The sequence below is a fragment of the Chitinimonas koreensis genome (assembly GCF_014353015.1).
Classification (GTDB): Bacteria; Pseudomonadota; Gammaproteobacteria; order Burkholderiales; family Chitinimonadaceae; genus Chitinimonas; species Chitinimonas koreensis.
Map to the genome: position 1 here is coordinate 5014886 of NZ_CP060704.1, position 112826 is coordinate 5127711.

Genomic DNA, 112826 nt, shown 5'->3' on the forward strand with positions numbered 1-112826 from the left:
CGCGGAACGGCTCGACTGGGCGTGGATCAGCCGCGCGGCACGCTCCTTGCCGCTGCCCGATTCGCCGGTGATGTAGACCGGCGCCTGGCTGCGCGCCAGCCGGTCGATCAGCTGCAGGGCGTGGCGGATCGCCGGCGAATCGCCGATGAAGGGCTTGTCGCCGACCGCGCCGGGCTTGCCGGCCGGCTTGTCGACCTCGAGCGCCGAACGCACCAGCGTGCGCAGCTGGTCGAGCGAGACCGGCTTGGCCAGGTAGTCGAAGGCGCCGGCCTTGAGCGCCTCGACCGCGTTGTCGAGGCTGCCGTAGGCGGTGATCACCGCCACCGGCACGTCCATGCCGCGGCTCTCGATGTGGCGCAGCAGGTCGAGTCCCGAGCCGTCCTGCATGCGCATGTCGGTCAGGCACAGGTCGATGCCGCCGGCGTCGAGCCGCGCGCGGGCGCCGGCCACGCCGTCGGCGGTCTCCACGTCGAGCCCCATCTTCAACAGCGTCAGCTCGACCAGCTCGCGCAGGTCGGGCTCGTCGTCGACGACCAGGACGCGGGGGGACTTGGAGGGTTTCTTGCTCATGCGGGGCGGGCCGGGAAAGTGATGCGGAAACAGGCGCCGCCCGGTTTGGCGTGCGGCGGCGCAGCGACATATTCCAGCACACTGTCATTTCCAGCACAAATTTCGCGGGCGATGTAGAGGCCCAGGCCGGTGCCCTTGGCGTCGGTGGTGAAGAACGGCTCGAACAGCTTGGCGACGTCCTCGGCGGCGATGCCGGGCCCGTCGTCGCGCACCTCCAGCGCCCACTGGTCGCCGATCCGCGCCACCACCAGCCGCAGCGCGCCGTCGTGGCGCGAGCAGTAGCGCCAGCCGTTGCGGCACAAGTTCCACAGCACCTGGTGCAGCTGGCCCTCGTCGAAGCGCGCCACCGCGCCGTGCGGACAGTCGATGCCGAGCAGCGCGGCGATGCCCTCGACCTCGCGGAATTCGGCGATGAAGGCCAGCAGCCAGTCGTGCAGCCGCAGGTCGACCGGCTCGGCGCGGTCGCGCCGGTTCAGGTCGAGGATGGCGCGCACCATGCGGTCGAGCCGGCGGGTGTTGTCGACCATGATGCGGGTGAGCCTGAGCGCGGCCGGGTCGTCGGCCTCCTCGGCCAGCAGCTGGGCGGCGTGGCCGATGGCCGACAGCGGATTGCGGATCTCGTGGGCGATGTTGGCGGTCAGCCGGCCGAGCGCGGCGAGCTTCATCTGCTGCGCCTCGCGCCGCAGCCGCTCGGTGTCCTCGAGGAAGATCACCGCGCCGGTGGCCGAGGCGCCGACCTGCACCGGCATGAAGCGCGGCCGCACGGTCTGGCGCGTCACGTCCAGGTCGAGCGGCAGCATGCTGTGCCCTTCGCGCCACTCGGTCAGCGCACGCGCCAGCGGCGGGCAGAATTCGGCCAGCACCGTCTTGCCGGCGGTCATGCCCGGCCCGAGCATGCGCTCGGCGCGCTGGTTGTACTGCCGCACCACGCCGGAGCCGTCCAGCACCAGCACGCCGTCCGACACGTCCTGGATCACCAGCCGGTTGATCTGCGCCATGTTGGCCAGGTCGATGCCGCGCTTCTCGGCCAGCCGCTCCGATTCGGTGGCGTAGCGCGACAGCCGGTGCGCGAGCCAGGCGGTGGCGAAGCAGCCGATCGACAGCAGGCCGGCCTGGAACAGGTCGGCGCTGCCGCCGTCGACCAGCGACTGGTAGCCCTGCTGCAGCAGCAGCGCGATGGTCGCCATGGCGGCGTGGAACAGCGTGGTGCGGCCGCGGCTGATCAGCCCGGCCGAGGCGAGGAAGGGCAGCAGCAGCAGCGCGATGCCGGTGCGCAGGCCGCCGGCCAGGTGCATGGCGCCGACGATGCAGACGATGTCGGTGCAGACCTGGATCGACAGCAGCACGCGGAAATGCGGCCAGCGCAGCCGCAGGCACAGGCCGTAGCCGGCGGTGATCGCCAGGTAGACGGCGGCCAGCCACAACAGCGCGGTGCGATCGTCGGAGCCGGGGAAGAAGCGGTGGCCGAAGAACCAGGCGGTGGCCGCCAGCGCGAGCGCGATCAGCGCGCGGAACAGGTTGAAGACCTTGGCGGAACGCCAGAAGTCGTCGGGAACGTCGGGACGGGCGCGCGGCATGGCAAGGAAGCGGGAGACGGTAGGCAACAGCGGTTTATATACCGGCCGCGCGGAAAACACACCGGGCCGCGGTGATAAGCTGCGCGGCCTATGCAGCTTCCCGCCCGCTTCGTCGTTCCGCTCTGCCTCGCCGCCACCTGGCTGATCTGGGGCTCCACCTACCTCGGCATCCGCTTCGCGCTCGAAAGCTTCCCGCCCTTCATCCTGTCCGGCACCCGCTACCTGCTGGCCGGCGCGGTGCTGCTGGCCATCGTCAAGCTGGCCGGCGCGCCGTGGCCGAGCCGGCGCCAGCTCGGCAATACCGCGCTGCTCGGTTTCATGATGCTGACCATCGGCAACGGCCTGGTCTGCGTCGCCGAGCAGACCGTGCCCTCGGGCGCCGCCGCGCTGATCGTGGCGGCCACGCCGCTGCTGACCGTGCTGGCCAACCAGGCGCTCGGCAGCCGCGCCCGCGGCATCGAGTGGGCCGGCCTGGGCCTGGGCGTCGCCGGCATCGTGCTGATCAATCTCGACGCCAGCCTGGCCGGCGATCCGCGCGGCTTCGCGCTGGTGATCGCCGCCTGCCTGTCGTGGGCGATCGCTTCGGCGCTGATGCCGCGGCTCGACCTGCCGGAAGGGCCGATGTCGGCCGCGCTGCAGATGCTGGCCGGCGGCCTGGTCGCGCTGCCGGCGGCGCTGCTGTCGGGCGAGCGCTTCCCCGCCGCGCCGACGCCGGCCGCCATCGGCGCCCTGCTCTACCTCGCTGCGTTCGGCTCGATCGTGGCCTATTCGGCCTTCGTCTGGCTGCTGCGCAACGTGCGGCCGGCGCTGGCCACCAGCTCCTGCTACGTCAACCCGGTGGTGGCGCTGTTCCTCGGCTGGAGCCTGGGCAACGAGGCGGTCGGCTGGCCGCTGCTGGCCGGCATCGCGGTGATCCTGGCCGGCGTGGCGCTGATCGGCTGGGCGGCGGCGCGGCGAGGGGTGTGAGGTGTGAGGTGTGAGGTGTGAGGTGTGAGGTGTGAGGTGTGAGGTGTGAGGTGTGAGGTGTGAGGTGTGAGGTGTGAGGTGTGAGGTGTGAGGTGTGAGGTGTGAGGTGTGAGGTAACTCGGCAGGCGCAAGCGGTTCTGAATCGCGTGAAATCAAACCCCTGTGTACCCGGCCTGCGCACAGCCCCTCTCCCTCCGGGAGCGGACCGGGGTGAGGGAGCGCCTGTAGCGCGCCCACCGACCTGCAGCACATCTGAACCGTCGCCCCTCACCCTGCCCTCTCCCGGAGGGAGAGGGTGGTGCAGTGATCGCCGAAGAATGCGGCGCAGCGATCAACGAAGTGCGGCGATCGCCCGTGCAGTGCGCTACGGCTTATCCGCTACGCTACACGGCTCCCTCCCCTTCAAGGGGAGGGCTGGGGTGGGGATGGGGTTACACCTCACGCCTCACGCCTCACACCTCACCCATCTATGACGTTCGCGGCAACTCGTCGCCCCTGCCGAATCCTGCTAGGTTCCAGGCTTCCCTTTCGCTTCCCTGCCTGCCCCACATGCCCGCCATGGCCGCCACCGACTACCTCGAACGCATCCTCACCGCCCGCGTCTACGACGCCGCCGTCGAAACCCCGCTCGAGGAGATGCCGATCCTGTCGGCCCGCATCGGCAACCGCATCCTGCTCAAGCGCGAGGACATGCAGCCGGTGTTCACCTACAAGCTGCGCGGCGCCTACAACAGCCTCTCGAGGCTGCCCAAGGAGAAGCTCGAGCGCGGCGTGATCACCGCCTCGGCCGGCAACCATGCCCAGGGCGTGGCCTACTCGGCGCAGAAGCTCGGCTGCCGCGCCGTCATCGTGATGCCGGCCACCACGCCCTCGATCAAGGTCGACGGCGTGCGCCGCCGCGGCGCCGAGGTGGTGCTGCACGGCGACTCCTACAGCGACGCCTACGCCCATGCGATGGAACTGGTGCAGCAGACCGGCGCCACCTACGTGCCGCCGTTCGACGATCCCGACGTGATCGCCGGCCAAGGCACGGTCGGCATGGAGATCCTGCGCCAGCACCCCGACCCGATCCACGCGATCTTCGTGCCGATCGGCGGCGGCGGGCTGGCGGCCGGCCTGGGCTACTACGTCAAGCGGCTGCGGCCCGACATCCGCGTGATCGGCGTCGAGCCGGTCGACAGCGACGCGATGCGCCGCTCGATCGAAGCGGGCGAACGCGTCACGCTCGACCAGGTCGGCCTGTTCGCCGACGGCGTGGCGGTCAAACAGGTCGGCGAGGAGACCTTCCGGCTGTGCCGCCAGGTGCTCGACGAGATCATCCTGGTCGATACCGACGCGATGTGCGGCGCGATCAAGGACGTGTTCGAGGACAGCCGCTCGATCCTCGAGCCGTCGGGCGCGCTGGCGCTGGCCGGGCTCAAGGCCTGGGCCGCGCGCGAGGGCGCAGAAGGCGAGACGCTGCTGGCCATCGCCAGCGGCGCCAACATGAACTTCGACCGGCTGCGCCACGTCAGCGAGCGCGCCGAGATCGGCGAGGCGCGCGAGGCCATCCTGGCGGTCACCATCCCCGAGCAGCCGGGCAGCTTCCGCGCCTTCTGCGAGCGGCTGGGCAACCGCGCCATCACCGAGTTCAACTACCGCGCGGCCGATCCGAACGAGGCGCACATCTTCGTCGGCGTGAAGATCGAGGCGCGGCGGCAGGCGGCCGAGCTGGTGGAGCAGCTGAACGCCGCCGGCTTCAAGGCGCTCGACCTGACCGACAACGAGATGGCCAAGCTGCACATCCGCCACCTGGTCGGCGGCCGCGCGCCGCAGATCGAGCACGAGCTGGTCTACCGCTTCGAATTTCCCGAGCGGCCGGGCGCGCTGCTCAACTTCCTCACCCATATGGGCCGCGGCTGGAACATCAGCCTGTTCCATTACCGCAACCACGGCGCCGACTTCGGCCGCGTGCTGGTCGGCATGCAGGTGCCGCCGGCCGAGGAAGCCGCGCTGCAGCGCTTCCTCGACGAGCTCGGCTACCAGTACCGCGACGAGCGCGACAACCCGGCCTACGCGCTGTTCCTCGGCTGAACGCCGCGGCACGCCGCTCCGGTTGAACGCCGGTGCGGCGGCGCAGTCCCACCGATGGAGGGCCCGGCGATCGCCGCCGGGCCGATTGGCAAAGCGGGACGCGCACCCTATAGTCCCGCCCATCATGACGTCGGGATTTGCGATGCGCGTCTTCCTGTTCCGCTGCCTTCGCCTCGCCGCGCTCTGCGCCGGTTGCGGCGTGCTGGCCGGTCCCGCCGAGCGCATCCGCCCGCCCGCCGGCCAGCCGGCCACCCCGCCCAAGGCGCTCGACCTGAGCATGGACGACCTCGACGGCGAAGACGAACGCGTGCCGGCGCGCGTGCTGTCGCCGATCTTCCGCAGCTACAGCGAGCCGCTGTCGCGCGCCAAGCCGCTGCAGGACCTGCACCGCAAGACCCCCGAGGAAATCGCCAACGAGCAACTGGTCCGCTCGTTCGAGGAGCAGGCGCGCGCGGCGTCCGACAACAGCGCGGTCTGCCTCAACCGCGACGGCGGCAACTCGACCGGCGGCGGCGTGCGCTGGTCGCTCAACGACGGTTTCGGCTTCTACGTGCAGGGTCGCGCCTTCAAGCACTTGCAGCGGCTGATGAAGCGCAACGCCGGCAACATCTGTCCACCGGGCGATCCGAGCCCGATGTGCAAGACCATGCCCAAGCAGGTGTGCGACTGAGGGTTCGCCGGCAGGCATTCGGCCGACGCTGCCGGTCGACGCCCGCATTCGAGCGGCAGCGCCAGCCACCTCCGCCCCACCTGCAAGCCGGCCGCGACACCCCGTCCGCCAGCCCGCGTCCCGCCCGCCGAAAACGTAGTCGAAAGCCTTCGCCTACAAACTTCCGAAGCCGCGAACCAGCATCTACCCTGACCTGCGCCGTCGCCCGACGCGCGCGCACGCCGCCCCCAGAGCGGCGACGAACCCAGGAAGATGAGCATGCAGACCCCTCCCCCAGGCCGCGCCGACGGCCTCGATCGACGACGTTTCCTCGGCCTGGCCGGCGCCATGGCCGCCTCGGCACTGTACGGCTGCGGCGGAGGCGGCGACGCCGCCCCGGCGCCGACACCGAATCCGACCCCGGTGCCGACGCCGCAGCCCGGCCTCGACTGGTCCGGCCTGTCCCGCCGCCTGAGCGGCCGGCTGATCCTGCCGGCCGACGCCGACTACGGCCTGGCCGCGCCGGTGGTCAACATGCGCTTCGACGCGGTCCGGCCGCAGGCGATCGCCCGCTGCGCCAGCGCGGCCGACGTCGCCGAGGTGCTGGCCTTCGTCCGCGCCAACGGGCTGGCCGTCACGCCGCGCTGCGGCGGCCACGGCTTCGGCGGTTACTCGACCGGTACCGGCGTGGTGATCGACGTCGGCCCGATGAACGCCATCCGGGTCGATGCCGGCACCGCCACCATCGGCGCCGGCGCCAAGCTGGCCGACGTCTACGACCAGTTGATCGGCCAGGGCGTGGCCATTCCGTCGGGCACCTGCCCCAGCGTCGGCATCGCCGGCATCACGCTGGGCGGCGGCATCGGCCTGGTCGACCGCGCCTACGGCCTGACCTGCGACAACCTGCTGGCCGCCCAGGTGGTCACCGCCGACGGCCGCCTGCTCGACTGCGACGCGACGCGCGAGCCCGAGCTGTTCTGGGCGCTGCGCGGCGGCGGCGGCGGCAATTTCGGCGTGGTCACCGCGTTCACCTTCAAGACCCATCCGACGCGCGACCTGACCCAGTTCGAGGCCACCTTCCGCTTCGACGACGCCGCCCGCGTGCTGGCCGCCTGGCAGGCCTGGCCGGACGGCCTGCCCGACGCCATCTGGTCCTACCTGATCTTCTCCTTCTTCAACCCGGCCAGCGCGCCGGTGCTGCAGTTGTCGGGCGTCTGCATCGGCACGCCGGACGAGCTGGCGCCGCACTGGGCCCGCCTGCTGGCCACGATCGGGGCCGCGCCGCTGGGCTCGAACGTGGTGCAGCGCAGCTATCGCGACACCATGCTGGCGATGTGCGGCGGCCGCACCGTGTCGCAATGCCATATGCCCGGCCAGACGCCGGACGGCCAGCTGCAGCGCTACCCGTTCGCCTCGAGCTCCGACTTCTTCGACCGGCCGCTGCCGGCGGCCGGCATCGAAGCGCTGCTGCAGGCGATCCGCAGCGCCCAGGCCGGCGGCATCGGCGGCCAGATCCTGCTCGACGCGATGGGCGGCGCACTGGGCCGGGTGGCGCCCGATGCGACCGCCTTCCCGCACCGCGCCGCGCTGTTCAGCGCCGAGTACTACATGAACGCCGCGCTGGCCGGCCCGGCGCCGACCTGGTCGAACGGGATGCGCGCGACGATGAGGCCGTGGAGCTCGGGCGGCGCCTACGTCAACTACATCGACCCGCTGATCGCCGACTGGCCGGCCGCCTACTACGGCGCCAACTACGCGCGGCTGGTGCAGGTGAAGGCGCAGTACGACCCGAGCGAGGTATTCCGAGGCCCACAACACATCCCGCGCGCTGAAATCGCATTGCAAGGACGCTGCCCCGTGATGTAGGTCGGAATTCATTTCCGACGGCGCTGCGAATAAAGGGCGCAGTCGGAAATGAATTCCGACCTACGACACGTTCCCGGCCAAGCGGCCGGTCGGAAAGGTGCATCTCGCACCAAGCAAGCGCTCAACTTTTCGCACGCCAGACTGACGCGAACGTCAACCAATCCACAGCAAAACATTGTTTTAAATAGGGTTTTACGAACCCAGCAATACAAGGAAAAGTCGCCATTCCGTTCGATGCAGCGCAACAATTGGGCTAGAATCGACGACCCGATCCAACGTCGACAGGGTGCCCCCTCGATGGCTGCCGAAGTCCCCGCCTGCGCGAAATTCCCTACAACTACACCTCGTTCTCCGACCGCGAGATCGTCATGCGCATCCTGGGCGAGGAAAGCTGGCACGTGCTCGACGCGCTGCGGCTCGAGCGCCGCACCGGCCGCTCGGCCCGCATGCTGTTCGAAGTGCTCGGCGACATCTGGGTGGTGCAGCGCAACCCCTACCTGCAGGACGACCTGCTCGACAACGCCAAGCGGCTGGCCGCGCTGACCGAGGCCATGCGCCACCGCCTGCGCGAGATCGACTCGCGCCGCGGCGACAATCCCTTCGTCGACGACCTGCTGGCGCGCGCGCGCCAGGCGGTGGACCGCTTCGAAGCGTTCTTCCCCGAGACCGCCGCGCTGCGCAAGAAGGTGATGAAGCGCATGGCCGGCCTGACCCGCCGCGACAACATCTGCTTCGACGGCCTGGCGCGCGTTTCGCACGTGACCGACGCCACCGACTGGCGCGTCGAATACCCGTTCGTGGTGCTCAACCCCGACCACGAGGACGAGATGGCCGGCCTGGTGAAGGCCTGCATCGAACTCGGCCTCACCATCATCCCGCGCGGCGGCGGCACCGGCTACACCGGCGGCGCCGTGCCGCTGACGCCCTACTCGGCGGTGATCAACACCGAGAAGCTCGACCGCCACCACGGCGTCGAATACATCGAGCTGCCCGGCGTCGAGGGCAAGGTCGCCACCATCAACTGCGGCGCCGGCGTGGTGACCAAGCGGGTGATGGAAGCGGCCGAGGCCGAGGGCCTGGTGTTCGCGGTCGACCCGACCTCGGCCGAGGCGAGCTGCATCGGCGGCAACGTGGCGATGAACGCCGGCGGCAAGAAGGCCGTGCTGTGGGGCACCGCGCTCGACAACCTGGCCTCGTGGAAGATGGTCGACCCCGACGGCAACTGGCTGCTGGTCGAACGCCTCGACCACAACCGCGGCAAGATCCACGACGCCGAGCTGGCCACCTTCCGGCTGCGGCGCTACCAGCCCGACGGCAAGACGCTGATCCGCGAGGAGACGCTCGAGATCCCCGGCCGGCAGTTCCGCAAGGTCGGCCTGGGCAAGGACGTCACCGACAAGTTCCTGGCCGGCCTGCCCGGCGTGCAGAAGGAAGGCACCGACGGCATCATCACCTCGGCGCGCTTCATCCTGCACCGCATGCCGGCGCACATCCGCACCGTCTGCCTCGAGTTCTTCGGCACCGTGGCACAGGCCACGCCGGCCATCGTCGAGATCAAGGACTACCTCGACAGACATCCCAAGGCCATCCTGGCCGGCCTCGAGCACCTCGACTGGCGCTATGTGCGCGCGGTCGGCTATGCCACCAAGGCCAAGTCCCGCGGCCGGCCCAAGATGGTGCTGCTGGCCGACATCGTGTCGGACGACGAGCAGGCGGTCGGCGAGGCCGCCAGCCAGGTGGTGCGCTTCGCCAACGCGCGGCACGGCGAGGGCTTCATCGCGGTGACCGCCGAGGCGCGCAAGAAATTCTGGCTCGACCGCAGCAAGACCGCCGCCATCGCGCGCCACACCAACGCCTTCAAGATCAACGAGGACGTGGTGATCCCGCTGCCGCGGCTGGGCGACTACTCGGACGGCATCGAGCGCATCAACATCGAGCTGAGCATCCAGAACAAGCTGCAGCTGCTCGACCGGCTCGACGCCTTCTTCAGCGAAGGCCGCCTGGTGGTCGACGCCGGCGACGCCGCGATCAGCCACGACGAGCTGATCGGCGACCGCCGCGAGGCCGCGCTGGCCCTCCTGCACGGGTGCAGGAACGCTGGCAGTGGGTGCTCGACCACCTCGACGACGCCTTCGAGCAGTACACCGCGCTCTACCCCAAGGCGCCGCTCGAGCCGGCCAGCGACATCGACCCGCCGCAGAGCGTGTTCCACGCGCTGCGCGACTTCGCGCTGCGCATCTCGTGGAAGCGCGAGCTGCTGGTCGAACTGAACGCGCTGTTCTCGGGCGAGGCCGACGCGCCGATCCGCGACGCGGTGCGCGCGATCCACAAGAAGACCCTGCACGGCCGCGTCTTCGTCGCGTTGCACATGCACGCCGGCGACGGCAACGTGCACACCAACCTGCCGGTCAATTCCGACGACTACGCCATGCTGCAGACCGCGCACAAGGCGGTCGCCCGCATCATGGTGCTGGCGCGCAGCCTCGACGGCGTGATCTCGGGCGAGCACGGCATCGGCATCACCAAGCTCGAATTCCTCAGCGAGGACGAGATCGGCCCGTTCCGCGCCTACAAGCAGCGCATCGACCCGCAGGGCCGCTTCAACAAGGGCAAGCTGCTGGCCGGCGCCGACCTGCGCAATGCCTACACGCCCTCGTTCGGCCTCCTGGGCGCCGAATCGCTGATCCTCGAGCAGAGCGACCTCGGCCAGATCTCGGACATGGTCAAGGACTGCCTGCGCTGCGGCAAATGCAAGCCGGTCTGCGCCACCCACGTGCCGCGCGCCAACCTGCTCTACTCGCCGCGCAACAAGATCCTCGGCGTGGGCCTCCTGACCGAGGCCTTCCTGTACGAGGAACAGACCCGCCGCGGCGTCAGCTTCAAGCACTTCGAGGAACTGGGCGACGTGGCCGACCACTGCACGGTCTGCCACAAGTGCGTGAACCCCTGCCCGGTGAAGATCGACTTCGGCGATGTGACGGTGGCGATGCGCAACTTCCTGCGCAAGACCGGCCACAAGAAGTTCAACCCCGGCACCGCGGCCGCCATGGCCTTCCTCACCGCCAAGGATCCGGCCACCATCAAGACGCTGCGCGCCGGCATGATGGGCGTGGGCTACAAGCTGCAGCGGCTGGGCAACCGGGTGCTCAAGGCGGCGGCGCGCGCGCAGACCGCGGCCCCGCCAGCCACCGTCGGCAAGCCCGAGGTGAAGACCCAGGTCATCCACTTCATCAACAAGAAGATGCCGGGCAACCTGCCCAAGAAGACCGCCCGCGCGCTGCTCGACGTCGAGGACGCCGCCATCGTGCCGGTGATCCGCAACCCCAAGGTGGCGGCCGAGGACAGCGAGGCGGTGTTCTACTTCCCCGGCTGCGGCTCGGAGCGGCTGTTCTCCCAGGTCGGCCTGGCCACCCAGGCCATGCTGTGGCACGTCGGCGCCACCACCGTGCTGCCGCCGGGCTACCTGTGCTGCGGCTATCCGCAGACCTCGGCCGGCTTCGCCGACAAGGGCGAGGCGATCACCACCGAGAACCGGGTGCTGTTCCACCGCGTCGCCAACACGCTGAACTACCTCGACATCAAGACCGTGATCGTCAGCTGCGGCACCTGCATGGATCAGCTCACGCGCTACCAGTTCGAGCAGATCTTCCCCGGCTGCCGCCTGCTCGACATCCACGAGTACCTGCTGGAGAAGGGCGTCAAGCTGGCCGGCGTGCAGGGCACGCGCTACATGTACCACGACCCCTGCCACACGCCGATCAAGACCATGAGCCCGATCAAGCTGGCCAACGACCTGATGGGCGGCGGCGTCGAGCTCAACGCGCGCTGCTGCGGCGAGTCGGGCACCTTCGCCGCCAGCCGGCCCGACGTGGCGACCCAGGTCCGCTTCCGCAAGGAAGAGGAGATGCGCCAGGGCGCCGAGGCGATCCGCGCCGGCACCGAGGACAAGGTCAAGGTGCTGACCTCCTGCCCCAGCTGCCTGCAGGGCCTGAGCCGCTACGACGAGGACGCCGGCACCGAGGCCGATTACATCGTGGTCGAGATCGCCCGCCACGTGCTCGGCGCGGACTGGATGCCGCAGTACGTCGAGACCGCGCGCAACGGCGGGATCGAACGGGTGCTGCTGTAGGGCCTGCGTCGAATTCGCAGCCGTGTGTGGATGAGTGCAGTGCAGGCGCCCGGGGACCCGGGCGCTTGTCTTTTGTGCGGGCTGAAGCGGTGGGCCCTACCCTGTTTCAACCCTGCCCTCCCGCCCCGCCGTCGCGGGGAGGCCTCGCTGGCGCTCGTCAGTGAGTCGAAATGGCACTGGAACACGATCAAACGTCGCCATCACCGACCCGTAGGTCGGAATTCATTCCGACAGCACGCCGCGAAAGTGCGGAAAGCCGCCAGGAATCCGTGGCAAACCGACCGCACTCGGCTATATTGCTGCCAACCGATTCAGACCCCGGCGGTCTCCCTCCCCTGCCGCCGGGGTGGTTGCGCCGGATCATCCCCGGGCCGCACCCGAAACGCCCCGGCACAACCGGGGCGTCTCCATTTCAGATGGATACGGCATTGGAAATGGCCACTGGTCGCGCCCAGCACCACGTCCATCGCCAGGCGGCCGCGAAGCCGCGCCGAGGCTTGAGTTCGCCGCCGCCTGCCCGCACAATGCCAACGTACTAAAGCGAGTGATCCATGGCTTCTTCCCCCTGCCCGCTGTGCGAACAACCTGGCGGCGAGCTGATCTGGCAATCCGCGCTCTACCGGGTGATCCTGGTCGACGAAGCGGGCTACCCCGGCTTCTGCCGCGTGGTGTTCAACCGCCACGTCGCCGAGATGACCGCGCTGCCGCCCGAGGAGCGCACTGCGCTGATGAACGCGGTGTATGCGGTGGAAGAAACCCTGCGCAGCGAGCTCGCGCCCGACAAGATCAATCTCGCCAGCCTGGGCAACGTGGTGCCGCACCTGCACTGGCACGTGATCCCGCGCTGGCGCGACGACCCGCATTTCCCCGCACCGATCTGGGCCGCCGCGGCACGCGAAGCGCCGACCCGGCCGGTCGACCTGACCCGGCTCAAGGCGGCGCTGGCCTCCCGGCTCTTGATGCTCGAATCGTTCGCAAAGGAGTGAGCCGATGAGCACCCCGCTCGACCTGCCCACCATCGACGGCTCGCAGCCGCTCGAATTCGCCGACGCGCGCGGCTTCAAGGACTGGCTCAAGCTGGTGCCGATGATCAACGTGCGCCAGGCGCACGGCGAGGTGCTCGACGCGCTGACCCGGCTCAACGTCAGCGCGGTGCTGCCGATCGAGCGGCTCAAGATGATGGAGCTCTTGCGCGAGCCGGTCGCGCTGCTGCAGGAAGAGAACGCCAAGCGCTACTTCGGCAAGCCCTTCCCGCTGTCGATGACCGAGGAGACGGTCTGGATCGGCAACGTGCAGCTGTGGCAGGCGATGAGCACCGGCTATCGCCATTGCTGGCATGCCGCACTGAAGAACGACGTCACCGTGTCCGAGCACAAGGCGCTGATCGGCCAGCGCGCGCTGCGCTACACCGCGCTGGCGATCCGCGAACACCACCTGGCCTTCCGCCTGGTGCCGACCGCGCGCTGGGAAGAGCTGTACTCGCTCTACCGCGTGGCGCAGGAGAGCGAGACCGCCACCAAGATCGTCAAGGACAGCCTCAACCGCCAGACCGAGCTGTCTTCGTGCACCGCGGCCTTCGTCCAGGCGCTGCTGCTGTCGGCCGCCAACCCCAGCGGCATGCCGGTGCGGCACATCCTGTGGGCCGACAAGCTGCTCGACCGCTGGTCCAACCAGGCGGTGCTGAGCGCCGAGCCGCCGGCCTCGGCCGAACGCGGCGTGCTGGCGATCGAGCTCAGCCATCCCGGCGAGCTCAAGCGCTACGACCCGGTGCCGGTCGGTCCCGAATGGCGCTATCTCGACATCGACACGGTCGCCAAGAGCATCAAGAAGCGGATCAAGTACCTGCGCGCCGGCGAATCGCCGGCCCAGCTCGGCCTCGGCGAGGAATACGCCGCCAGCGTGGCCGAGCACAACCTGGTCGGTCTCTACCAGGAATGGTGCGACCTGCCGCTCGAACGCGGCATGCCGCGCCACAAGCCGCGCCAGGACGCGCCGCCGGCCAGCGTCGGCCTGGGCCTCTTGGGCGCGCATTACGCCATCGGCGGCGAGCCGTTCTCGCAGCCGTCCGAGCCGACCGAGGTGCGCGGCCGCGCGATCGCCGACTACCAGCTGTTCGGCGGCCAGGCCCACCACCTGGCGGCGGCCAACAAGCAGCAGAAGGACGGCGACGCGGCGCCCGAGCTCGAATCCTGGCGCATCGACAACGAGAGCGCGCTGGGCTTCCGCCTGCACCGCGACGAACCCGGCGGCCGGTTGAGCCACGCGATGATGGTGGCGGTGCGGCCGCATCCCGACCAGTCGTGCATGGTCGGCGCGGTGCGCTGGCTGCTGGAGAATGGCCAGGGCGGCCTCACCATCGGCATCCGCATCCTGCCCGGCGTGCCGCGCGCGGTGTCGGTCCGGGCGACCGGCCTCAACAACTACTCGAACCGCTTCACCCAGGCGCTGCTGCTGCCGGCCATGCCGGCCCTGCAGGCGTTGCCGAGCCTGCTGCTGCCGACCACCTGGTTCAAGCCGGGGCGAATCATCGAGGTCCATCTCGACGGCCATATCAAGCGGATCAAGCTCGAGCAGGTGATCGAGCGCGGATTGGATTTCGAGCGGGTGTCGTTCCAGGGCGAACTGGGCTGATCCGCCGCGATCGGTGCCGCAGACGAACCAATGGCCGTCCCCCGGACGGCCATTCGCTTGGCGCAGTGCCCGGATCATCGCGAGGGCGGACAGGCGGCGCCGGGTTTCGTAGGTCGGAATTCATTTCCGACAGCGAGATCGGCCAAGGGCGCCGTCGGAAATGCATTCCGACCTACGGACGCGTCCGCCCGGCCCATCCGGTTTCGGATCGCGTCCATCACGGCCCCGCCGCTCACTCGCCCGGCCCGCTCCGCAGGGTCTCCCGCACCAGCGGCAGCGTCAGCGGCCGGCCGGCCGCCAGCGCCGCGCGGTCGAGCCGGTCGAGCAGCCGGGTCAGGTCGCCCAGGTCGCGGCTCTGGTGCGTCACCAGCCAGCGGCAGACCGCCTCGTCGACCTCGCAGCCGCGCGCCCGCGCGCGATGGCGCAGCAGCGTCGCCTTGTCCTCGTCGGCCGGCTCGCCGATCTCGAACACCAGGCCCCAGCCGAGCCGCGTCGTCAGGTCCTCGCGCAGCGCCAGCTGCGCCGGCGGGCGGCTGCCGGCGGTCACGATCACCCGGCCGGCTTCGCGCTGGGCGTTGATCAGGCCGAACAGCGCCACCTGGCCGGCATCGTCGAGCCCGTCGACATGGTCGACCGCCAAGAGCTCGTAACCGTGCGCCAGCTCGTCGAGCGGCGTCTCGGCCGCGTCCCAGTAGCGCGCATACAGGCCGCCGGCCAGCGCGCGCAGCACGGTGGCGCGCAGCAGGTGGCTCTTGCCGGTGCCGTGCGCGCCCCACAGGTAGACGCAGCCCTCGCCCGGCACGCCGTCGGCCAGCGCCTTGAGCGCCAGGAAGGCCTCGAGATTGGGGCCGATCAGGAAATCGTCGAAACCGAACGGCTCGGGCAGTTGCAGGTCGAGCGGGAGCTGCTTCATCGACTTACCGCCGGTACAGGTGGCTGTCGAGATAATGCCGCCGCAGCCGGCGCAGGCCGACCAGCAGCATCGCCGCCAGCGGCAGCGCCAGCAGCACGCCGACGAAGCCGAACAGCTGGCCGAAGGCCATCAGGGCGAAGATCACCGCCACCGGGTGCAGGCCGATGCGCTCGCCGACCAGCTTGGGCGTGACCACGAAACCCTCGATCAGCTGGCCCAGCAGGAACACCGCCCAGACCGGCAGCAGGCCGGCCAGCGACTGGAACTGCAGCAGCGCGGCCAGCGTGGCCAGCGCGACGCCGACGATCACGCCGAGATAGGGCACGAACACCAGGAGGCCCGCCACCACGCCGATCGCCAGCGAGGACTTGAGCCCGCACAGCCACAGGGCGACGCTGTAAAACAGCGACATGATCAGGATCACCGACAACTGGCCGCGCAGGAACTGGCCCAGCACGTCGTCGACCTCGTCGATCACGTCGTGCAGCAGCGCATGCCAGCGCCGCGGCGGCAATTCGTCCAGGCTGGCCAGCAAGGCATCCCAGTCGCGCAGGAAATAGAACAGCACCACCGGCACCAGCACCAGGTTGGCGACGAAGCCGAGCAGCGCCAGGCCGCCGGTCTTCAGCGAGGGCAGCATCGCGCCGAGCGCCTGGCCGGCCTCGCTGCCGTGGTCGGTCAGCCAGGTCTTGACCTGCTCGACGTCGAAATCGGGGTCGAAACCGGTGTGCATCATCAGCCAGGGCCGCGCCGTGTCGCGCAGCCAGGTCAGCAGTTCGGGACCGTAGTCGAGCACCGCGGCGAGCTGGCGGATGAACAGCGGCACCACCACCAGCACCAGCGCGATCAGCATCAGCGCCACGCCGGCCAGCACCGCGCTGACCGCCAGCGCGCGCGGCCAGCGTAGCGCGACCAGGCGGACCACCAGCGGCTCGAGGATGTAGGCCAGCACCGCGGCGGTGACGAAGGGCGCCAGCACCGGAGCGAGCAGGTAGAGCACGACCAGGGCGGACAAGCCCAGCGCGATCGGCCAGTAGCGGGACCAGACGGGTTTGAGCGGGCGGCGACGTTTCATTTCGGGTAAAATGCGCGCGATTTCCGGTGCTTAGACGAGATCGCCTGCGATCCTGCGGATCGTCGACGGAGCGCCGCATTGTAACCGTACCGCCGGCGCTCCCGCGCCGGTTTTCGTTCGCGAGCCCCCCATGAGCCAAGCCCAGAGCCTTTCCTACCGTGACGCCGGCGTCGACATCGACGCGGGCGACCAGTTGGTCGAGAACATCAAGCCTTTCGCCAAGCGCACCATGCGTCCCGAAGTGCTGAGCGGCATCGGCGGCTTCGGCGGCCTGGTCGAGATCAGCAAGAAGTTCAAGGAACCGGTGCTGGTCTCGGGCACCGACGGCGTCGGCACCAAGCTCAAGCTCGCCTTCGAGCTGAACCGCCACGACACGGTCGGCATCGACCTGGTGGCCATGAGCGTCAACGACATCCTGGTGCAGGGCGCCGAGCCGCTGTTCTTCCTCGACTACTTCGCCTGCGGCAAGCTCGACGTGACCGCCGCCACCGAGGTCATCAAGGGCATCGCCTCCGGCTGCGAGCAATCGGGCTGCGCGCTGATCGGCGGCGAGACCGCCGAGATGCCGGGCATGTACCCGGTCGGCGAATACGACCTGGCCGGCTTCGCGGTCGGCGTGGTCGAGAAGTCCAAGATCATCACCGGCGACAGCATCGTGGCCGGCGACGTGGTGCTCGGCCTGGCCTCCAACGGCGCCCACTCCAACGGCTACTCGCTGATCCGCAAGATCCTCCACCTGACCGAAGCCGACTACAACGCGCCGTTCGACCACGGCCGCTCGCTGGCCGACGTGGTGATGGCGCCGACCCGGCTCTACGTGAAGCCGATGCTCAAACTGATGGAAACCGTGACGGTGAAGGGCATGGCCCACATCACCGGCGGCGGCATCACCGAGAACGTGCCGCGCGTGCTGCCGGACGACGTGGTGGCCCAGATCGACGCCAAGTCCTGGCAACTGCCCAAGCTGTTCCAGTGGCTGCAGTCGCAGGGCAACGTCGAGACGCAGGAGATGTACCGCACCTTCAACTGCGGCATCGGCATGGTGGTGATCGTCGCCGCCGAGCATGCCGACGAAGCGACCCGCGTGCTGACCGAGACCGGCGAGACCGTCTACCGCATCGGCACGGTGCGTGCGCGCAGCGGCGACGAGCACCAGACCCAGGTCGCCTGATCGCGCGCCGGTATGCGGTGTGGCGACGATCGCTTGGCGCCACGCTGCAGCGCACGCCCATGGCAAAGCCGGGGGTTTGTGGTCCGAGAGCATCCAAACCCCGGCGTTCCCTGATTGATTCCGCCCCCCCCGCCCTCGCCGTCGCGAGGGAGCCTCGCTTCGCTCGAATGCATCGATTTGAGGTAGGCGCGGTTCAATCGACAGCGGGAGTCCTACCGTCGTTGAATCAACCGAATCCCCGGCACCGGTGCCGGCGAATCAATCTGAACCCTCAAGGACACAAGGGACTCGAATCCGGAAGTCCCTTGTGTCCTTTTGGGTTCCTAGGTCCCAGGAGCATCCGTTGAAGCAAGTCGTCATCCTGATTTCCGGCCGCGGCTCGAACATGCAGGCCATCGTCGAGGCCCAGATCCCCGGCGCCCGCATCGCCGCCGTGATCGCCAACCGGCCCGACGCGGCCGGCCTGGCCTGGGCCGCCGAGCGCGGCATCGCCACCGTCGGGCTCGACCACCGCGCCTACCCGAGCCGCGAGGCATTCGACGCCGCGCTGGCCGAGTCCATCGACGCCTTCTCGCCCGACCTCGTCGTGCTGGCCGGCTTCATGCGCATCCTCGGCGCCGACTTCACCGCGCGCTACGCCGGCCGCATGTTCAACATCCATCCCTCGCTGCTGCCGGCCTTCCCCGGCCTGCACACCCACCGCCGCGCGATCGAGTCGGGCTGCAAGCTGGCCGGCTGCACCGTGCACTTCGTCACCGCCGAGCTCGACCACGGCCCGATCGTGGCCCAGGCCGCGGTGCCGGTGCTCGACGAGGACGACGAGCACAGCCTGGCCGCGCGCGTGCTGAAGGAAGAGCACCGCCTCTACCCGGCCGCCGTGCGCGCCTTCGTCGAGGGCCGGCTGGCCGTCGACGGCCTGCGCGTGCGACAGATCGGTTGAGCGGCATGGCGCGGCCACGGCGAATCCCCCTGTTCCCCGTCGCGTTGGCCGCGTCGCTGCTGCTGCACCTGTTCACCGCCTTCGGCGAGCCGCTATGGCTCTGGCTGCAGAGCGATTCGCTCGACCCCGCCCCGCTGATCAAAGCCACCCAGCGCAAGCTCAAGGCGCAGTCGGTCGAAACCACCGAGCCGGCCGGGCTCGAAGGCGTGGCGCCGGCCGACCGGCTGCTGGTCCGGCTCGGCCGCCGGCCGGCCCGGCCGCCGCACGGCCAGCCGCCGCCGAGCGCCATGAGCCACCATCCGGCCGAGCCGCCGATCGAGCCCGAAAAGCCCACGCCCAGGCCGACGCCCGAGCCCGAAGCGACCACGCCGGCCGAGGTCGTCGCGGCGACGCCGACACCCGCGCCGACGCCGGCCGCCGAAGCCGCCGCGCAAGCCGTCCAGGCCACGCCCACCCCCTCGCCCGCAGCGGTCGCGCCGACGCCGACCGCGGTGGCCGCGAACGCCGAAGCGACGCCCAATCCGACCGATACCGCCAAGCCGGCCGGCAGCGACAGGCCGATCCTCGACGCCGCCTTCCCGCGCAAGGTCGACATCGCCTATACCGTCAAGGGCATCATCGAGGCGCAGCACCGCTGGCGCGTGCAGGGCAAGCGCTACGAGATCGACACCCGCGCCAGCTTCGGCGGCCTGGCCTTCGAGTGGAAGAGCGAGGGCGACATCGGCCGCCAGGGCCTGCGGCCGCGCCGCCTGCTCGAGTACCGCAACAACCAGCCGCAACCCAAGTACCAGGCCGATTTCGACTGGGACGCCAAGCTGGTGCGCCAGGGCGAGCCCGGCAAGCAGAAGGAAGTGCCGCTCGGCGACAACGCCTTCGACGCCTTCTCGGCCGCCTACCAGTTCGCCCTGCAGGGCGACCGCATGCCGAGCTTCGAGGTGCAGATCCTCAGCGGCCGCAACAGCTACCAGGTGCCGTTCGAGATCAAGGGCGAAACCGAGCTGACGCTGTCGGGCCGGAAGGTGCCGGTGCTGGTGATGACCGGCGCCTACAAGCAGCGCCGCTTCGAGTTCTACCTGGCGCCCGAGTGGCACAACCTGCCGGTGCGCATCCGCGCCGAGGACGGCGACAAGACCTACGACATGATCGCCACCGACATCGGCATCGACGGCAAGTCCGTGCTGCGCCGCATCCAGCGCGAGGCGCGCGACCGGTGAGCACGACTGCGATTCAGCCGCGCGTCAGCCGCCTGCGCCTAGGCTGCGGCTATCATCAGCAGGAGGTACACCCCATGATCCGTCCGACGCTCGCCCTGTTCGCCCTCGCCGCCGCCAGCCTCGCCCGCTGGCCGAGCCGCTGCCCGCGCGCGCCACCATCACCTACGAAGCCCGGCTCGGCGGCATGCCGGTCGGCGAGGCGGTGCAGCGCTGGACCTTGGCGCAAGGCCAGTACAAGCTCGACACCGAGATCAAGCCCATCCTCGGCCCGCGCATCCGCTACCAGAGCAGCGGCGCGGTCGGCAACGGCGGGCTCAAGCCGGCCGACTACGCCGAATACCGCGGCGGCGACACGCCGCGCAACCAGGTGCGCTTCGACTGGACCGCGCGCCAGGTCAGCTACGGCGCGCCCGACGCGCTCAAGAACGCCAAGCTGGACGACGGCGCGCAGGATCTCAACGCCCTGCCGTTCCAGCTGGCCTGGCTCGGCGACAAGAGCCCGGCCCGGGTCCAGGTGGTCACCGGCCGCAAGGTCCGCGACGATCGCTTCGCGCTGGCCGCGCCGGCCAGCGTCAGCCTCAAGGGCAAGACCGTCGCCGCCCGCGTCTGGCGCGTGCCCGAGGGGGCGATGCAACCGAATTCTGGCTGGCGCCGGAGCTGGGCAACCTGCCGGTGAAGATCGTCCGCCGCGACGACCACGGCGAGCTGCAGCTGGTCGCCAAGCAACTCGATTACCAAACTGATTGAACCTGACGGAAAACCATGTCCATCCCTTCGGCCCCCTTCCATGCCGCCCTCGATGCCCTGCGTGCCGCGCTGGGCTTCGCCGCCCCGGCCGACGCCGTGCTGTCGCGCTTCTTCCGCGAGAACCCCAAGCTCGGCAGCCATGACCGCGCCTTCGTGGCCGAAGCGGTGTTCGGCGTGCTGCGCCAGAAATTCACGCTCGACCGCATCTGCGCGCCCGATCCGACCCCGCGCAAGCTGCTGCTGGCCTTCCTGGCGCGCAGCGGCCACAACCTGCGCGAGTTCGAGCAGATCGTGAAGCGCGAGGACGAGCGCACCTTCCTGGCCGGCGTGAAGGCATTCAAGAACGACAGCCTGAGCGCGGCCGAGCGCGCCGAGCTGCCCGACTGGGCTGCCGCCGAGCTGCTGGCCGGCGGCATGGACGAAACGGCGCTGGTGGAGCTGGGCCGCGCGCTGGCGCAGCCGGCCCCGCTCGACCTCCGGGTGAACACGCTGAAGATGAAGCGCGAGGCGGTGCTGCAGGAACTGGCCGCGCTCGGCCTCGAGGCCGCCGCCACGCCGCTGTCGCCGTTCGGCATCCGCATCCATGGCCGGCCCTCGATCAGCCGCCATACGCTGTTCACCGAGGGCGCCATCGAGGTGCAGGACGAGGGCAGCCAGCTGCTCGGCCTGCTGGTCGCGCCGCGGCGCGGCGAGATGGTGGCCGACTTCTGCGCCGGCGCCGGCGGCAAGACGCTGCTCCTGGGCATGCTGATGGCGTCGACCGGCCGGCTGTACGCCTTCGACGTCAGCGAGAAGCGGCTGGCCAACCTCAAGCCGCGGCTGGCGCGCTCGGGCCTGTCCAACGTGCAGCCGCAGCGCATCGAGAGCGAGAACGACGCGCGGGTGAAGCGGCTGGCCGGCAAGATCGACCGGGTGCTGGTCGATGCGCCCTGCTCCGGCCTCGGCACGCTGCGGCGCAATCCCGACCTCAAGTTCCGCCAGAGCGCGGCCGCGGTCGACGAGCTCAACGCCAAGCAGGCCGCCATCCTGGCCTCGGCCGCCCGGCTGGTGAAGGTCGGCGGCCGGCTGGTCTACGCGACCTGCTCGATCCTGCCGCGCGAGAACCAGGACATCGTCGAGGCCTTCCTGGCCGCGCATCCCGGCTTCGAGCTGGTACCGGCCAATACGGTGCTGGCCGAGCAGAAGGTGGAGCTCGATACCGGCGACTACCTGCGGCTCGATCCGCAGCGGCATGGCTGCGACGGCTTCTTCGCCGCGGTGCTGACCCGCAAGGCCTGATTCCCGGCCGGACGAACGAAAAGGGCGCGTTTCGCAACGCGCCCTTTTTGCATCCTGCTGCCAATCCATCGCGGCTCGAGCCGCCGCCATCGTCGATCGTTGGGTAGGAGCGGCTTCAGCCGCGAGTGATCATGACAGAACGAACGGCTTCGCGGCTAAAGCCGCTCCTACACATTCCCGAACGGCACGGTCAATGCGCCGATACCTTGGAGAACAGGTTGAGCACCACCACGCCGGCCACGATCAGGCCCATGCCGATCATCGCCGCCAGGTCCAGCGCCTGGCCGAAGCGCAGCCAGGCGATCAGCGCGATCAGCACCACGCCGACGCCGGACCAGACCGCGTAAGCGATGCCGACCGGCATGCTGCGCAGCGTCAGCGACAGGAAGTAGAAGGCCACCGCGTAGCCGAGCGCCACCACCAGCGACGGCAAGGTCCGGCTGAAGCCGTCCGAAGCCTTCAGCGCCGAGGTCGCGATCACCTCGGCGACGATGGCGATGGCCAGGTAGAGCCAGTGCACGGCCTTACTTCACCACGCGCAGGTGGCCGCGGCCGGCCGGCGGCGGGGTGGGTTTGTCGTCGTCGTCCTCGGCGCGGGCCACGGCCGGCTCGGCCTCGGCGACTTCGGCATCCACCGGCGCGGCCTCGGCCGGGGCCGCCTCGGGCTCGCTGGAGACCGCGCGCAGCGGCGCCACGCGTTCCGGCATGACTTCGCTGCCGTCGAATTCCGGCTCCCAGGCCATGCCCTCGCCGGTCTCGCGCGCGAACAGCGAGACCACCGCGCCGACCGGCACGAAGATGTCGCGGCTGACGCCGTTGAAGCGCGCCGAGAAGCGCACGTAGTCGTCGCCGAGCTGCAGGTTGCGGGTGGCGTTGTAGCTCACGTTGAGCGTGATCTCGCCGCCCTTCACGTATTCCATCGGCACCTGCATGGTGCCCTTCACCGCCACCACCATATAGGGCGTGTGGCCGTGGTCGGAACACCACTCATGGATGGCGCGCAGCAGGTAGGGCTTGATCGGGACGGATTTCATGGCGGACCGCGGGATTGGAGCGTGGAGGCGGGACTGCGGGGCGAGGAACGCGGCACGGCTGCGCCGCGTTCCGGCCCGGACGGGTATTACTTGCGCATGGCCTTTTCGTTCGGCGTCATCGAATCGATGAAGGCCTGGCGGCCGAACAGGCGCTCGGCGTACTTGAGGATCGGCGCCATCGGCTTGGACACTTCCACGCCGTAGTGCTCCAGGCGCCACAGCAGCGGAGCGATAGCCACGTCGAGCATCGAGAACTCCTCGCCCAGCATGAACTTCTGCTTGGCGAAGATCGGCGCGATCTGGCCGAGGTTGTCGCGGATCACGCCGCGGGCCTTCTCCAGATCCTTCTTCGAGGTGCCGCTGGTCTCGAGCACCTTCACGTGCACGAACAGCTCGCGCTCGAAGTTGTGCAGCATCAGGCGGGCGCGGCCGCGCATGATCGGATCGGCCGGCATCAGCTGCGGGTGCGGGAAGCGCTCGTCGATGTACTCGTTGATGATGTTCGACTCGTACAGCACCAGGTCGCGCTCGACCAGCACCGGCACTTCGTTGTACGGGTTCATCACCGCCAGGTCTTCCGGCTTGTTGTGCATGTCCACGTCGACGATCTGGAAGTCCATGCCCTTCTCGAACAGGACGATGCGGCAACGGTGGCTGAAGGGGCAGGAGGTGCCGGAATACAGGGTCATCATATCGGTAGGAACTCCATCGACGGCAAGGATAGGTAAGAACGGGATTTTATCATTTCGTCTATGACGAAATCCACAAAATCAAGATAAGTCAATGATTAAAAAGAAAAAAGCGGAAGTTTTACCTTCCGCTTTTCCATGCTGGCGAGCATCGATCAATGGATGTCGCGCCAGTATTCCTTCTTCAGCAGGTAGGCCATCGGCACCAGGATGAACATCAGGAACAGCAGCACGCCGTAGCCGATGTGCTGGCGCGTCACCTGCGCCGGCTCGCCCATCCAGACCAGGTAGTTGGTCAGGTCGGCCATCTTGTTGTCGTAGTCGAAGGTGTTGGCCTTGCCGTCGGCCAGGCGGGTCAGCGAACCGGGCTTGACCAGCACCAGCTCGTGGGTCTCGACCTTGTGGCCTTCGTGGGTCTGCCACGAGCGCACCACGTTGCCCTTCGCCTCTTCGCCGTGGCCTTCGCCTTCGACCTTGCGCAGCTCGAGGTCGCCCTGCAGCTGCCACAGCACGTGCGGCATGCCGACCTTGTCGAACACCGCGTTGTTCCAGCCGGTCGGCCGGCTTTCGTCGCGGTAGAAGCTGCGCAGGTAGGTATAGAGCCAGTCGGCGCCGCGCGAGCGGGCGACCAGCGACAGGTCCGGCGGCGTGGCGCCGAACCAGGCCTTGCCGTCCTTGGCCTGCATGGCCACGCGCATCGGCTCGCCGATCTTCTCGGTGGTGAACATCAGGTTGTCCTTCACCTGCTGTTCGGTCAGGCCGAGATCTAGCAGCCGGTTGTAGCGCATGGCGGCGGCGCCGTGGCAGGACAGGCAGTAGTTGACGAACAGCTGGGCACCGCGCTGCACCGACTCGGCGTCGCGCACGTTGAGCGGGGCGGCGTCCAGCGCGACCTCGGTCGACGCCGTGGCGGCCACCGGCAGCAGCAGCGCGCAGGCGGCGAGGATCTGAGCGATCTTGTTTTTCATCTTTGTCCGTCTCCCTTGTCAGACCAGCTTGGCGAACACGAAGGCGCCGATCACGGCGATGCCGACGTACATCAGGAAAGCCAGCTGGCGATGGGTATTGGTATCGGTGACGCGATCGGGAACCGGCACGCTGCCCGGGTCGTTCTTGGTGAAGAACGGCATGCCGAGGAAGAAGCCGAAGTAGATCACGCTGAAGATCTGCGACAGGATGGTGCGCAGGTCGGTCGGCGCCTTGGCGCCCAGGATGCCGAGGCCGATGAAGGAGATCAGGAACAGCACCAGCGCGATCTTGAACTTGCGGCCGCGGTAGCGGATCGACTTGATCGGGCTGCGGTCGAGCCAGGGCAGGAAGGCGATGATGACCACCGCGGCACCCATGCCGATCACGCCCCAGACCTGGGTCCCCAGGAAGGACGGGATCGCGCGCAGGATCGCGTAGAACGGCGTGAAGTACCAGACCGGTGCGATATGCGGCGGGGTCTTCAGCGGATCGGCCGGGTCGAAGTTCGGATGCTCGAGGAAGAAGCCGCCCATTTCAGGCGCGAAGAACACCACGTAGCTGAAGATGACCAGGAAGACCGCGACGCCGAAGATGTCCTTCACCGTGTAGTACGGGTGGAAGCCGATGCCGTCGAGCGGGATGCCGGTCTTGGGATCCTTGTGCTTCTTGATCTCGACGCCGTCGGGGTTGTTCGAGCCGACTTCGTGCAGCGCCACCAGGTGGGCGACCACCAGGGCCAGCAGCACCAGCGGCACGGCGATCACGTGCAGCGCGAAGAAGCGGTTCAGCGTCGCGTCGGACACCACGAAGTCGCCGCGGATCCACACCGACAGGTCCGGGCCAATGACCGGGATCGAGCTGAACAGGTTCACGATCACCTGGGCGCCCCAGAACGACATCTGGCCCCACGGCAGCAGGTAGCCGAGGAAGGCTTCGGCCATCAGGCACAGGAAGATCAGCATGCCGAAGATCCAGATCAGCTCGCGCGGCTGCTTGTAGGAGCCGTAGACGAGGCCGCGGAACATGTGCAGGTAGACCACCACGAAGAACATCGAGGCGCCGGTCGAGTGCATGTAGCGGATGATCCAGCCGCCGGCCACGTCGCGCATGATGTACTCGACCGAGGTGAAGGCGACCGAGACGTTGGTGCCGGGCAGCAGCGAGCCGTCCGGCTTGTAGTTCATCGTCAGGAAGATGCCGGTGACGATCTGGATCACCAGCACCAGGAGCGCCAGCGAACCGAAGTAGTACCAGAAGTTGAAGTTCTTCGGCGCGTAGTACTCGGACATGTGCTCCTTGTACATCTTCGTCGCCGGGAAACGGTCGTCGACCCAGGTCATGACCGTGTTGCTCAGGGCTTGCAGCTTGCTCATGTCGGTCCTTCCCTCTTATTTGTCTTCGCCGACCAGCACCGTGGTGGCGCTGAGGTACTTGTAGGGCGGGATGACCAGGTTCTTCGGCGCGGGAACGCCGGAATAGACGCGGCCGGCCAGGTCGAACTTGGAGCCGTGGCAGGGGCAGTAGAAGCCGCCCACCCAGTCGGCGCCCAGATCGGCCGGAGCGATGTCGGGACGGAAGGTCGGCGAGCAGCCGAGGTGGGTGCACACGCCCAGCGCGATCCAGATGTTGGCGTGATCCTCGCGCGAGCGCAGCTTGTTCTTGGCATAGTCGGGCTGCTCGCTGCTGTCGGACGTGACGTCGACCAGCTTGGACTCGACCTTGGCCAGGTTGTCGACCATTTCCTTGGTGCGGTTGACCACCCACACCGGCTTGCCGCGCCACTCGACGTCGATCTTCTGACCGGGTTCGAGCTTGCTGATGTCGACTTCTACCGGTGCGCCGGCTGCCTTGGCACGCTCGGACGGGAAGAAGCTGGCGATGAACGGCGTGGCGACACCGACCACCGCGACGCCGCCGACGGCGCCGGTCGCGAGCGTCAGGAAGCGCCGCTTGCTGTTATCCACTTGATTCGTCATACCCAGTCCCTGACTTTGTGACTTTTAAGAATGAGGAGGCTTAACTCGGGAATTTTAACCGATTCGCCCGGCCAGGATAAGCCTTTGCAGCGCTGTGGTTATTGGCGGGGCCACCGGCCGGCCGCGCGGTGGGTCAATCGCTTTGATCGAACGTGCGATCCGAAGCGCCTGGACCGGTCAGATCGGGTTGTCGAGCTCGACGTAACGCCACTCTAGGCCGAACTGCCCGGCCAGGTGGGCCGCCAGCGCCTGCACGCCGTAGCGCTCGCTGGCGTGGTGGCCGGCGGCGATGAAGCCGACGCCGTGTTCGAGCGCGGCGTGGTAGTTGTGCTCGGACGCCTCGCCGGTCAGGTAGGCGTCGCAACCGGCCGCGATCGCCTCGCCGAAATAGCCCTGCGCGCCGCCGCTGCACCAGCCGACCCGGTGCAAGGGCCAGGCCGGATCGCCGATCACCACCGGCCGGCGGCCGAGCGCGGCCTCGACGCGCGCGGCGAATTCGCCCAGCGTGGTCGCGGCCTCCGGCGCGCCGTACCAGCCGAGCGACTGCTCGCCGAAGCGGCCTTCGCCGACCAGGCCGAGCCGCAGCCCGAGCTGGGCGTTGTTGCCGAGCTCCGGGTGGGCGTCGAGCGGCAGGTGATAGGCCAGCAGGCCGATGTCGTGCGCCAGCAGCTTAGCCAGCCGCCGCCGCTTGGTGCCGACCACGCGCGCATCCTCGTTGCGCCAGAAATAACCGTGGTGGACCAGGATCGCGTCGGCCTGCCAGGCGATGGCAGCATCGATCAGCGCCTCGCTGGCGGTGACGCCGCAGACCAGCCGGCCGACTTCGGCGCGTCCCTCGACTTGCAATCCGTTCGGGGCATAATCCTTGAAGCGATCGAGCTGGAGCAGTTGTCCGGTATAATTTTCCAGTTCGCGCAATAACATAGCTGCAACTCTCGAGGCCGCGTCGAAGCGCCTGTTCAATGAAAAAACTCTGGCTGATTTTCGCACAAACCACCACCGTCGGCCTGGCGCTCTGGTTCCTGCTCACCCTGCTCAAGCCGGCCTGGCTGCCCAAGCCGATGGCCGAGGTGGTCACGCTGACCCAGGCCCTGCCGACCGCACCCGCCCCGTTGCTGGGGCAGACCAGCTACAGCGGCGCCGTGCGCCACGCCATGCCCAGCGTGGTGAACATCTATACCAGCAAGGAAATCAAGCAGAAGCGCCATCCGCTGCTCGACGATCCGCTGTTCCGCCGCTTCTTCGGCGACCGCTTCGAGGGCAACGACAACCAGCGCACCTCGAGCCTCGGCTCGGGCGTGATCGTGTCGACCCAGGGCTATATCGTCACCAACAACCACGTGGTGGCCTCGGCCGACGAGATCGAGGTCGCGCTGTCGGACGGCCGCAGCGTATCGGCCGTGGTGGTCGGCACCGATCCGGACACCGACCTCGCCGTGATCAAGATCGAGCTCGACAAGCTGCCGGCCATCACCTTCGGCCAGGTCGACAAGCTCAACGTCGGCGACGTGGTGCTGGCGATCGGCAACCCGTTCGGCGTCGGCCAGACCGTCACCATGGGCATCGTCTCGGCACTCGGCCGCACCGGCTTCGGCATCAATACCTTCGAGAACTTCATCCAGACCGACGCCGCGATCAACCCGGGCAACTCGGGCGGCGCGCTGGTCGATGCGCAGGGCAACCTGGTCGGCATCAACAGCGCGATCTATTCGCGGACCGGCGGCAGCATGGGCATCGGCTTCGCCATCCCCTCGTCGACGGTGAAGACGGTGATGGAGGAGATCATCAAGGACGGCGCGGTCACGCGCGGCTGGATCGGGGTGGAGACGCAGGACCTGACGCCCGAACTGGCGGCCAGCTTCGGCCTGTCCAAACCGGCCGGCGTGCTGATCAACGGCGTGGTGCGCGGCGGCCCGGCCGACCGTGCCGGCCTCAAGCCCGGCGACGTGCTGATCGCGGTCGCCCGCACGCCGGTGGCGGACTTCTCCAGCATGCTCAACGCGGTGGCCGGCCAGCCCCCGGCACCGAGACCCAGGTCGACGTGATCCGCGGCGGCAAGCCGCTCGAGTTCAGGGTCAAGGTCGGCAAGCGGCCGCGCATCGAGACCGCGGCGCAGCCGGACGAGTGAGCGGGCCGGGATTTCGATCCCGATCCGCAATTCGCGCTCGGCAAAATGCAAACGCCACCTCTCGGAGGTGGCGTTTTCACATCTTCGTCCGGCCCGCTGGAATCCAGCTCGCCGCAATCCGCTCAGCTGCTTTCCTCGGCCTTCGGCACCGGGATCAGCCAGGCCGACAGGATCAGGCCCAGCTCGAACAGCAGCCACAGCGGCACGGCCAGCATCACCTGCGACATCACGTCGGGCGGCGTCACCACCGCGGCCACCACGAAGGCGCCGACGATCACGTAGGGCCGCGCCTCGCGCAGCTTGGCGATGCTGACGATGCCATGCGCACCAGCACGATCACCACCACCGGCGTCTCGAAGGTGGCGCCGAAGGACAGGAACATGCCGAGCACGAAGCTCAGGTACTTGTCGATGTCGGTCATCATCGCCACGCCCTCGGGCGTCGCGGCCGTCATGAAGCCGAACACCACCGGGAAGACGAAGAAGTAGGCGAAGGCCATGCCGATCGCGAACAGGAACACGCTCGACACCAGCAGCGGCAGCACCAGCTTCTTCTCGTGCTGGTAGAGCCCCGGCGCGACGAAGGCCCATGCCTGGTACATCGAGTGCGGCAAGGTGATCAGGAAGGCCACCATGGCGGTGACCTTGAGCGGTACGAAGAAGGTCGCGGTGACGTCGGTCGCGATCATCTGGCTGCCGGCCTTCATCGCCTTGAGCATCGGCAGCGCCAGCAGGTGGTAGAGGTCGCCCGACCAGTGGAACAGGATCAGGAACACCACGACCAGCAGGCCGGCGGCGCGGACCAGCCGGGTGCGCAGCTCGATCAGGTGCTCGACCAGCGGTTGCAGTTCTTCTTGCATGGATCAGCGCCGATCGCGTTCGGGAGGATGGATGACGGGCAGCGTCACCGGCTCGGTCTCGAGCGGCGGCCGGGTGAACAGGTCGAACTGCTTGTCGTCGACGGGTGCTGCGACGGCCGCGGCGGAATCGGCCGGTGCGGCAGCCGCTTCACCGGCGACCGATTCGCTGTGCGCGGGCGGCTCGCTCAGCGCTTCGCGCGCCGCCTCGCCGGTCTCCTGCACCGCTTGCCGCATCGGATCGAAGCCGGAGGTGATCTCGGCGCCGATCTTGCGGCCGGCCTCGTTCATCTCGGCCTCGAGCTTGCGCAGGCTGTCGATCTCGATCTCGCGCTGGATGTCGGCCTTCACGCCGGCGACGTAGCGCTGCAGGCGGCCGACCAGGGCACCGACCGTGCGCGCCACCTTGGGCAGCCGCTCGGGGCCGATCACCACCAGCGCGACGGCGCCGATGATCAGCAGTTCGCCAAAACTGATGTCGAACACAGGACGCGCTTAACGCTTGTCTTTGCTGGCGTCGTTGTCGAACACGCGGCTGCCGCCGACTTCCTTCTCGGCGATCTTGGGCGTGTCTTCCTCGTTCTTCATGCCTTCCTTGAAACCCTTCACCGCCGAACCGAGATCCTTGCCGACGTTGCCGAGCTTCTTGGTGCCGAACACCAGCACGACGATGACCAGCACAATCAGCCAATGCCAGATGCTGAACGAACCCATTGCGATTACTCCAGAGTGGCGTGGCGCAGGGCGCCACAATGATAAGTCGACCGGGCTGCGCGCCCCGCGAACCGTTCGGAACGCAGCGCGCGACACCGTGGAATGTTTCAAAAGCAGCATGCCGCCCCGCAAAGGCGCATGCCGCGATGCGCTATTGCATGACCTGTGCCATCGCCGCCTCGGCCTTGCCGCCGCCGCCGAACACGTGCAGATGCAGGTGGAAGACCGACTGGCCGCCCTTGGCGCCGGTATTGATCATGGTGCGGAAGCCTTCGCCCAGGCCCTGCTCGCGCGCCAGCCGCGGCGCCAGCGCCAATGCGCGGCCCAGCAGCGCTTCGTCGCCGGGCGCGACCTCCAGCAGCGACTCGATATGCCGCTTGGGCACGATCAGGAAGTGAACGTTCGCGACCGGGTTGATGTCGTGGAAGGCGATGAATTCATCGTCCTCGTAGACCTTTTTGGCCGGGATCTCGCCTTGGGCGATCCGGCAGAAGATGCAGCCGCTCACGTCTTCACTCCTTGCGGGAATTCTTTTCGTCGATGCCGGAGATGCCTTCGCGCCGCGCCAGCTCGGCCAGCACGTCGTCCGGTCCCAGGCCCTGCTGCGACAGCAGCACCATGCTGTGAAACCACAGGTCGGCCACCTCGCGCACCAGGTGCAGCCGGTCGCCGTCCTTGGCGGCCAGCACGGTCTCCACCGCTTCCTCGCCGATCTTCTTGCAGATCGCGTCGACGCCCTGGTGCATCAGGCGGGCGGTGTAGGAGCTGGCGGGATCGGCGCCCTTGCGCGCGTCGAGCGTGGCGGCAAGGCGTTGGAGGATGTCTGGGCTGACCATGGCTGGGAGGCTCTGCGGGACGGGCGATTATAGGCAGGGATTGCGACACTTGGGTTACAAGTCGCAGCCGCGGCCGGGCAAGGCCGCGACGGTCGCGGCGGGGAAATCAGTGGCCGTGCGGATCGGCGTAGATGGCGTGCGGGTCTTTCAGCACCGGGTCGACGACGCGCCATTCGCCGTCGACCAGCCGGCGGAACAGGCAGCTCTCGCGGCCGGTATGGCAGGCGATGCCGCCGGCCTGCTCGATCTGCATGACGATCACGTCGCCGTCGCAATCGAGCCGCAGCTCGCGCACCGTCTGCAGGTGGCCCGACTCCTCGCCCTTCTTCCACAGCCTGGCGCGCGAACGCGACCAGTAGTGGGCGATGCCGGTCTCGGCGGTGAGCGCGAGCGATTCGCGGTTCATCCAGGCCACCATCAGCACGCGGCCGCTGACGGCGTCCTGGGCGATCGCGGTGACCAGGCCGCGATCGTCCCAGCGCACCTCGTCGAGCCAGCTCATAGCCGCACCTCGATGCCCTGTTCGCGCATCAGCCGCTTGGCCTCGCCGACCGTGTGGTCGCCGAAGTGGAAGATGCTGGCGGCCAGCACCGCGTCGGCATGGCCGAGCACGATGCCGTCGGCCAGGTCCTGCAGCTTGCCGACGCCGCCGGAGGCGATCACCGGGATGTCGACCGCATCGCTGACTGCACGCGTCAGCGCCAGGTCGAAACCCGAGCGCGTGCCGTCGCGGTCCATGCTGGTCAGCAGGATCTCGCCGGCGCCGCGGCGCTGCATCTCGCGCGCCCACTGCACCGCGTCGAGGCCGGTGGCGTTGCGGCCGCCGTGGGTGAACACCTCCCAGCGCGCCGGCTCGCCCGCGGCCGTGGCGACGCGCTTGGCGTCGATCGCCACCACGATGGCCTGCGAGCCGAAGTAGCCGGCGGCCTCCTCGACCACCTCGGGATGGGTGACCGCGGTGGTATTGATGCCGACCTTGTCGGCGCCGGCGTTGAGCAGCCGCCGCACGTCCTCGGCGCGGCGCACGCCGCCGCCGACGGTGAGCGGGATGAAGACCTGCTCGGCCACCGCCTCGATGATGTCGAGGATCAGGTCGCGGTTGTCCGAGCTCGCCGTGATGTCGAGGAAGGTCAGCTCGTCGGCGCCCTGCTGGTCGTAGCGGCGGGCGATCTCGACCGGGTCGCCGGCGTCGCGCAGGCCGACGAAGTTGACGCCCTTGACCACGCGGCCGGCGGTGACGTCGAGACAGGGGATGATGCGTTTGGCGAGCATGGGCGCGATCGTGGAATGGAAATGGGGGCCCGGCTCAGGCGCTGCGGGCGTCGGCCCGCTGCTGGGCCGCGGCGAAGTCGAGCGTGCCCTGGTAGATCGAGCGGCCGGCGATCACGCCGCCGACGCCCTCGCCGGCCACGTCGCACAGCGCGTCGACGTCGTCCAGGTTGGTCAGCCCGCCCGAGGCGATCACCGGCACCGACAGTTCGCGCGCCAGCTTGACCGTGGCCTCGATGTTGATGCCGCTGAGCATGCCGTCGCGGCCGATGTCGGTGTAGATCACCGATTCGACGCCGTAATCCTCGAAGCGGCGCGCCAGGTCGACCACGTCGTGGCCGGTGATCTTGCTCCAACCGTCGGTGGCGACCTTGCCGTCGCGCGCGTCGAGGCCGACGATCACCGCGCCCGGAAACGCGTCGCAGGCTTCGTGCAGGAAGCCGGGGTTCTTCACCGCGGCGGTGCCGATGATCACGTAGCGCAGGCCGGCGTCGAGGTAGCGCTCGATGGTGTTGAGGTCGCGGATGCCGCCGCCGAGCTGGACCGGGATCTCGCTGCCGACCACCTCGAGGATGGCGCGCACCGCGTCGAGGTTCTTCGGCTTGCCGGCGAAGGCGCCGTTGAGGTCGACCAGATGCAGCCGCCGGGCGCCGGCCTCCAGCCAGCGCTCGGCCATCTCGGCCGGGTCGCCGAACACGTCGGCGGAGTCCATTTCGCCTTGCTTGAGGCGCACGCACTGGCCGTCTTTGAGGTCGATGGCGGGAATGATGAGCATGATGGGTCTTATCGGGCGGGTTGGACCGTACCATCCCAGGCCGCGAAGTTCGCGAGCAGCCTGAGGCCGGCCTGGTGGCTTTTTTCGGGGTGGAACTGGGTGGCGAAGATATTAGCGCGGGCCACCGCCACGGTGAAGGCGAAGGGTATTCGCTTTCCCCCGCGACCAGCGCCGGATCGGGCGTCTGCATGTAGTAGCTGTGGACGAAGTAGAAGCGCGCGCCGTCGGCGATACCCTCCCACAGCGGATGGGCCTGCACCTGGCGCACTTCGTTCCAGCCCATGTGCGGCACCTTGAGCCGCTCGCCCGCGTCCGAGCGCATGCGCTCGGCCGGGAAGCGCAGCACCTGGCCGGGAAACACGCCGAGCGCGGCGGTCCGTTCGCCGGCCCCGGCGCCCTCCTCGCTGCTGTCGAACAGCAGCTGGGCGCCGACGCAGATGCCGAGGAAGGGCTTGCCGCGCGCCGCCTCGAGCACCGCGCCGCGCAGTTCGCGCCGGTCGAGCTCGCGCACGCAGTCGCGCATGGCGCCCTGGCCGGGGAACACCACCTTGTCGGCGCCGGCAATCTCGGCGGCGTCGCTGGTCAACACGATCCGCGCCTCCGGCGCGACATGCTCGAGCGCGTGGGTGACCGAGCGGAGATTGCCCATGCCGTAGTCGACGACGGCGATTTTCATGATCGAAGGATTCCTGGCTAGGATCGGACGAATCGCTTACGCGGTCAGGGTGCCTTTGGTCGACGGCATTGCCCCGGCGGCGCGCTCGTCGACCTCCACCGCCATGCGCAGCGCGCGGCCGAAGGCCTTGAAGATGGTCTCGGCCTGGTGGTGGGCGTTGCTGCCCTTCAGGTTGTCGATGTGCAGGGTGACCATGCCGTGGTTGACGAAACCGTGGAAGAACTCGCTGAACAGGTCGACATCGAACTGGCCGATGCTGGCGCGCGTGTATTCGACGCCGTAGCTCAGGCCCGGCCGGCCCGACAGGTCGATCACCACCCGGCTCAGCGCCTCGTCGAGCGGCACGTAGCTGTGGCCGTAGCGGCGGATGCCCTTCTTGTCGCCGACCGCGCGGGCCAGTGCCTGGCCCAGCGTGATGCCGATGTCCTCGACCGTATGGTGGGCATCGATGTGCAGGTCGCCGCGGGCATGGATGTCGAGGTCGATCAGGCCGTGGCGCGCCACCTGGTCGAGCATGTGTTCGAGGAAGGGCACGCCGGTATCGAAGCGGCCTTTGCCGCTGCCGTCGAGATTGATCTCGACGGTGATCTGGGTTTCCAGCGTGTTGCGGGTGACGGTGGCTAGTCGCATGGCTTGGGGCTTTCGAGTCCCGGCGGTCGGCGCGCACCCGCGCTCGAGCCGGCGGGGCGGTTTACAGGCAGTCGGGCAGGGCCGCGATCACGCGGTCGTTCTCGGCGGGCGTGCCGACGGTGAAGCGCAGGCAATGATTCAACAGCGGATGGCCGCCGTGCAAGCTCTTGATCAGCACGCCGGCGGCCTTGAGCGCAGCGAAGGCGCGCGGCGCGTCGGGCAGGCGGGCGAGCACGAAATTGGCCTCGGAGGCGAAGGCGGTCACGCCGGGCAGCGCTGCCAGCGCGGCGTGCAGGCGGGCGCGCTCCTGCCGCAGCACGGCGGCCTGGGCCTCGAACACCGCCAGGTGATCGAGCGCGAACAGCGCGGCGGCCTGGGTCAGCACGTTGACATTGTATGGCGGCCGCACCTTGTCGAGCTCGGCGATCCAGTCGGCCGGCCCGGCCGCGTAGCCGAGCCGGATGCCGGCCAGGCCGAGCTTGGACAGCGTGCGCATCACCAAGAGGCGCGGATGGGTGCCGGCCAGGTCCATGAAGCTGTCCTCGGCGAAGGCGGTATAGGCCTCGTCGACCACCACCAGACCGGGCGCGGCGTCGAGCACCGCCTTGACCTCGTCGCGCGCGAAGCGCGGGCCGGTCGGGTTGTTCGGATAGGCCAGGAACACCACCGCCGGCCGGTGCGCGTCGATCGCCGCCAGCATCGCCGGCGTGTCGAGCGAGAAATCGGGCCGCAGCGGCACGCCGACGTAGTTCAGCCGGCTGAACACCGCGTTCATGCGGTACATCACGAACGACGGCTCGGCCGCCAGCAGCGTGGCGCCCGGCCGCGCCAGCGCCTGGCAGACCAGGGTGATGATCTCGTCCGAGCCGTTGCCCAACAGCAGCGCGGCGGCGTCGGGGATCGCGAAGGCGGCCCGCAGCCGCTGCGGCAATTCGCCGCCGTGCGGATCGGGATAGCGGTTCAGCGCGGCGGCGGCCAGCCGCTGGCCGAGCTCGGCGCGCAGCGCCTCGGGCAGCGGGAACGGGTTTTCCATCGCGTCGAGCTTCACCAGGCCACGCGCGTCGGCGACGTGGTAGGCGGCCAGGGCGGCGATCTCGGGCGGACGTGGTCTTGGGCGGTGCTCATAAGCCGATCGATGCGGTTGCCGGCCTTGCCGGCCGGTCGGGGTAGATGGGTAGCGCCGGCGTGCCGGCTCAGTCGTTCAGCCGGTACTCGGCCGAGCGCGCATGCGCCGGCAGCCCTTCGCCGTGCGCCAGCGTGCTGGCGATGCGGCCGAGCGTCTGCGCGCCGGCCTCGGACACGTAGATCAGGCTCGAACGCTTCTGGAAATCGTAGACCCCGAGCGGGCTGGCGAAGCGCGCGGTGCGCGAGGTCGGCAGCACGTGGTTGGGGCCGGCGCAGTAGTCGCCGAGCGCCTCGGAGGCGAAGCGGCCCATGAAGATCGCGCCGGCGTGGCGGATCTTCGGCTGCAGCGCCCACGGCTCGGCCACCGACAATTCGAGGTGCTCGGGCGCGATCCGGTTGGCGATCGCGGCGGCTTCGTCGAGGTCGCGCACTTCGATCAGCGCCCCGCGGTTGGCCAGGCTGGCCGCGATGATGTCGCGCCGCGGCATGGCCGGCAGCAGCCGCTCGATGCTGGCCGCCACCCGGCCGAGGTAGCCGGCGTCGGGGCACAGCAGGATCGACTGGGCGATCTCGTCGTGCTCGGCCTGGCTGAACAGGTCCATCGCGATCCAGTCCGGATCGGTGCCGCCGTCGCAGATCACCAGGATCTCGGACGGGCCGGCCACCATGTCGATGCCGACCACGCCGAACACCGCGCGCTTGGCAGCGGCGACGTACTGGTTGCCCGGGCCGGTGATCTTGTCGACCTGGGCGATGGTGGCGGTGCCGTAGGCCAGCGCGGCCACCGCCTGGGCGCCGCCGATGGTGTAGACGCGGTCGACGCCGGCGACGTGGGCGGCCGCCAGCACCAGGTCGTTGCGCTCGCCGCGCGGGGTCGGCACCACCATCGCGATCTCGCCGACGCCGGCCACCTTGGCCGGGATCGCATTCATCAGCACCGAGCTCGGATAACTGGCCTTGCCGCCGGGCACGTAGAGGCCGACCCGGTCGAGCGGCGTGACCGCCTGGCCGAGCACCGTGCCGTCGTCCTCGCAGTATTGCCAGCTGGGTTGCAGCTGCTTTTCGTGGTAGCGACGCACGCGCTCGGCGGCCGCTTCGAGCGCTTCGCACCGCTCGGCCGGCAGGCGCCGGTAGGCCGCTTCGAGCGCCTCGCCGTCGAGCGTCAGATCCGCCATCGACGCCGCGGCGACGCCGTCGAAACACGCGGTGTAGTCGACCAGCGCCTCGTCGCCGCGCTGTTTCACGTCGGCCAGGATGCGCGCGACGGCGGCGTCGACCTCGGGGTTCTGCGCGGTCTCGAATGCCAGCAGCGCATCGAGCTGGGCCTGGAAATCGGCTTGGGTGGTGGTGAGGCGTCTCATACGGGTCGGACTCTTCTCAGTCTCTGGTCGCCGGGCTCGGCCCGGCGTGCGTGGAACACGGGCGGGCCGGCGTGCGGACCCGCGTCAGGAATGGACGGCGTGGTGGTGGCCGGCCGGCGCTTCGCCGACGGAGGCGAACGCGTCGATGATCGGCTGCAGGCCGGCACGCTTGAGCTTGAGCGCGGCCTGGTTGACCACCAGCCGCGAGCTGACGTCGAGCACGTGCTCGACCGCCACCAGCTGGTTGGCCTTGAGCGTGCCGCCGGTGCTGACCAGGTCGACGATGGCATCGGCCAGGCCGACCAGCGGCGCCAGTTCCATCGAACCATAGAGCTTGATCAGGTCGACGTGCACGCCCTTGCGGGCGAAGTGCTCGCGCGCCGACTCGACGTACTTGGTGGCGACGCGCAGCCGCGCGCCCGACTTGACCGCCGCCGGGTAGTCGAAGCCCTCGCGCACCGCCACCATCAGCCGGCAACGGGCGATGGCGAGGTCGAGCGGCTGGTAGAGCCCGGCGCCGCCGTGCTCGAGCAGCACGTCGTAGCCGGCGATGCCGAGATCGGCCGCACCGTATTGGACATAGGTCGGCACGTCGGTCGCGCGCACGATCACCAGCCGCACGTCGGCGCGGTTGGTATCGAGGATCAGCTTGCGCGAGCGTTCCGGATCCTCGGCCGGCTCGATGCCGGCCGCCGCGAGCAGCGGGACGGTCTCTTCGAAGATGCGGCCTTTGGACAGAGCGATGGTGAGCATGGTGGGGCGACGAACGGCGGGAGGAAGGATTATGCCGGCCCGGCGCAGCGCTGGCGAGCGCAACTTGTCTACCGAGCATATGACGCGAAATTATTTATCCATCAAATGCTTAGACATCACAAGCCGACAACTTGTCTATTCAATTCCACCATTCCACCCAACCTGGCAGGTCGGCCAGCCTGCCCAATCCGGCCATCTGCCGCCTTGCGCCGGGAATAAGGAAAGCGCCAACGGATCATGGACTTGGCCAATCCTGGCGCCCTGTTGCATCTATGCCGACAGCAAAGAATATTTTTTAACATTCAATTGCGCAGCATGGAGCCGGCCATTTACTTTGAGGGTCGCAGGCCCAACCCAAGGCAGCGGGATCGGCATGTCAATGTAGGTTTTCCCAGGCACGGCGACCGGCCTCTACCTGTCCGAACTTCCCGGAATTACCCGTTCCGAGCGACACAGGATCTTGATCCGTGCCGTTCTACATCCGTTCGTTTTTGCGAGGTTTATTGGCACATGAACAAGATCTACAGCACGGTCTGGAGCAAGGCGGCGGGAGCGCTGGTCGTGGCTTCCGAACTGGCCAAGAGTAGCGGCAAGGGTCGCAGCCGCGGCGCCCGGATGCTCGTCACCGCCTCCGTCATCGGCGTCACCCTGCCTGCGCTGGCCGCCGAATCCGCCTGCGTGACCGCGCCGGGGCAGGCTGCCGCAACCGTCGGGACGAGCGTACAAGGTCGCTGCGTTAACGTGAACACAAGCAATCGCCGAATCGGTCCGCAGTCGGACGACACGGCCGCTGCCGCGCCGGCGACCACCCGAGCCGGCCTGATCCGCCCGATGGCCGCCCCGCCGACCCGGTCTACGTCGCCGTCGACGGCGCCGGCGACGGCAGCGACAACGCCCAGGCCGGCGGCCTCGGCGCCGCCGCGGTCGGCGCCAATGCCAACGCCGCCGGCGAAGTCGCCGTAGCGATCGGCAAGAACAGCGCGGCTTCGGCCAACAACACCGTGGCGGTCGGCGGCGACAGCGTGGCGGCCGGCCTCGGCGCCACCGCGGTCGGCAACTACAGCATGGGCTACGGCGACGCCAGCGTGGCGGTCGGCCAGGGCGCGATGAGCTTCGGTCTCGGCGACACGGCGCTCGGCGCCTCGGCCTATGCCGAGAGCGCGAACGGCGCGGCCAGCGCGATCGGCGCCCTCAGCGAAGCGACCGCCGACGGCGCCACCGCGCTCGGCGCCGGCGCGGTGGCCCGCGGCGCCGGCAGCCTGTCGGCCGGCCGCGGCGCGGCCTCGGTCGGCGAGGCCAGCGTGGCGCTCGGCGCCTACAGCGTGGCGGTGCCGCTGGACAGCGTGGCGATCGGTCACAACGCGATCGCCAACGCCGAGAACAGCGTGGCGCTCGGCGCCTACTCCTACACCGATCGGCCCAACGCGGTCTCGGTCGGCGACGTCGAATACGGCCTGACCCGCCAGATCACCAGCGTGGAGGCCGGCACCGAAGACACCGACGCGGTCAACGTCGGCCAGCTCAATACCACCATCGCCGAAGCCGGCAAGCACTTCCAGGCATCGGGCAGCGCCGACAGCGACGCCGGCGCCTACGTCGAGGGCGACAACGCCACCGCCGCCGGCGAAGCCACCAATGCCATCGGCTACGGTGCCACCGCCTTCGGCAGCGGCGCCAACGCCTACGGCGACAACACCACCGCGGTCGGCTTCAACGCCGTCGCCTCGGGCCTGAACAGCTCGGCCTTCGGCAACAATGCCCAGGCCACCGGCGCAAGCAGCGCCGCCTTCGGCAACAACGCCCTGGCCGCTGGCCCGGGCAGCGTGGCGGTCGGCGGCACCGCGCTGGACGAGAACGGCGACCCGCTGATCAACGTCGACGGTGCCCCGGTCGAGGCCGGCGCGACCACCGCCAGCGTCGGCGGCACGGCGCTGGGCGCCAGCGCCCAGGCCAACGGTTTCGCCGCCACCGCGGTCGGCGTCGGCGCCTATGCCGGCGGCGCGCAGTCGCTGGCGGCCGGCGCGGTCGCCAACGCGATCGGCGACTACTCGATCGCGCTGGGCACCACCAGCACCGCGCTCGGCGCCGGCAGCATCGCGCTGGGCGTCGACAGCTATGCGGCGGACACCGCCATCGCCGGTGTCGCCATCGGTGCGAAATCCGCCGCCTTCGGCCCGAACGGCGTCGCGCTGGGCTACTACAGCACGGCCGGCGGCGCCGGTTCGGTCGCGATCGGCGGCAGCATGGCCTGCCCGCCCGACCTGATCTGCATCGAGCAGAACACGGCCGCCTGGGGCCTGAACAGCGTCGCGGTCGGCCCGGGCGCGCAGGCCCAGGCCGATACCAGCACCGCGCTGGGTTCCGGCACCCAGGCCGGCGGCGTCGACTCCACCGCCATCGGCTCGCAGGCACGCGCCTGGTCGGACAACTCGCTGGCGCTGGGCGCCAATACCGTGGCGACCGCCGACAATTCGGTCGCGTTGGGCAACCGCTCGACGGCCGAACGCGCCGACACGGTGTCGGTCGGCAGCGCCGGCGCCGAGCGCCAGATCACCAACGTCGCCGACGGCACCGAGGCGACCGACGCGGTCAACCTCAGCCAGCTCGAAGCGACCGTGACCGCGGCCAACAAGCTGTTCCAGGGCACCGGCAGCGCCGACAGCGACGCCGGCGCCTATGCCGAAGGCGACAACGCCACCGCCGCCGGCGAGGCCAGCAACGCAATCGGCAACGGCGCCAGCGCCTTCGGCAGCGGCACCTTCGCCTACGGCGAGAACGCCAGCGCCACCGGCTTCAACGCGCTGGCCCAGGCTGCCGGCGCCACCGCCAGCGGCAGCTACGCCCAGGCGACCGGCATCAACAGCGTCGCCAGCGGCACCGAGAGCGCAGCGTCGGGCGAATCGGCCACCGCGGTCGGTGGCGCCTTCCTCGAGTACGGCGAAGACGGCATCACCGTGATCGCCAGCCACGCCACCCAGGCGACCGGTTTCGCCGCCAGCGCCTTCGGCGCCGGCGCCATCGCCGCCGGCAACGTCAGCACCGCGCTCGGCACGGGCAGCCAGGCCAACGGCAGCGGCACCGTCGCCCTCGGCGCCTTCAGCCAGGCCAACGGCGCCTACAGCGTCGCCATCGGGCCGCAATCGATCTCCAACGCGCCGTTCAGCATGGCGGCCGGCGCCTTCAGCCAAGCCGACGGCTGGGAAAGCACCGCGGTCGGTACCGGCGCCTACGCCAAGGACTGGTGGGCCACCGCCTACGGCGCCGGCACCGTGGCCGGCTACTCCAGCACGGCGATCGGTACCTATGCCAAGGCCGAGGGCGACATCTCGGTCGCGGTCGGCCAGAACGCCAAGGTGATGGACTGGCTCAACCAGAACGAAGGCTGGGTCGCCCAGGGCACCGCCGTCGGCACCGAGGCCGGCGCCGGCATGGCCGCCACCGCGCTCGGCTACAACGCCTATGCGCAGAACAACAGCAGCGTCGCTGTCGGCGTCACCGCCTGGGCGCTGGCCGACAACGGCACCGCGCTGGGCAGCACCAGCCGCGTGGCCGAAGGCGCCGACAACAGCGTCGCGCTCGGCCACGGCTCGCTGGCCGACCGCGCCAATACCGTCTCGGTCGGCGCCGCCGTCGCCTGGGAAGATCCGCTGGGCGGCGCCCACGAGGCGATCGACCGCCAGATCACCAACGTCGCCGCCGGCACCGAAGACACCGACGCGGTCAACGTGGCCCAGCTGAACCAGGTCGCCGCCGTCGGCAACACCACCAGCCGCTACGTGCAGGCCAGCGGCGACGGCATGGCGGCCGCCACCGGCCTGAACAGCCTGGCGCTCGGCTCGGCCGCCTCGGCCCAGGCCGACAACAGCGTGGCGCTCGGCGCCGGCTCGGTGGCCGACCAGGCCAATACCGTGTCGGTCGGCGCGGTCGGCAGCGAACGGCGCATCGTCAACGTGGCCGACGGCGAACTGGCCGAGGGCAGCACCGACGCGGTCAACGGCGGCCAGCTGTTCGCCACCAACCAGCGCGTCGGCACCGTGGAGGACAAGGTCAGCGATCTCGACACCCGCATCGGCGGCGTGGCCAGCAACGCGGTGGCCTACGACGACGCCGAGAAGAGCAAGATCAGCCTCGGCGGCGGCGACGCCGGCACCATCCTGACCCGGCTGCGCGCCGGCAGCATCGCCGCCGACAGCAGCGACGCGATCAACGGCAGCCAGCTGCACGGCGCGCTGACCCGCCTGGCCGGCACGCTGGGCGGCGGCGCCGCGGTCAGCGCCAGCGGCGAGTGGACCGGCCCGAGCTATACGGTCCAGGGCGGCCACTACCTGAACCTGGGCGACGCGCTCGGCGCCTTCGATCTGAAGGTGACCCAGCTCGACTCCCGGCTGAACACGGTCGAGACCAACCCGACGCTGGCCGCCAAGGACAAGCTGGCGGTCGGCGGCGCGACCGGCGGCGGCGACACGGCCACCATCGGCGAGGGCACCAACGCGGTGGCGATCGGCTCCAGCGCCCAGGCCAACAGCAACAACGGCACGGCGATCGGCGGCGACTCCTACGCCCACGGCCCCAACGACACCGCGATCGGCGGCGGCGCGCGCGTCAACGCCGACGGCTCCACCGCGGTCGGCGCCAACGCCACCATCTCGGCGGCCGCGACCAACGCGGTGGCGGTCGGCGAGAGCAGCCGCGTCACCGCGGCCTCGGGCACCGCGCTGGGCCAGGGCGCCTCGGCCACCGCGCAGGGAGCGGTGGCGCTGGGCCAGGGCTCGGTCGCCAACCGCGCCGACACGGTCTCGGTCGGCAGCGCCGGCCACGAGCGCCAGGTGACCAACGTGGCGGCCGGCACCCAGGCCACCGACGCGGTCAACAAGGGCCAGCTCGACGCCAGCGCGGCTACCGCGCGCAGCTACACCGACAGCAGCGCGCAGCGCACGCTGACCTCGGCCAAGAGCTACACCGACAACCGCTTCAACGTGCTGAGCAACAGCTTCGACAAGTTCCGCAACGAAACCGACGAGCGCTTCCGCGTGCAGGACCGCCGGCTCGACCAGATGGGCGCGATCAGCGCCGCGATGGTCAACATGGCGGTCAGCGCGGCCGGCGTGCGCAGCGAGAACCGCATGGGCATCGGCTTCGGCTTCCAGGGCGGCGAACGCGCGGTCTCGCTGGGCTACCAGCGCGCGCTCGGCGACAACGGCGCGCTGACCTTCGGCGGCGCATTGAGCGGCAACCAGAAGTCGGTCGGCGTCGGCGCCGGCTTCGGCTGGTGAGGCCGGCCATGCGGCGCCCTTCCCCACTCCCGCGCGGGCCGCAGCCGGCCCGCTCCACCCAACGGCCGGCCGAGACGATCCCCGGTCCGGCATGCAGCACCCGTACCACGCACCGCCAACCCGACGGTCTGTTTTCACGCGTACTTTTTGAGGGCTTCAACGTGATCAAGAAAAATGGAAACGGCGCACACGCGCTTGCCGGTATCGTCCTGTCCGCCTTCCTGTGCGCACCGTCGGCCGTGGCCGCCGGCAAGCCGCTGCCGATCAAGAGCGTGACGCAGGGCAATATCAACGCCATGGCCGGCGCCCGCCTGGTGGTGCGCTACCGTGACGACGCCGCCCCAGCGCCACCAAGCTCGGCACGGTGAACAACGCGGCCGCGCGCGCCAAGCTGGTGCAGAGCGCCGCCACCCGCAGCGCCGCCGCCCAGCCGCTGGTCGCCAGCTATGTGCGCAAGCTCGGCGTGAAGGCCGACCTGGTGCGGCTGTCGCGCACGCTGACGCCGGCCGAAATGAGCAAGCTGGTCGCCGAAGTGGCCGCCGACAAATCGGTGCTGTACGTGACGGTCGACCGCAAGATGTACCCGATCGGCGGCCCGGCGCTGCCGCTCGCGGCCGTCAAGCCGAAGGCCAAGACGTTCAGCGTGCCGAGCGATCCCTACTACGCCGAATACCAGTGGCACCTGTTCAACGAAGTCGGCGGCATCAACGCGCCGGCCGCCTGGGACATCGCGACCGGCGCCGGCGTGGTGGTGGCGGTGCTCGACACCGGCGTGCTGACCAATCACCCGGACCTGTCGGACAACCTCTTGCCGGGCTACGACTTCATCACCGACTCCTTCGTCTCGCGCCGGCCGACCAACGACCGCGTGCCGGGCGCGCTCGACCAGGGCGACTGGACCGTCGAGGCCAACGAGTGCTACGAGGGCTCGACCGTGCACGACAGCTCCTGGCACGGCAGCCACGTCGCCGGCACGGTGGCCGAGATGACCAACAACAGCGTGGGCATGGCCGGCGTGGCGTTCAACGCCAAGGTGCTGCCGGTGCGCGTGCTGGGCCGCTGCGGCGGCTACACCTCGGACATCGCCGACGCCATCACCTGGGCGTCCGGCGGCACGGTCGCCGGCGTACCGGCCAATGCCACGCCGGCCAAGGTGATCAACATGAGCCTCGGCGGCGGCGGCGCCTGCGACACGCTGACCCAGGACGCGATCAACGGCGCGGTGTCGCGCGGCGTCACGGTGGTGGTGGCGGCCGGCAACAGCGCCGCCAACTCGGCCAACTTCAGCCCGGCCAGCTGCGCCAACGTGATCACAGTGGGCGCCAACGGCATCAAGGGCGGCCGCGCGGTCTACTCGAACTACGGCGCGGTGGTCGACATCTCGGCGCCGGGCGGCGGCGTGATCGACAGCACGGTGCCGGCCGAGCAGTACGTCTGGCAGGCCGGCTACGACGGCCTCACCACACCGACCTCGGGCAGCTACACCTACGCCGGCATGGCCGGCACCTCGATGGCCAGCCCGCACGTGGCCGGCGTCGTCGCGCTGGTCCAGAGCGCGGCGCCGACGGCGCTGTCGCCGGCCCAGGTCGAGACGCTGCTCAAGCGCACCGCACGCGCCTTCCCGGTCGCCATCCCGAGCAGCACGCCGATCGGCGTCGGCATCGTCAACGCCAAGAAGGCGCTCGACAAGGCCCTCGAACCGCCGGGCAGCGGTCCGGTCGCCACCCCGCTGATCAACAAGATCGACGTGACCGGTCTCACCGGCGCCGGCAGCAGCGAAGAGCTGTACAGCTTCGAGGCCGCGACCGGCAGCGTGCTGAGCTTCATGACCCTCGGCGGCAACGGCGACGTCTCGATCTACGTCAGCTTCGAGTCCGAGCCGACCACCACCGCCTACGACTTCAAGTCGACCCGGCCGGGCAACAGCGAAACGGTGCGCATCACGGCGCCGAAGGCCGGCAACTACTACGTCAAGCTGGTCGGCGTCTCGTCCTACAGCGGCGTGACCCTGGTCGCACGGCAGTAAGCTGAACGCATCCGCCGCCGCAACGGCGGCGGATGCCGAGAAGCGCAAAGACCCCGGCCTCGGCCGGGGTCTTTGCGCTTCTGCGCCGGGCGATCCCGCCATGCGGCCCGGCGCGGCCGGTCCGGCTTCAGGCGTATTCGGGATGCTTTTCGATGAAGCGCTGCAGCCGCTGCCCCGCCATCTTCCGCACCTTGTTGCGCACGATCGGCGACCAGCCCAGCAGCACGCCGGGCAGGCCCAGCGCCATACGGGTCCAGGCCCACAGGTCGAAGCGGTCGCGATGCTCGACGATCAGGCCATCGCGGAACACGAACTCGGCCGAGATGCGGTTGTGCACGCGGCGGCCGGTCTGCGAGAACGGGTAGACCGCATCCCAGCGCGCCGAACCGCGGCCGCCGGATGCCTGGACGTCGGTGAAGGTCACCTGCAGGTCGCTCGCGCCTTCGAGCAGCATGCGCCACATCGCGCCGGGCTGCTTGCCGCGCAGGTCGGGGAACACCGGGTCGGAAAAGCGCGCCTCGGGTGGTAGCAGGCCGCCATGGTCGCCCAGTCGCGCTGCTGGAAGGCGGTGTAGAAACGTTCGATCAGGCGGGCTTCGTCGTTCATGCGGGCTGTCTCCGGAGTGGCTCGGCGCGGCAGCTCGGGCCGCGGCCTGTTGTGGATAGGCACTTAAAACATGAAGCGACCTGCCAGGCAAAAGAAAAGCCCGGTCAAGGACTTGCTGACCGGGCTTGTGGCTATTTGTGCGCAGCGGCGTGGCGGGCGCGCCACGCGGCGAAGCCTTTACTGGATGCGTTCGATCTTGGCGCCGACGCCGCCGAGCTTGGCCTCGATATGCTCGTAGCCGCGGTCGAGGTGGTAGATACGGTCGACGATGGTCTCGCCCTGGGCCGCGAGGCCGGCGATCACCAGCGAAGCCGAGGCACGCAGATCGGTCGCCATCACCGTGGCGCCCGACAGCTTCTCGACGCCGCGCACCACCGCGGTATGGCCGTCGACATGGATGTCGGCCCCCATGCGGGCCAGCTCCGAAACGTGCATGTAGCGGTTCTCGAAGATGGTCTCGGCGATCACGCCGGTGCCCTCGGCGATCGCGTTCATCGCCATGAACTGCGCCTGCATGTCGGTCGGGAAGGCCGGATAGGGCAAGGTGCGCAGGCTGACCGCCTTGGGACGGCTGCGCATCTCGATGGCGATCCAGCCGTCGCCGGCCTCGATGTAGCCGCCGGCCTCGCGCAGCTTGTCCAACACGCTCTCGAGGATGCCGGCGCGGGTATTGCGCAGCAGCACCTTGCCGCCGGCGATCATGGTCGCGCACAGGAAGGTGCCGGTCTCGATGCGGTCCGGCATCACCGCGTGCTCGGCGCCGTGCAGCCGCTCGACGCCCTCGACCACGATGGTGTCGGTGCCGTGGCCGCTGATGCGCGCGCCCATCTTGATCAGGCATTCGGCCAGGTCGACCACCTCGGGCTCGCGCGCGGCGTTCTCGAGGATGGAGGTGCCTTCGGCCAGCACGGCGGCCATCAAGAGGTTCTCGGTGCCGGTCACGGTCACCATGTCGGTCGACACCCGGGCGCCCTTGAGCCGGCTGGCGCGCGCCTTGATGTAGCCGTGCTCGATCGCGATCTCGGCGCCCATCGCCTGCAGGCCCTTGATGTGCTGGTCGACCGGCCGGCTGCCGATGGCGCAGCCGCCGGGCAGCGACACCTGCGCCTCGCCGAAGCGCGCCAGCATCGGGCCGAGCACCAGGATCGAGGCGCGCATGGTCTTGACCAGCTCGTAGGGCGCCACCAGCGTGTCGACGCTGGCGCCGGTCAGCTCGATCTCGTGCACGTTGTCGGTCATCACGCGCATGCCCATGCCGCGCAGCAGCTTCTGCGTGGTCATCACGTCGCGCAGCTGCGGCACGTTGGTCAGCCGCAGCGTGTCGGCGGTCAGCAGCGACGCGCACAGGATGGGCAGCGCCGCGTTCTTGGCGCCGGAAATGGCGATCTCGCCTTCGAGCGGGCCGTTGCCGGTGATTCTGAGTTTGTCCATGTCTCGCTTTCGGGGCGGTCAGCGCGTCGCCAGCCAGAGGACGACCAGCGCCACGATCACCCAGGGCAGGTTCACCAGGAACAGGCCCCAGCGCCGCTCGCCCGACGGGGCGGGCTTGGGCGGCGGGGCCTCGTCCCGCTTCAGGCGCGGTTCTTCCATTCGTGCGGGCTGTAGGTCTTCATCGACAGCGCGTGGATCTCCTCGCGCATGCGCTCGCCCAGCGCCTGGTAGACCAGCTGGTGCTGGCGCACGCGCGGCAGGCCGTCGAAGGCGCGCGCGACGATGACGGCCTCGAAGTGGTGGCCGTCGCCGTTCACCTCGAGCACCTCGCAGGCGAGGCCGGCGGCGATGTATTGCTTCACTTGTTCTGGAGTAACCATGACGTTTCGCAGTAGGGGAAGGCGCCGCGCGGGCGGCGCCGGGATGATCAGTGCCGCAGCTTGTAGCCGGTGCGCAGGAGGCGCAGCGTGAGCGCGGACAGAAGGACGAAGGTGGCCGCCACCACGCCGAAGCTCAGCCACGGCGAGACGTCGCCGACGCCGAAGAAGCCGTAGCGGAAGCCGTCGATCATGTAGAAGATCGGGTTCAGGTGGGACACGCCGAGCCAGAACGCCGGCAGCGAGTTGATCGAATAGAACACGCCGCTGAGGAAGGTCAGCGGCACGATGATGAAGTTCTGGAACGCCGCCAGCTGGTCGAACTTCTCGGCCCAAATGCCGGCGATCAGCCCGAGCACCGCCAGCACGCCCGAGCCGAGCAGCGCGAAGGCCAGGATCCACAGCGGGTACTTGAAGCCCGGCAGCGCCAGCAGGCTGGTGACCAGCAGCACGCCGGCGCCGACCACCACGCCGCGCACGATGGCGGCCAGCACGTAGGCCGAGAAGAACTCGAAGTGCGACAGCGGCGGCAGCAGGATGTAGACGATGTTGCCGGTGATCTTGGACTGGATCAGGCTCGACGAGGTATTGGCGAAGGCGTTCTGCAGCATCGACATCATGGCGAGGCCGGGAATCAGGAAAGCGGTGTAGCGCACGCCCGGATAGGCCTCGACGTGCGACTCGAGCACGTGCGAGAAGATCAGCAGGTAGAGCAGCGCAGTCAGCACCGGCGCCGCCACGGTCTGGAAGCTGACCTTCCAGAACCGCAGGATTTCCTTGTAGAACAGCGTATTGAAGCCTTGCATGGGCGCTCGCTCAGTGGGCCTTCCGGCCCATCACGTCGAGGAATACCGACTCGAGGTCGGGCTTGAGGATCTCGATCTCGCGCACCGCGACGCCGGCCTCGCGCAAATGGGCCAGGATGCCCTCGAGCGTGTTGCAGTCGTCCAGCCGCAGCTGGTAGGCGCCGTCGCGCTCGCCGACCAGCAGCGGCTGCAACGCCGCCGGCAGCGCATCGGGCGCCAGCCGCAGCGACAGCGTGCGGGCCGAGTGCGAGGCCATCAGCGTCTGCTTGTCGTCGAGCGCCACCAGTTCGCCCTGCTTGAGCATGGCGATGCGGTTGCACAGCGTCTCGGCTTCCTCGAGGTAGTGGGTGGTCAGCACGATGGTGTGGCCGTCGCGGTTGAGCCGCTGGATGAAGCTCCACAGCGTCTGGCGCAATTCGACGTCGACGCCGGCGGTCGGCTCGTCGAGCACGATCACCGGCGGCTTGTGCACCAGCGCCTGGGCCACCATCACGCGCCGCTTCATGCCGCCGGACAGCGCGCGCATATTGGCGCCGGCCTTGTTGGCGAGGCCGAGGTGATGCAGCAGCTCGTCGATCCAGGCGCCGTTGTTGCGCAGGCCGAAATAGCCGGACTGGAATTCGAGCGTCTCGCGCACGGTGAAGAAGGGATCGAAGGTCAGTTCCTGCGGCACGATGCCGACCTTGCGGCGGGCGGCGCGGTAATCGGCCTGCACGTCGCTGCCGAGCACCGCGGCACTGCCGGCGTCGGGACGGGTCAGGCCGCCGAGGATCGAGATCAGGGTGGTCTTGCCGGCGCCATTGGGGCCGAGCAGCGCGAAGAATTCGCCCTCGTGGATGTCGAGGTCGATCCCCTTGAGCGCTTCGAGCTCACCGAAGCGCTTCTTGACGGCGGAAAAACGGATGGCGACGGACATGGTCGGCGGCGATCGGAAAGCCGGGATTCTACCCGAATCACCTGGCGCGCAGGCGGGCTCGGGCACGGCGTTCAAGGGACCGCGGGCGCCGCGGCGGGCGTCGTCGGTTCGGCCGTGGCCGGTTCGACGGCCCCGGAGGAATCCGCAGGCGGGGCGCCGGTCACGGCCGGCTCGACGGTCGACGCGGGTGCGACCGGCGCCGCAGCGGCCTCGGCGGCCCCGGCCGGAGCCGGCTTGGCGTCCGCCGCGGGCGCGGCCGGAGCGGTCTCGCCCGGCACCACGATGTCCTTCACGTCGATCTCGTCGTCCTCGTCTGCCGGCTCGCCCAGTTGCAGCGGCTCCGGCGGATGCTCGTCCCACACCAGGCTGTAGCGGCGCTGCAGGTAGCTGTCGCGCACGAAGCTGTATTCGTCGCCGAAACGCGCCTCGTTGATCACGCTCTCGGCGCCGAGCAGGCGCGCGCGCAGGTCGACGATGTCGAGCGCGGTCAGGCTGTTCTTCACCGCCTGGTCCTGGATCGCTCGCTTGGGATCGACGTACATGCCGCCCACGGTGTCGGCGGTGTCGCGCAGCGTCTTGGGCCCCATCAGCGGCAGCACCAGATAGGGGCCGGAGGCGACGCCCCACTTGCCGAGCACCTGGCCGAAATCCTCGTTGTGCTTGGGCAGCCCGGCCGGCGTGGCGATGTCGATCAGGCCGGCGAGGCCCAGCGTCGAGTTGAACAGCACCCGGCCGGCATCGGTGCTGGCCTCGCGCCACTTGCCCTGCAGCAGGTTGGAGGCGCCGATGTAGACGTCCTCGAGATTGCCGAAGAAATTGGTGACTGCGGTGCGCACCGGCTTCGGCGTCACCGCCACGTAGCCTTGGGCGACCGGTTTGAGCACGGCCTTGTCGACCGTGCTGTTGAAGGCGTAGACCTTGCGGTTGACCGGCTCGAGCGGATCGTAGTGATTGGCCGGCGTGGCGCAGGCGGCCAGCAGCGGCAGGGTCAGTGCGAGGGAGACGGAAAGGCGCATGGATCACTCCGCGGACGGCCCCGTTCGAGCGGGGCCTGTCGATCAATCATAGACGGCGGAGCTACCGCGCGTCGGCCCGCTCAGACGGCGGTCTGCGGCAGGAAGTCTTCGACGCCGTAGAGCGAGGCCAGGCTGGTCAGGTTGGCCGGCGGATTGCGCAGCAGCAGCGTGCGGCCGGCGGCCCGGGCATCGCGCTGCCAGTGCAGCAGCAGGCTGACGGCGGTCGAATCGATGTCGGTGACGTCGGCGAGATCGAGCACCACCCCGGCTGCGCCGGGTGTGGCTGCGCCGGGTGCGGCTGCTCCGACCGCATCCGCGCCGAGCGCGGCGGCACGGAGCCGGCCGGCCACCTCGGCCTGGATGCGGCAGACCGAATCCAGCGTCAGGCCGCCGCTGAGCGCGATGACCTCGGGCGTGCTCACTTGGCGGCAGCCTTGGCCGGCTGGGCCGCGTTGCGGTCGGCCAGGGCCTTCACCAGGCCGTCGATCCCATCCTTCTGGATGGTCTGGCCGAAGCTGGTGCGGTAGTTGGTGACCAGGCTCACGCCCTCGACCGCCACGTCGTAGACCTTCCAGCCGGCCGGCGTCTTGAGCAGGCGGTAGTCGATCGGGAACGGCTGGCCGCCGGTGATGGCGACTTCGGTGCGGACGGTCACGTCGGTATCGCTGTCGGCCATCTTGACCGGCTTCACCTCGATATCCTGCACCCGGTTGGCGCCGACCGCGGTCGAGTAGGTGCGCACCAGCAGCGTCTTGAACTCGCGCGTCAGCGCGGCCTGCTGCTCGGGCGTCGCCTGCTTCCAGTAGCGGCCCACCGCCAGCGCGGTCAGGCGGGTGAAATCGAACACCGGCAGCACGCGCGCCTCGACCAGCTCGCGGAAGCGCTTGTCGTTCGAGGTGAGGTTTTCCTTCTTGATGATGTCGAGCACGTCCTTGCTGGTGCTGCGCAAGAGCTGCTCGGGCGCGGGCGCATCGGCGGCCGCTACCGAGAGGCCCGCCAGCAGGGCGAGGATTGCAAACAGTTTACGCATGATGATTTCCGGTTATGGGGCGGGTTTCGCCTCGGTAGGATTTTCCGATGCCTTGCTGAACATGAACTGACTGATCAGTTTCTCGAGCACCAGCGCCGACGAGGTCAGGGTGATTCGATCGCCGTTCTTGAGCATGGTTTCCTCGCCGCCCGGCGTCAGGCCGATGTACTGGTCGCCCAGAATGCCCGAGGTCAGGATCTCGGCCGACGAATCGCGGCTGAAGTGGTAGCCCTGCTCGATGTCGAGCGAGACCACGGCGCGGTAGGTCTCCGGATCGAGCCGGATGCCGGCGACGCGGCCGACCAGCACGCCGGCGCTGCGGATCGGCGCCTTGGCCTTGAGACCGCCGATGTTGTCGAAGGCCGCGGTGACGCGGTAGGTCGCCCGGCCGTTGCCGGACGAGACGTTGCTGACGCGCAGTGCCAGGAAGGCCAGCGCGGCCAGCCCCAGCACCACGAACACGCCGACCCAGAAGTCGTACGCACGACGATTCATATCAGATACCCCGGAACATGAAAGCGGTCAGGATGAAGTCCAGACCGAGAATGACCAGCGACGAGGTCACCACGGTACGCGTGGTGGCGCCCGACACGCCCTCGGCGGTCGGCGGCGCGTCGAAACCCTCGAACACCGCGATGATGGCCACGGCGACGCCGAACACGGCGCTCTTGATCAGGCCGTTGCCGATGTCGTAGCGCAGGTCGACCTGGGCCTGCATCTGGGCCCAGAACGAGCCGGCGTCGACGCCGATCAGCACCACGCCGACCAGATAGCCGCCGAAGATGCCCATGGCGGAGAACAGCGCGGCCAGCACCGGCATCGAGATCACGCCGCCCCAGAAGCGCGGCGCCATCACGCGGGCGACCGGGTTGACCGCCATCATCTCCATCGCGGCCAGCTGCTCGGTGGCCTTCATCAGGCCGATCTCGGCGGTGATGGCGGAGCCGGCGCGGCTGGCGAACAGCAGGCCGGCCACCACCGGGCCGAGCTCGCGCAACAGGCTCAGCGACACCAGCACGCCGAGCGCCTCGGACGCGCCGAAGCGCTGCAGCGTGTCGTAGCCCTGCAGGGCCAGCACCATGCCGACGAACAGTCCGGACACCAGGATGATGATCAGCGACAGCACGCCGCTGAAGTAGATCTCGCGCACCACCAGCCGCGGCCGGCGCAGCGTGGCCAGCGAGTGCCACAGCACCGAGACGAAGAAACGGAAGCCGAAGCCGAGCTTGATCAGCGCGTCGACCACCGGCGTCCCGAAGGCGCGGATGCGGGTATCGAGCCACTCAAGCATGCTGCAGTCCCATCAATTGTTCGGCGTAGGGCTTGGCCGGGTACTGGAACGGCACCGGACCGTCGGGCCGGCCGCCGATGAACTGCTTCACGAAGGGCTCGTCGGACGCGCGGATCTCGGCCGGCGTGCCCTCGGCCACGATGGCGCCCTCGGAAACGAAATAGACGTAGTCGACGATGGCCAGCGATTCGACCACGTCGTGGGTGACCAGGATCGAGGTCGCGCCGAGCGCGTCATTGAGCGTGCGGATCAGTTGGCCGATCACGCCGAGCGAGATCGGATCGAGGCCGGCGAACGGCTCGTCGTACATCATCAGCAAGGGATCGAGCGCGATCGCGCGGGCCAGCGCCACCCGCCGCGCCATGCCGCCCGACAGCTCGGACGGCATCAGCCCGGCCGCGCCGCGCAGGCCGACCGCGTTGAGCTTCATCAGCACCAGGTCGCGGATCATCGACTCGGGCAGCTCGGTATGCTCGCGCATCTGGAAGGCGACGTTGTCGTAGACCGACATGTCGGTGAACAGCGCACCGAACTGGAACAGCATGCCCATCTTGCGGCGCAAGGCGTAGAGCTCGTCGGTATCGAGCTCGTGCACCACCTGGCCGGCCACCCGCACCTCGCCGCGCGAGGGCTTGATCTGGCCGCCGATCAGGCGCAGCAGCGTGGTCTTGCCGCAGCCGGAACCGCCCATGATGGCCACCACCTTGCCCTTGGGAATCGTCAGGCTGATTCCCTTGAGGATGGTGCGGCGGTCGTAGGCGAAGGTGACGTTGTCGATGGCGACAAGCGGGTCGGCGGACACGGAGGGGCGATCTATGGGCATTAAAGGCACAATTTTAAGGCACTGACTCGTCGGTCAGCAATTCGGGGTTTCTACTCATGTTGCAGTGCGACAACAACCTGGAAAGCATGTGCTGCAAGGGCGATGCTACGATGGTTCGAGACCCGGACAGTTCCCGATGAACGCCGATCGCCCATTCATCCTGCTGGTGGCAGAGTCCGCGGCGCTGCGCAGCATGCTGGCGGCGTCGCTGGCCGAACTGGGCTACCACCATCGCACGGCGGGCCCCGGCGAAGCCGTGCGCTGTACGGTGGAGGCCGATTTCGGGCTGGCGCTGGTCGCGCTCGGCGAAACCGCCGGCGCGGACGACGAAGCACTGCTGGCCGCCCTGGCCGAGCGGCAGCCGAAGCTCGCGATTGTCGCCGTTTCCGCCGCGGCGGGCGAGCGCCATGCGCATGCGCTCGGCCTGCTCGGCCTCGTCACTATTCCCGTCTCCCCGCCGCGCTCGATGCGATGCTCGCGCGCGCCGGCGAGGCCGCGGCAACCGAGGTGGCCGGCCTGGTCGGCCTCAGCGCGCCGCTGGCGAACCTGAAGCGGCAGATCCGGCGCTACGGTCCGCTCGACTACCCGGTGCTGGTCTGCGGCGAATCGGGCACCGGCAAGGAGGCCGCGGCGCAGGCGCTGCACGACGCCTCGAAGCGCGCCGGCCGGCCCTACCTGGCGCTCAACTGCGCCGCGCTGAGCGAGAACCTGGTCGAGGCCACGCTGTTCGGCCACGCCCGCGGTGCCTACACCGGCGCCCATTCGGCGCGTGGCGGCTGCTTCGAGCAGGTCGAGGACGGCACGCTGTTCCTCGACGAGATCGGCGAACTGCCGCCCGGCGTACAGGCCAAGCTGCTGCGCGTGCTCGAGAACGGCGAATTCCAGCGCCTGGGCGAGACCCAGGTGCGCCGCAGCCGCGCCCGCGTGGTGGCGGCCACCAACCGCGACCTGGCCCAGATGGCGCGCGAAGGCGGGTTCCGCGCCGATCTCTACCACCGGCTGGCCGTGCTCGACATCCGTACGCCGCCCTTGCGCGAACTCGGCGTCGACCGCTGGCGGCTGCTCGCGCACTTCATGGCGCACTACACGGCCGAGCTCGGCTGCGCGCCGTTCGTGTTCGACGCCGCGGCCCGCGCCTGCTGGCAGGACTATGCCTTCCCCGGCAACGTGCGCGAGCTGCGCAACATGGTGATCCGCCTGCTCGCCAAGCAAGCCGGCGAGACGGTCGGCGCCGCCGCCCTGCGCGCCGAATGCCAGGCCGCAGCCGAGCCGGCCGGCGACGCGACGCCCCCGGGAATCGACACCGCGCTGCAGACATTGCGCCGGACCGCCGGCTTCCGCCTCGACGACTGGCTGGCCCGGCACGAGCGCTGCCATATCGAGGCCGCGCTGCAGCTGGCGCACGGCAACATGAGCCAGGCGGCCCGGCTGCTCGGCATCCGACGGACGACGCTGTACAGCCGGTGCGAGCAATTCGAATTTCGTCTACTCTTCGACGACAAGAAATGATAACGATAACAGGATGAGGAAATGCAGCGTCTTAGCCCCCCATGGGCGAGGCCCGGCCTCGCATCGCGTCACCCCATTTCCATCCCCCGCGGTCCGCTGGCGAACGGGCGACCCGGCCTCGGCAGATATGTCCGGCATGGCGACGTCCTGCTGCTGCTCTGCCTCGGCGCCTGCGCCCAGGTCGCGCCGCCAGCCGGGGCCGGCCGCCACCTCGAAGCACCGCCACCGCCTTTGGCGGGCCGACCCGAACCGGTGCCGCCGCCAATCTTCCTGCCGCCGCCGGAACCGCAGCCGCGGCTCGATACCTACAGCGTGGTGGTCAGCGAGGTGCCGGTGCGCGAGATGCTGTTCGCCCTGGCCCGCGACGCCCGGCTCGACGTCGACGTCCACCCGCTGGTCCGCGGCACGGTCACCCTCAACGCGCTGAACCAGACGCTGCCGCAGATCCTCGACCGCGTCGCCCGCCAGGCCGATCTGCGCTACAGCCTCGACCACGGCGTGCTCAGCGTGGTGCCGGACCGGCCCTACGTCGCCAGCTACGCGGTCGACTACATCAACGTCGCGCGCAGCGCCCACGGCAAGGTGACGATCTCGACCTCGGTGGCCGCCAGCGGCGGCTCTGTCGGCAGCGCCGGGGCCAGCCAGGCGCAGAACAGCTCGGGCACCGAGATCGGCAACACCGCCGAGAACCGTTTCTGGGAACGGCTGGAAAAGAACCTGCGCGAACTGCTGGCCTCGACCCGCCGCGTCAGCGCGCAGCAACGCCGCGACAGCGAAAGCCTGGAGGCGCGCAACGAGCAGCTGCGCAACGCCGAGCAGGCCGAAAGGCGCCAGGACGAAGCGCGCCAGCGCCAGGAAGACCGGCTGCGCGCCGCCCAGGCGGTGGCCCATGCCGGGGCCGGCGCGGCACAGCTGATGGCGATGGTGATGCCGCCGGCGCCGGCCCAGCCGAATCCCGCCGGCAGCGACGCCGACGCGGCCGCCGACGTGTTCGTCCATCCGGAAACCGGCGTGGTCGCCATCAACGCCACCGCGCGCGAACATGCGCGCATCCGCGACTACCTGGCCCGCGTCGCGGCCGGCGCACGGCGGCAGGTGCTGATCGAGGCCACCATCGTCGAAGTGGCGCTCGGCGACCAGTACCAGGCCGGCATCGACTGGCGGGTGTTCAAGGACGGCGACAACCGGCTCAACTACGGCCAGTCGCTGACCGGCAACCGCTTCGCCGACACGCCGCTGGCGCTGCTGACCTATGCCAACCCGACCAGCAGCCTGTTCAAAGGCGCCGACTTCATCGCCACCATCAAGCTGCTCGAGCAGTTCGGCAAGACACGCGTGCTGTCGAGCCCCAAGCTGATGGCGCTGAACAACCAGACTGCGCTCCTGAAGGTGGTCGACGAGAAGGTCTACTTCAAGCTCAAGGTCTCGCCGGCCACGCTCAACGGCGACGGCAACGTGACCTCGCCGGCCACCTTCGAGACCAGCGTCAATACCGTGCCGGTCGGCGTGGTGATGAGCGTCACGCCGCAGATCTCCGCCGACGGCAGCATCTCGCTCAACGTGCGGCCCACCATCACCCGCATCACCGGCTACGCCACCGATCCGGCACCGACGCTGATGGGCAGCCCGGTCGACAACCGGATCCCGGAAATCCAGGTGCGCGAGATGGAGTCGACGCTCACGCTGGCCGATGGCCAGGTCGCCATCCTCGGCGGGTTGATCCAGGACAGCCTGCAGACCAGCCGCGCCGGCTGGCCCGGCCTGTCGCGGTTGCCCTGGGGCCTGGGCGACCTGTTCAGCCAGCGCGACGACCAGGTCGGCAAGACCGAATTGGTGGTGTTCCTGCGGCCGGTGGTGGTGCGCAATCCGAGCCTGCTCGGCGATCTCGCCGCCTATCGCGAGCGCCTGCCCGATGAACGCAGCCTCGATATCCAGGCCGATGCGCTGTCGGCCTTCGCGGCCGGCCTGCCGCAAGGAGCGCAGCCATGAGCGCAGCCCGCCCCGGCCCCTCCGGCGCGCTGCGCGCCGCCCTGCGTCTCGTCCTGCTCGGCATGCTCGCCTGCGGCACGGGCCGAGCGGAGCCCGCATCCACCTGGCCCGGCATCGGCATGACGGCGCCTCCCGCTTCGGCCGCCGCCACCGAAGCCCGGACGCCGCCGCCCCTTCGCGATCCGGAACGCATGCAGGCAAGGCAGGCGAAGCCGGTCACGCCCAGCCGGGCGCCGCCCGCATGGCGATCGATCGCGTCCGCCTGCAGCGCGAAGGCGCGGTCGCCGCCCATGTCGAGCAGGGCTACCAGGCTTATCGGAGCGGCGCGTACGCGCTGGCCGAACGGCACTACCGGGCGCAGCTGGCGAGCGAGCCGGCCAACCGCGACGCCTTGCTCGGCCTCGCCGCGATCGCGCTCAAGCAGGGCCGGCCGGAGCAGGCGCGCGAGCGCTATCGCCGGCTGCTGGCGGCCAACCCGGCCGACGGCGCGGTGGAGGTCGCCCTGCTGAGCCTGGCCGGCGACGGCGAGACGGAGCTGCGCGAAGGCCGGCTCAAGGCCTTGCTCGAGACGACGGCCGGCGCCGAGGCCGCCGCTGCGCTCGGTCAGCTGATGGCGGACCAACAGCGCTGGCAGGAGGCGCGCAGCTACTACGCGCTGGCCAGCCGGGCCGCGCCGCGGCAGGCCGACCTTGCCTACGACCTGGCGGTCAGTCTCGATGCGCTCGGCGAACGGCGGCAGGCCGCCCTCGGCTATGCCGCGGCCCTCGCGCTGCCGGCACAGGGCCGCAGTTTCGACCCGGCTGCGGCTCGCGCCCGGCAACTGGCCCTGGAGGCGCTGCCATGAATCCACCACGCAAGACCCGCTGGCTGGGCGAGCAACTGACCGCGCGCGGCATGATCACGCCGGACCAGTTGCGCATCGCGCTGATCGAGCAGCGCCGCACCGGCGCCCAGCTCGGCCGCGAACTGGTCCGGCTCGGCTTCGTCTCGGGGCCGGACCTGCGCGATGCGCTGGCCGAGCAGCTCGGCCAGGAAGCGGTCGACCTGACCCAGCTGACGCCGGCGCCGGCCGCGCTGGCGCTGCTGTCGCGCGAAACGGCCCGGCGCTTCATGCTGCTGCCGCTGACGGTGGACGAGGATCGCCGCGTGCTCGGCGTCGCCATGGCCCAGCCCGACGACCTGGTCGCCATCGACCAGGTGCGCAGCCTGCTCCACCACGCCTATGCGATCGAGCCGGTGCTGGCCGCCGAGACCGACCTGGTCCGCGAGATCGACCAGCACTACGGCTTCGAGCTGTCGATCGACGGCATCCTCAACGAGCTCGAACTCGGCCAGGGTGCGGCCAACCCGCCCGGCCAGGCCGGACCGGCGCCTGCCGGCCAGCCGGTGATGCGCCTGATCGACGCGCTGCTGGCCGACGCGGCCCACCGCGGCGCATCCGACCTGCATTTCGAGCCCGAGGCGCAGTTCGTCCGCATCCGCTACCGGATCGACGGCGTGCTGCGGCAGATCCGCAGCCTGCACAAGAGCTACTGGCCCGCCATGGTGAACCGCATCAAGGTGATGGCGGCGCTCGACATCGCCGAAACGCGCGCGCCGCAGGACGGCCGCATCTCGCTCACGCTGTCGGGCCGGCCGCTCGACTTCCGCGTCGCGGTGCAACCGACGGTGCACGGCGAGAACCTGGTGCTGCGCCTGCTCGACCGGCAGAAAGGCCTGTGCACGCTCGACACGCTCGGCCTGCCCGAACACAACCAGGCCCAGTTGCAGCGCCTCATGGCGCGGCCCGAAGGGCTGATCCTGCTGACCGGGCCGACCGGCTCGGGCAAGACCACCACGCTGTATTCGATCCTGCAGCAGCTGAACAGCGAACGGGTCAACATCATGACGCTCGAGGACCCGGTCGAATACCAGCTGCCGCTGGTGCGGCAGACCGCGGTCGGAGACAAGCTCGACTTCGCCGCCGGCATCCGCGCGCTGCTGCGGCAGGATCCGGACGTGATCCTGGTCGGCGAGATCCGCGACCGCGAAACCGCCGAGATGGCCTTCCGCGCTGCCATGACCGGCCACCAAGTCTACGCCACGCTGCACAGCAACTCGGCGGCCGGCGCCATTCCGCGGCTGCTCGACCTCGGCATTCCGGCCGACATCCTGGCCGGCAATCTCGCCGGCGTCGTCGCCCAGCGCCTGCTGCGCAAGCTGTGCCCGGCCTGCTGCGGCGCGTCGGTCGCCAGTTGGGACGAATGCCGCCTGCTCGGCGTGAGCACCGCGCCGCTGCTGCCCCGCGCCGTCGGCTGCGACCAGTGCGACGGCCAGGGCTATCGCGGCCGCATCGCGGTGCTCGAAGTGCTGCGCATCGACGGCGCGCTCGGCGAACTGGTCGCCCAGCGCGCCAGCCTGCGCACCCTGCTGCGGCAGGCGCGCGAACAGGGTTTCATCGCCCTGGTCGAGGACGCGCTGCGCTGCGTGCGCGAAGGCCAGACCTCGCTCGACGAAGTCGCCCGCGTCATCGACCTGACGGACCTGCCCTGATGCAATACCGCTACCGTGCCCTCGACCCGGACGGCCGCACCGTGCGCGGCAAGCTGGCTGCGCTCGACCCGGCCGACCTGGCGGCCCGCCTGGCCCGGCTGCAACTCGAACTGATCGACGGCCGCGCCTGCAGCCGCCGCGGCGGTACCGGCCGGCGGCCGGTACGGCGGCGCGACCTGATCGGCCTCTGCACCTGCCTGGCACAGCTTGGCCAGGCCGGCATACCGCTGCTGGAGGGCCTGGCCGACCTGCGCGACGCGCTCGAGCCGGGGCAATTGCGCGAAGTGCTGGCCGAACTGATCGACGACCTCGAAGGCGGCCTGAGCCTGTCGCAGGCGATGGGCCGCCATCCGCGCCAGTTCGCCCCGGCGGTGCTGCACCTGGTGCAGGCCGGCGAAGCCAGCGGCCGGCTGCCCGAAGTGTTCGCCCACCTGGCCGAGACCTTCAAATGGCAGGACGAACTGGCGGCCCAGACGCGCCAGTTGCTGCTCTATCCGCTGTTCGTCGCGCTGACGGTGGCCGGCGTCACGATCTTCCTGCTGGCCTGGCTGGTGCCGCGGCTGGCCGGCTTCATCGTCGGCATGCAGCAGGCGCTGCCATGGAACACCCGGCTGCTGCTCGCGCTGTCTGACTTCGTGGTCGAACGCGGCCACTGGCTGGCGCTCGGCCTCGCCGCGCTGCCGCTCGCCGCATGGCTGTGGCGCCGGCTCGACCCGCACCATGCGCGGCGGCGGGACCGGCTGCTGCTGCGCCTGCCCTTCGTCGGCCCGATCCTGGCCCGCATCGCGCTGGCGCGCTTCGCCCATTACTTCGCCCTGCTGTACGGCGCCGGCATCCCGATCATCGAAAGCCTCGGATTGCTCGAAGGCGTGGTCGGCAACCGTGCCATCGCCGCGGCGCTCGGCCGTGCCCGCGAGCGCATCGTCGACGGCGGCGGCATCGCCGCCAGTTTCGCCGCCGCCGAGCTATTCCCACCGCTGGTGGTGCGCATGCTGCGCATGGGCGAGACCACCGGTGCGCTCGAGCGGACGCTCGGCAACGTCGGCTATTTCTATCAACGCGAAGTGCGCGAGACGATCGCCCGCGTACAGGTGCTGATCGAGCCGGCGCTGACGCTGGCGCTCGGCCTGCTGCTCGGCAGCGTGATGCTGTCGGTGCTCGGGCCGATCTACGACCTGGTCGGCAGGATCAAGCCATGAGCGCGGCCCAGCTGTGGCTGTTCGTCACCGACGGCGGGCTGGCGGCCTGGCGATGGCAAGCCGCGCAGTTGCAGCCGATCGCAGCCTTCACGTCGGACGCGGCCGGCCGCGCCGCTTTCGACGCGCTGGCGGCGCGATACCGCAAGGCCCGCTGGCGACTGCTGCTCGACCTGCAGGATGAAGATTGCCGCGTCGATACCGTGCCGCACCTCGGCGCGCGCGATCGCCATCGATTAATGGAACGCCGGCTCGAGGCGAATCACCCCGGCCTGCGCTACCGCAGCGCGCTGACGCTCGGGCGCGATGCCCATGGCCGCCGCGACGACCGCGTATTGCTGGCGGCCTTGACCAATCCGTCGGCGCTCGAAGCCTGGCTCGCCATCCTGCAGGCGCACGACGCGCGCCTGGCCGGCATCGCATCGCTGGCCGCCCTGACTGCCTTGCATGCCCACCGGCTGGCCGGGTTGCCGCCATGTGCGCTGCTGGTCAGCCGGCAGCAGGGCAGCGGCCTGCGACAGAGCTATCTGGCCGACGGCGTGCTGCATTTCACGCGCCTCACCCGCACCGACGACGACCGGCCGGCAGTGCTGGCCGCCCTGCTCGGCAGCGAGACCCTGCGGGCACGGCAATACCTGGCCAGCCAGCGCCTGCTCGAGCGCGAACAGCTGCTCGACGTCGTGCTGCTGTGCAGCGAAGCCGAAGGCGCCGCATTGCGACCGCATTGCGCCGACGGCACGCAGATCCGCTACCACTTCGTCGCGCTGCGGCCGGATGCGGCAATGGAGGCCATGCCGCATGCGAGCGAAGCGATCTGGCTGCAACTGGCCGCCCGTCATGGCCTGGTCAACCAGTATGCGAGCCCGGCCTTGCGCCAAACCGATCTCGCCGCCCGCGCCGCGCGGGGCTATGGCTCGGCGGCCTGTCGTTCTGTCTGCTCGGCAGCGCGGTCGGCGGTTTCGAATGGCAGGCAGCGCGGCAATACCAGGCGCAGGCGGCCCGCTTGTCCGAACGCTTGGCCGAGGCCAAACGGCGCCTGCCCGGTCCGGACACGGCCGCCGCCGCGCCGGACTTCCTGCCGCAGACGCAGGCGGATGCGGTCCTGCGCTACCGGGCGCTGGCCGACAATTGGCCGGACCTGCGCGACGACCTGCGGATGCTGTCGCGGGCACTCGAACAAGTGCCGGCGGCCGAACTCGAGCAACTGGACTGGCAAGTCGACGCGCTGACCGACCGCCGACCGGAAGCCGCACCAGCGCCGTCATCACGGCCTCAGCCGGCCGCCGACACCTTCGATACGAGGCCGGCGCGAAGGACCACCATCGAGCTCTCCGCCCGACGGGCCGGCGCATCCTCGGACGACGCGATCGATTCGGCTCGGCGGCTGGCCCGGACATTGATCGCATCAGGCCTGGCCGTCGCAGCGCCCGGTGACCGCAGCGCCAGGGACCGGTCGCCGGATGGCCGCTTCACGCTCAAGCTCGTTCGTGCACCGGCCATCCCACCGGAGGATTGGCGATGAAGCTTCGCGCCATGCATCCGCGGCTGCGCCTCGCGCTGCTCGCCGCCCTCGTCGGCGGGCTGGCCGGCACGGCCCTGGCCTGGTCCGGCCATGCCTGGGCAATGCAGGCGCTACGACGCGTCCAGCGCTTGAATGCCGAAGTCGCCCACGCCGAGGCCAGGATGGCCGCCGCGCAGCCGGGCCCGGACGCCAGCCCGGCCATACGCGCCGCCTTCGACGCGCTGGTCCGCCACGGTGCCATCGGTGCAGAGCGCCGATCACACTGGATCGCCGCATTCGACCGACTTGGCCAGGACGGCCGCTCCGCCGGCCTGACGACCCAGGTCGAGCCACGCGTGCCGGCCGCAGCGAACTTTCTGCAGACCCGGCCAACGGGCGAAGAACTCGAAGCCCATGCCAACGCCTTCACGCTCGACGCGCGCCTGCTGCACGAGGCCGACCTGCTGGCCCTGCTCGACGGGATCGCGGACCAGTTGCCGACCGGCCGCCTCGATCAATGCCGCCTGCAGCGCAGCGACGGCATGGCCGCCACGCCGCCCTACCTGCTCGAACTGCATTGCCGCGGCCGCCTGTTCAGCTTCGACCGGCCCGCACACGCCATCGGAGAGGCCAAACCATGAGATCCACCCGTCGCCCTGCCCTGCTATTCGGATTCTGTCTGTGCGGCGCCATCGCGGCCGAGACTATCGACGCCCCGGCGCGGCTCGGACGGCTGTTCTTCTCGCCCGAGGAGCGCGCCGCGCTCGACCGCCTGCGCACGCAGCCCGGCCCGCTCGGGCCATCGCGCGCCCTGCGCTTCGACGGGCTGATCCAGCAATCGGGCCGGCCGGCGGTCTACTGGATCAACGGCGCCATCGCCGCCGACCAGGCGCGGCCGGGCCTGCGCCTCGAACCCGACGGCAGGCAGCGGCTACGTATCGCCACGGCCAATGCGCAGCGGCAAGCGATCCACCTCAAGGTGGGCCAGACGCTCGAGCCCGGCCAGGACAGGCCACGCGAACGCTACGAAGCAACCGCAGCCGGCCTCGACGACCTGCTGCGCCAACTGCTCCGGCGGACTGCGGATACCGCACCGGAGCGTGCGCCCGTCGACCGCCGATCCAGGCCGGCCGCAAATCCATGAACAACGGCGCTTGACGCTCTGCCGCCTTTCCTGTTTAATGCGCGCTCTTTCGGGGCCAGTTAGCTCAGTTGGTAGAGCAGCGGATTGAAAATCCGCGTGTCCGTGGTTCGATTCCGCGACTGGCCACCACCGAATTCGATGCAAAAAGCCCGCTCACCGAGCGGGCTTTTTGCATTCCGGGCCAGACGTTACACCGGCCGGATCAATGACGCCGGACCGGCATCGCGCCGGTCCGGCAAAGCGACGTTCTCAGTCGCGCGCGATCGGCAGCAGCACGACCCGCGTACCGGCCAGGCGATCGTGCAGCAACTGCCGCTCGCGATCGAGCCAGGTCCACAGCCAGGGCAGCGCGAACCAGGCATACGTCGCCCATTGCAGCCATTTCATGTCGGGATTGTGGCGCACCCACAGCCAGACCGGCACCAGCGGCCCATAGAAGACCAGCGCCAGTGCGAAGCGGATGGTCATCGCACGCCAACCCGGCGCACCGCCGCCTTCCGCCACCAGGCGCAGCCGCCAGGTCTTCATCGCCAGCGTCTGGCCGCTGCGCCGCCAGCACCAGGCGAAATAGCCGAACAGCAGGGTCATCCAGTAGGCGAACTCGACGTAGCGGCGGACCGCGTCGCTGCCATTGCCGGGCCAGGCCAGCTGGAACAGCATGCCGCCGGCCAGCGAGATCGCCAGCAGCAACAGGCTCTCGTAGCACAGCGTGAGCAAGCGGCGGCCGCGCGGCGCCAGGGGATGTTCGAGGGTCATCGGGAGAAAGCGGGAAAAGGAACGGCCGCCACGATACGGCCTCGGGCCGCGCAGCGCCAGCCGATCAGGGCGCAGCCGAACTCGCGGGCGGAACCGGGCTGGCCTGCTGGGCCATGGTCGGTTTGGGCGCCGCCGCCGGTGCCGGCTGCACGCCGTGCACCTTGCGCAATTTCTCGCGCACCGCGGCACGTTGCTCGGGCGGCAGGTTCTGCACCTTGCGGAAATTGTCACGCGCCTTGGCGCGCTCTTCCTTGCTCAGCGCAGCCCACTGCTTGAGCCGGAGGTCGACGCGCCCCTTTTCGGTGGCCGACAGGCCCGGGTAACGCTGAGCCAACCCGATCAAATTGAGCCGCTTGGCGTGCGAATATTCGGGCCATTCCGCCGCCAGCGGCGCCAGCACGCTGCGCTGCGCCGGCGACAACTGCGCCCATTCGAGCGAGGGCTCGGCCGCCATGGCCGGGCTGCCGATCAACAGGCCGGCCAGCAGCAAAGTGCCGACAGCCCCCTCACGACTCCTGCCCCAGTCCGTCCAACTGGTCCGACAGCCAGGCATCGGGCGGCAGCTCGTCGGCCAGCAGCACCGCATCGAGACTGTCACCGAGCTGCGCTTCGCGGTCGTACTGCCACCAGACCGTCAACGCCAGCAGCAACAGAGCCAGGCCGGCCAGGCCACTCCAGCGCAGCGATGGATGACCGTGCCGCACCAGCCGGCCGCCCGGCAGCGCCAGCGTACCGTGGCCGGCCCGGGCCAGCGCACGCTCGCGCGCCAGGCGCAGCCGTTCGGCCTGCCGGTGCGTCAGGGGCCGGTCCAGCAGCGCGCGGCCGGCGCGGCGGCCCTGCGCTTCATCGGTCGATTCGTAAAGGTCTGGTTTCACAGTTCCACCCCTTATCCCGCAGCCACTGCGCAAGCGTATGACAGGCACGGGAGCAATGGGTTTTGACGCTGCCCTCGGAGCAGCCCATGGCGGCCGCGGTGGCCGCCACATCGAGTTCTTCCATGTAACGCAGCAGGAAGGCCTGGCGTTGACGCAGCGGCAGGCGCGCCACGCAGTCCTCGATCAGCGCCAGCGTCTGCTTGCGCTCGGCCTGCACATGCGGCGGCTGCAACGCCTCGCTGGCGGCCTCGACCGCCAGGGTGTCGAGCGGATCGACCTCGTCCTCGTCGCCGCGCGAGGGCGACAGCGCCGACAGCAGGGTGGTCCACATCGAGCGCACCTTGCTGCGCCGGTAGTGATCGCGGATCGCGTTCTGCAGGATGCGCTGGAACAGCAGCGGCCATTCTTCCGCCGGCCGGTCGGCATAGCGCTCGGCCAGCCGCAGCATCGCGTCCTGCACCAGGTCGAGCGCAGTGTCCTCGTCCTGCACGGCGAACCAGGCCTGGCGATAGGCGCGCCGTTCGACCTCGGCGAAGAATGCGGACAATGGATCGGGACTGGCCAACAGGGACTTCCGGTAGCGACAGGCGGGCCATGATAGCAAAGCGCCCCGCGCTGGTGCATCGCAGCACTTGACCGCGGCGGCGGCGCTCGGCTATGGTCGCTCCATCCCATCCGCCACGGACGGCATTCGCTCGAGACCACTCGCGAGTGCCCATCGGCAGCGTTCCCGAACGATGTTCGCCCCCGCGCCACAAGCGCATCGAGGCGACGGCCCGAATGGCTCCGGCATGCATCGCATGCCGTTTCGAAAGTCCTATCAGGCTTTTCCGCTGCATTGGTTGCAGTCCACTGAATTCGTTGCAAGTTGGCTTGGCATGCTCAGTCATGCCGCGGTCGTTCCGGTAACGGTTCGGCGGTTCGTCGCCCCGTAGAGGGCGCCGGATGCCCGGACCCGCTCGTGCAGACGCACGGGATGCCTCCGCGAACAAGGCCGTCGGCCACACGAACCGGCGGGCTGTTTTATGTCCCCTTTACCGAGGAAGACATCATGGAAATTTCCGGTGCGGAAATCGTTACCCGTTGTCTCGAAGCAGAAGGCGTCGAATTCGTCTTCGGCTACCCGGGCGGCGCGGTTCTCGAAATCTACGACGCGATTTTCAAGCAAGACAAGTTCAAGCACGTGCTGGTGCGCCACGAGCAGGGCGCCGTGCACGCCGCCGACGGTTATTCCCGCTCCAGCCACAAGGTCGGCGTGGCGCTGGTCACCTCCGGCCCTGGCGCGACCAACGCGATCACCGGCATCGCCACCGCCTATCTCGACTCGATCCCGCTGGTGGTCATCTCCGGCCAGGTCGCGACGCCGGCCATCGGCCTCGACGCCTTCCAGGAAGTCGACATGGTCGGCATCACGCGGCCCTGCGTGAAGCACAACATCCTGGTCAAGGACGTGCGCGAGCTCGCCCCGGCGATCAAGAAGGCCTTCCATATCGCCACGACCGGCCGTCCCGGCCCGGTGGTGGTCGACATCCCGAAGGACGTGACGCTGGCGCGGACCGAGTTCAACTATCCGCAGACCGTCAGCCTGCGCTCCTACAATCCGCCGACCAAGGGCCACCCGGGCCAGATCAAGAAGGCGATCAACCTCCTGTGCGACGCCAAGCGTCCGCTGATCTACATCGGCGGCGGCGCGGTGCTGGCCAATGCCGAGCGCCAGGTCGGCGAGCTGGTCCGCATGCTCGGCGTGCCGGCCGCCAATACGCTGATGGGCCTCGGTGCCTTCCCCGGCGCCGATCCGCTCAACCTCGGCATGATGGGCATGCACGGGCTGTACGAAGCGAACATGGCGATGCAGCACTGCGACGTGCTGATCGCGGTCGGCGCGCGCTTCGACGACCGCGTGGTGTCGGTGCCTTCGCACTTCCTGTCCTCGCCGAAGAAGATCGTCCACATCGACATCGATCCGTCCTCGATCGCCAAGCGCGTCAAGGTCGACATCCCGATCGTCGGCAACGTGCGCGACGTGCTCGACGAGATGATCGCGCTGCTCAAGCAGAACGGCACCCGGCCCAATGCCGACGTGCTGGCGAGCTGGTGGCGGCAACTCGACGAATGGCGCGGCCACGACTGCCTCAAGTTCGACATGGACAGCGAGATCATCAAGCCGCAGTTCGTGGTGCAGAAGCTGTACGAGGTGACCGGCGGCGAAGCCTTCGTGACCTCCGACGTCGGCCAGCATCAGATGTGGGCGGCGCAGTACTACAAGTTCGCCAAGCCGCGCCGCTGGATCAACTCCGGCGGCCTCGGCACCATGGGCTTCGGCCTGCCGGCCGCGATGGGCGTGCAGCTCGCCAACCCGGACGCGACGGTCGCCTGCATCACCGGCGAGGCCTCGATCCAAATGAACATCCAGGAGCTCTCCACCTGCAAGCAGTACCACGTGCCGGTGAAGATCATCAATCTGAACAACCGCTACCTCGGCATGGTCCGGCAGTGGCAGGAGTTCTTCTACGGCAACCGCTACTCCGAGTCCTACATGGACGCGCTGCCCGACTTCGTGAAGCTGGCCGAGGCCTATGGCCACGTCGGCATGAAGATCGAGCGGCCGGCCGACGTCGAGCCAGCGCTGCGCGAGGCGATGAAGCTCAAGGAACGGCTGGTGTTCATGGACTTCATCACCGACCAGAAGGAAAACGTCTTCCCGATGGTGCAGAACGGCCGCGGCCTGAACCAGATGGATCTGCCGCCGCACATGCGCAACCTGCAACACGGCCCGGTCGCCAAGGAACGCGACTACGGCAACCTGAGCTGAGGAGGACAGAGCGATGCGACACATTCTTTCCGTCCTGCTCGAGAACGAGGCAGGCGCGCTGAGCCGCGTGGTGGGGCTGTTCTCGGCCCGCGGCTACAACATCGATTCGCTGACGGTATCGACCACCGAGGACGCGACGCTGTCGCGGATGACCATCGTCACCAGCGGTTCGGACGATGTGATCGAGCAGATCACCAAGCAGCTCAACAAGCTGATCGAAGTGGTCAAGGTGATCGACCTCAACGAATCGGACCATGTCGAGCGCGAGATGATGCTGATCAAGGTCCGCGCCACCGGCAAGGACCGCGAGGAGATGAAGCGCATGAACGACATCTTCCGCGGCCGCATCGTCGACGTGACCGAGAAGACCTACACCATCGAGCTGACCGGCGAAAGCGCCAAGCTCGACGCCTTCATCGAGGCGGTCGACCGCACGCTGATCCTCGAAACCGTCCGCACCGGCGCCTCGGGCATCGGGCGCGGCGAACGCATTCTGAAAATCTAGTCAGGCGTGAGGCGTGAGGTGTGAGGAGTTGCGCTCCCCACCTCACACCTCGCACCTCACCCCTCACAGGAGTTTTGAACATGAAAGTTTTCTACGACAAAGACGCCGACCTCTCCCTCATCAAGGGCAAGCAGGTCACCATCGTCGGCTACGGCTCGCAGGGCCATGCCCATGCGCTGAACCTGAAGGATTCCGGCGTCGACGTGACCATCGGCCTGCGCCGCGACGGCGCGTCCTGGAACAAGGCCGAGGCCGCCGGCCTGGTGGTCAAGGAAGTGGCCGAGGCGGTCAAGGGCGCCGACGTCGTCATGATCCTGCTGCCGGACGAGAGCCAGCCCGAGGTCTACAAGCGCGACGTCGAGCCGAACATCAAGCAGGGCGCCGCGCTGGCCTTCGCCCACGGCTTCAACATCCACTACAACCAGATCGTGCCACGCGCCGACCTCGACGTGATCATGGTCGCGCCCAAGGGCCCGGGCCACACCGTGCGCTCGACCTACAAGCAGGGCGGCGGCGTGCCCTCGCTGATCGCGGTGCACCAGGACAAGTCGGGCAAGGCGCGCGACATCGCCCTCTCCTACGCTGCGGCCAACGGCGGCACCAAGGGCGGCGTGATCGAGACCAACTTCCGCGAAGAGACCGAGACCGACCTGTTCGGCGAGCAGGCCGTGCTGTGCGGCGGCGCGGTCGAGCTGGTGAAGATGGGCTTCGAGACGCTGACCGAAGCCGGCTATGCGCCCGAGATGGCCTACTTCGAGTGCCTGCACGAGCTCAAGCTGATCGTCGACCTGATGTACGAGGGCGGCATCGCCAACATGAATTACTCGATCTCGAACAACGCCGAGTACGGCGAGTACGTGACCGGCACCGAGGTCATCAACGAGCAGTCGCGCGCCGCCATGAAGAATGCGCTCAAGCGTATCCAGACCGGCGAATACGCCAAGATGTTCATCCTCGAAGGCCGCACCAACTACCCGTCGATGACGGCACGCCGCCGCCTGACCGCCGAGCACCCGATCGAGGTGGTCGGCGAGAAGCTGCGCGACATGATGCCGTGGATCAAGGCCAACAAACTGGTCGACCAAAGCAAGAACTGAGCGTGGCGGCTGCCCTTGCGGCGGCGCACAAGAAAAAAGCCGGCATCCGCCGGCTTTTTTCTTTGGATCGAACGGCAGGCCGGGCTTCGGCCCGGCCGCACCGCGGTCCGTGGTCGTCGCCGGACGGGGCCGGCCCGCTACGGCCGATCGGCCATGCGTTCGCCCATGCGCACGGCGTGGGCCGGCGCCCAGTCGGCATTGAAGCGCAGCGGCTGTTCGGGAACAGCAGCACCACGGTGGAACCGAGCAGGAAGCGCCCCATTTCCTCGCCCTGCTTGAGCACGATCCGGCGGTCGGCATAGTCCCAACTCTGGATCGCATCGTGCCGCGGCGGATTGACCACGCCGTGCCAGACCGTGGCCATGCTGCCGACGATGGTCGCGCCGACCAGTACCAGCACGAACGGACCGGCATCGGATTCGAACAGGCAGACCACCCGCTCGTTGCGGGCGAACAGGCCCGGCACGCCGCGCGCGGTGGCCGGGTTGACCGAGAACAGCGCGCCGGGCACGTAGATCATGCGCAGCAGACGGCCGTCGCAGGGCATGTGGATGCGGTGGTAGTCGCGCGGGCTCAGGTAGATGGTGGCGAAGCTGCCGCCTTCGAACTCGCGCGCCAGCGCGGCATCGCCGCCGAGCAAGGCGGTGGTCGAATAGGCGTGGCCCTTGGCCTGGAAGATCTGGTCGCCGTCGATGCGGCCGAACTGGCTGATCGCGCCGTCGACCGGGCAGACCAGCGCCGCGTCGGCCAGCGGACGCGCATCGGCGCGCAGCGCGCGGGTGAAGAAGTCGTTGAAGCTGGAATAGCGCGCCAGGTCCGGCTCGGCCGCCTCGGCCATGTTCACGCCGTAGCGGGCGGCGAAACGGCGGATCATCCAGCGGCTCAGCGGACCGTCGGACTGGCTGGCCAGCGCGCCCATCGCGCGGGTGATCGCCAGCTTGGGCATCAGGTGCTGCATCAGGACAAACAGCCGCTCGGACATGGTCGATTCGGACACGATCGCACCCGGAAAAATGACGAGCTGGCGATTCTAACGCAAGCCCCGCCAGGGGCGCGCGGCAAAGACACCGCAACCCGGCCTCGGTTAGAATCGTCGGCCCGGCGGGCGCCCTGCCCGCACTCCACGCCCGTGCCGCCCGGCCCATTCCACACGAGGCTTCCATGTACCCGACTGCCAAGCGCAAGCTCGACCTGCGCCGACAGAGCATCTACCTGCTGCCCAACAGCTTCACCCTGGCGGCGCTGTTCAGCGGCTTCTACGCCATCGTGCAGGCCATGAACCACCGCTTCGAATATTCGGCGGTGGCCATCTTCGTGGCCATGGTGCTCGACGGCATGGACGGCCGCGTGGCGCGCATGACGCATACCCAGAGCGCCTTCGGCGCCGAATTCGACTCGCTGTCGGACATGGTCTCCTTCGGCGTCGCGCCGGCCCTGGTCGCCTACGAATGGATGCTGCTCGGCTTCGGCAAGCTCGGCTGGATCGTCGCTTTCATCTATTGCGCCGCCGCCGCGCTGCGGCTGGCGCGCTTCAACACCCAGCTCGAGGTGGCCGACAAGCGCTTCTTCCAGGGCATGCCCTCGCCGACCGCGGCCGCGCTGGTGGCCGGCTTCGTCTGGGTCTCGCTCGAGATGGAATGGAGCGGGCCGGCGCTGCGCTGGTCGGCGCTGGCGATCACCGCCTTCGCCGGCCTGACCATGGTCAGCAATATCCGCTACTACAGCTTCAAGGAGCTGAACGTACGCAAGACGGTGCCGTTCTTCGTCCTGCTGCCCATCCTGTTCGTGCTGGTGGCCATCGCCGCCAGCCCGCCGGTGGCGCTGTTCGCCCTGTTCGTGCTGTATGGCCTGTCCGGCTACGCGCACGCGGCATGGTCCTATTTCCGGCCGGCGCAGAAGGCTTGACGCAGGTCGGACCGGCTCTTACTCTCGATGCATGACTCGTTCCAGCCCCCGCTTCCCGCTACTACGCGCCGAGACCGACCTCGCCGGGCCGCTGTAACGTTTCTCGCGCCGAACGCGCCGAATCCATCGCCACAGCATACAAGCAGCCGCCCGGCCCCAGGCCCGGCGGCTGTTTCATTACTCGAAAACATCGTACTGGAGACGCATCATGAGCGAGCGGCTGTACATCTTCGACACCACCCTGCGCGACGGCGAGCAAAGCCCTGGCGCGTCGATGACCAAGGACGAGAAGATCCGCATCGCACGCCAGCTCGAGAAGCTGGGCGTCGACATCATCGAGGCCGGCTTCGCCGCGGCGAGCCCGGGCGACGCCGAGGCGATCCATGCGATCGCCGAAGTCGTGAAGGAATCCACCATCTGCTCGCTGGCGCGCGCCAACGAGCGCGACATCCGCGCCGCCGGCGCCGCGATCGCCCCGGCGGCCCGCGGCCGCATCCACACCTTCATCGCCACCAGCCCGATCCACATGGAGAAGAAGCTGCGCATGCATCCCGACCAGGTGGTCGAGGCCGCCGTGGCGGCGGTGAAGCTGGCGCGCGAATACACCGACGACGTCGAATTCTCGGCCGAGGATGCGCTGCGCTCCGAGCCCGCGTTCCTCTGCCGCATCTTCGACGCGGTGATCCAGGCCGGCGCGCGCACCATCAACGTGCCCGATACCGTCGGCTATGCCGTGCCCTACCTGACCACCGAATTCTTCCGCCAGCTGATCGCCGGCACGCCGGGTTCGGACAAGGTGATCTGGTCCGCCCACTGTCACAACGACCTCGGCATGGCGGTCGCCAACTCGCTGGCGGCCGTGCTCGGCGGCGCGCGCCAGGTCGAGTGCACCATCAACGGCCTGGGCGAGCGGGCCGGCAATGCGGCGCTCGAGGAGATCGTGATGTCGGTGCGGACCCGCCGCGACGTGTTCGACCTAGAGACCCGCATCGACACCACCCAGATCGTGCCGAGCTCCAAGCTCGTCTCCGGCATCACCGGCTACCCGGTGCAGCCGAACAAGGCCGTGGTCGGCGCCAACGCCTTCGCCCACGAATCGGGCATCCACCAGGACGGCGTGCTCAAGCACCGCGAGACCTACGAGATCATGTCGGCCGAATCGGTCGGCTGGACCCAGAACAAGCTCACGCTGGGCAAGCTGTCGGGGCGCAATGCCTTCCGCTCGCGCTTGCACGAGCTCGGCATCTCGCCCGAGAGCGAGGAAGCGCTGAACAACGCCTTCGCGCGCTTCAAGGAGCTGGCCGACAAGAAGCGGGAAATCTTCGACGAAGACCTGGTCGCCCTGTTCGCCGGTACCGACAACGATCCGGCCATCGACCGCTTCCGCCTGGTGTCGCTCAAGGTGGTATCGGAAACCGGCGAGCAACCTGCCGCCCACCTGGTGATCAAGGATTTCGACAGCGAGAAGCCGATCGACGCGCTCGGCTCCGGCCCGGTCGACGCGACCTTCAAGGCCATCGAGGCGGTCGCGGCCAGCGGCGCCGACCTGCTGCTGTACTCGGTCAATGCCGTCACCAGCGGTACCGACAGCCAGGGCGAGGTGACCGTGCGGCTGTCGCGCGACGGACATATCGTCAACGGCCAGGGCGCCGACACCGACATCATCGTCGCCTCGGCCAAGGCCTACCTGTCGGCCTTGAACAAGCTGTGCAGCGGGACGGAGCGGGTCAATCCGCAGCTGTAAGGCGGCCTTGGTCCAGTATCCGGCCCAAAAAACATGCCCCGCATTGCGGGGCATTCTTATTGTTCCTCGAGCAGATCCTGCTCCGGATTTGCGATCCGACCGCCGAATGAACGGCGGCGTCCGGGCGCTTACCAGCTCGTTTCGTTGTCTTCCATCGTGCCGTCGTGATCGGCATCCCATTTCCGCCGGCCTGCGGAATCGAGCGTCAGGAAGTCGTTATTGTCGCCGTAGCGCTTCTGCTGGTTCTTGGGCTTGGCGATCAGGCGATAGGCCTCGTCGCTGCAGGACGCCGTCGAGCCATCCACGTCGAAATCGATCGAGTAGTATTTGCTGCTGCCATCGACCGGCGCTTCCTTGATCAGGCCGACCGTGTCCGCATCGCAGGAATACTTGTTGTTGGCGGTGTAGTAGCGCTCCATGATCTGGGCGTTCTGCAGCAGCACCGCCTGCACGTCGTTCTTCCGCACCTTGTAGGTGTAGTTCGAATAGACCGGCAGCGCGATCGCGAACAGGATGCCCATGATGGCCACTACTATCATCAGCTCCAGCAAAGTGAACCCCGCCGACTTCTTCATACCTTCCCGCCTTCCCGTCCGGATCTACCCGGCTCGCAGCCCGTCATCGGCGGCCTGGCCGGCATAGCCGGCCGTCCACCGCCATGTACATACCCGGAATCACTGGATGATTTCGCGCCAGTTGATTTGAGTCACCGTCCGATTCTTGCACAGCTTGCGGCAGTCGGTCGCATCGGTGCAGTTCTCCGAACAGCCGCCCTGCCCTTCTTGACGCCGTAGTTCTTGCCCGCATCGTTGGTATCGCCGACCCCGGTCACCACGATGTCGCTGGCGATCGAACGCGAGCCGTTGGGCAGGCTGCGGCTGACGGTATAGCCGGCGTTCTTGATCGACGTCCCCTTGATCGTCGCCTGCACCGCACTGCTCTGGCTACCGCCGTCGGCGTAGTTGAGCGCGATGACGGTATTGATCGCCTGCGCGCTGCAGACTTCGGTGCCGTTGACCGAGCTCGCCGACGACGACGACAGGTTCATCACGTCGAAGATCAGCAGGTTCTGGGCGTTGACGTAGCGCGGCTCGCCGACCAGGCGGGTACCGTTGCCGGTGTTGTTCTGCTGGTCGACCAGGTTCATGTACCAGCCGCTCTGTGTGGCCCAGTCGATCGCGCAGTCGCTGCTGCCGCACTTGCTATCGATGTAGACGAAGCCGCCCGCATCGTCGACGCTGACCTTGCCGGTCCCGTACGCCGCATCGAGCGTGGCCTGCGTGTAGTACTTGTAGCTGCGCTGCAGCAGCTTCGACTTCACTACCGGCTTGTCCTGGTCCCAGATGCCGTAGAAGCTGTTGATCGCGTCTTCCTTGGGACAGGTATTGCTGACGTCGCAATCGCCGAGGAACTTGCCGGTACCGAACATCACCATCACGCCGGTCAGCGTCTCCGGCACGCCGTCCTTGAGCGTGACGGTCCCTTGGGTCGGATGCTTGAGCACCACCGGTGCGGCGATGATGGGCTGGCCGCCGGTGCGGACATTGCTGGAGTTGTAGGTCGCGGTCGTGAACAGCGGCTGCTTGACCCCGTTCAGCTTGGCCACGCCCCATTCGCTCGGATTGCTGCTGCGCAGATCGAATTTCCACACGTTGCCGTACAGGTCGCCGGCATAGATCACGTCGACGGCGCCGTTGCCGGCCGCCCTTCGGCGGCCAGGATGTTGAGGTCGCCATAGGACGGTGCCGACAGGCCGTTCGGATCGGTCGTGTCGCCGACGCCCACGTCGATCTTCACGTAGCGGTTGGTCCAGCCGGTGGTCGAGGACGGTCCGCTCGCATCGAGCAGGTAGAGCACCGCCTTGCCGTTCGTGCTGTTGTAGCCATTGCCGGTGATGACGCGGAACTTGCCGTCGTTGGTCTTCAGGATCAATGGGATGCCGACCATGTAGCCCATGTCGGCGTCGTCGTCGCTGGTGAACTCCCAGCGCACGATCTTCGACGCGTTGGCGACGTTGAACGAGGACGGGTCGGTCACGTCCAGCGCGAACAGCCCCTTGGCACCGAAACCCGCGGCCGAGACCGCCAGGGTCGACCACTTGAGCGTGCCGCTGCCGGACCAGCCGTTCTCGATCTGCACGTCGTTGACCGAGGCCTGCCGGCTGTTCACGTAGTACTCGTGGCCGTAGGACTGGCTGGTCAGCTTGCTGAGCTTGCTGTAGACCATGTTCGGCACGTAGCCCAGCATCTCCTTGCCCTTGTCGTCGGTGTCCTGAGTGGCGTTGAGGCCGTGGAACACGCCGGCGTTGGCACCGAAATACACGACCGGCGTGCGCGTGGAGTAAGCCGTACCGAAGGTGGTGAAGCCCGACTCGCCGGCCCGGTAGGCCGGGTCCACGCCGCTGATGTAGTAGGGGCTGGAGTCGAGGATGTCGCCGTAGTAGTTGCTCTGCGTCGTCGTGCTGCCGATCTGCTCGCGAGTGCGGAACAGCGGCGAGCTCAGGCCTTCCTGCGCCTTGGAACCCCGCAGATAGCTGACCCGCTGGGAACCGAGCGAGTCGAGCGTACCGCTGCCGTCCTTGTTCAGCAGCGCCTGCTGAGCCGAGGACAGGTTGCCGTACTCGAACGCGACACCGCCACGGGTATCGCTCTTGCTGGTCAGGAGCACGCGGTTGGCCGGGGTCAGCAGCTTGTCGGAAGCGGAGCTCGACCACAGCGTGGTCAGCGCGCCGGTATCCTTCTGCTTGATGTAGGCGGTCAGGTTGCCGGACCAGTTGGTCGCCACGTAGGACGCCTCGTACACGATGGTGCCGGTGTCGCTCGAGCTGCTGACGCCGCCGGCGCCGACCTGGGCCTGCTTCTGGGCCTTGCCGTCCTGGTCGGCGAAGGCCTTGCTCAGCTGTTCCTTCAGCTTGAGCGGGCTGTTCACCAGGAAGTAGCTGTCCGGCGTGCCGCTGGTGGGCGGCTGGTTGGGGCCGCCGTACTTGGCCAGGTACCAGAGCGGGTTTTCCAGGTCGGTCAGGATCGAGCTCGAAGAATTGTCCACCGTGAAGGTCTTGCTGCTCGACAGCGGCAGCTTGCGCGCCAGGTTCTTCGTACCGCTGGAATTGACGCCGGTGGTGTTCGGATAGGTCGGCGTGCCGCTGGTGGGCGGGCTGTCGAGCCCGGCGATATCGACGTCGCTATTGCCTGACCAGCTGCGCCGGCGGCTCGAGTAGTTGCACTTCTGGGTGGATTCGTCGGTATTGCGGATGGTCGCCGTCGTCGCGCTCGATGCCGAGGTCGCCGAATCGAGGTTGGCGGTATCGCAATCGCGCACCACCAGATAAGCCTTGTCCGCCGAGGTATTGGTGCCGTTGATGGCATAGCCCATGTGCTGGGTGCCGCCGCCGGCCGCGAAGATCGAATCGACCGCGACGGTGAAGGTATCGTCGGCGTTCACGCTGACGGTGTAGTAGGCGATCGCGTCCATGTCATCGTCGCCCGAACCGACGTCGGTATCGGAGAAGCTGACGCGGATCTTGTAGATCGGCCGGCCGCCATTCTGGCTCGAATCGGTCGGGAAGCCGGACACGTTGTAGATCTTGTCGATGAAGAAGCCGACGTACTTGTTGCCGTTGCCGTTGGTGCTCTTGGCGAACGGCGTCACCACGATGCGGCGGCCCTTGAGCGTGAACTCGATGGTCGGGTTGGGCGAGGACAGCGCGACCGCGTAGGTACCGATGCGCAGCGCCGTGTTGGTCGAGATCAGGCCGTTGTTGCGGCCGAACTGGCCGACCATCACCGACTTGTAGGTGCCGCCCAGCCGCGGCTCTTCGGCCAGGTTGGCGATGCTGTTGAAGCTCGACAGGGTCTGCTGCACCGGCTGCGAACCGTCGGAGACCAGCACGCTCTTCGAACCGCCGAACTCGGTGGTCCACAGCGAAGTGCCGAGGCTGGAGCTGTCGAAGGTCAGGCCGCCGATCGTGGTCCCCAGGTTGTCGCCGTCCTTCGACGGCGTCACGTCCGAGATCACGGTGATGAAGGGCTTGGCCTTCTTCAGGCTGGCGTCGGAGGTAGCGACGGCGTAGGGATCGACCCAGGTCGGCTCCGGCAGGCCCGCAGGCCAGCCGGACGCGGCGCCGGACGCGCTGGGCGCGGTCAGGCCGGCGCCCAGCGTGTCGGTCTTGAAGGTCGAGGTCGGCGAGGCCGCGCCCGAGTAATAGCGCATCGTTTCGTACAGCATCTCGGCCAGCGGGTTGTAGACCCAGCTGGCGCTGCCATAGCTGTCGTTGGCCCAGCCCTGCAGCCGCAGCTTGCTGATCGTCGCGATGATGCCGTTGGTGCTGTAGTTGAAGGTACCGTCGTCGGTCTTGATCTCGTCGGTCAAGAGGCCGATGTTCTTGCGCAGCACCCCACCCTTGTCGTTGTTCGAATAGCTGCCGGTCAGAAGGCCGAAGCGCATGCGGTCGCAGGAACCGTACTGCTGCAACAGGCCGGTCGGCTTATAGCTCTTGGCGCCGGTGGATTTGTTGGTATAGGTGACGCACTCGTCCTCCAGCATGCCGGACTTGCAGACTTCGACCCGGACCGTATACGAGGTGATCGAACTGCTGACGTCCACCGCGTCGCCGCCGCCATAGGCCGAATTGTCGATCGTGTTGCCGCTGACCGGCACTTCCTTGGCGGTCCATTCCCAGATCCGCTCCTGCCGATCCTTCAGCAGCTTGAGCATCGGCGCGTTGGAGATGCCGCCGGTGCTGTCGGTCGGCGTCACGTTGACGAACAGGTGGCGCTTGCCGCTGGCCGGCACGCTCAGCGGCGTGTACTTGCTGATGTCGTAGCCGTCGACGGCCACGCTGGTGTATTCCTTGCCCCAGGTATTGGAGTTGCTGGGATGTAGGCGCGCTGCAGCACGGTCGAGGTCGCGCTGTCGGTATAGCGGTTGCCGCCGTACAGCACGCGGCTCAACGCATCCATGCGCGAAGTCGTCATGTAGTTGAGGAAGTCGCCGCTCCACTTGCCCGAGCAGGTCTTGTCGGTGGTGGTGCTCGACGGCGAGAACATGCCCGAGGCGTAGGTGTAGCACTTGTACGAATCGAACAGCCCGTAGTAGTCGATCCGGAAGTTGCCCTTGACCGAGCCCTTGGTCGAGTCGATCACCTTGTAGCCCTTGTAGCCGACGTCGATCAGCGCGGTGCTGCCGTCGGCCTCCTTCTCCAGCAGCGCCGACGCATCGTTGTAGGCCGCCATCCAGAGCTTGTAGTCGCGCTCCAGCACCAGCATGTTGAACGAAGGGATCGTGCTGGTCACCGACAGCGGCCGATAGGGATCGCGATCGGTCTGGGTGATCGTCGCGGCCTGGAGCGCGAGCGGCAGCAGCAGGGCGGGCAGCACCAGCGCCCAGCGAATGGATTTGGACATGATGTTTCCTTTACCGCTTCAGCTCATGCACGTTTTGACGATCGCCCGCAGGACGACGGCGCTTTCGGCGCTGCCCCGGTCCCGAACGACGTGACTTCGTAGTAATCGCAACTGGTCTGGCTGTCGGTTCCCGGCGTCAGCTTCTTCAGGATGTAGCGTGGCTGCTCGCCGACGTTCGGCACCTCGGCCTTGGCCGCGCTGCCGCCCACGTTGCACGCGCCGTTGACCGCGCAGCTCTTGTCCTTGTTCGAGGAAGAGGCCAGCCAGTACGACGCCGTGGTGAAGCTGGAGGTATTGGCGGCGGTGCCGCACAGGCCGCCCACGCAGTTGCTGGAGCCATCGTCGGCCGGCGGGCTGACCAGCCGGCCCTGTGCCTGCAGCAGCGCGTATTCGGCGGCCTGGAAGGCCTGGCTATGGTTGCGGCTGTTGCTGGCGGAACGCTCGTAGATCGTCGCGCCGCGGATCGAGTAGATGACCACGCTGGTCAGCACCACCAGGAACACCAGGCTGGTAATCAGAACGAAGCCGTCTTCGTTCGCGTCGTATCGCCGTCTCATGGCACACCTATTCGAAATGGTTTCGCAGCTGCATCGTGCTGACGAAGGTGCGGTACATCGCCTTGTCGGTCGCCGTGGCGCTCGTGCCGTCGCACTTCTGGTAGCTCATCGCCTGGTCGAGCACCGTCGTGCTGTCGGTCTTGAGCACGAGGCACAGGCGCACGGCGTAGACATTGACCCACTTGCCGGCGGAGATGGTCGCGTTGTAGGCGTCGACGATCTGGTCGGGCGTGGCGGAGGTGTCCTCTCCGAACGACAGGCTGTAATCGACCACGTTGTCGACGATCGACTGCGCGCTGGCGTCGACGCCGTAGCGCTTGCACATCAGGCTGCTGCCGCTCTTGTAGAGACTGAAGCTGTAGGTGGTCGATTCGGTCGTCAGGAACGGGTAGTTGGTATCGTTGCCCTCGTTCTTGTCGCAGCGGATCACGTTCTTGCTGCTGTCGCCCTTGAAGCGGACGTTCAGCAGGCTGACGCCGCTTACCGTATCGGTGCGCAAGGTCTCGCTGGCGGCGAACGGCGTGCTGGCCGGAAACGCGGTAGCCAGCTTCATGTTGCCCTTCGAGTCGCCGGTGCTGGCCCAGACCCGGAAGCCCGACTGGGTGATCATCCGCTTGTAGGTCTCGAGCGCGTAATGGCCGTCGTCGCTGAGCCGGTTCAGCGAAGCCTGCATGGTCCGCGACTTGCCGGTCTGCACGTAGATGGCCGCCACGCCCATGGCCAGCACCAGGCCCAGGCTCAGGCCGATCATCAGCTCGACGATGGTGAAACCGAGTTGCTTTTTCATGGCGGCCTAGATCGTGGTCGAGTAGAGCAGCAGGGTGGCCGAAGTATCGCTGGCGGTGCTCTCGCCGCGCGCCGGCCGGATGTCCTGCCACCAGACCTTGATGACGTAGGGCGCGGCACTGTAGGTGCCGGCGCTCGGCGACAGGCAGCCGGTCTTGGTGGCGAAGTTGCTGTCGCTCGGATCGAGCACCGGGCTGGTGCCGGTGGGCGAATCGTCGGATGAAGCGCGGCAGACGATCGCGCCGCCGGTGCTGCCCATCGGCAGGCTGGCGCGCGCCAGCGTCATCCAGGCCGCAAGGTCCGCCTTGGCGATGTCCCCTCCCGCAGTGGTCGGCGGGGTGTAGCCGCTCACCCAGGCACAGGAAATGGTCTTGGCCGTATCGGTTGCGATCGTGCACTTGAGCTTGCCGTAGTCGGGCGGCAGCACCACCGTCTTGTTGTTCTCGTCCACCACCGCGCTGGTGCCGTCGCGCAGCACGATCTTGGGCGAACGGTTGGCGCGGATGCGCTCGGCCATGTCGTTGGCGAGGTCGGCGGCGACCGAACGCCAGTAGGAGCTCTGGTTGCTCCTGAGCGAATAGGTCTGCAGCGACGCGACGCCGAGGATGCCGATCGAAATCAGCAGGACGGAGAGCATCACCTCGATCATCATGATGCCGGACTGGCGGTACATGGCCGTGATCCCCTCTAAGTACAGGCGCTGCCGAGGCTGCGGTAGCTGCGCCCGGTCTTGTCGACGGTGACGATGCGCTGGTTCGCGCCGGTCACGCAGAAGGTGAATTTGCGATCCGAGCCGGCACCCAGCGTCAGGCCGCGGAAGCTGACGCTGACGAGGTCGGTCGGGTTGGGCGTCAGCGAGCTGAGCCCCTTGATGCCGCCGCCGACGCGCAGCAAGGTATCGCCGGTGTCGAAGGCGCCGCTGGCGTCCTTGTCGACGAAGATCAGCCAACCGGTCTTCCAGTCCGGACTCGAACTCTTGCAGGTCGGCGAGGCGGCGTTGGGATCGCTCGAATTGCAGACGACCACCAGCGTATTGCGCTTGATCGCCTCGGCCCGGGCCAGCAGGAGGCTGGTCAGCAGCTCCTCGGAGGCGCCGCTCAGGCGGGCGTTGCGGATCATGGTGACGAGGCTGGGCGCCGAGATCGCCATCACGATGCTGATCAGGCCGATCGTCATCATCATTTCGATCAGGCTGAACGCCCGCTGGCGCCCCGGCGCCGCGATCCGGCCGACGCCCTTCCGGGGCCGAGCGATGGTCATGAATGGGAAGGACATCTGTCTCGCCATCTTGTTGTTCACGCGCCGGACCGCCGACCCCGCCTGTCGCCGCGGGAACTTATCGGGCCGGGCCCATTTCCAGCGTCGACGATACCGAGCCCGCCGGCGCCCCACCAACCTTGCCGACGAACGCCCCGTTTACCCACACCAACGGCATAAAGGCAGTCTGCAGGCCTTATCCAAGCTAGATTTGAAGCCCCGGAAAAGCAAAGCGCCCCGAACAATCGGGGCGCTTTGCCTGAAACGCGTACGACGGGCACCGAGGCCGCGCGCGAGCGCACGGCCCGGGGCGGGACTGGGCTTACATGCCCATGTCCATGCCGCCCATGCCGCCCATGCCGCCGGCGGCCGGAGCGTCGTCCTTCGGCAGTTCGGCGATCATCGCGTCGGTGGTCAGCAAGAGGCCGGCGACCGAAGCGGCGTGTTGCAGGGCCGAACGGGTGACCTTGGCCGGATCCAGCACGCCTTGCTCGACCATGTCGCCGTACTCGCCGGTAGCGGCGTTGTAGCCGAAGTTGGCGCTGCCTTCGAGCACCTTGTTGATGACCACGCTCGGCTCGTCGCCGGCGTTGGCCACGATCTGGCGCAGCGGGGCTTCGATCGCCTTCAGCACGATCTTCACGCCCTGTTCCTGGTCGTGGTTGCTGGTCTCGACCTTGCCCAGGTTGGCGCGGGCACGCAGCAGGGCGACGCCGCCGCCGGCCACGATGCCTTCTTCGACGGCGGCACGGGTGGCGTGCAGCGCATCTTCGACGCGGGCCTTCTTTTCCTTCATTTCGACTTCGGTCGCGGCACCGACCTTGATCACGGCCACGCCGCCGGCCAGCTTGGCCTTGCGCTCTTGCAGCTTCTCGCGGTCGTAGTCGCTGGTGGCTTCTTCGATCTGGGCGTTGATCTGGGCCACGCGGGCCTTGATGCCGTCTTCGGCGCCGGCGCCGTCGATGATGGTGGTGTTTTCCTTGCCGATCTCGACGCGCTTGGCCTGGCCGAGGTCGTTCAGGGTGGCCTTCTCCAGCGTCAGGCCGACTTCTTCGGCGATCACGGTGCCGCCGGTCAGGATGGCGATGTCTTCCAGCATGGCCTTGCGGCGGTCGCCGAAGCCAGGCGCCTTGACGGCCACGACCTTGAGGATGCCGCGGATGGTGTTGACCACCAGGGTGGCCAGCGCTTCGCCTTCGACGTCTTCGGCGATGATCAGCAGCGGACGGCCCGACTTGGCGACTTGCTCGAGCACCGGCAGCAGGTCACGGATGTTGCTGATCTTCTTGTCGAACAGCAGCACGTAGGGGTTGTCCAGCGAAGCGATCTGCTTTTCCGGATTGTTGATGAAGTAGGGGCTCAGGTAGCCGCGGTCGAACTGCATGCCTTCCACGGTGTCGAGCTGGTTTTCCAGCGAGGAGCCGTCTTCGACGGTGATGACGCCTTCCTTGCCGACCTTGTCCATCGCGTTGGCGATGATCTGGCCGATGTCTTCGTCGCTGTTGGCCGAGATCGAGCCGACCTGGGCGATTTCCTTGGAGGTGGTGGTCGGCTTGGCGATCTTCTTCAGCTCGGCGACCAGGGCCACGACGGCCTTGTCGATGCCGCGCTTGAGGTCGGTCGGGTTGAAGCCGGCGGCCACGTACTTCATGCCTTCGCTCACGATGGCCTGGGCCAGCACGGTGGCGGTGGTGGTGCCGTCACCGGCGATGTCGGAGGTCTTGGAAGCCACTTCCTTGACCAGCTGGGCGCCCATGTTCTCGAACTTGTCCTTCAGTTCGATTTCCTTGGCGACCGAGACGCCGTCCTTGGTGATGGTCGGGGCGCCGAACGAACGCTCCAGCACCACGTTGCGGCCCTTCGGGCCCAGGGTCACCTTGACCGCATCGGCCAGGATGTTGACGCCGGCAACCATCTTGCTGCGGGCGGAATCACCGAACTTGACTTCTTTCGCTGCCATTTTCAAATCTCCAAATTTGTTTCACCGACACGCCTTCGGGCGCGTCGCCCTTTCCTCTACGAGGGGCAAGGGCCGGGATATGGGGTATAGCGCGTGCGCTGACGGCACGGGTCATCGCAATGCGACGACTCAGGCCTCGACGACGCCCATGATGTCTTCTTCGCGCATCACCAGCAGTTCGTTGCCGTCGACCTTGACGGTCTGGCCGCTGTACTTGCCGAAGATCACCTTGTCGCCGGCCTTGACCTGCAGCGCGCGGACCGAGCCGTTGTCGAGCAGCTTGCCGGTACCGACAGCGACCACTTCGCCCATGTCGGGCTTCTCGGCCGCATTGCCCGGCAGCACGATGCCCGAGGCGGTTTTTTCTTCGGCTTCGACGCGCTTGATCACGACGCGATCGTGCAGGGGACGAATCTTCATGGTTTTCTCCTGTGGGGGTACTGTTCGAATGCCGTAACAGGCAAATCAAGGACTTGAAGTCTGCTGCTAGCACTCATCGCTAACGAGTGCCAATGATATGGGCGACCCTAGCCCATTTCAAGAGCAGGGTGTTTCGGATAGATGAAGATTTCGGGCAGGCGGCCACCCGCGCCGACGCCCGGAACCGAGCCTTCCCGGGACGCTCCGACCACGGCAAGGCCGCCCAACCCGCACCGAAAGGAATCCCCGATGTCGATCCGCCACCTGTCCTGGCCGCTGGCCGTCCTGCTGTCCGCCCTGCCCTGCCTCGCGGCCGACGATGGCGCGCTCGACGCGCTGGCCGGCCTCAGCGCCGCCCGGCTGCGGCTGGCCGACCTGGTGGCGGCCAGCAAGTGGCATAGCGGCCAGCCGATCGAGGATGCGGCGCGCGAGCGGGTGGTCCTGCAGCGCGCGGTGGCCGACGCGGCGGCGGCAGGCATCGACGCCGGCTGGGCCGGGCAGGTGTTCGCCGGCCAGATCGCCGCCAACAAGGCGGTGCAGGCCGGCCTGCATGCGCAATGGCGCGAGGCCGGCGAAGCGCCGGCGCGGCAGCCGGATCTCGCCCAGGAGGTGCGGCCGGCGATCGACGAGCTCAACGGCCGCCTGCTGGCCGCGCTGCCCGAGGCCGCAGCGCTGCGCCGGCAGGCCGATTGCGCCGAGCGGGCCGCCGCGGCCGCATTGCGCGGCGCCGAGCGGCAGGGCCTCGACGCGCTGCACCGCGCCGCGCTCGGCCAGGCGCTGGCGGCGCTGTGCGATGCGCCTCAGCGGCGATAGCGCCAGCCGGCGGCGAACAGGCAGGCCCAGCCGGCCAGCAAGGCCAGCCCGCCGATCGGCGTGACCATGCCGAGCTTGGGCGTAGCGGTGAGCGTGAGCAGGTAGAGGCTGCCGGAGAACAGCACGATGCCGGCCACGAAGCCGCGGCCGGCCCAGTCGCCGAGCCTGCCCAGCTGCGGCGCGAGCGCGGCCAGCGCCAGCAGGGCCAGGCTGTGCAGCATCTGGTAGTGCACGCCGGTCTGGAACACCGCCAGGTATTCGGGCGTGAGCGTGGCCTTGAGGCCGTGGGCGGCGAAGGCGCCGAGCGCCACGCCGCTGAAGCCGCCGAGCGCGGCGAGCAGCAGCCAGGTTCGATTCATCGCTTTCCCTCTTGGTTGGAGCGGAAAAGCGGCGAGCGTACGTGAATGGGTGCGGCCGCGCAGCTAAGGATTGAGTTGCGGTAGAGGGATTCGGCGCTGCTTGGCGGACGACGCGCCGCTGTCGCCGGGACGGCCAGCGGTACCCGGCGGGCGCTCCCTCACCCTGCCCTCTCCCGGGGGAGAGGGTGGGCGCCGCTGAGTCGACCTTCAGTTCATCTCTTGCACGCCTTGGCGTACAGGCGCGCAGCGTCGATTCAATTGCGCCTTGAGCCCCCTCAACCCAACAGCAGCCAACCGCCCGCGGCCGCCGCGACCATGCCGAAGCCGCGCTGCCAGCGGCCGTGCGCCGGGTCGAGCCGGCCGAAGCCGATGCCCGCCAGGTGCAGGCCGGCGGTGGCCAGCAGGAAGCCGGCGGCGTAGCCCCAGCGGCTGCCGTCGGCCGGCAGCTCGGCGCCGTGCGCCATGCCGTGCACCACGGCGGCGGCGGCGCAAACGGCGAGGCCCGGCCCGGTCGGCAGCCGCCAGGCCAGCGCGACCGCCAGGCCCAGCGCCAGCACGCTGAGCGCGATGGCGGTCTCGGTGAAGCCCGCCGCGTAGCCGGCCATGCCGAGCGCGCCGCCGAGCGCCATGGCGGCGACGAAGGCGGCCGGCAGCAGCCAGACGCGGCGGCCGCCGTGCTGGGCCGACCAGACGCCGACGGCGAACATCGCCAGCAGGTGGTCCCAGCCCAGCAAGGGATGGGCGAAGCCGGCCGCGAAGCCGTGGACGTGGTCGCCGCCGCTGTGGGCCAGCGCCGGCACGGCGAGCGCGGCGGCAAGCAGGTGGATCGGACGGATCTGCATGGTTCGGTGTCTCCTGGTTTTGATGGGGCGAATCGAGCGGAACGGGCGTGGCGCGGCTAGCCGCCGGAATCGACGCCGCCCAGCATCCCGCGCGTCTCGATGAAGCGGACGATCTGCTCCAGCCCCTGGCCGATCTTGAGGTTGGTGAACAGGAAGGGCCGCTCGCCGCGCATCCGCCGCGCGTCGCGGTCCATCACCTCGAGCGAGGCGCCGACGTGGAAAGCCAGATCGATCTTGTTGATGATCAGCAGGTCGGACTTGCAGATGCCGGGACCGCCCTTGCGCGGGATCTTCTCGCCGGCCGCCACGTCGATCACGTAGATCGTCAGGTCCGACAGCTCCGGGCTGAAGGTGGCGGCCAGGTTGTCGCCGCCCGATTCGACGAACACCAGGTCCAGCTCGGGAAAGCGCGCATGCAGCCGCGCCACCGCCTCGAGGTTGATCGAGGCGTCCTCGCGGATCGCCGTGTGCGGGCAGCCGCCGGTCTCCACGCCGAGGATGCGCTCGGGCGGCAGCGCCTGGTGGCTGACCAGGAAGGCGGCGTCCTCCTGGGTGTAGATGTCGTTGGTGACCGCGGCGACCTCGTAGTCGTCGCGCATGGCGCGGCACAGCGCCAGCGTCAACGCGGTCTTGCCTGAGCCGACCGGGCCGCCGATGCCGACGCGCAGCGGGGTCTTGTTCATGGGTAGTCCTCCTCGATGGCCGTCGCGACGACGGCGGAATGCAGTGCAGGGATCGGGCAAGGGCAGCCGAAGCCGCGCCGGTGCGGCGACGAGCGGTTCATGAGCGGAACAGCCGGCTGTACTGCGTTTCGTGCAGGCAGGCCGCCAGCGCGAAGCCCGGCGCCAGGTTGTGCCAGTCGTCCTCGTCGGCCGGCGCCGCGGCCGCCGCTTCGGCCAGCAACGGCAACAGGCGCGACAGCAGCTGCTGGCCGGCGGCCTGGCCCAGCGGCAGCGCCTTCATCAGCACCATCACCTGGTTCTCCAGCCAGCTCCACAGATAGGCGCCGCGCGCCGCCTCGCCGTCCAGGCCCCAGGCCGCGGCGGCCAGCGCGTAGAGCGCCGGCCAGCACGGCCGCCGCAGCTGCGCCGCCCGTTCGCGCGCGGCGGCCGGCAGGTCGGGCAGGCCCTCGAGCAGGCGGGCCATCGAATAGCCCATCTGCAGCGTCTCGGCGCGCAGCTCGGCGGTCTCGCGGCTGGCCAGCCAGTCGTCGTTGAGGCGCTGGGCGGCAGCCGCATCGCCGGCCTGCCAGGCACCTTGCAGCGCGGCCAGCAGCGGCAGTTCGTAATGGGCGAGGCCGAGCTGCAGCAGGTCGGCGATCCAGCGCTCGGCCGTCGCCGCGTCGCGCACCGTGCCGGCCTCGATCGCCCACTCCAGCCCCTGCGAATAGCTGTAGGCGCCGACCGGCAAGGCCGGGCTGGCGAGCCGCAGCAACTGGCCGAGCGCGAGCGCGGAGGCGGCCATCAGCGGGCGAAATCGTGGATGCGCGGCTTGCGCACGAACTCGCTCTCGCCATGCGCATGCGGCGTGCCGGCATAAGCGCCGGCCTCAGGCTCGAACGGCGCCTCGAGCGCCACCAGCTCGGCGCCGAGCTGCGCCAGCAGGTCGCGCAGCACGTAGTCGTCGAGCAGGCGCAGGTAGTCGGGGCCGACTTCGAGCATCACGTGGCGGTTGCCCAGGTGATAGGCGGCGCGCGCCAGCTCCCGGCCGTCGCGGCAACGCACCTCGAGCACCGCCTCGGGCCGCGCCACGATGCGCAGCACGCGGCCGTCCTCGCCGCGCAGGCAGTCGCCGCCGCGCAGCACGCTGCCGCGGTCGAGGAACAGGCCGACCTCCTCGCCGCCGGCCAGCCGGGTGCGCAGCCGGCTCTTCTGGCGCAGCTCGAACGGCAGCGCCAGTTCGGCGTCGGCCTGCGGCTGCGGGGGGATGCGTTCGGTGATCAACCACATGGGCGTTTTCCTCGGCGAAAGACTCAGAACAGGAAGTAGCGCTGCGCCATCGGCAGCACGTCCGCCGGCTCGCACAGCAGCAGTTGGCCGTCGGCGCGCACCAAGTAGTTCTGCGGATCGACCTCGATGCGCGGGCAGTAGGTGTTGAGCTTGAGATCGGCCTTGCCCAGGCCACGGATGCCGCGCACCGCGCTCAGCGTCTTCTTCAGCCCCAGCGCCTCGCCGACGCCGGCCGCCAGCGCCGCCTGCGAGACGAAGGTCAGCGAGGTGGCCGCCATGGCGCCGCCGAAGGCGCCGAACATCGGCCGGTAGTGCACCGGCTGCGGCGTCGGGATCGAGGCGTTGGCGTCGCCCATCGCCGCCAGCGCGATCATGCCGCCCTTGATCACCAGGCTCGGCTTGACGCCGAAGAAGGCCGGCTTCCACAGCACCAGGTCGGCCAGCTTGCCGACCTCGACCGAGCCGACCTCGTGGGCGATGCCGTGGGTGATGGCCGGGTTGATGGTGTACTTGGCGATGTAGCGGCGGGCGCGGAAGTTGTCGTTGCCGGCGGCGTCCTCGGCCAGCGGGCCGCGCTGGCGCCGCATCTTGTCGGCGGTCTGCCAGGTGCGGATCACCACCTCGCCGACCCGGCCCATCGCCTGCGAATCGGACGAGATCATCGAGAAGGCGCCGAGGTCGTGCAGGATGTCCTCGGCGGCGATAGTCTCGCGCCGGATGCGGCTCTCGGCGAAGGCCACGTCCTCGGCGATGGCCGGGTCGAGGTGGTGGCACACCATCAGCATGTCCAGGTGCTCGTCCAGCGTGTTCACCGTGTAGGGCCGCGTCGGGTTGGTCGACGAGGGCAGCACGTTGGGCTCGCCGCAGGCCTTGATGATGTCGGGCGCGTGGCCGCCGCCGGCGCCCTCGGTGTGGTAGGTGTGGATGGTGCGGCCCTTGAAGGCGGCCAGCGTGGTCTCGACGAAGCCCGATTCGTTGAGCGTGTCGGTGTGGATCGCCACCTGCACGTCCAGCTCGTCGGCCACCGCCAGGCAGTTGTCGATCGCGGCCGGCGTGGTGCCCCAGTCCTCGTGCAGCTTGAGGCCGATGGCGCCGGCCTCGACCTGCTCGCGCAAGGGGCCGGGCAGGCTGGCGTTGCCCTTGCCGGTGAAGCCGAGGTTGACCGGGAAGCCGTCGGCCGCCTGCAGCATGCGCGCCATGTGCCAGCGCCCCGGCGTGACGGTGGTGGCATTGGTGCCGGTGGCCGGCCCGGTGCCGCCCCGATCAGGGTGGTGACGCCGCTGGCCAGCGCCTCGTCGATCTGCTGCGGGCAGATGAAGTGGATATGGCTGTCGATGCCGCCGGCGGTGACGATCAGCCCCTCGCCGGCGATGATCTCGGTGGCGGCGCCGATGGCGATGTCGACGCCGGGCTGGATGTCGGGGTTGCCGGCCTTGCCGATGCCGCTGATGCGGCCGCGCTTGAGGCCGATGTCGGCCTTGACCACGCCCCACCAGTCGAGGATCAGCGCATTGGTGATCACGGTGTCGGCCACCTCGGCGTCGAGCCGCTGGCTCTGGCCCATGCCGTCGCGGATCACCTTGCCGCCGCCGAACTTCACCTCCTCGCCGTAGATCGTGTGGTCGCGCTCGACCTCGATCCACAGCCCGGTATCGGCCAGCCGCAGCTTGTCGCCGACGGTGGGGCCGAACATCTCGGCGTAAGCCTGGCGCGAGATCTTCATAGCTTGCCCATCACTTTCGCCTGGAAACCGTAGACGACGCGGTCGCCGGCCAGCGCCACCAGCTCGACCGTGCGGGTCTGGCCCGGCTCGAAGCGCACCGCGGTGCCGGCCGCGATATCGAGCCGATAGCCGCGGGCGGCCTCGCGGTCGAAGGCCAGCGCGGCGTTGGTCTCGTAGAAGTGGTAGTGCGAGCCGACCTGGATCGGCCGGTCGCCGGTATTGGCCACCGCCAGCCGGACCGTGGGCCGGCCGGCGTTCAGTTCGATGTCGCCGTCGGCGACCTGCATTTCCCCGGGGATCATGGCGGCCTCAGGCGATCGGTTGGTGGACGGTGACCAGCTTGGTGCCGTCGGGGAAAGTCGCTTCGACCTGGACGTCGGCGATCATCTCGGCCACGCCCTCCATCACGTCGGCGCGGCTCAGCAGGGTGGTGCCGTAGCGCATCAGCTCGGCCACGCTCTGGCCGTCGCGCGCGCCCTCGAGCAGCGCGGCCGAAAGGTAGGCCACCGCCTCCGGGTAGTTGAGCTTGAGGCCGCGGGCCTTGCGCCGTTCGGCCAGCAGGCCGGCGGTGAAGATCAGCAGCTTGTCCTTCTCGCGCGGGGTCAGTTCCATCGGGTCTCTTCCTCGTTCTTATCCATCGTCATCGTCGTCTCTGTAGGAGCGGCTTCAGCCGCGAATGGCCGGAGCAGCACCGCCACCATTCGCGGCTGAAGCCGCGCCTACGGAGACCTGATCCATAGGTCGGGCGCTAGGCCCGACAGCGACCTTGATCGACCGCGCTGTCGGGCATGAAGCCCGACCTACCGGGAGACCGCCGCTCATGCGATGAGCCGGTCGATGGGAATAACAAATATCCACAGCTACTCCACATTCATGTCCGCCAGATCCGCGGCGTGATCGGCGGCCGGCCCAGCAACTGCGGCCGCAGCGCCTGCCAGGCCGCGGCGAACGCCTCGCGCAGCGGCTCGGCCTGCGGCGCCAGGCCGCGCAGGCAGACGAGGCCGTCGAGCCGGGTCCAGCCCAGCGTCACGCCGTCCGGCCGCGGCAGCGCGCGCAGCCGGGCCAGCGTGTCGGCGTCGATCTCGCCGGCCGCCAGCAGCGTGCCCAGCACCGGCAGGCCGGCCAGGCCCACCGGCGAGGCCAGCAGCGGATCGCCGCCGCGCAGCCGGCCGCGTTCGACGAACAGCGGCGCCCCGCCGGGCCGCGTGATGCGCAGCGCCTGGCGCCAGTCGCCGCGCTCGAAGCGCTCGCCGGCGGCCGGCCGGCCCAGGCAGACCAGCTCCCACCAGGCCAGCCGCGCGCCCTCGGCCAGCTCGATCTCGACCGTCGAATCGGCCAGCGCGCCGTCGAACACGATGGTCTCCTGCGGCAGCCATTCGAGCGCCGCGCCGGCCGCCACCGCCAGCCGCAGCGACTGCTGCGCGCGCGGCCCGATCGAGCCGTACCACTTGGCCGCGCCCGGGGTGGTCAGCAGCGCGTGGGCGCCGGCCGCCACCTCGACCTCGATCGCCAGCCGGTCGCCGCCGGCGATGCCGCCGGGCGGATGCAGCACGATACCGTGGCAGACCGCCCCGCCTCCGGGTAGAGCGGCTTCTGCAGCACCAGCGGGCCGAGCTGGCCGCGCCGGCGCAGCACCGTGCGGCCGTCGGTGCGCTCGAAGCGGAGTTTCAGTTCGGCGCGCCAGGCGGACGGCGCGAGAGGTGGGTGCATATGCATGGCGTTCGGCCGGCCGTGAAGACTTAGCCCCTCTCCCACCGGGAGAGGGGTTGGGCTGAGGGAGCGCCAGTTCGGCTATCACTGCCAGTGCTGACGACAGCACGCTGGAACCGGCAGCCATGCCTGAACCGGCGCGCCCTCACCCTGCCCTCTCCCGGGGGAGAGGGGGGTCGCGCCGCCTTCCGGCATGGCATGGTCACGCCCAGCCATTCGCCCGCCTGTCCTCATATCGCCAGCAGCCCCCGCACCGCCTCGTCCTGCATCTCCACTCCCGCGCCCTGCCGCACCACCTCGCCGCGCGACATCACCGCGTAGCGGTCGGCCAGGCTGGCGGCGAAGTCGTAGTACTGCTCGACCAGCAGGATGGTCATCTCGCCGCCGGCCGCGAGCTGGCGGATCACCGCCTCGATCTCCTTGATGATCGACGGCTGGATGCCCTCGGTCGGCTCGTCGAGCACCAGCAGGCGCGGCCGCGCCGCCAGCGCGCGGCCGATGGCGAGCTGCTGCTGCTGGCCGCCGGACAGGTCGCCGCCGCGCCGGCGGCGCATGTCGCGCAGCACCGGGAACAGCGCGTAGATCTCGTCCGGCACCTGCCGCGCCGCCTGGCCGCGCAGGCCGGCCAGGCCCATGCGCAGGTTCTCCTCCACCGTCAGCCGGCCGAAGATGTCGCGCCCCTGCGGCACGTAGCCGATGCCGGCGCGCACGCGGCGATGGGTCGGCCAGCCGGAGATGTCCTCGCCCTGCCAGCGGATGCGGCCGCCGCGCAGCGGCAGCAGGCCCAGCAACGCCTTGAGCAGCGTGCTCTTGCCCACGCCGTTGCGTCCCAAGAGCGCGGTGACGCGCCCGGCTGGCGCGGCCAGGTTCACCCCGCGCAGGATGTGGCTGCCGCTGTAGTACTGGTGCAGGTCTTCGATCTCGAGCATGTGTGGGAGCCCTGTGAAACGTGAAAGGTGAAAAGTGAAACGTGAACCCCATCCCCACCCCGGCCCTCCCCTTGAAGGGGAGGGAGCGGGAGCGGTGACTCAATGACGATCGCAGGTCGTGGATGCCTCGCTACGCCACTCCTCCCCTTCAAGGGGGAGGTTGGGAGGGGGATGGGGTTCACGTTTCACTTTTCACCTTTCACGTTTCACCGCCCCAGATAGACCTCGATCACCCGCTCGTCCCGCTGCACCTCGTCCAGCGCCCCCTCGGCCAGCACCCGGCCCTCGTGCAGCACCGTCACCTTGCCGCCGAGCCGGGCGACGAAGTCCATGTCGTGCTCGACCACCATCAGCGAATGCTCGCCGGCCAGCTCGAGGAACAGTTCGGCGGTGCGCGCCGTCTCGTGGTCGGTCATGCCGGCCACCGGCTCGTCGAGCAGCAGCAGCTTCGGTTCCTGCATCAGCAGCATGCCGATCTCCAGCCACTGCTTCTGGCCGTGCGACAGCGCACCGGCCGGGCGGCCGGCCTGGGCCAGCAGGTCGACCTTCGCCAGCATGGCGGCGATGCGGTCGCGCGCCGCGCCGTCGAGCCGCGCGCGCAGGCTGGCGCGCGCCCGCTTGTCGGCCTGCATCGCCAGCTCCAGGTTCTCGAACACCGTCAGCGGTTCGAACACCGTCGGCTTCTGGAACTTGCGGCCGATGCCGCGGCGGGCGATCTCGGGCTCGGACAGCCGGGTCAGGTCCAGCGTCTGGCCGAAGAAGGCGCGGCCGCTGTCGGGCCGGGTCTTGCCGGTGATCACGTCCATCAGCGTGGTCTTGCCGGCGCCGTTGGGGCCGATCACGCAGCGCAGCTCGCCGGCGTCGATGGTCAGCGTCAGCGCGTCGAGCGCGCGGAAGCCGTCGAAGCTGACGGTGATGTCCTCGAGGTAGAGGATCGGCCCGTGCGAGACGTCGACGCCCTCGCCCACGGGCCGGGCATAGCCGACCGGCTCGCTTTCGCGGTCGGCCACGGCAGTGTTTTCGCTCATGGCTTGCCCCCGCGGCGCAGCCGCCGCCACAGCCCGACCACGCCGTCCGGCAGCCACAGCGTGGCGCCGATGAACAGCGCGCCGAGGCAGAACAGCCACAGCTCGGGGAAGGCCTGGGTGAACACGCTCTTGGCGCCGTTGACCAGGCCGGCGCCGAGCAGCGGCCCCAGCAGCGTGCCGCGGCCGCCGAGCGCGACCCAGACCGCGATCTCGATCGAGTTGGCCGGGCTCATCTCGCCCGGATTGATGATGCCGACCTGCGGCACGTAGAGCGCGCCCGCGAGGCCGCAGATCACCGCCGACAGCGTCCAGATCGCCAGCTTGTAGTGCAGCGGCTGGTAGCCGCAGAACATCAGCCGCGATTCGGCATCGCGCACCGCGGTGAGCACCCGGCCGAACTTGGAGCCGGCCAGCCGGCGGGTGAACAGCACCAGGCCGAGCAGCGCGAGGCCGGTGAGCACGCACAGCGCCAGCCGGGTACCGGGCGCGGCGATGGCGAAGCCGGCGATGCGCTTGAAGTCGGTGAAGCCGTTGTTGCCGCCGAAGCCGGTCTCGTTGCGGAAGAACAGCAGCATGGCGGCGTAGGTGAGCGCCTGGGTGATGATCGAGAAGTAGACGCCCTTGATGCGCGAGCGGAAGGCGAAGTAGCCGAACACCAGCGCCAAGAGGCCCGGCACGGCCAGCGCCAATAGCGCGCAGTACCACAGCTGGTCGGTGCCGGCCCAGTACCAGGGCAGCGCCTTCCAGTCGAGGAAGACCATGAAGTCGGGCAGCGCGCTCTGGTAGACGCCGTCGCGGCCGATCGAGCGCATCAGGTACATGCCCATGGCGTAGCCGCCGAGCGCGAAGAACAGGCCGTGGCCGAGCGAGAGGATGCCGGCGTAGCCCCACACCAGGTTCAGCGCCAGCGCCACCATCATGTAGCACATGATCTTGCCGGCCAGCGCCACGCTGGTGGTCGACAGGTGCAGCGGATGGCCCTCGGCCAGCCCGAGGTTGGCCAGCGGCAGCAGCACCAGCAGGATCAGCAGCGCGCCGGCCACCGCCAGCCGGCCGCCGCGGCCCAGCGGCGCCGGCTCCGACGGCGGCAGCGCCGCGCCTTCGATCGCGTGGAGGGGAGCGGCGGCGTTCATCGTTCCACCATCCTGCCCTTGAGGGCGAACAGGCCCATCGGCCGCTTCTGGATGAACAGCACGATCAGCAGCAGGATGGCGATCTTGGCCAGCACCGCGCCGATCTGCGGTTCCAGCAGCTTGGCCAGCATGCCCAGGCCCAGCGCCGCCAGCACCGTGCCGGCCAGCTGGCCGACGCCGCCCAGCACCACCACCATGAAGGAATCGACGATATAGGCCTGGCCGAGGTCCGGCCCGACATTGCCGATCTGCGACAGCGCCACGCCGGCCAGGCCGGCGATGCCGGAGCCGAGGCCGAAGGCCAGCATGTCGATGCGCGCGGTATCGACGCCGACGCAGGCCGCCATCGGCCGATGCTGGGTGACCGCGCGCACGAACAGGCCGAGCCGGCTGCGGTTGACCGCCAGCCACACCGCCGCCAGCACCAGCGCGGCGAAGGCGACGATGGCCAGCCGGTTGTAGGGCAGCACCAGGTTGGGCAGCGCCTGCCAGCCGCCGCTGAGCCAGGACGGATTGGCCACCTCGACGTTCTGCGCGCCGAACAGCACCCGCACCGCCTGCATCAGCGCCAGGCTGATGCCCCAGGTGGCCAGCAGGGTCTCCAGCGGCCGGCCGTACAGGTGGCGGATCACCAGCCGCTCGAGCGCCACGCCGAGCAGCGCGGTGACGCCGAAGGCCACCGGCAGCGCCGCCAGCAGGTAGTAGTCGAGCGCGGCCGGGAAATGACTGCGGTAGAGGCCCTGCACCAGGTAGGTGCAGTAGGCGCCGACCATCAGCAGCTCGCCGTGCGCCATGTTGATCACGCCCAAGAGGCCGTAGGTGATGGCGAGGCCGAGCGCCGCCAGCAGCAGGATCGAGCCGAGGCTGAGCCCGGTGAACAGCTGGCCGGCCAGCTCGCCCCAGAACAGCCGCCGCTCGATCGTGCGCAGGCTGGTGGCGATGTCGGCGCGCACGCCGGCGTCGGTCTCGGCCTGCTGCGCCGCCAGCAGCACCGCGCGCAGTTGCGGCGCGGCGCCCTCGCCCAGCGCCCGCGCCGCGGCGGCGCGCGTCTCGGGCTCGGCCGCGCGCAGTTCGATGCGGGCCGCCGCCAGCGCCAGCGCAGCCCGCACCGCGGGATCGGTCTCCTGGATCAGCCGCCGCCGCAGTTGCGGCAGCAATGCGTCGTCGGCCGACTCGGCCAGCGCCTCGACCGCCGCCAGCCGCGCGGCCGGCTCGGGCGCGGCCAGCTCCAGTTGGGCCAGCGCCGCGTCGAGCGCTCGGCGCAGCCGGTTGTTGAGGCCGGCGCGTTCGAGCGCGTCGAGCGCCACGCCGGCGACCGCGGCGCCGCTCACGGGGTCGACCGCGCGGCCGTCGCGTTCGAGGTAGACCGCGCCGTCGGCGCCGACCAGCAGCGCGCCGTCCTTCAGCGCCGCCAGCACCGGCCGCGCGGCGGGGTCGCCGGCGGTGGCCAGCGTCTCGATCAGCGCGACGCGCGCGTCGTTGTCGCCGTTCGCCAGCGTGGCGAGCTGGGCGGCGTCGAGCGCGCAGGCCGGCAGCGCGGCCAGCGCGCAGGCCAGCGCGAGCGCCTGGCGCCACAGCCGGCGGGGATGCAAGGGCAGGATCATGGCAATTCCCGGTGGAGGGCAGGATGCCGCGGGCGCCTCGGCGCCCGCGGCCGGGCCGGCTTACTTGGCCGCCAGCACCGGTTCGTCCTTCTTCTTGTCGTTGCCGGCGATGAAGGGGCTCCACGGCTGGGCCTTGATCGGCGCCTTGGTCTTCCACACCACGTCGAACTGGCCGTTAGCCTGCACCTCGCCGATCATCACCGGCTTGTGCAGGTGGTGGTTGCGCGCATCCATTTCGAGCACGAAGCCCGACGGCGCCTTGAACCGCTGGCCGCCCATCGCCGCGATCACCTTGTCCACCTCGGTGCTCTTGGCCTTCTCCACCGCCTGCTTCCACATGTGGATGCCGACGTAGGTCGCCTCCATCGGGTCGTTGGTCACCACGGTGGCGGCGTTGGGCAGCTTGTTCTTCACCGCCCAGGCCTTGTACTGCTTGATGAAGGCGGCGTTCTCCGGGTTCTTCACCGATTCGAAGTAGTTCCAGGCCGCCAGGTGGCCGACCAGCGGCTTGGCGTCGATGCCGCGCAGCTCCTCCTCGCCGACCGAGAAGGCCACCACCGGCACGTCGGTGGCCTTGAGGCCGGCGTTGCCCAGTTCCTTGTAGAACGGCACGTTGGAATCGCCGTTGATGGTCGACACCACCGCGGTCTTCTTGCCCTCGGCGGCGAACTGCTTGATCTTGGCGATGATCGACTGGTAGTCGCTATGCCCGAACGGGGTGTACTCCTCCATGATGTCGGACTCGGCCACCCCCTTCGACTTGAGGAAGGCGCGCAGGATCTTGTTGGTGGTGCGCGGGTAGACGTAGTCGGTGCCGAGCAGCACGAAGCGCTTGGCCTCGCCGCCGTCCTTGCCCATCAGGTACTCGACCGCCGGGATCGCCTGCTGGTTGGGCGCCGCGCCGGTGTAGAACACGTTCTTCTCCAACTCCTCGCCCTCGTACTGCACCGGGTAGAACAGCAGCCCGTTCAGCTCCTTGAACACCGGCAGCACCGACTTGCGCGACACCGAGGTCCAGCAGCCGAACACCACCGCGACCTTGTCCTTAGCCAGCAGCTGACGCGACTTCTCGGCGAACAGCGGCCAGTTGGAGGCCGGGTCGACCACCACCGGCTCGAGCTTCTTGCCGAGCACGCCGCCCTTGGCATTGATCTCGGCGATGGTCATCAGCGCGGTTTCCTTCAGCGCCGTCTCGGAGATCGCCATCGTGCCCGACAGCGAATGCAGGATGCCGACCTTGATGGTGTCGGCGGCCAGGGCCGACTGGCCGATGCCGGCCCAGCCGGCGACGGCGGCCGCGACGGCCGCCTGGAGGATGACTCGACGCTTCATGACGCTTCCTTCCCTGTGATTGAACGTGCCTGACGGACGTACTGCTCGAATCGAGCCCGCCATGGGTGGGCGGAGCGGAAAACGTGCTGAGGCGCTGCGGCTTGTGGCGGCCAGCCCGAGCGATGGAACCGGTATTAGCAGGACGCGTGCCAGCTTGCTGCAGCGCAACAAGCGACTGATCGCCAAGGGAAAACGGCGCCGCGCCATTCGGCAGGGACGGACGGCCGCGCACCAGCACGACGCATGGCGCACAATTGCTGCGCCGCATCAGTGAATGATGGTGAAAACCGTGATGGTGCTTGGCTGTAGGAGCGGCTTTAGCCGCGAATGGTGGAGGTTCAGCCATTCGCGGCTGAAGCCGCTCCTACAGGTCGATGACCGGCGCCGTTCGATACGCAGCGGAAATGCCGGCTCGCCGTGAGCCGGGCTTGATTGGAGCGGCATCAGGCCGGTCGACGGCTTTACAGCCGCCGGGCCGCGGCGTAGAAGCGGCCACCCGTATCAGGAAAAACAAATGAACCCGAGCAACCAGGACTGGCTGGAACGCAGCCGCCACGCCGTCTGGCACCCGTGCACCCAGATGAAGCGCCACGAGACCCTGCCCATCGTGCCGATCGCCCGCGGCGAAGGCGCCTGGCTGGTCGATTTCGAAGGCCGTCGCTATCTCGACGGCGTCAGCAGCTGGTGGGTCAACCTGTTCGGCCACGCCAACCCACGCATCAACGCGGCGCTGCTCGACCAGATGAACACGCTCGAACACGTGATCCTGGCCGGCTTCACCCAGCGGCCGGTGGTCGAGCTGTCGGAAAAGCTCGGCGCGCTGACCGGCCTGGGCCACGCCTTCTACGGTTCGGACGGCGCCAGCGCCACCGAGATCGCGCTGAAGATGAGCTACCACTACTGGCGCAACCTCGGCCGCGAGCGCAAGACCGGCTTCGTCAGCCTGGAAAACAGCTACCACGGCGAGACGCTGGGCGCGCTCAGCGTCACCGACGTGCCCTTGTTCAGCGCCACCTACGCGCCGCTGTTGCGCCAGACCCAGCGGGTGAAGTCGCCCGACTGGCGGCTGGCCGAGCCGGGCGAGAGCGCCGAAGCCTATGCGCTGCGCGCGGCAGCCGAGCTGGAAGCGCTGTTCGAAGCGCGCGCCGACGAGCTGGCCGCGCTGATCGTCGAGCCGCTGTGCCAGGGCGCGGCCGGCATGGCGATGTACCACCCGGCCTATCTGCGCCGCGCGCGCGAACTGTGCGATCGGTACCAAGTGCACCTGATCGCCGACGAGATCGCCATGGGCTTCGGCCGCACCGGCACGCTGTTCGCCTGCGAGCAGGCCGGCGGGCTGAGGGAGGGCTGGAAGCCCGATTTCATCTGCCTGTCCAAGGGCATCACCGGCGGCTACCTGCCGTTGTCGGCGGTGCTGACCACCGACGCGGTCTACGCCGCCTTCTACGACGACGAGGTCGGCCGCGGCTTCCTGCACAGCCACAGCTACACCGGCAACGCGCTGGCCTGCCGCGCCGCGCTCGAGGTGCTGGCGATCTTCGAGGACGACGGCGTATTGGCCGCCAACCGCGCCAAGGCCGCCGCGGTGGCCGCCGATTTCGCCCGACTGGCGGCCCATCCGCGGGTCGAGCACGCACGCCAGCTCGGCATGATCTGGGCGTTCGAGGTCAAGGACGCGCAGCCGGGCTTCTCCGGCCGCGTGTTCGAAGCGGCGCTGGCGCGCGGCCTGCTGGTGCGGCCCGTGAGTAATACCGTCTACCTGATGCCGCCCTATGTGGTTAGCATCGGCGAGCTGCAACAGGCTTTCGACGTCCTGCATCGCCTGCTGGACGAAGGCCTGGCCTGAACCCGCGAGGGTTCCCGGGCAAACAGGGAGACGGCGCCATCGCGACTCGCGGCGATATCGCCTATAGAACAACTACATCACTTGCCAGCAACCCCATGCCCCTCGTCCTGAACGTGCCGGAACCGATCAGCGGCCGGCCTCTCTCGGTCGAGACCAATCCCAAGGCCGTCAAGGCCTGGCTGGTCTCGCTGCCGCCTGCCAATCTGCTGGAGACTGGCCGCGCGATCTTCGACGCGCTGACCACGCTCAATCGCGTCAAGCTCGACGCCGACGCCCGGCTGGCGCTGCTGGAGCACTACCAGGTCGCCATCGACCTGCTCGACGCCCCGCTCGAAGCCGCCTACAGCAGCGCCCATGCGCCGGCGCGCGACAAGGCGCGCCAGGCCTCGACGCTGGCGCGCAACCTGCAGCTGGAGCTCGCCAACGGTTACAAGCTGGTGTTGAACGAGCGGCTGAACGCGCGCTTCAGCCTGGGCAACCGCCAGTTGCCCGAGCTGATCCAGAAGCTGATGGCGAACCATTTCAAGCTGATGTGGGTGTGCTGCAAGAGCTATACCGCGGTGCCGGCCGGCGCCTGGCAGGAGGTGCACGCGCTGTTCCGCCACGCCGTACAGCACAAGTGGATCGACGCGCCCGAGAGCGCCGACCACCCGATCCGCACCATCGGCGGCTACTACAAGCAGATGCTGCTGCTGGCGCTGTCCGACCCGTTCCGCTACCACCCGGTCGAGCACGACAAGATCCTCGACCTGATCCGCAACTACGGCGCCGCCGCGCAATTCCAGCCGCTCGGCGCCGCCCAGCATCCGGCCGGGCTGTTCCTGGTGCGGCTCGACGCCGACGTGGCGCCGGCCTTCCTGGGCCAGAAGCCGCTCGACGCCGACGCCTCCGGCGCGATCCTGCTGGACACGATGGAAATGGCGCGCCACCTGCACAAGGCGCTGCACGCGGTCGAGGCCAAGCTGCCCGGCGCCAGCGACCGCGCCAAGGCGCAGGCCTGGATCGACCTGCTCAGGCGGGTGACGCGGCAATGGAGCATCGCGCCCAAGCGAGTGTTCCAGCGCATCCGCGCCAACAGCCGGGTCGAGGTGGCCGGCGGCCTGCGGCTGGCCGCCTACTACCTGAACGGCGCGCGGCCGCTGCTGCAGCCGGTGGTGTTGGACGATGCGGTGGTCGACGACATCGGGCCGATCAGCGTGTCGGGCAGCAGCTTCACCGCGCCGGACGACTGGATGGTGCTGAACGAGAGCCCCGGCGGCTTCGCGCTGCGGCTCAAACCGGCGCCGCAGAACGGCCTCTACCGCGTCGGCGACCTGATCGCGCTGCGCGCCCACGGCCAGGACGCCTGGCTGGTGGCCTGCGTACGCTGGCTGCAGACGGTGGACGAGGGCGAAGCGCTCGAAGTCGGCGCCCAGGTGCTCGCGCCGGGCGGCACGGCGGCGATGATGCGGCCGACCATCGCCCACCAGGGCAGCACCTTCCAGCCTTGCCTGTTGCTGCCCGAAGTGGCCGCGCTCAAGCAGCCGCCACTGATCGCGGCGCCGCGCGGCAGCTTCTCGCCGATGCGGGAGATGGCGATCTATACCGACGACGGCGAGCAGATCGTGCGGGCGGCCAAGCTGCACGAGCAGGCGGTGGGGTTCGATCTGTTCGAGTACAACGACAATACGGCGGGGCGCTGAAGCACGCCGAACATGAGTTACCCATCCAGCGGACTCCAGGAGAACAGGCCAACCGTTTCCTACGGCCTGACCTTGAACACGCTGCGCCCCATCAGCACGAAGAAATTCCCGTTGCGGTAGACCACCCGGCCCAGGTAGGTGCCGATGTCTGCCGGCACACCGCCCGGCCGGACGAGGTAGCGCCGTTTGCCCAGTTGGTTCAGCAGCACGGTGCCGTCCGGGCCGATGATGTCGACGGTGCTGTTGGCGGTGAAGAAAGTGAGTTGCAGATCGACGCCGGCGCTACGCCGCCAGACCTGGCCGATCTGGTTGGCGTCCGGCGCGATATAGGCCAGGTGGCCGTTGGCGATCGCGTATTTCCTGTTCACGGCGTTGAGCCCGCTGACATTGGACACGATGCTTTCGACGCTGCCGTCGTGATAGGCGATGAGGAAAGGCCCGCTGCCGCAACAGGCCGCGCTCTTGAGATAGACCACGCCGATGCCGTCGGTCTGCGGCTCCTGGTTGTACAGGCTGGCGCCGCCGTCCTGGGTCAGCGCCTGCGCCGTACCGCCGCGTAGACGGTAGATATTGCGGCCGGTCGGGCCTGTGCTGTTGCTGGTGTAGATCACGTCGCCGTTGGCGGCCAGCGCGCCCGGGCCGCTCACCGCGGCAGTCGCCTGCGCGGAAGAAACGCCGCTCAGCAAGTCGCGGATCCACAGGGTGGAGTTGGGTGGACGCGTATAGACGGCCCAATCGCCCGCCACGCCGAAGTTGCCGCTGCGGGTGATCTCACCCAGGGCGATCAGGCTGCCCGACCGCCATTCGGCGAGCAGCGGCACGGCCGACGAACCGTCGACCGACCCCTTGACGTAGATCGCGCCAGTCTGGGTCAGGTAACCCGGACCGCCCTGCCGATCGAGCAGGCCCGGCCCGCTGTCGACGAGCACCGTGCTGCCGGTCGTGAGATCCAGCACCTTCAGCGAGGGCAGCGCCGTCGAGATGTCGAGATACAGCACGCGGGAGCCCAGCACGTCCCACACCGGCCCGGCCACGTCGACCACCCGCTGCAGGCCCGGGCCGTCCTCCACGTACAGGGTCTGCGTAATGGACGACTGCCGGCCGGCGGCATCGACGATGTCGAAGACCAGCCGGACCTTGCGACCCAGATAGAGGGTCAGATCGACCACCTTGGAAATGAAATCGGTGCCGGTGGCCACCACATGGGTGTCCTCGATCCTCGCGCTCAGCGAAGTGCAGCGGGTCTGGCCGCTGCCGGTACAGCTGGCGACGATCTTCACCGAGGTCGGCACCACGCTTTCGCTCAACGGCTCGGCAACCGTGACTCGCGGCAGGTCCAGATGGACGAGCGGGACGATGGCATCCGTGGTGTTGGACAGCACGTCGGTGGCCGTCACCACCAGGTCGAGATCACCGCCAGGCAGGTTCGTCGACGAATCGGTACCGGTCCAGGCCTGGCCGATGCCGCCGCCGACATCGGTCAGGCTGAGCGGAATCGTGCGGCCGTTCATGGTGGCGGTCACCGACGCCAGCGACTGGGTCGCAATCACCTTCGCGATGACCTGATAGCTGTCGCCGATCATCTGGTCCGAGGTCGGCTGCAACACCGTGGTCGCAATGGCCGACGATACATTGGCGGCCCGGGCCGTGAACTTCACCGGCGGCAAGCCGCTGACACTGGCTGCAAGCAGATTGGTCCCCTTGGTCACGCCCAGCCGCCAACTGCCGCTCGAAGCGCGCCCTGCGGCATCGGTGCGGGCTTGAGTACGCTGGACCTGGCCGCCGCCACGCGTGACGCTGAACGAGACATCGACGCCTGCCATGGGCGTTCCAAGGTTACTGACCACCAGGACCTCGGGCGCCACCGGTACGGCCATGCCGGGCGCCACGATCTGGCCGTCTCCAACCGTCTTGGCAAGCGATCGCGGCGTCGGGGTTGGCGTCGGGGTTGGTGCCGGTGTCGGGGTCGGTGCCGGTGCCGGCGTTGGTGCCGGCGTTGGTGCCGGCGTTGGCGTCGGCGTCGGCGTTGGTGCCGGCGTCGGCACGGGGCTCGGAACCGGCGTAGGCGTCGGTGCAGGAGTGGGCGTGGTGCCGGCCGGCGTCGATCCGCCATCCCCGTCACCACATGCAGCAAGTCCGCATGCCAAAGGCAGTGCCACGATGGCCAAAGTCAGATAGCGCATCGATTTCCCCTCAACCAGACACCGACGCGCAATAGCAGCGCAGTCGGCGGCTTGCTCTACAGGCCACCCCGGCCGGCCGGACGAACGCAGCCACGCGGAGAACCGACCGACCATCGTTTCCGGCCGCGCCTACGGCCTGACCTTGAACACGCTGCGCCCCATCAGCACGAAGAAATTCCCGTTGCGGTAGATCACCTGGCCCAGGTTGGTGCCGATCTCTTCCAGCGCCGCCCCCGGCCTGGCCCGATAGCGCTTGCGGCTGGCCACCTGGCTCAGCAGCACGGTGCCGTCCGGGCCGATGGCATCGATGGTGCTGGCGACGGGGAAGGACGAAAGCTGCTGGTCCACACCCGCGCTGCGCCGCCAGACCTGGCCGATCTGGTTCAGGTCGCGGGCGACATAGGCCACGTGGCCATTGGCGATGGCGTAGTCGGTGCCCGGCTGCGGCTGCGTCGTGCCGGCATTGGCCAGGAGGCTTTCGGCGGTGCCGTCGTGGTAGACGATGGAATAGGTCTGATTGCTGCAGCAAGGCGTGCTTTTGCGATAGACCGCCCCATTGCCATCGGTCAGCGGGTAGACGTTCCACAGGCTGACGGCCGCGTCATTGGTCAGCGCCTGGTCCAGCCCGCCGCGCCGGCGATGGATGTTGTAGCCGAGTCCGCCCGAACCCGCGGTCCAGTAGACCACGTCGCCATTCGCGGCCACGGCGTTCTGGGTGTTGCCCGCCACCGTGGTCTGCAAGGTGGAGACCCCGTTCAGCAGGTCGCGTGCCCACAGCCCAGCCGGGGAGGCACTGCTGTAGACAGCCCAGTCGCCGGCCACGCTCAGGCTGTTGCTCCCGGCAATCTGGCCCAGATCGGTCAGGCTGCCTGCCCGCCATTCGGTGAGCATCGGCCGCGGCGTCGGGCCGCCGACCGATCCCTTGACATAGAGGGCTCCCGACCGCGTCAGGTAACCCGGCCCGCCATAGGAGCCAACCAGGTCGGGTGAGCTGTCGACGGCGACCAGGCCGCCGGTCGCGACATCCAGCACTGCCAGCGTGGGCAAGGCCGCCAGCGGATCGAGATACAGCACGCGGGAACCGAGCACGTCCCAGGCCGGCCCGGCCACTTCGGCCACCTGCTGCAGGCGTTGGCTGTCCTCCACGTACAGGGTCCGGTCGACGTTCGTCTGGTTGCCGGCGGCGTCGACGCTGTAGAGCGTCAGCTGGACCTTGCGGCCCAGGTAGGCGGACAGGTCGGCGTCGGCGGAAATGAAGTCGATGCCCCTGGCCACCACCGTGCTGCCCTCGATCATCGCAGTCAGCGAGGTGCAGCTGCTCTGGCCGCTGCCAGTGCAACGGGCCACGATCCGCACCGAGCCCGGCGCCACGGTCTCGTTCAGCGGCGCCGAAATCGCGATCTGCGGCAGCGCCTGGTGCACGATCGGCACGACGGCATCGGTGACGTTGGACGCGGTATCGGTGGCCGTCACCACCAGATCGAGCTCGCCCGCAGGCAAGCCCGCCAGCGAGCCGGTCCCGCTCCAGGCCAAGCCGATTCCGCCGACGCTGCCGTAGCTGAGCGGAATCGTGTTCCCGTTCACCGTGGCGGTGACGGAGGCCAGCGGCTGGGATGCGCTCACCTGGGCGACGATCTGGTAGCTGTCGCCCGTCGTCTGGCCCGAAGCGGGCTGCAATACGGTGGTGGCGACAGCCGGCGAGACGTTGGCCCCCTGGGCCGTGAACTGTACCGCCGGCAGGCCGGCGACGCTGGCCGCCAGCCGGTTGGTGCCCTTGGCCACGCCCAGTCGCCAGTTGCCGCTCGAAGCGCGCCCGGCGGCATCGGTACGTGCCTGCGCGTACTGGATCTGCCCGCCGCCGCTCGTGATGCTGAACGACACGTCGACTCCGGGCATGGGCGCCCCGAGGCTGCTGGTCACGACGACCGCGGGAGCCACCGCAACGGCCGTACCGGGTGCCGCGGTCTGGTCGTCGCCGGCCGCCTTTGCGATCGATTGGGGAACCGGCGTGGGTGTGGGGACCGGGGTAGGCGTCGGAACCGGTGTGGGGGTGGGCGTAGGCGTCGGAATCGGCGTGGGAGTGGGCGTCGGCGAAGGCGTAGAACCGCCGCCCCCGCCGCCGCAGGCGGCAAGTCCGAATACCAGCGGCAGGGCCACGACGGCCGTGGTCAGATATCGCATCGATTTTCCCCAAGGAGGCCCGGCCGCGGCGTAGCCGCATCGCGGCATGGTTCGTGCCACGGCGAACCCGCGGCAGAACACGTTGATCGGGACGGAAAGGCATTTCCGATCGGTTGACGATCATCCGGCGCAGCCAGGCAGGCTGCGAATGGCACTCATTACCCGGTAACTATAGTCAAGGATCGGCAGCGTCTCGCCCGATACGACCTGCCGGACCTGGCCTCGGGACGGTGGAGTGCGGGAACGACTCGTCCCGGCAAGGAGGCGACCTGTTTATCAACCCCCGCCGGACGTCACGATGCTGCCGGCGGCACCGATACCTCCAGCCGCACACCCTCTTCGGCGCCATCGTGCACAGGCCCTTCCAGCAAGGGCACGCCCGTCGTCCCGCCCTCGCGCAGCCGCTCGGCCAGTTCGGCCAGATTCACGTCCAGCGTCGTATCGATCCGGCCGAAGTATTCCCCAGCAGCCGATGCAGCCCATCCGCCGCCCGCGGCGGTGTCACCGGCCGGGTCACCAGCAGGTGGTAGAGCGCCTGCAGGGTGATGCATTCGAGCGCGGCCGCCAGCACCCAGCCGTCCGACCGGGTCGACTGTACCCAGCCGCGCTGCGACAGCCGCTCGAGCAGCTCGTGCAGCTCGTCCTGGCCCAGCGACAGCATGCGGCGCAGCCGGCCGAGCTGCAGCACCTGGCCCTCGCGCCGCGCCTCGTCCAGCCGCAGCAGCAGCCGCACGGCGTCGTACAGCCGCTGGCCCGGATGCACGCGGCGGCGCCAGGCCTCGCCGTGCCAGTAGGACAGCGTCGCGGCGATCACCGCGCCGGCCAGCACGATGGTCCAGACCAGGTAGAGCCACAAGAGGAAGATCGGCAGCGCGGCGAAGGCGCCGTAGACCAGCTTGAAGGTGCCGAACTTTTTCACGTAGAGCCCGAACAGCGTCTTCATCAGCGTCAGCGCCGCGGTCGAGAAGGCGGCCGCGGTCAGCGCGTGCGCGGTCGGCACCGGGCAGTTGGGCACCACGCGGTAGAACAGCGCGAGGCCGGCCAGCGCGATGACGAAGCCCGAGCCGCTGAGCAGCGCGGCCAGCACGCCCGAGCCGCCGCGCGCCTCGAGCCAGCCGATCATGGCGAGGCCGATACCCAGCAGCAGCGGGCCCAGCGTCAGCACCGCCCAGTAGGTCAGCGTCTTGACCAGCCAGGGCCGCTGCCGCCGCACGCGCCAGATGCGGTTGAAGGTCTTGTCGATGGTGCCCATCATCGCCAGCGCGGTGACCGCCAGCGTGGCCATCGAGACCGCGGTCAGCTTGCCGGTGTTGTCGGTGAACTGGCGCATGTAGACCGTGATCACCCGGCCGGCCGAATCGGGCACCAGGTTCTGCAGCAGGAAGACTTTGAAGCGCGCCGAGAAGTCGTCGAACATCGGGAAGCCGGCGACGATGGTCAGCGTGATGGTCAGGAAGGGCACCAGCGCCAGCATGGTGGTGAAGGTGAGGCTGCCGGCGGCCTCGAGGCAGCGGTCGTCGCGCAGGCGGCGCAGCACGAACAGCATGAAGCCGACCGGCGCGGGCAGGTTGTGGAAGACGTTGCGGCGGTATTCGGAAAGGGTAGGCATGCGTTGGCGCCCGGGATACGGCGGGCATTCGGCTTTCTAATGTGCGTCACCCGGCCGGACCGGGCGCTATTCGATGACTTAACGATCGACCATTCGATTTGCTGATTCGATTTCCACGCCCGCCCTCGCCACGGCCGGTAATCCGATCGATCGGGGATTTCCGCACAGCAGCCGAAGAGCGCGTTTCAACGGCGCGCGCAGGTGGGCGGAGCAAAGCGTGGAATGGCCGGACTATCCATGAAATGCGGCGGGCGGCAAAGCCCTATAATTCCGGCTTTATCGCTCTCCCCGCCCCGTCCATGGCCGATCTGCTGGTTCTCTACTATTCCCGCCACGGCGCCACCCGCCAGCTCGCCCAGCTGGTCGCGCGCGGCATCGAGTCGGTGCCCGGCTGCCAGGCGCGGCTGCGCACCGTGCCGGCCGTCTCCACCGTCTGCGAGGCGACCGCGCCGGCGATTCCCGACGACGGCGCGCCGTACGTCGAGCTGGCCGATCTGAAGGACTGCATCGGCCTGGCGCTGGGCAGCCCGACCCGCTTCGGCAACATGGCGGCGCCGCTCAAGTACTTCCTCGACGGCACCAGCAACGACTGGCTGGCCGGCACGCTGGCCGGCAAGCCGGCGGCGGTGTTCACCAGCACCTCGAGCCCGCACGGCGGCAACGAGGCGACGCTGCTGACCATGATGCTGCCGCTGCTGCACCACGGCATGACGCTGCTCGGCATCCCCTACAGCGAGCCGGGCCTGACGCTGACCGCCGGCGGCGGCACGCCCTACGGCGCCAGCCACGTGGCCGGCCACGACGGCCGCCGGCCGGTCGACGAACACGAGAAGGCGCTGGCGATCGCGCTCGGCAAACGGCTGGCCGAGGCGGCGGTGAAGCTGGCGCGGCCGTTGTGAGGCGCAGCGCCGCCATGTAGGTGGGGATTGACTCCCGACAGCGCCGGCCGAGGCATCGCAGTCGGCAACATCGCTGTCGGGAGTAAATCCCGACCTGCAAAAACCGCCCCCTGCCTTGCCGATTAAACGATCCGAAAGACCACCCAACGATGTCCCCCTCGTCCGACTCGCCCGCAACGGCACCCTGGCCGGCCTCCTGGCCCTGTTCGCGCTCTGCCTCGCCTGGGAAGGCTGGCTGGCGCCGCTCAGGCCCGGCTCGCTGCTGTGGATCAAGGCGCTGCCGCTGCTGCTGCCGTTGCCCGGCGTGCTGCGCGGCCGCCGCTACACCTACCAGTGGCTCAGCATGTTCATCCTGGCCTGGTTCATCGAGGGCGTGATGCGCGGCTGGAGCGACGACGGTGCGATCCGCTACTTCGCCCTGCTGGAACTGGCGCTCAGCGTCTGGATCTTCGCCTGCACGGTGGTGTTCGCCCGCTTCACCCGGCCGAGCGCGGCATGAGTCCCTTCCCGCTGCTGCGCCTGCTCGGCCACGACGATTTCGTGCCCGGTCCGCAATTGGCCGAGGCGCTCGGCGTGTCGCGCGCCAGCGTGTCGCTGGCGCTGCGCTCGGCGGCCGAACTCGGCGTCGAGCTGCATACCGTCAAGGGCCGCGGCTACCGGCTGGCGCGGCCGATCGGCTGGCTCGACGAGGCCAGCGTGGCGCGGGCGCTCGGCGAGCGGGCGCGCTTCTTCGATCTCAAGCTGTTCGACGAGATCGATTCGACCAATACCGCGCTGATGGCCGCCGCCGGCCAGGGCGCGCCCTCAGGCCTGGTCTATGCCGCCGAACGGCAGACGGCGGGCCGCGGCCGCCGCGGCCGCCGCTGGCAGGGCGCGCTCGGCGACGCGCTGATGTTCTCGCTGCTGTGGCGCTTCAACCTCGGCGTGGCCGACCTGTCGGGCCTGAGCCTGGCGATCGGGGTGGCGGTGGCGCGCGCGCTGCAGGCGCTCGGCGTCGCCGGCGCGCGGCTCAAGTGGCCCAACGACATCGTCTGCAGCGAGGGCAAGCTCGGCGGCATCCTGATCGAGTTGTCAGGCGATGCGCTCGGCCCCTCGGCGGTGGTGATCGGCATCGGCCTCAACCTGCGGCTGGCCGAAGCCGCACGCGCCGCGCTCGACCAGCCGGCCGCCTCGCTGGCGGCGCTCGGCTATGCCGGCGAGCGCAACCAATTGCTGGCCGCGGTGCTGGCCGAGCTGGCGCTGCTGCTGCCGGCCTTCGAGGCGGCCGGCTTCGCCCCGCTGGCGGCCGAATGGGAGGCGCGCCACGCCATGCAGGGCATGCCGGCGCGGCTCTTGCTGCCCGACGGCAGCGCGGTCGAGGGCGTCGCGCTCGGCATCGCCGCCGACGGCGCGCTGCGCTTCGGCGGCCCGGACGGCGAGCGTCGCGTGCATGCCGGCGAAGTCAGCCTGCGGAGCGCGGTATGAGCGCGCCGGTGCTGCTGCTCGACGCCGGCAACAGCCGGCTCAAGTGGGCGCTGGCGACGCCCGGCGGCTACCTCGCGCAGGGCAGCCTGGGCTACGGCGAGCGGGCGCAGTTGCCGGCATCTCTGGCCGGCTTCGATGCGCCGCGCGCCGCGCTCGGCTGCAACGTGGCCGGCCCGCAGGTGGCCGCCGAGCTGGCCGCGCAGCTGGCGCCGCTGACCATCGACTGGTTGCGGCCGGTCGCCGCCCAGGCCGGCCTGCGCAACGGCTACCGCGAGCCCGGCCAGCTCGGCGCCGACCGCTGGGCCGCGCTGATCGGCGCCCGCGGCCTGGCCGCCGGCGACTGCATCGTGGCCATGGCCGGCACCGCGCTGACGGTGGACGCGCTGAGCGCCGAGGGCGACTTCCTCGGCGGCCTGATCGTGCCGGGCTTCCGCCTGATGCGGCAGGCGCTGGCGCAGGGCACCGCCGACCTCGGCCTGCCCGGGGGCGAGCCCGCCGACTTCCCGCGCTCGACCGGCGAGGCCATCGTCAACGGCGCGCTGGCGGCGCTGGCCGGCGCGATCGAGCAGGCGCGCGGCCGGCTCGAACGGCATACAGGCCGGCCGGCGCAGCTCTTGCTGTCGGGCGGCGACGGCCCGCTCTTGGCGCCGCTGCTCGCGCCGGCGCTGGCGGAGCGGCTGATCGCCGTCGATAATCTGGTGCTGCGCGGGCTCGCCCGCCTCGCCTTCAACGACCCGGAGCGGAAACCTCTCCCATGAAGTGGCTGTTCTTCCTGCTGGTCCTCGCCAATCTGCTGTTCTACGGCTACACCCGGCTGGTCGAGCCGCCGCCGCCCATCGACTGGAAGGGCCGCGAGGTGAAGGCCGCGCAATTGAAGCTGGCGGCCGACGACTCGGCCAGGCCGGCCCCGGCCGAAGCACCGGCCCAGGCGGATCCGGCGCCTGCCCCCACCCCGACACCGACGCCCGCCCCACGCCCACGCCCACCCCGGCCCCGGCCCGGTCGGCCGAAGCGGCGGTCGCCGCCAAGCCCGCGCTGGCCTGCTTCGCCTGGCGCGGCATCCTGCCCGAGGACCTGCCCAATGCGCGCAAGCGCATCGCCGCCTTGCAGCTGGGCGGCGAGATCAAGCTGGAGAACAACGAGCCCGAAGGGCCGACCCGCTACTGGGTGCTGATCCCGCCGCGCAGCACCAGCGCCGAGGCGCAGCGCAAGGCCGAGGAGCTCAAGGCCATCGGCGTGGTCGACTTCTTCGTGGTCAGCGACGACAAGAAATGGCTGAACGCGATCTCGCTCGGCCTGTTCTCGACCCGCGAAGCGGCCGAGCGCCGGCTCGACGCGCTCAAGCAGCAGGGCGTGCGCACCGCCACCCTGCGCGAACGGCGCGAGGGCGCGCCGGCCAGCAGCACCTTCTACCTGCGCAACGTCGCGCGCGAGGCGAAGTCGGCGCTGAGCCAGGCGGCCAGCGCGTTCCGCGGCAGCACCGTCGGGGAAACGCCTTGCTAGGCTCTTCACCCACCATGAAAAACGGCAACCCGCGGGTTGCCGTTTTTCATGGATCTCGTTCAGCGGGCAGCGCCGATCGGCTGTAAGTCGGAATTCATTCCGACTGCGCCTTCGATCGACATCGCTACGGGCGCATAGCCCACGAACGAGCGCCAGCGAGGCTTCCCGCGGCGGCGGGGACGGGAGGAGTAGGAATGAATCAGCGGAGAGTCGCTGTTTCGGCCCGAGCCGATGGTGAGCACCCGGGCTCCCCGGGTGCCTGATCCGCCGCGAACCGCATCCACTGCCCGAATCGATACCGACCAGGCCCTCAGAAACCGATGGTCAGCCCGACGTTCAGCACCGGCCAGGCCTTGAAGTGCTTGAGGTCGTCCTGCAGCCGCGCCTGCTCGGCCGCCGCGTCGGTGCGGATCTGGTTGCATTGCGCCGCCGGCACCGCGCTGCCGCAGGTCACGTCAACGCGGGCCTTGCTGCCGCCCTGCAGGATCACGCCGAGGTCGCCGTAGAAGTTCACGCCGAAGCCCGACACGTTGCCGTAGCCGACGCCGAGGTAGGGCGCCGCGCGGCGCTTGCCCTTGATCTCGGCCTTCACGCTGCCGATCTCGGCGGCGGTGTAGTTGTGGCCGTTGAGCTCGTAGGTTCCGCCGGTCGGGCGGCCGTCGAGCACGAACTTGTTGTCGGCGCCGACCACGCCGGCGGTCAGCCGGAACGGGCCGAGCGGATGCCAGTCGACCAGCGCGCTGATGTTGGACAGCTTGAGCTTGCCCTCGTAGTGCACGTCGGTCTCGTCGACGTCGCGGCTGTAGTCGAACTTGCTGTAGCCGATGCGGCCCGAGAAGGTCGGGATCAGGTCGAAGCCGACGTCGGCGCCGATGCCGGTGGTGCCGGCGCGTACGCCGACCCCGGCCGCCTGTGCGCCGCCGGCCAGCGTCGCCAGCAGCAGCATGCCCATCCATGCGTGTTTCATCGTGTCACTCCCATTTGCGTCGCGGCCCCGGGATGGGCCGTCGTGATCATCGTCGCTACGGTTTTAGGCGCGATCGGCGCATTGCGCCAGCGCCGCTCCCGCCGCTCAGCGGCGCTTCCGGAACACCAGGTCCCATACGCCGTGGCCGAGGTTCAGGCCGCGCTGCTCGAACTTGGTCAGCGGCCGCCAGTCGGGCCGCGGCGCGAAGCCGTCGGCGCTGTTCTGCAGATCGGGGTTGGCGGACAGCACTTCGAGCATCTGCAGCGCGTAGTCCTCCCAGTCGGTCGCCATGTGGATATAGGCGCCGGGCTTGAGCCGGCTGACGATGCGGGCCAGGAAATCGGGCTGCACCAGGCGGCGCTTGTGATGGCGCTTCTTCGGCCACGGGTCGGGGAAATACAGGTGGAAGCCGTCGAGGCTGGCTTCGGCCAGCATGTGCTCGACCACCTCGACCGCGTCGTGGCGGACGATGCGCAAATTGGAGAGCTGCTTTTCGTCGATCAGCTTGAGCAGGTTGCCCACGCCCGGACCGTGCACCTCGATGCCGAGGAAGTCGGTATCGGGCCGTGCCGCGGCGATCTCGGCGGTGGCGCCGCCCATGCCGAAGCCGATCTCGAGCACCTTGGGCGCCTCACGGCCGAAGGCCGCGGCGAGGTCGAGCTTCTGGTGGCGGTATTCGATGCCCCAGCGCGGCATGCCCTCCTCCATCGCGCGCGTCTGCGCATCGGAGAAATGGCCCTGGCGCAGCACGAAGCTGCGGATATGACGATGGTGCGGATTGTCCATAGGGTCGGCGCTGCGCGCCTCCGGTGATTCGGCGCTGTCGCGCCTCAAGTGAAACGTGAAAGGTGAAACGTGGTCGGCGCTGCGCGCCTCCGTGACTCGGCGCGATGCGCCTCGGGTGAACGTGAATGGCGCTGCGCGCCTCCATGGATGCATGCCGGTTGCCATGCACCGCGGGTGAATCGATGAACTATAGGTGGCGACCCACCCACGTTTCACCCTTCACGTTTCACTGAGGCGCGCAGCGCCGAATCACACGACTGGCCTCATCCAATGAGGCCTGTCGTCGGCGAGCTGGGGCTCGCCGAGTAGAGCTTCTTGGGCATGCGGCCGGCCAGGAAGGCTTCGCGGCCGGCCTCGACGCCCTTCTTCATCGCGCCGGCCATCAGCACCGGGTCGCGCGCCGCGGCGATCGCGGTGTTCATCAGCACGCCGTGGCAACCGAGTTCCATCGCGATGGCGGCGTCGGATGCGGTGCCGACGCCGGCGTCGACGATCACCGGCACCGTGCTCTGCTCGATGATCAGCTTGAGATTCCACGGATTGAGGATGCCCATGCCCGAGCCGATCAGGCTCGCCAGCGGCATGATCGCGCAGCAGCCGATCTGCTCGAGCTCGCGCGCCGCGATCGGGTCGTCCGCGGCGTAGACCATCACGTCGAAGCCGTCCTTGACCAGCACCTCGGCCGCCTTCAGCGTCTCGCGCATGTTGGGAACAGCGTGTGCGGGTCGCCCAGCACCTCGAGCTTGACCAGCTTGTGGCCGTCGAGCAGCTCGCGCGCCAGCCGCAGCGTGCGGATCGCGTCGTCGGCGCTGTAGCAGCCCGCGGTATTGGGCAGGTAGGTGAATTCGCTCGGCGGCAGGTAGTCCAGCAGGCTCGGCGCCGCGGCGTCCTGGCCGATGTTCACGCGGCGGATGGCGACCGTGACGATTTCGGCGCCCGAGGCGTCGATGGCGGCGCGGGTCTCGGCGAAATCCTTGTACTTGCCGGTGCCGACCAGCAGGCGTGAGCCGTATTCGCGGCCGGCGATCAGGAGGGATCGTTCATGGTGGGCTGTTCCGAGCGGGATGGACGGGCGGCGCGCAGGCGCCGGTGGAATCGGGCGGGCCTCAGCCGCCGCCGACCGCGACCACGATCTCGAGGCGGTCGCCGGCC

General features: G+C 69.0%; 107 protein-coding genes, 1 tRNA gene and 6 pseudogenes (2 of these 114 running past the window's edge). 40 read left to right on the forward strand and 74 right to left on the reverse strand.

Translation table 11 applies throughout. From position 1 onward, the window contains the following. Together H9L41_RS21150 and H9L41_RS21155 are read right to left on the reverse strand one after the other, a co-directional pair. Positions 1-570: the 5' end (the start) of a sigma-54-dependent transcriptional regulator gene (locus tag H9L41_RS21150; RefSeq protein ID WP_028447651.1), read on the reverse strand. Its footprint begins 786 nt before the window's first position; the window shows 570 of its 1356 coding nt (coding positions 1-570); it begins with the start codon at positions 568-570; its stop codon lies off the left edge, out of view. After that, complete coding sequence (locus H9L41_RS21155) at positions 567-2147, reverse strand: two-component system sensor histidine kinase NtrB (protein ID WP_028447652.1); 1581 nt, start codon at positions 2145-2147, stop codon at positions 567-569. The genes H9L41_RS21150 and H9L41_RS21155 overlap by 4 nt, the downstream gene beginning before the upstream one ends. A 90-nt stretch (positions 2148-2237) precedes the next feature. Here H9L41_RS21155 and yedA point away from each other — a divergent pair, with 90 nt between their 5' ends. The 7 genes and pseudogenes from yedA to H9L41_RS21190 all read left to right on the forward strand — a co-directional run bounded on the left by yedA (position 2238) and on the right by H9L41_RS21190 (position 14461). After that, positions 2238-3113, forward strand: a complete 876-nt coding sequence (yedA, locus tag H9L41_RS21160; RefSeq protein WP_034607926.1) for a drug/metabolite exporter YedA — start codon at positions 2238-2240, stop codon at positions 3111-3113. A gap of 549 nt (positions 3114-3662) precedes the next feature. Then, complete coding sequence (ilvA, locus tag H9L41_RS21165) at positions 3663-5186, forward strand: threonine ammonia-lyase, biosynthetic (protein WP_373278956.1); 1524 nt, start codon at positions 3663-3665, stop codon at positions 5184-5186. Between the two features lie 142 nt (positions 5187-5328). Next, a complete protein-coding gene (locus H9L41_RS21170) occupies positions 5329-5856 on the forward strand; it encodes a hypothetical protein (RefSeq protein WP_028447654.1) in 528 nt (175 codons plus the stop codon). Positions 5857-6114: 258 nt separating this feature from the next. Next, positions 6115-7701, forward strand: coding sequence for an FAD-binding oxidoreductase (locus tag H9L41_RS21175; protein WP_187523576.1), 1587 nt, complete (start codon positions 6115-6117; stop codon positions 7699-7701). Positions 7702-8018: 317 nt separating this feature from the next. Then, positions 8019-11830 (forward strand): annotated as a pseudogene (locus H9L41_RS21180) (DUF3683 domain-containing protein). A gap of 551 nt (positions 11831-12381) precedes the next feature. Then, positions 12382-12816, forward strand: coding sequence for an HIT family protein (locus H9L41_RS21185; protein WP_028447657.1), 435 nt, complete (start codon positions 12382-12384; stop codon positions 12814-12816). Positions 12817-12820: 4 nt separating this feature from the next. Continuing rightward, a complete protein-coding gene (locus H9L41_RS21190; RefSeq protein ID WP_028447658.1) occupies positions 12821-14461 on the forward strand; it encodes a cyclic-di-GMP receptor FimW-related protein in 1641 nt (546 codons plus the stop codon). A 232-nt stretch (positions 14462-14693) separates the two neighbouring features. Here H9L41_RS21190 and hda read toward each other — a convergent pair whose 3' ends face one another. Both hda and H9L41_RS21200 read right to left on the reverse strand, forming a co-directional pair. Further along, the gene (gene hda, locus H9L41_RS21195; protein WP_034607928.1) at positions 14694-15374 is read right to left on the reverse strand and encodes a DnaA regulatory inactivator Hda; all 681 of its coding nucleotides are present in this window, start codon (positions 15372-15374) and stop codon (positions 14694-14696) included. A gap of 4 nt (positions 15375-15378) precedes the next feature. After that, complete coding sequence (locus tag H9L41_RS21200; RefSeq protein WP_034607931.1) at positions 15379-16449, reverse strand: AI-2E family transporter; 1071 nt, start codon at positions 16447-16449, stop codon at positions 15379-15381. Between the two features lie 130 nt (positions 16450-16579). On the opposite strand from H9L41_RS21200, the gene purM reads away from it, so the two are divergent. The 5 genes from purM to H9L41_RS21225 all read left to right on the forward strand — a co-directional run bounded on the left by purM (position 16580) and on the right by H9L41_RS21225 (position 21799). Beyond that, positions 16580-17620 carry a phosphoribosylformylglycinamidine cyclo-ligase gene (gene purM, locus H9L41_RS21205; protein ID WP_028447661.1) on the forward strand — a complete coding sequence of 347 codons (1041 nt, stop codon included), beginning with the start codon at positions 16580-16582 and terminating at the stop codon, positions 17618-17620. Between the two features lie 343 nt (positions 17621-17963). Continuing rightward, positions 17964-18560 carry a phosphoribosylglycinamide formyltransferase gene (gene purN / locus H9L41_RS21210; RefSeq protein ID WP_028447662.1) on the forward strand — a complete coding sequence of 199 codons (597 nt, stop codon included), beginning with the start codon at positions 17964-17966 and terminating at the stop codon, positions 18558-18560. A gap of 44 nt (positions 18561-18604) precedes the next feature. Further along, positions 18605-19774, forward strand: a complete 1170-nt coding sequence (locus H9L41_RS21215; protein ID WP_028447663.1) for a DUF3108 domain-containing protein — start codon at positions 18605-18607, stop codon at positions 19772-19774. A gap of 184 nt (positions 19775-19958) precedes the next feature. After that, positions 19959-20450: a DUF3108 domain-containing protein gene (locus tag H9L41_RS21220; RefSeq protein ID WP_373282067.1), complete on the forward strand. Its 492-nt coding sequence runs from the start codon at positions 19959-19961 to the stop codon at positions 20448-20450. Between the two features lie 92 nt (positions 20451-20542). Further along, positions 20543-21799, forward strand: a complete 1257-nt coding sequence (locus tag H9L41_RS21225) for an RsmB/NOP family class I SAM-dependent RNA methyltransferase (protein WP_373278958.1) — start codon at positions 20543-20545, stop codon at positions 21797-21799. A 190-nt stretch (positions 21800-21989) separates the two neighbouring features. On the opposite strand, the gene H9L41_RS21230 is transcribed toward H9L41_RS21225, so the two are convergent. The 7 genes from H9L41_RS21230 to H9L41_RS21260 form a co-directional block, all read right to left on the reverse strand. Continuing rightward, positions 21990-22319, reverse strand: coding sequence for a DMT family transporter (locus H9L41_RS21230; protein WP_028447665.1), 330 nt, complete (start codon positions 22317-22319; stop codon positions 21990-21992). 4 nt (positions 22320-22323) lie between these two features. Continuing rightward, entirely contained in the window at positions 22324-22833 is a 510-nt protein-coding gene (locus tag H9L41_RS21235; protein WP_028447666.1) for a ClpXP protease specificity-enhancing factor, read from the reverse strand. An 86-nt stretch (positions 22834-22919) separates the two neighbouring features. Further along, entirely contained in the window at positions 22920-23525 is a 606-nt protein-coding gene (locus H9L41_RS21240) for a glutathione S-transferase N-terminal domain-containing protein (RefSeq protein ID WP_028447667.1), read from the reverse strand. Positions 23526-23677: 152 nt separating this feature from the next. Then, the gene (locus H9L41_RS21245; RefSeq protein WP_028447668.1) at positions 23678-24490 is read right to left on the reverse strand and encodes a cytochrome c1; all 813 of its coding nucleotides are present in this window, start codon (positions 24488-24490) and stop codon (positions 23678-23680) included. Between the two features lie 18 nt (positions 24491-24508). Further along, a complete protein-coding gene (locus tag H9L41_RS21250) occupies positions 24509-25864 on the reverse strand; it encodes a cytochrome b (RefSeq protein ID WP_028447669.1) in 1356 nt (451 codons plus the stop codon). A gap of 15 nt (positions 25865-25879) precedes the next feature. Next, positions 25880-26467 (reverse strand): ubiquinol-cytochrome c reductase iron-sulfur subunit, encoded by a 588-nt coding sequence (gene petA / locus H9L41_RS21255; RefSeq protein WP_028447670.1) that lies wholly within the window; start codon positions 26465-26467, stop codon positions 25880-25882. 177 nt (positions 26468-26644) lie between these two features. Continuing rightward, positions 26645-27391 (reverse strand): Nif3-like dinuclear metal center hexameric protein, encoded by a 747-nt coding sequence (locus tag H9L41_RS21260; RefSeq protein ID WP_028447671.1) that lies wholly within the window; start codon positions 27389-27391, stop codon positions 26645-26647. Positions 27392-27429: 38 nt separating this feature from the next. On the opposite strand from H9L41_RS21260, the gene H9L41_RS21265 reads away from it, so the two are divergent. Then, positions 27430-28512: a trypsin-like peptidase domain-containing protein gene (locus H9L41_RS21265; RefSeq protein WP_187523577.1), complete on the forward strand. Its 1083-nt coding sequence runs from the start codon at positions 27430-27432 to the stop codon at positions 28510-28512. Between the two features lie 205 nt (positions 28513-28717). On the opposite strand, the pseudogene tatC reads toward H9L41_RS21265, so the two are convergent. The 13 genes and pseudogenes from tatC to hisG all read right to left on the reverse strand — a co-directional run bounded on the left by tatC (position 28718) and on the right by hisG (position 37590). Beyond that, a pseudogene (gene tatC / locus H9L41_RS21270) lies at positions 28718-29454 on the reverse strand (twin-arginine translocase subunit TatC). Positions 29455-29457: 3 nt separating this feature from the next. Next, positions 29458-29937: a Sec-independent protein translocase protein TatB gene (tatB, locus tag H9L41_RS21275; protein WP_084300548.1), complete on the reverse strand. Its 480-nt coding sequence runs from the start codon at positions 29935-29937 to the stop codon at positions 29458-29460. A gap of 9 nt (positions 29938-29946) precedes the next feature. Continuing rightward, positions 29947-30165: a Sec-independent protein translocase subunit TatA gene (gene tatA / locus H9L41_RS21280; protein WP_028447674.1), complete on the reverse strand. Its 219-nt coding sequence runs from the start codon at positions 30163-30165 to the stop codon at positions 29947-29949. Positions 30166-30316: 151 nt separating this feature from the next. After that, positions 30317-30673: a histidine triad nucleotide-binding protein gene (locus H9L41_RS21285; protein ID WP_028447675.1), complete on the reverse strand. Its 357-nt coding sequence runs from the start codon at positions 30671-30673 to the stop codon at positions 30317-30319. A gap of 4 nt (positions 30674-30677) precedes the next feature. Continuing rightward, entirely contained in the window at positions 30678-31001 is a 324-nt protein-coding gene (locus tag H9L41_RS21290; protein ID WP_028447676.1) for a phosphoribosyl-ATP diphosphatase, read from the reverse strand. A 106-nt stretch (positions 31002-31107) separates the two neighbouring features. Further along, positions 31108-31503 (reverse strand): phosphoribosyl-AMP cyclohydrolase, encoded by a 396-nt coding sequence (gene hisI, locus H9L41_RS21295; RefSeq protein ID WP_028447677.1) that lies wholly within the window; start codon positions 31501-31503, stop codon positions 31108-31110. Next, positions 31500-32273, reverse strand: coding sequence for an imidazole glycerol phosphate synthase subunit HisF (gene hisF, locus H9L41_RS21300; RefSeq protein WP_028447678.1), 774 nt, complete (start codon positions 32271-32273; stop codon positions 31500-31502). The genes hisI and hisF overlap by 4 nt, the downstream gene beginning before the upstream one ends. Positions 32274-32307: 34 nt before the next feature. Further along, positions 32308-33045: a 1-(5-phosphoribosyl)-5-[(5-phosphoribosylamino)methylideneamino]imidazole-4-carboxamide isomerase gene (gene hisA, locus H9L41_RS21305; protein WP_028447679.1), complete on the reverse strand. Its 738-nt coding sequence runs from the start codon at positions 33043-33045 to the stop codon at positions 32308-32310. A gap of 8 nt (positions 33046-33053) precedes the next feature. Further along, a pseudogene (gene hisH, locus H9L41_RS21310) lies at positions 33054-33721 on the reverse strand (imidazole glycerol phosphate synthase subunit HisH). Between the two features lie 36 nt (positions 33722-33757). After that, positions 33758-34351 (reverse strand): imidazoleglycerol-phosphate dehydratase HisB, encoded by a 594-nt coding sequence (gene hisB / locus H9L41_RS21315; RefSeq protein WP_028447681.1) that lies wholly within the window; start codon positions 34349-34351, stop codon positions 33758-33760. Positions 34352-34412: 61 nt separating this feature from the next. Beyond that, positions 34413-35399 (reverse strand): histidinol-phosphate transaminase, encoded by a 987-nt coding sequence (hisC, locus tag H9L41_RS21320; RefSeq protein ID WP_265583866.1) that lies wholly within the window; start codon positions 35397-35399, stop codon positions 34413-34415. Between the two features lie 145 nt (positions 35400-35544). Continuing rightward, positions 35545-36837: a histidinol dehydrogenase gene (hisD, locus tag H9L41_RS21325; protein WP_028447683.1), complete on the reverse strand. Its 1293-nt coding sequence runs from the start codon at positions 36835-36837 to the stop codon at positions 35545-35547. Positions 36838-36921: 84 nt separating this feature from the next. After that, positions 36922-37590: an ATP phosphoribosyltransferase gene (gene hisG, locus H9L41_RS21330; RefSeq protein ID WP_028447684.1), complete on the reverse strand. Its 669-nt coding sequence runs from the start codon at positions 37588-37590 to the stop codon at positions 36922-36924. A gap of 510 nt (positions 37591-38100) precedes the next feature. Here hisG and H9L41_RS21335 point away from each other — a divergent pair. From H9L41_RS21335 to H9L41_RS21350, 4 genes are read left to right on the forward strand one after another with little or no spacing between them, the layout of a single operon-like run. Then, the gene (locus H9L41_RS21335) at positions 38101-38553 is read left to right on the forward strand and encodes an ESPR domain-containing protein (protein WP_187523578.1); all 453 of its coding nucleotides are present in this window, start codon (positions 38101-38103) and stop codon (positions 38551-38553) included. Between the two features lie 38 nt (positions 38554-38591). After that, the gene (locus tag H9L41_RS21340) at positions 38592-42863 is read left to right on the forward strand and encodes a YadA-like family protein (RefSeq protein WP_187523579.1); all 4272 of its coding nucleotides are present in this window, start codon (positions 38592-38594) and stop codon (positions 42861-42863) included. A gap of 8 nt (positions 42864-42871) precedes the next feature. Continuing rightward, complete coding sequence (locus tag H9L41_RS21345) at positions 42872-43231, forward strand: hypothetical protein (RefSeq protein WP_187523580.1); 360 nt, start codon at positions 42872-42874, stop codon at positions 43229-43231. After that, the gene (locus tag H9L41_RS21350; RefSeq protein ID WP_187523581.1) at positions 43228-44889 is read left to right on the forward strand and encodes a S8 family peptidase; all 1662 of its coding nucleotides are present in this window, start codon (positions 43228-43230) and stop codon (positions 44887-44889) included. Before H9L41_RS21345 ends, H9L41_RS21350 begins: the two co-directional genes overlap by 4 nt. A gap of 127 nt (positions 44890-45016) precedes the next feature. Here the strand turns inward: H9L41_RS21350 and H9L41_RS21355 are convergent, their stop codons facing one another. From H9L41_RS21355 to H9L41_RS21410, 12 genes are all read right to left on the reverse strand, one after another. Then, positions 45017-45586: a nuclear transport factor 2 family protein gene (locus H9L41_RS21355; protein WP_308419546.1), complete on the reverse strand. Its 570-nt coding sequence runs from the start codon at positions 45584-45586 to the stop codon at positions 45017-45019. Between the two features lie 86 nt (positions 45587-45672). Then, positions 45673-46926, reverse strand: coding sequence for a UDP-N-acetylglucosamine 1-carboxyvinyltransferase (murA, locus tag H9L41_RS21360; protein ID WP_028447687.1), 1254 nt, complete (start codon positions 46924-46926; stop codon positions 45673-45675). An 18-nt stretch (positions 46927-46944) separates the two neighbouring features. Next, positions 46945-47085, reverse strand: coding sequence for a hypothetical protein (locus tag H9L41_RS21365; protein ID WP_157462112.1), 141 nt, complete (start codon positions 47083-47085; stop codon positions 46945-46947). After that, positions 47067-47288, reverse strand: coding sequence for a BolA family protein (locus H9L41_RS21370; protein ID WP_308417341.1), 222 nt, complete (start codon positions 47286-47288; stop codon positions 47067-47069). The genes H9L41_RS21365 and H9L41_RS21370 overlap by 19 nt, the downstream gene beginning before the upstream one ends. Positions 47289-47353: 65 nt before the next feature. Continuing rightward, the gene (locus H9L41_RS21375; RefSeq protein WP_028447689.1) at positions 47354-48109 is read right to left on the reverse strand and encodes an ABC transporter permease; all 756 of its coding nucleotides are present in this window, start codon (positions 48107-48109) and stop codon (positions 47354-47356) included. Positions 48110-48119: 10 nt separating this feature from the next. After that, positions 48120-49025: an ABC transporter ATP-binding protein gene (locus H9L41_RS21380; RefSeq protein WP_028447690.1), complete on the reverse strand. Its 906-nt coding sequence runs from the start codon at positions 49023-49025 to the stop codon at positions 48120-48122. A gap of 71 nt (positions 49026-49096) precedes the next feature. Then, positions 49097-50041 carry an MlaA family lipoprotein gene (locus H9L41_RS21385; RefSeq protein ID WP_051319340.1) on the reverse strand — a complete coding sequence of 315 codons (945 nt, stop codon included), beginning with the start codon at positions 50039-50041 and terminating at the stop codon, positions 49097-49099. A gap of 80 nt (positions 50042-50121) precedes the next feature. After that, entirely contained in the window at positions 50122-50463 is a 342-nt protein-coding gene (locus tag H9L41_RS21390) for an STAS domain-containing protein (RefSeq protein ID WP_051319341.1), read from the reverse strand. Continuing rightward, a complete protein-coding gene (locus H9L41_RS21395) occupies positions 50460-51071 on the reverse strand; it encodes an MlaC/ttg2D family ABC transporter substrate-binding protein (RefSeq protein WP_028447691.1) in 612 nt (203 codons plus the stop codon). Before H9L41_RS21395 ends, H9L41_RS21390 begins: the two co-directional genes overlap by 4 nt. A gap of 12 nt (positions 51072-51083) precedes the next feature. Next, positions 51084-51566, reverse strand: coding sequence for an outer membrane lipid asymmetry maintenance protein MlaD (gene mlaD / locus H9L41_RS21400; RefSeq protein WP_028447692.1), 483 nt, complete (start codon positions 51564-51566; stop codon positions 51084-51086). Position 51567: 1 nt separating this feature from the next. Then, entirely contained in the window at positions 51568-52362 is a 795-nt protein-coding gene (gene mlaE / locus H9L41_RS21405; protein WP_028447693.1) for a lipid asymmetry maintenance ABC transporter permease subunit MlaE, read from the reverse strand. After that, positions 52355-53164: an ABC transporter ATP-binding protein gene (locus H9L41_RS21410; protein WP_028447694.1), complete on the reverse strand. Its 810-nt coding sequence runs from the start codon at positions 53162-53164 to the stop codon at positions 52355-52357. The genes mlaE and H9L41_RS21410 overlap by 8 nt, the downstream gene beginning before the upstream one ends. A 157-nt stretch (positions 53165-53321) precedes the next feature. On the opposite strand from H9L41_RS21410, the gene H9L41_RS25235 reads away from it, so the two are divergent. The 10 genes from H9L41_RS25235 (at position 53322) to H9L41_RS21455 (ending at position 63185) form a co-directional block, all read left to right on the forward strand. After that, complete coding sequence (locus tag H9L41_RS25235) at positions 53322-53735, forward strand: response regulator (protein ID WP_265583867.1); 414 nt, start codon at positions 53322-53324, stop codon at positions 53733-53735. Then, positions 53657-54694 carry a sigma 54-interacting transcriptional regulator gene (locus H9L41_RS21415; RefSeq protein WP_265583868.1) on the forward strand — a complete coding sequence of 346 codons (1038 nt, stop codon included), beginning with the start codon at positions 53657-53659 and terminating at the stop codon, positions 54692-54694. The genes H9L41_RS25235 and H9L41_RS21415 overlap by 79 nt, the downstream gene beginning before the upstream one ends. A gap of 252 nt (positions 54695-54946) precedes the next feature. Continuing rightward, positions 54947-56683 carry a pilus (MSHA type) biogenesis protein MshL gene (locus H9L41_RS21420; RefSeq protein WP_157462113.1) on the forward strand — a complete coding sequence of 579 codons (1737 nt, stop codon included), beginning with the start codon at positions 54947-54949 and terminating at the stop codon, positions 56681-56683. A 241-nt stretch (positions 56684-56924) separates the two neighbouring features. Further along, complete coding sequence (locus H9L41_RS21425; RefSeq protein ID WP_028447696.1) at positions 56925-57527, forward strand: tetratricopeptide repeat protein; 603 nt, start codon at positions 56925-56927, stop codon at positions 57525-57527. Next, on the forward strand, positions 57524-59215 hold the full coding sequence (locus tag H9L41_RS21430) for a GspE/PulE family protein (protein ID WP_028447697.1): 1692 nt from the start codon (positions 57524-57526) through the stop codon (positions 59213-59215). Before H9L41_RS21425 ends, H9L41_RS21430 begins: the two co-directional genes overlap by 4 nt. Continuing rightward, the gene (locus tag H9L41_RS21435) at positions 59215-60414 is read left to right on the forward strand and encodes a type II secretion system F family protein (protein WP_051319343.1); all 1200 of its coding nucleotides are present in this window, start codon (positions 59215-59217) and stop codon (positions 60412-60414) included. The genes H9L41_RS21430 and H9L41_RS21435 overlap by 1 nt, the downstream gene beginning before the upstream one ends. Further along, complete coding sequence (locus H9L41_RS21440; protein WP_187523583.1) at positions 60411-61640, forward strand: hypothetical protein; 1230 nt, start codon at positions 60411-60413, stop codon at positions 61638-61640. The genes H9L41_RS21435 and H9L41_RS21440 overlap by 4 nt, the downstream gene beginning before the upstream one ends. Positions 61641-61929: 289 nt before the next feature. Then, positions 61930-62553 (forward strand): hypothetical protein, encoded by a 624-nt coding sequence (locus H9L41_RS21445; protein WP_028447700.1) that lies wholly within the window; start codon positions 61930-61932, stop codon positions 62551-62553. After that, a complete protein-coding gene (locus tag H9L41_RS21450) occupies positions 62550-63056 on the forward strand; it encodes a hypothetical protein (protein ID WP_034607941.1) in 507 nt (168 codons plus the stop codon). Before H9L41_RS21445 ends, H9L41_RS21450 begins: the two co-directional genes overlap by 4 nt. A gap of 53 nt (positions 63057-63109) precedes the next feature. Continuing rightward, positions 63110-63185, forward strand: a tRNA-Phe gene (locus H9L41_RS21455). 120 nt (positions 63186-63305) lie between these two features. Here H9L41_RS21455 and H9L41_RS21460 read toward each other — a convergent pair. The 4 genes from H9L41_RS21460 to H9L41_RS21475 form a co-directional block, all read right to left on the reverse strand. Next, positions 63306-63812 (reverse strand): RDD family protein, encoded by a 507-nt coding sequence (locus H9L41_RS21460; RefSeq protein WP_028447701.1) that lies wholly within the window; start codon positions 63810-63812, stop codon positions 63306-63308. Between the two features lie 64 nt (positions 63813-63876). Then, positions 63877-64302, reverse strand: a complete 426-nt coding sequence (locus tag H9L41_RS21465) for a DUF3106 domain-containing protein (RefSeq protein ID WP_028447702.1) — start codon at positions 64300-64302, stop codon at positions 63877-63879. 16 nt (positions 64303-64318) lie between these two features. After that, on the reverse strand, positions 64319-64687 hold the full coding sequence (locus H9L41_RS21470) for a DUF3619 family protein (protein WP_028447703.1): 369 nt from the start codon (positions 64685-64687) through the stop codon (positions 64319-64321). Next, complete coding sequence (locus H9L41_RS21475) at positions 64656-65252, reverse strand: RNA polymerase sigma factor (protein WP_187523584.1); 597 nt, start codon at positions 65250-65252, stop codon at positions 64656-64658. Before H9L41_RS21475 ends, H9L41_RS21470 begins: the two co-directional genes overlap by 32 nt. Positions 65253-65738: 486 nt before the next feature. Here H9L41_RS21475 and ilvB point away from each other — a divergent pair, with 486 nt between their 5' ends. The 3 genes from ilvB to ilvC all read left to right on the forward strand — a co-directional run bounded on the left by ilvB (position 65739) and on the right by ilvC (position 69101). Then, positions 65739-67499 (forward strand): biosynthetic-type acetolactate synthase large subunit, encoded by a 1761-nt coding sequence (ilvB, locus tag H9L41_RS21480; RefSeq protein ID WP_028447705.1) that lies wholly within the window; start codon positions 65739-65741, stop codon positions 67497-67499. Between the two features lie 13 nt (positions 67500-67512). After that, positions 67513-68004: an acetolactate synthase small subunit gene (gene ilvN / locus H9L41_RS21485; protein WP_028447706.1), complete on the forward strand. Its 492-nt coding sequence runs from the start codon at positions 67513-67515 to the stop codon at positions 68002-68004. 80 nt (positions 68005-68084) lie between these two features. Further along, complete coding sequence (gene ilvC, locus H9L41_RS21490; protein ID WP_028447707.1) at positions 68085-69101, forward strand: ketol-acid reductoisomerase; 1017 nt, start codon at positions 68085-68087, stop codon at positions 69099-69101. On the opposite strand, the gene asd is transcribed toward ilvC, so the two are convergent. Then, on the reverse strand, positions 69064-70083 hold the full coding sequence (asd, locus tag H9L41_RS21495; protein WP_308419547.1) for an archaetidylserine decarboxylase: 1020 nt from the start codon (positions 70081-70083) through the stop codon (positions 69064-69066). The genes ilvC and asd overlap by 38 nt on opposite strands. 179 nt (positions 70084-70262) lie before the next feature. Between asd and pssA the strand changes: the two genes are divergently transcribed. Next, complete coding sequence (gene pssA / locus H9L41_RS21500) at positions 70263-71006, forward strand: CDP-diacylglycerol--serine O-phosphatidyltransferase (protein ID WP_028447709.1); 744 nt, start codon at positions 70263-70265, stop codon at positions 71004-71006. 208 nt (positions 71007-71214) lie between these two features. Beyond that, positions 71215-72750, forward strand: a complete 1536-nt coding sequence (locus H9L41_RS21505; RefSeq protein WP_028447710.1) for a 2-isopropylmalate synthase — start codon at positions 71215-71217, stop codon at positions 72748-72750. Between the two features lie 128 nt (positions 72751-72878). Here H9L41_RS21505 and H9L41_RS21510 read toward each other — a convergent pair whose 3' ends face one another. From H9L41_RS21510 to groES, 10 genes are all read right to left on the reverse strand, one after another. Beyond that, positions 72879-73325 (reverse strand): type IV pilin protein, encoded by a 447-nt coding sequence (locus H9L41_RS21510; protein WP_034607944.1) that lies wholly within the window; start codon positions 73323-73325, stop codon positions 72879-72881. Between the two features lie 131 nt (positions 73326-73456). Further along, entirely contained in the window at positions 73457-74431 is a 975-nt protein-coding gene (locus H9L41_RS21515) for a PilC/PilY family type IV pilus protein (RefSeq protein ID WP_187523585.1), read from the reverse strand. Then, entirely contained in the window at positions 74428-77586 is a 3159-nt protein-coding gene (locus tag H9L41_RS21520) for a pilus assembly protein (protein WP_187523586.1), read from the reverse strand. Before H9L41_RS21520 ends, H9L41_RS21515 begins: the two co-directional genes overlap by 4 nt. After that, complete coding sequence (locus H9L41_RS21525; protein WP_187523587.1) at positions 77544-78152, reverse strand: hypothetical protein; 609 nt, start codon at positions 78150-78152, stop codon at positions 77544-77546. Before H9L41_RS21525 ends, H9L41_RS21520 begins: the two co-directional genes overlap by 43 nt. A 23-nt stretch (positions 78153-78175) precedes the next feature. Then, on the reverse strand, positions 78176-78709 hold the full coding sequence (locus tag H9L41_RS21530) for a pilus assembly PilX family protein (protein WP_187523588.1): 534 nt from the start codon (positions 78707-78709) through the stop codon (positions 78176-78178). A 7-nt stretch (positions 78710-78716) separates the two neighbouring features. Continuing rightward, positions 78717-79496: a PilW family protein gene (locus H9L41_RS21535; RefSeq protein ID WP_028447714.1), complete on the reverse strand. Its 780-nt coding sequence runs from the start codon at positions 79494-79496 to the stop codon at positions 78717-78719. 6 nt (positions 79497-79502) lie between these two features. Next, positions 79503-80168 carry a type IV pilus modification protein PilV gene (gene pilV, locus H9L41_RS21540; protein WP_051319345.1) on the reverse strand — a complete coding sequence of 222 codons (666 nt, stop codon included), beginning with the start codon at positions 80166-80168 and terminating at the stop codon, positions 79503-79505. Between the two features lie 14 nt (positions 80169-80182). After that, positions 80183-80770 (reverse strand): GspH/FimT family pseudopilin, encoded by a 588-nt coding sequence (locus H9L41_RS21545; RefSeq protein WP_169730234.1) that lies wholly within the window; start codon positions 80768-80770, stop codon positions 80183-80185. A 304-nt stretch (positions 80771-81074) separates the two neighbouring features. After that, positions 81075-82712, reverse strand: coding sequence for a chaperonin GroEL (gene groL, locus H9L41_RS21550; protein WP_028447715.1), 1638 nt, complete (start codon positions 82710-82712; stop codon positions 81075-81077). Between the two features lie 129 nt (positions 82713-82841). Then, positions 82842-83132 (reverse strand): co-chaperone GroES, encoded by a 291-nt coding sequence (gene groES, locus H9L41_RS21555; RefSeq protein ID WP_028447716.1) that lies wholly within the window; start codon positions 83130-83132, stop codon positions 82842-82844. Positions 83133-83381: 249 nt separating this feature from the next. Here groES and H9L41_RS21560 point away from each other — a divergent pair, with 249 nt between their 5' ends. Further along, positions 83382-83945: a chorismate mutase gene (locus tag H9L41_RS21560; protein WP_034607945.1), complete on the forward strand. Its 564-nt coding sequence runs from the start codon at positions 83382-83384 to the stop codon at positions 83943-83945. Here the strand turns inward: H9L41_RS21560 and H9L41_RS21565 are convergent. The 15 genes and pseudogenes from H9L41_RS21565 to urtA form a co-directional block, all read right to left on the reverse strand. Next, positions 83933-84304 carry a DUF423 domain-containing protein gene (locus H9L41_RS21565; RefSeq protein WP_028447718.1) on the reverse strand — a complete coding sequence of 124 codons (372 nt, stop codon included), beginning with the start codon at positions 84302-84304 and terminating at the stop codon, positions 83933-83935. The genes H9L41_RS21560 and H9L41_RS21565 overlap by 13 nt on opposite strands. A 275-nt stretch (positions 84305-84579) precedes the next feature. Beyond that, positions 84580-85146: a HupE/UreJ family protein gene (locus H9L41_RS21570; RefSeq protein WP_034607946.1), complete on the reverse strand. Its 567-nt coding sequence runs from the start codon at positions 85144-85146 to the stop codon at positions 84580-84582. Between the two features lie 56 nt (positions 85147-85202). Continuing rightward, positions 85203-85829, reverse strand: coding sequence for an urease accessory protein UreG (gene ureG, locus H9L41_RS21575; protein ID WP_028447719.1), 627 nt, complete (start codon positions 85827-85829; stop codon positions 85203-85205). Between the two features lie 97 nt (positions 85830-85926). Further along, complete coding sequence (locus tag H9L41_RS21580) at positions 85927-86610, reverse strand: urease accessory protein UreF (RefSeq protein WP_034607947.1); 684 nt, start codon at positions 86608-86610, stop codon at positions 85927-85929. Beyond that, a complete protein-coding gene (gene ureE, locus H9L41_RS21585; protein WP_028447721.1) occupies positions 86610-87095 on the reverse strand; it encodes an urease accessory protein UreE in 486 nt (161 codons plus the stop codon). Before ureE ends, H9L41_RS21580 begins: the two co-directional genes overlap by 1 nt. 23 nt (positions 87096-87118) lie before the next feature. Next, positions 87119-88588: an urease subunit alpha gene (gene ureC, locus H9L41_RS21590; RefSeq protein ID WP_308419548.1), complete on the reverse strand. Its 1470-nt coding sequence runs from the start codon at positions 88586-88588 to the stop codon at positions 87119-87121. Beyond that, positions 88525-88818: pseudogene (gene ureC, locus H9L41_RS25885) on the reverse strand (urease subunit alpha); the annotation flags it as partial. The gene ureC (H9L41_RS21590) and the pseudogene ureC (H9L41_RS25885), both read right to left, overlap by 64 nt. After that, positions 88815-89120: an urease subunit beta gene (locus tag H9L41_RS21595; RefSeq protein WP_028447723.1), complete on the reverse strand. Its 306-nt coding sequence runs from the start codon at positions 89118-89120 to the stop codon at positions 88815-88817. The pseudogene ureC (H9L41_RS25885) and the gene H9L41_RS21595, both read right to left, overlap by 4 nt. Positions 89121-89127: 7 nt before the next feature. Continuing rightward, positions 89128-89430 carry an urease subunit gamma gene (gene ureA, locus H9L41_RS21600; RefSeq protein ID WP_028447724.1) on the reverse strand — a complete coding sequence of 101 codons (303 nt, stop codon included), beginning with the start codon at positions 89428-89430 and terminating at the stop codon, positions 89128-89130. Positions 89431-89689: 259 nt separating this feature from the next. Then, positions 89690-90534 (reverse strand): annotated as a pseudogene (locus H9L41_RS21605) (urease accessory protein UreD). Between the two features lie 224 nt (positions 90535-90758). Beyond that, positions 90759-91457: an urea ABC transporter ATP-binding subunit UrtE gene (gene urtE / locus H9L41_RS21610; RefSeq protein WP_028447726.1), complete on the reverse strand. Its 699-nt coding sequence runs from the start codon at positions 91455-91457 to the stop codon at positions 90759-90761. Positions 91458-91663: 206 nt separating this feature from the next. After that, positions 91664-92485, reverse strand: coding sequence for an urea ABC transporter ATP-binding protein UrtD (gene urtD / locus H9L41_RS21615; protein WP_034607948.1), 822 nt, complete (start codon positions 92483-92485; stop codon positions 91664-91666). Beyond that, positions 92482-93618: an urea ABC transporter permease subunit UrtC gene (gene urtC, locus H9L41_RS21620; RefSeq protein WP_084300552.1), complete on the reverse strand. Its 1137-nt coding sequence runs from the start codon at positions 93616-93618 to the stop codon at positions 92482-92484. The genes urtD and urtC overlap by 4 nt, the downstream gene beginning before the upstream one ends. Then, positions 93615-95222, reverse strand: coding sequence for an urea ABC transporter permease subunit UrtB (gene urtB / locus H9L41_RS21625; protein WP_028447728.1), 1608 nt, complete (start codon positions 95220-95222; stop codon positions 93615-93617). The genes urtC and urtB overlap by 4 nt, the downstream gene beginning before the upstream one ends. Positions 95223-95282: 60 nt before the next feature. Next, positions 95283-96554: an urea ABC transporter substrate-binding protein gene (gene urtA, locus H9L41_RS21630; protein ID WP_028447729.1), complete on the reverse strand. Its 1272-nt coding sequence runs from the start codon at positions 96552-96554 to the stop codon at positions 95283-95285. 514 nt (positions 96555-97068) lie between these two features. Here urtA and bioA point away from each other — a divergent pair. Both bioA and H9L41_RS21640 read left to right on the forward strand, forming a co-directional pair. Beyond that, positions 97069-98400, forward strand: coding sequence for an adenosylmethionine--8-amino-7-oxononanoate transaminase (gene bioA / locus H9L41_RS21635; RefSeq protein WP_028447730.1), 1332 nt, complete (start codon positions 97069-97071; stop codon positions 98398-98400). 95 nt (positions 98401-98495) lie between these two features. Beyond that, positions 98496-100082, forward strand: coding sequence for a cyclic-di-GMP receptor FimW-related protein (locus H9L41_RS21640; protein WP_028447731.1), 1587 nt, complete (start codon positions 98496-98498; stop codon positions 100080-100082). A gap of 59 nt (positions 100083-100141) precedes the next feature. Here H9L41_RS21640 and H9L41_RS21645 read toward each other — a convergent pair whose 3' ends face one another. The 4 genes from H9L41_RS21645 to H9L41_RS21655 form a co-directional block, all read right to left on the reverse strand. Then, complete coding sequence (locus H9L41_RS21645) at positions 100142-101971, reverse strand: hypothetical protein (RefSeq protein ID WP_187523589.1); 1830 nt, start codon at positions 101969-101971, stop codon at positions 100142-100144. A 423-nt stretch (positions 101972-102394) separates the two neighbouring features. Further along, the gene (locus H9L41_RS25250) at positions 102395-104446 is read right to left on the reverse strand and encodes a hypothetical protein (protein ID WP_211236926.1); all 2052 of its coding nucleotides are present in this window, start codon (positions 104444-104446) and stop codon (positions 102395-102397) included. 293 nt (positions 104447-104739) lie between these two features. Beyond that, the gene (locus H9L41_RS25255) at positions 104740-104874 is read right to left on the reverse strand and encodes a hypothetical protein (RefSeq protein ID WP_265583872.1); all 135 of its coding nucleotides are present in this window, start codon (positions 104872-104874) and stop codon (positions 104740-104742) included. Further along, positions 104871-106055 (reverse strand): YihY family inner membrane protein, encoded by a 1185-nt coding sequence (locus H9L41_RS21655; protein WP_187523590.1) that lies wholly within the window; start codon positions 106053-106055, stop codon positions 104871-104873. The genes H9L41_RS25255 and H9L41_RS21655 overlap by 4 nt, the downstream gene beginning before the upstream one ends. 299 nt (positions 106056-106354) lie before the next feature. Here H9L41_RS21655 and wrbA point away from each other — a divergent pair, with 299 nt between their 5' ends. The 5 genes from wrbA (at position 106355) to H9L41_RS21680 (ending at position 109921) form a co-directional block, all read left to right on the forward strand. After that, entirely contained in the window at positions 106355-106954 is a 600-nt protein-coding gene (wrbA, locus tag H9L41_RS21660) for an NAD(P)H:quinone oxidoreductase (RefSeq protein ID WP_028447734.1), read from the forward strand. Between the two features lie 121 nt (positions 106955-107075). Next, on the forward strand, positions 107076-107453 hold the full coding sequence (locus H9L41_RS21665; protein WP_373282127.1) for a DUF2069 domain-containing protein: 378 nt from the start codon (positions 107076-107078) through the stop codon (positions 107451-107453). Continuing rightward, entirely contained in the window at positions 107450-108418 is a 969-nt protein-coding gene (locus tag H9L41_RS21670; protein ID WP_028447736.1) for a biotin--[acetyl-CoA-carboxylase] ligase, read from the forward strand. Before H9L41_RS21665 ends, H9L41_RS21670 begins: the two co-directional genes overlap by 4 nt. Next, positions 108415-109176 (forward strand): type III pantothenate kinase, encoded by a 762-nt coding sequence (locus tag H9L41_RS21675; RefSeq protein WP_028447737.1) that lies wholly within the window; start codon positions 108415-108417, stop codon positions 109174-109176. Before H9L41_RS21670 ends, H9L41_RS21675 begins: the two co-directional genes overlap by 4 nt. A gap of 346 nt (positions 109177-109522) precedes the next feature. After that, positions 109523-109921: an SPOR domain-containing protein gene (locus H9L41_RS21680; protein ID WP_187523591.1), complete on the forward strand. Its 399-nt coding sequence runs from the start codon at positions 109523-109525 to the stop codon at positions 109919-109921. Positions 109922-110231: 310 nt separating this feature from the next. On the opposite strand, the gene H9L41_RS21685 is transcribed toward H9L41_RS21680, so the two are convergent. From H9L41_RS21685 to thiS, 4 genes and pseudogenes are all read right to left on the reverse strand, one after another. Then, positions 110232-110888, reverse strand: a complete 657-nt coding sequence (locus H9L41_RS21685; RefSeq protein ID WP_157462118.1) for a hypothetical protein — start codon at positions 110886-110888, stop codon at positions 110232-110234. A gap of 105 nt (positions 110889-110993) precedes the next feature. Further along, positions 110994-111674 carry a tRNA (guanosine(46)-N7)-methyltransferase TrmB gene (trmB, locus tag H9L41_RS21690; RefSeq protein ID WP_028447739.1) on the reverse strand — a complete coding sequence of 227 codons (681 nt, stop codon included), beginning with the start codon at positions 111672-111674 and terminating at the stop codon, positions 110994-110996. A gap of 263 nt (positions 111675-111937) precedes the next feature. Then, a pseudogene (locus tag H9L41_RS21695) lies at positions 111938-112770 on the reverse strand (thiazole synthase). Positions 112771-112780: 10 nt separating this feature from the next. Continuing rightward, a protein-coding gene (gene thiS / locus H9L41_RS21700) for a sulfur carrier protein ThiS (protein ID WP_308417342.1) crosses the window boundary here: on the reverse strand, positions 112781-112826 show its 3' portion. Its footprint extends 158 nt past the window's final position; 46 of the gene's 204 nt are visible here — the last part of the coding sequence; its start codon lies off the right edge, out of view; it ends in the stop codon at positions 112781-112783.

Excerpts from the sequence above, each read along its gene's own strand:
- H9L41_RS21530 (WP_187523588.1), bottom strand. The coding sequence starts at position 78,709 with ATGAGACGGCGATACGACGCGAACGAAGACGGCTTCGTTCTGATTACC.
- H9L41_RS21380 (WP_028447690.1), bottom strand. The coding sequence starts at position 49,025 with ATGTCCGTCGCCATCCGTTTTTCCGCCGTCAAGAAGCGCTTCGGTGAG.
- hisF (WP_028447678.1), bottom strand. The coding sequence starts at position 32,273 with ATGCTCGCCAAACGCATCATCCCCTGTCTCGACGTCACCGCCGGCCGC.
- murA (WP_028447687.1), bottom strand. The coding sequence starts at position 46,926 with ATGGACAAACTCAGAATCACCGGCAACGGCCCGCTCGAAGGCGAGATC.
- H9L41_RS21190 (WP_028447658.1), top strand. The coding sequence starts at position 12,821 with ATGAGCACCCCGCTCGACCTGCCCACCATCGACGGCTCGCAGCCGCTC.
- ureG (WP_028447719.1), bottom strand. The coding sequence starts at position 85,829 with ATGAACAAGACCCCGCTGCGCGTCGGCATCGGCGGCCCGGTCGGCTCA.
- H9L41_RS21430 (WP_028447697.1), top strand. The coding sequence starts at position 57,524 with ATGAATCCACCACGCAAGACCCGCTGGCTGGGCGAGCAACTGACCGCG.
- bioA (WP_028447730.1), top strand. The coding sequence starts at position 97,069 with ATGAACCCGAGCAACCAGGACTGGCTGGAACGCAGCCGCCACGCCGTC.
- H9L41_RS21595 (WP_028447723.1), bottom strand. The coding sequence starts at position 89,120 with ATGATCCCCGGGGAAATGCAGGTCGCCGACGGCGACATCGAACTGAAC.
- groES (WP_028447716.1), bottom strand. The coding sequence starts at position 83,132 with ATGAAGATTCGTCCCCTGCACGATCGCGTCGTGATCAAGCGCGTCGAA.
- H9L41_RS21200 (WP_034607931.1), bottom strand. The coding sequence starts at position 16,449 with ATGAAACGTCGCCGCCCGCTCAAACCCGTCTGGTCCCGCTACTGGCCG.
- ureE (WP_028447721.1), bottom strand. The coding sequence starts at position 87,095 with ATGTGGTTGATCACCGAACGCATCCCCCCGCAGCCGCAGGCCGACGCC.
- H9L41_RS21245 (WP_028447668.1), bottom strand. The coding sequence starts at position 24,490 with ATGAAAAACAAGATCGCTCAGATCCTCGCCGCCTGCGCGCTGCTGCTG.
- H9L41_RS21560 (WP_034607945.1), top strand. The coding sequence starts at position 83,382 with ATGTCGATCCGCCACCTGTCCTGGCCGCTGGCCGTCCTGCTGTCCGCC.
- H9L41_RS21440 (WP_187523583.1), top strand. The coding sequence starts at position 60,411 with ATGAGCGCGGCCCAGCTGTGGCTGTTCGTCACCGACGGCGGGCTGGCG.
- mlaE (WP_028447693.1), bottom strand. The coding sequence starts at position 52,362 with ATGCTTGAGTGGCTCGATACCCGCATCCGCGCCTTCGGGACGCCGGTG.
- trmB (WP_028447739.1), bottom strand. The coding sequence starts at position 111,674 with ATGGACAATCCGCACCATCGTCATATCCGCAGCTTCGTGCTGCGCCAG.
- hisA (WP_028447679.1), bottom strand. The coding sequence starts at position 33,045 with ATGCTCATCATTCCCGCCATCGACCTCAAAGACGGCCAGTGCGTGCGC.
- H9L41_RS21565 (WP_028447718.1), bottom strand. The coding sequence starts at position 84,304 with ATGAATCGAACCTGGCTGCTGCTCGCCGCGCTCGGCGGCTTCAGCGGC.
- H9L41_RS21505 (WP_028447710.1), top strand. The coding sequence starts at position 71,215 with ATGAGCGAGCGGCTGTACATCTTCGACACCACCCTGCGCGACGGCGAG.
- urtB (WP_028447728.1), bottom strand. The coding sequence starts at position 95,222 with ATGATCCTGCCCTTGCATCCCCGCCGGCTGTGGCGCCAGGCGCTCGCG.
- wrbA (WP_028447734.1), top strand. The coding sequence starts at position 106,355 with ATGGCCGATCTGCTGGTTCTCTACTATTCCCGCCACGGCGCCACCCGC.
- H9L41_RS21580 (WP_034607947.1), bottom strand. The coding sequence starts at position 86,610 with ATGGCCGCCTCCGCGCTCGCGCTCGGCCAGTTGCTGCGGCTCGCCAGC.
- H9L41_RS21685 (WP_157462118.1), bottom strand. The coding sequence starts at position 110,888 with ATGAAACACGCATGGATGGGCATGCTGCTGCTGGCGACGCTGGCCGGC.
- H9L41_RS21250 (WP_028447669.1), bottom strand. The coding sequence starts at position 25,864 with ATGAGCAAGCTGCAAGCCCTGAGCAACACGGTCATGACCTGGGTCGAC.
- groL (WP_028447715.1), bottom strand. The coding sequence starts at position 82,712 with ATGGCAGCGAAAGAAGTCAAGTTCGGTGATTCCGCCCGCAGCAAGATG.
- H9L41_RS21435 (WP_051319343.1), top strand. The coding sequence starts at position 59,215 with ATGCAATACCGCTACCGTGCCCTCGACCCGGACGGCCGCACCGTGCGC.
- H9L41_RS21155 (WP_028447652.1), bottom strand. The coding sequence starts at position 2,147 with ATGCCGCGCGCCCGTCCCGACGTTCCCGACGACTTCTGGCGTTCCGCC.
- H9L41_RS21510 (WP_034607944.1), bottom strand. The coding sequence starts at position 73,325 with ATGAAGAAGTCGGCGGGGTTCACTTTGCTGGAGCTGATGATAGTAGTG.
- H9L41_RS21570 (WP_034607946.1), bottom strand. The coding sequence starts at position 85,146 with ATGCAGATCCGTCCGATCCACCTGCTTGCCGCCGCGCTCGCCGTGCCG.
- H9L41_RS21220 (WP_373282067.1), top strand. The coding sequence starts at position 19,959 with ATGCCGGTCGGCGAGGCGGTGCAGCGCTGGACCTTGGCGCAAGGCCAG.
- ilvA (WP_373278956.1), top strand. The coding sequence starts at position 3,663 with ATGCCCGCCATGGCCGCCACCGACTACCTCGAACGCATCCTCACCGCC.
- ilvN (WP_028447706.1), top strand. The coding sequence starts at position 67,513 with ATGCGACACATTCTTTCCGTCCTGCTCGAGAACGAGGCAGGCGCGCTG.
- H9L41_RS21240 (WP_028447667.1), bottom strand. The coding sequence starts at position 23,525 with ATGATGACCCTGTATTCCGGCACCTCCTGCCCCTTCAGCCACCGTTGC.
- H9L41_RS21170 (WP_028447654.1), top strand. The coding sequence starts at position 5,329 with ATGCGCGTCTTCCTGTTCCGCTGCCTTCGCCTCGCCGCGCTCTGCGCC.
- hisD (WP_028447683.1), bottom strand. The coding sequence starts at position 36,837 with ATGAGACGCCTCACCACCACCCAAGCCGATTTCCAGGCCCAGCTCGAT.
- H9L41_RS21395 (WP_028447691.1), bottom strand. The coding sequence starts at position 51,071 with ATGCGTAAACTGTTTGCAATCCTCGCCCTGCTGGCGGGCCTCTCGGTA.
- H9L41_RS21655 (WP_187523590.1), bottom strand. The coding sequence starts at position 106,055 with ATGCCTACCCTTTCCGAATACCGCCGCAACGTCTTCCACAACCTGCCC.
- H9L41_RS21260 (WP_028447671.1), bottom strand. The coding sequence starts at position 27,391 with ATGTTATTGCGCGAACTGGAAAATTATACCGGACAACTGCTCCAGCTC.
- H9L41_RS21450 (WP_034607941.1), top strand. The coding sequence starts at position 62,550 with ATGAGATCCACCCGTCGCCCTGCCCTGCTATTCGGATTCTGTCTGTGC.
- H9L41_RS21265 (WP_187523577.1), top strand. The coding sequence starts at position 27,430 with ATGAAAAAACTCTGGCTGATTTTCGCACAAACCACCACCGTCGGCCTG.
- H9L41_RS21345 (WP_187523580.1), top strand. The coding sequence starts at position 42,872 with ATGCGGCGCCCTTCCCCACTCCCGCGCGGGCCGCAGCCGGCCCGCTCC.
- H9L41_RS21185 (WP_028447657.1), top strand. The coding sequence starts at position 12,382 with ATGGCTTCTTCCCCCTGCCCGCTGTGCGAACAACCTGGCGGCGAGCTG.
- tatA (WP_028447674.1), bottom strand. The coding sequence starts at position 30,165 with ATGGGTTCGTTCAGCATCTGGCATTGGCTGATTGTGCTGGTCATCGTC.
- H9L41_RS21365 (WP_157462112.1), bottom strand. The coding sequence starts at position 47,085 with ATGGAAGAACCGCGCCTGAAGCGGGACGAGGCCCCGCCGCCCAAGCCC.
- hisB (WP_028447681.1), bottom strand. The coding sequence starts at position 34,351 with ATGCGACTAGCCACCGTCACCCGCAACACGCTGGAAACCCAGATCACC.
- H9L41_RS21535 (WP_028447714.1), bottom strand. The coding sequence starts at position 79,496 with ATGAAAAAGCAACTCGGTTTCACCATCGTCGAGCTGATGATCGGCCTG.
- H9L41_RS21290 (WP_028447676.1), bottom strand. The coding sequence starts at position 31,001 with ATGGTCAGCCCAGACATCCTCCAACGCCTTGCCGCCACGCTCGACGCG.
- H9L41_RS21175 (WP_187523576.1), top strand. The coding sequence starts at position 6,115 with ATGCAGACCCCTCCCCCAGGCCGCGCCGACGGCCTCGATCGACGACGT.
- petA (WP_028447670.1), bottom strand. The coding sequence starts at position 26,467 with ATGACGAATCAAGTGGATAACAGCAAGCGGCGCTTCCTGACGCTCGCG.
- purM (WP_028447661.1), top strand. The coding sequence starts at position 16,580 with ATGAGCCAAGCCCAGAGCCTTTCCTACCGTGACGCCGGCGTCGACATC.
- H9L41_RS25235 (WP_265583867.1), top strand. The coding sequence starts at position 53,322 with ATGAACGCCGATCGCCCATTCATCCTGCTGGTGGCAGAGTCCGCGGCG.
- asd (WP_308419547.1), bottom strand. The coding sequence starts at position 70,083 with ATGTCCGAGCGGCTGTTTGTCCTGATGCAGCACCTGATGCCCAAGCTG.
- H9L41_RS21425 (WP_028447696.1), top strand. The coding sequence starts at position 56,925 with ATGGCGATCGATCGCGTCCGCCTGCAGCGCGAAGGCGCGGTCGCCGCC.
- pilV (WP_051319345.1), bottom strand. The coding sequence starts at position 80,168 with ATGTACCGCCAGTCCGGCATCATGATGATCGAGGTGATGCTCTCCGTC.
- H9L41_RS21445 (WP_028447700.1), top strand. The coding sequence starts at position 61,930 with ATGAAGCTTCGCGCCATGCATCCGCGGCTGCGCCTCGCGCTGCTCGCC.
- ilvB (WP_028447705.1), top strand. The coding sequence starts at position 65,739 with ATGGAAATTTCCGGTGCGGAAATCGTTACCCGTTGTCTCGAAGCAGAA.
- H9L41_RS21235 (WP_028447666.1), bottom strand. The coding sequence starts at position 22,833 with ATGAAATCCGTCCCGATCAAGCCCTACCTGCTGCGCGCCATCCATGAG.
- hda (WP_034607928.1), bottom strand. The coding sequence starts at position 15,374 with ATGAAGCAGCTCCCGCTCGACCTGCAACTGCCCGAGCCGTTCGGTTTC.
- ilvC (WP_028447707.1), top strand. The coding sequence starts at position 68,085 with ATGAAAGTTTTCTACGACAAAGACGCCGACCTCTCCCTCATCAAGGGC.
- urtE (WP_028447726.1), bottom strand. The coding sequence starts at position 91,457 with ATGCTCGAGATCGAAGACCTGCACCAGTACTACAGCGGCAGCCACATC.
- urtC (WP_084300552.1), bottom strand. The coding sequence starts at position 93,618 with ATGAACGCCGCCGCTCCCCTCCACGCGATCGAAGGCGCGGCGCTGCCG.
- H9L41_RS21525 (WP_187523587.1), bottom strand. The coding sequence starts at position 78,152 with ATGTCCAAATCCATTCGCTGGGCGCTGGTGCTGCCCGCCCTGCTGCTG.
- H9L41_RS21385 (WP_051319340.1), bottom strand. The coding sequence starts at position 50,041 with ATGCGCCTTTCCGTCTCCCTCGCACTGACCCTGCCGCTGCTGGCCGCC.
- pssA (WP_028447709.1), top strand. The coding sequence starts at position 70,263 with ATGTACCCGACTGCCAAGCGCAAGCTCGACCTGCGCCGACAGAGCATC.
- hisI (WP_028447677.1), bottom strand. The coding sequence starts at position 31,503 with ATGAGCTGGCTCGACGAGGTGCGCTGGGACGATCGCGGCCTGGTCACC.
- H9L41_RS21640 (WP_028447731.1), top strand. The coding sequence starts at position 98,496 with ATGCCCCTCGTCCTGAACGTGCCGGAACCGATCAGCGGCCGGCCTCTC.
- H9L41_RS25250 (WP_211236926.1), bottom strand. The coding sequence starts at position 104,446 with ATGCGATATCTGACCACGGCCGTCGTGGCCCTGCCGCTGGTATTCGGA.
- H9L41_RS21460 (WP_028447701.1), bottom strand. The coding sequence starts at position 63,812 with ATGACCCTCGAACATCCCCTGGCGCCGCGCGGCCGCCGCTTGCTCACG.
- H9L41_RS21375 (WP_028447689.1), bottom strand. The coding sequence starts at position 48,109 with ATGCAAGGCTTCAATACGCTGTTCTACAAGGAAATCCTGCGGTTCTGG.
- H9L41_RS21415 (WP_265583868.1), top strand. The coding sequence starts at position 53,657 with ATGCTCGCGCGCGCCGGCGAGGCCGCGGCAACCGAGGTGGCCGGCCTG.
- mlaD (WP_028447692.1), bottom strand. The coding sequence starts at position 51,566 with ATGAATCGTCGTGCGTACGACTTCTGGGTCGGCGTGTTCGTGGTGCTG.
- hisG (WP_028447684.1), bottom strand. The coding sequence starts at position 37,590 with ATGCTCACCATCGCTCTGTCCAAAGGCCGCATCTTCGAAGAGACCGTC.
- H9L41_RS21675 (WP_028447737.1), top strand. The coding sequence starts at position 108,415 with ATGAGCGCGCCGGTGCTGCTGCTCGACGCCGGCAACAGCCGGCTCAAG.
- H9L41_RS21670 (WP_028447736.1), top strand. The coding sequence starts at position 107,450 with ATGAGTCCCTTCCCGCTGCTGCGCCTGCTCGGCCACGACGATTTCGTG.
- urtD (WP_034607948.1), bottom strand. The coding sequence starts at position 92,485 with ATGAGCGAAAACACTGCCGTGGCCGACCGCGAAAGCGAGCCGGTCGGC.
- urtA (WP_028447729.1), bottom strand. The coding sequence starts at position 96,554 with ATGAAGCGTCGAGTCATCCTCCAGGCGGCCGTCGCGGCCGCCGTCGCC.
- ureA (WP_028447724.1), bottom strand. The coding sequence starts at position 89,430 with ATGGAACTGACCCCGCGCGAGAAGGACAAGCTGCTGATCTTCACCGCC.
- H9L41_RS21545 (WP_169730234.1), bottom strand. The coding sequence starts at position 80,770 with ATGTCCTTCCCATTCATGACCATCGCTCGGCCCCGGAAGGGCGTCGGC.
- yedA (WP_034607926.1), top strand. The coding sequence starts at position 2,238 with ATGCAGCTTCCCGCCCGCTTCGTCGTTCCGCTCTGCCTCGCCGCCACC.
- H9L41_RS21335 (WP_187523578.1), top strand. The coding sequence starts at position 38,101 with ATGAACAAGATCTACAGCACGGTCTGGAGCAAGGCGGCGGGAGCGCTG.